The organism is Mycobacterium canetti CIPT 140010059, from assembly GCF_000253375.1.
Classification (GTDB): domain Bacteria; phylum Actinomycetota; class Actinomycetes; order Mycobacteriales; family Mycobacteriaceae; genus Mycobacterium; species Mycobacterium tuberculosis.
Map to the genome: position 1 here is coordinate 346030 of NC_015848.1, position 115343 is coordinate 461372.

Sequence of the window (115343 nt, forward strand, 5' to 3'; positions counted from 1 at the left end):
GGTGCCGCCGGTGCCGCCAGCACCGCCAGTGCCGCCGGCGCCGAACAGCCCGCCGTGCCCCCCGGCGCCGCCGTCGGCGGCGAGCGTGCCCGCCCCGCCGGTGCCGCCGGCGCCGAAGAGCAATCCGTTCCCCCCGGTCCCGCCATCCGCGCCCAACCCGCCGCTCCCGCCGGCCCCGCCGTTGGCGAACAGCCCACCGGTACCACCGGCTCCGGCGGTGCCGCCGCCGCCGATAAGGTTTTGGGAGGGGGCGGCCTGGCCGCCGGTCCCTGCGGCACCGAGGAACAAGCCGGCGTCACCGCCGCGCCCGCCGGCCCCGCCGGTGTCCAGGCCATACCCGCCGCTGCCGCCGGTGCCGCCGGAGCCGATCAGCAAGGCGGCTCCGCCGGCCCCGCCGGTCCCGCCTTGGCTCGTCGTTCCGATGCCGCCGGCCCCGCCGGTGCCGCCAATACCTGACAGGATTCCGCCGGCTCCGCCGTCTCCGCCGTCTCCGCCGTCGGCGCCGGTCGCTCCGTGCCCGCCGTTGCCGCCGTTGCCGAACAACCACCCGCCGGCCCCACCGTCGGCCCCGGTCCCCGGAGTCCCGTTGGCGCCGTTGCCGATCAGCGGTCGCCCGGTGAGGGCTTGGGTAGGCTCGTTGATCGCGTTGAGGATTTGTTGCTGCAGGGTGTGCAGTGGCGTGCTGGCGGGGGCGTTGAATCCGTCTCGACCTAGTAGCTGCCCGCCTAAGCCGCCGGCGCCGGCCGTACCGGCGGGTGCGCCAGTGCCGCCGCTACCACCGTTACCGCCATTGCCGATCAGCACGCCGTTTCCGCCGGGGCCGCCGGCGGCACCGGCGTCGTTCGCGCTGGCGCCGCCGTTGCCGCCGTTGCCGGCGTTGCCGATGAGCCCGGGCGCGCCGCCGGCCCCACCGGTTCCGCCGGCGGCCGCGAAGGACCCGCCGCCGTTGCCGCCGGCGCCGCCCGCCCCGCTGAGCAGACCCGCTTTTCCGCCGGCGCCGCCCGCCCCGCCGGCGGCGTCGAAGCCCAGCCCGCCGGCGCCGCCGGCGCCGCCGGAGCCGAAGAACGTGCCGCCGTCGCCTCCGATCCCACCGGCACCGCCGCCACCGTTCAGGCTGGATCCGCCGCTGCCGCCGGCGCCGCCGGCGGCACCGAGGCTGAGCATGCCGGCGTCGCCGCCGGCCCCACCGTTCCCGCCGACGTTGATTATGCTCGTCCCGCCACTACCGCCGGTGCCGCCGGCGCCGAACAGCCCGCCAGAGCCGCCATCCCCGCCGGCGCCGCCGCCAAAGATGCCGGATCCGCCGGGCGCACCGGTGCCGCCGGCGCCGAACAGCCCGCCGTTTCCGCCGTTTCCGCCGGCCCCGCCGGTGCCGGCGTCGGTTGCCCCGCCGGCGCCACCGACCCCGCCGTCGGCGAACAGCCCGCCGTTTCCGCCGGCCCCCCCGGCGCCGCCGGTGGCGCCGAAGGCGGCTGCGAATCCGCCGGGACCGCCGACCCCGGCGGCCCCGAACAGCATGCCGGCGGCCCCGCCGGCGCCGCCGGCGCCGCCGGTCCCCGTGCTGGCCCTCCCGCCGGCGCCGCCGGCGCCGCCGTTGCCGATGAGCCCGCCGGCGCCGCCGTTGCCGCCGGCCCCGCCGTTGACGCCGGCCGCGCCGGATCCTCCGGCGCCGCCGTTGCCGATTAACCAGCCGCCGTCCCCGCCATTGGCCCCGGTGCCGGGGGCGCCGTTGGCGCCGTTGCCGATCAGCGGGCGCCCGGTATTCGCCAGGAAGAACTCGTTGATCGGGGCGAGCAGCGGCGAGGTGGCGGCGGCCTCGGCGGCGGCGTACGCGCCGCCACCGGAGGTCAACGCCTGCACGAACTGGGCATGAAACGCCTGCGCTTGGGCGCTGAGCGCCTGATAGGCCTGGCCGTGGGCGCCGAACAGCGCGGCGATGGCCGTCGACACCTCATCGGCACCCGCGGCCAGCAGTGCTGTGGTGTTGGCCGCCGCGGCCGCGTTGGCCGCGCTGATGCTCGATCCGAGACTGGCCAAATCCGTTGCCGCTGCCGCGATAACCTCTGGCGCCGCAATCACAAACGACATCTGACACCTCCCAATACGCATGACCGCTCTGTCATGCCGACCCGGGGAACGTCACCAGCAAAAATCGGCGGGCTACAGAATAACTCCGGCCCGGGAAAGGGATTTGGTATTTCCCAAAATATCTGGCTCTTCTGACACTTCCGTGGGTGAGTTTGTGTCCTGAGTAGGCGCACGTCGTTGTGGCTTAAGGTTTCTGGCTTGTCAAGGATCAGAAACACAAGGAGCCGACAACGACGTGCGCAATGTGAGGCTATTTCGTGCGCTGCTGGGTGTCGACAAGCGCACCGTGATTGAGGACATCGAATTCGAGGAGGATGACGCCGGAGACGGTGCGCGGGTGATCGCCCGGGTGCGGCCACGAAGTGCAGTGTTGCGCCGCTGTGGTCGCTGCGGTCGCAAGGCGTCCTGGTATGACCGCGGTGCGGGCCTGCGCCAATGGCGCAGTCTGGATTGGGGCACCGTCGAGGTGTTCTTGGAGGCCGAGGCGCCGCGGGTGAACTGCCCCACCCATGGGCCGACGGTGGTGGCGGTGCCGTGGGCGCGTCATCATGCCGGGCACACGTATGCTTTCGATGACACGGTGGCCTGGCTGGCGGTGGCGTGTTCGAAGACCGCGGTGTGCGAGTTGATGCGGATCGCCTGGCGCACCGTCGGGGCGATCGTGGCCCGGGTCTGGGCCGACACCGAAAAGCGCATTGACCGGTTCGCGAACTTGCGCCGCATCGGTATCGATGAGATCTCCTACAAGCGCCACCACCGGTACCTGACGGTGGTCGTCGATCACGACAGCGGCCGGTTGGTGTGGGCCGCCCCGGGCCACGACAAGGCCACCCTGGGCTTGTTCTTCGATGCCCTGGGCGCTGAGCGGGCCGCCCAGATTACTCACGTTTCGGCCGATGCCGCGGACTGGATCGCTGACGTGGTCACCGAGCGCTGCCCGGATGCGATTCAATGCGCCGATCCGTTTCATGTGGTGGCCTGGGCCACCGAGGCGCTCGACGTCGAGCGGCGCCGAGCCTGGAACGACGCACGGGCGATCGCGCGCACCGAACCCAAGTGGGGCCGGGGCCGGCCCGGTAAGAACGCCGCACCACGTCCGGGCCGCGAGCGGGCACGGCGGCTCAAGGGCGCCCGCTACGCGCTGTGGAAGAACCCCGAGGACCTCACCGAACGCCAAAGCGCCAAACTGGCCTGGATCGCCAAGACCGATCCCCGTCTGTATCGCGCCTACCTGCTCAAAGAGGGCCTGCGGCATGTGTTTTCGGTCAAGGGCGAGGAAGGTAAACAGGCCCTGGACCGGTGGATCTCCTGGGCCCAGCGTTGTCGCATCCCGGTATTCGTCGAGCTTGCCGCCCGCATCAAACGCCACCGGGTGGCCATCGACGCCGCCCTCGACCACGGCCTATCCCAAGGCCTGATCGAATCCACCAACACCAAGATCCGCCTACTGACCCGGATCGCGTTCGGATTCCGCTCACCACAAGCCCTCATCGCCCTAGCCATGCTCGCCCTCGCCGGCCACCGCCCCACCCTGCCAGGCCGACACAACCACCCACAGATCAGTCAGTAGAGCCAAATATCTCCCACATTTATGCGGTCGGCGCGTCGGCCGACGGGAGCTGGCAGCACCCGTGGGCCGGGGCCGTGCCGCGCTGGTGTCCGGCTGGGACTTGCATTGCGGCGCGCCGTGGTGTGGAATCGTGGTAATGAAAATCATGTTCATCAGTCCTCTGTGGTGTTCGCGGCTATGACGCTGTGGATGGCGTCGCCGCCCGAGGTGCATTCGGCGTTGCTCAGCAGCGGGCCGGGGCCGGGCTCGGTGTTGTCGGCGGCCGGGGTGTGGTCGTCGCTGAGCGCCGAATACGCCGCGGTCGCCGACGAGCTCATAGGGCTGCTGGGCGCCGTGCAGACCGGCGCTTGGCAGGGGCCCAGCGCCGCGGCTTATGTGGCCGCCCACGCGCCGTACCTCGCGTGGTTAATGCGGGCCAGCGAAACCAGCGCGGAAGCGGCCGCCCGGCACGAGACCGTGGCCGCGGCCTACACGACCGCGGTGGCGGCCATGCCGACGTTGGTCGAGCTGGCCGCCAACCACACGCTTCACGGGGTCTTGGTGGCGACGAACTTCTTCGGCATCAACACCATCCCGATCGCGCTCAACGAGGCCGACTACGCGCGGATGTGGACGCAGGCCGCCAGCACGATGGCGACCTATCAAGCGGTCGCCGAGGCCGCGGTGGCGTCGGCACCGCAGACCACCCCGGCGCCGCCGATCTTGGCAGCCGAAGCGGCCGACGATGACCACGATCATGACCACGATCACGGGGGCGAACCGACCCCGCTGGACTACCTGGTCGCGGAGATATTGCGCATCATCAGCGGTGGCCGCCTGATCTGGGATCCCGCCGAGGGCACCATGAACGGAATCCCGTTCGAGGATTATACGGACGCAACCCAACCAATCTGGTGGGTTGTTCGTGCCATCGAATTCAGTAAGGACTTTGAAACATTTGTTCAGGAACTGTTTATCAATCCGGTGGAGGCCTTTCAGGCCTACTTTGAGCTGCTGTTGTTCGACTACCCGACCCACATACTGCAGATCGCTCAGGCGTTGAGCCAGTCCCCGCAGTTGCTTGCGGTCGCCCTCGGTTCCGCCATCTCCAATTTGAGCGCGGTGACCGGGTTCGCCGGGCTATCCGGCCTGGCCGGCATGCAGCCGGCGGCTATCCCGGCGCTAGCACCCGTCGCGGCGGCCCCGCCGACATTGCCGGCGGCCGCGATGGCCCCGACCATAGCCGCGCCGGGCGCGGCGGTTGCGTCGGCAGCCGCGCCGGCGCCCGCGCCGGCGGCCAGCACGGTGGCCAGCGCCACGCCGGCGCCGCCGGCACCCGGCGTCGCCGGGTTCGGCTATCCCTACGCCATCGCTCCGCCCGGCATCGGGTTCGGCTCGGGGATGAGCGCCAGCGCCAGCGCCAGCGCTCAACGCAAGGCGCCACAGCCCGATAGTGCGGCGGCGGCGGCCGCGGCGGCCGTACGTGACCAAGCGCGGGCGCGGCGGCGGCGCCGTGTCACGCGGCGCGGATACGGCGACGAGTTTATGGATATGAACATCGACGTCGATCCGGACTGGGGCCCTCCGCCCGGCAAAGACCCAGTCACATCCACGGTGGCCTCGGATCGGGGTGCCGGACATCTGGGCTTTGCCGGGACGGCCCGCAGGGAGGCGGTTGCCGACGCGGCCGGGATGACCACGCTGGCTGGCGATGATTTCGGCGACGGGCCAACGACGCCAATGGTGCCGGGTTCGTGGGATCCGGACCGGGATGCGCCTGGCTCGGCGGAGCCTGGAGATCGGGGCTGAGCTAGCCGCGTAGGGTCGATTGGGTGCGTACCGAAGGTGATAGCTGGGACATCACAACGAGTGTCGGTTCGACCGCGCTGTTTGTCGCGACGGCGCGAGCGCTGGAAGCCCAGAAGTCCGACCCGCTGGTCGTCGACCCATATGCGGAGGCGTTCTGCCGTGCCGTCGGCGGTTCGTGGGCCGATGTGCTCGACGGCAAGCTTCCCGACCACAAGTTGAAGAGCACCGATTTCGGCGAGCACTTCGTCAACTTCCAGGGTGCCCGCACCAAGTATTTCGACGAGTATTTCCGTCGGGCCGCCGCCGCCGGCGCGCGGCAGGTGGTCATCCTGGCGGCGGGGCTGGACTCGCGCGCGTACCGGCTGCCTTGGCCCGACGGGACCACGGTTTTTGAGCTGGACCGCCCGCAGGTCCTTGATTTCAAGCGCGAGGTGCTCGCCAGCCACGGTGCCCAACCGCGCGCCCTGCGCCGCGAGATCGCCGTCGACCTGCGTGACGATTGGCCACAAGCCTTGCGGGACAGTGGTTTCGATGCGGCTGCACCGTCGGCATGGATTGCCGAAGGGCTGCTGATCTATCTCCCGGCCACCGCCCAGGAGCGGCTATTCACCGGCATCGATGCCCTGGCCGGGCGCCGAAGCCACGTCGCCGTCGAGGATGGTGCCCCAATGGGGCCAGACGAATATGCGGCTAAGGTCGAAGAGGAGCGCGCCGCGATCGCCGAGGGAGCCGAGCAGCACCCGTTTTTTCAACTGGTCTACAACGAGCGATGCGCGCCGGCCGCCGAGTGGTTCGGCGAGCGAGGTTGGACCGCGGTCGCTACGCTGTTGAACGACTACCTCGAAGCGGTGGGTCGCCCGGTACCCGGACCGGAATCCGAAGCCGGGCCGATGTTCGCCCGCAACACCCTGGTCAGTGCCGCCCGCGTCTGACGGCGCACCGTTCGCGCTGCCGGCACCCCGGCTCCATAATGAAAATCATGTTCAGTAAGCTACACTCTGCATATCGGGCTACCAACGAAATGGAGTATCGGTCATGATCTTGCCAGCCGTGCCTAAACACTTGGCCGCAGGGCTGAGTCGATTGGTCGCGGTCGCCTCGACAGTTAGCTTATGCAATGCTAACTTCGGGGCAAAGTTCAGGCGGATCGGCCGATGGCGGGCGTAGGTGCAGGAGACAGCGGAGGCGTGGAGCGTGATGACATTGGCATGGTGGCCGCTTCCCCCGTCGCGTCTCGGGTAAATGGCAAGGTAGACGCTGACGTCGTCAGTCGATTTGCCACCTGCTGCCGTGCCCTGGGCATCGCGGTTTACCAGCGTAAACGTCCGCCGGACCTGGCTGCCGCCCGGTCTGGTTTCGCCGCGCTGACCCGCGTCGCCCATGACCAGTGCGACGCCTGGACCGGGCTGGCCGCTGCCGGCGACCAGTCCATCGGGGTGCTGGAAGCCGCCTCGCGCACCGCGGCCACGTCGGGTGTGTTGCAGCGGCAGGTGGAACTGGCCGATAACGCCTTGGGCTTCCTGTACGACACCGGGCTGTACCTGCGTTTTCGTGCCACCGGACCTGACGATTTCCACCTCGCGTATGCCGCTGCATTGGCTTCGACGGGCGGGCCGGAGGAGTTTGCCAAGGCCAATCACGTGGTGTCCGGTATCACCGAGCGCCGTGCCGGCTGGCGTGCCGCCCGTTGGCTCGCCGTGGTCATCAACTACCGCGCCGAGCGTTGGTCCGATGTCGTGAAGCTGCTCACTCCGATGGTTAATGATCCCGACCTCGACGAGGCCTTTTCGCACGCGGCCAAGATCACCCTGGGCACCGCACTGGCCCGACTGGGCATGTTTGCCCCGGCGCTGTCTTATCTGGAGGAACCCGACGGTCCTGTCGCGGTCGCTGCTGTCGACGGTGCACTGGCCAAAGCGCTGGTGCTGCGCGCGCATGTGGATGAGGAGTCGGCCAGCGAAGTGCTGCAGGACTTGTATGCGGCTCACCCCGAAAACGAACAGGTCGAGCAGGCGCTGTCGGATACCAGCTTCGGGATCGTCACCACCACAGCCGGGCGGATCGAGGCCCGCACCGATCCGTGGGATCCGGCGACCGAGCCCGGCGCGGAGGATTTCGTCGATCCCGCGGCCCACGAACGCAAGGCCGCGCTGCTGCACGAGGCCGAACTCCAACTCGCCGAGTTCATCGGCCTCGACGAGGTCAAACGCCAGGTGTCGCGGCTGAAGAGCTCAGTGGCCATGGAACTGGTCCGCAAGCAGCGTGGGCTCACGGTCGCCCAACGCACGCACCACTTGGTGTTTGCCGGACCGCCCGGGACCGGCAAGACCACCATTGCCCGGGTGGTCGCCAAGATCTATTGCGGCCTTGGCTTGTTGAAGCGGGAGAACATCCGCGAGGTCCATCGCGCCGACCTCATCGGCCAACACATCGGCGAGACCGAGGCGAAAACCAACGCGATCATCGACAGCGCGCTGGACGGGGTGCTGTTCCTCGACGAGGCCTACGCCCTGGTGGCCACCGGCGCCAAGAACGACTTCGGGTTGGTGGCCATTGACACCTTGTTGGCCAGGATGGAAAACGACCGCGACCGGCTGGTGGTCATCATCGCCGGCTATCGCGCCGACCTGGACAAATTCCTGGACACCAACGAGGGACTTCGGTCGCGTTTCACCCGCAACATCGACTTTCCCTCCTACACGTCCCATGAGCTGGTGGAGATCGCGCACAAGATGGCCGAACAGCGAGACAGCGTCTTCGAACAGTCCGCGCTGCACGATTTGGAGGCGTTGTTCGCCAAGTTGGCGGCGGAGTCGACACCAGATACCAACGGAATCTCGCGACGTAGCCTCGACATCGCGGGCAATGGTCGGTTTGTGCGCAACATCGTCGAACGCTCCGAAGAAGAGCGTGAATTCCGGCTGGACCATTCCGAACATGCCGGATCCGGTGAGTTCAGCGACGAGGAGCTGATGACCATCACGGCCGACGACGTGGGTAGATCGGTAGAGCCGCTATTGCGTGGCCTCGGGCTCTCGGTGCGGGCATGACGAACCAGCAGCACGACCACGACTTCGACCACGACCGTCGCTCGTTCGCCTCCCGAACCCCGGTCAACAACAACCCCGACAAGGTTGTCTACCGCCGCGGCTTTGTCACCCGCCATCAGGTGACGGGCTGGCGGTTCGTGATGCGCCGAATCGCCGCCGGAATCGCATTGCACGACACCCGCATGCTGGTCGACCCGTTGCGCACTCAGTCACGCGCGGTGCTGATGGGTGTGCTGATTGTGATCACGGGGTTGATCGGCTCCTTCGTATTCTCGTTGATTCGGCCCAATGGGCAGGCGGGCAGCAACGCGGTGCTTGCCGACCGGTCCACCGCGGCGCTGTATGTGCGGGTGGGCGAGCAGCTGCACCCGGTGCTCAACCTGACCTCGGCCCGGCTGATCGTCGGCCGGCCGGTCAGCCCGACGACGGTGAAAAGTACTGAGTTGGACCAGTTTCCGCGCGGAAACCTGATCGGCATCCCGGGTGCGCCGGAGCGGATGGTGCAGAACACCTCCACCGACGCGAACTGGACGGTGTGTGACGGCCTCAACGCACCGTCGCGGGGCGGTGCGGATGGCGTGGGTGTGACGGTGATTGCCGGCCCGCTGGAGGACACCGGCGCACGCGCGGCCGCGCTCGGCCCCGGGCAGGCGGTGCTGGTCGACAGCGGCGCCGGCACCTGGCTGTTGTGGGACGGCAAGCGCAGCCCGATTGATCTGGCCGATCATGCGGTCACCAGCGGCCTCGGTCTGGGCGCCGACGTGCCCGCGCCGCGGGTCATCGCCTCGGGGCTGTTCAACGCGATACCCGAAGCACCGCCACTGACGGCGCCGATCATCCCGGATGCCGGCAACCCGGCGAGCTTCGGTGTGCCGGCGCCGATCGGCGCGGTGGTGAGTTCCTACGCCCTGAAAGACTCGGGCAAGACCATATCGGACACCGTGCAGTACTACGCGGTGCTGCCGGACGGTTTGCAGCAGATTTCGCCGGTATTGGCGGCAATCCTGCGCAACAACAACTCCTATGGTCTGCAGCAGCCGCCTCGGCTGGGGGCCGACGAGGTCGCCAAGCTGCCGGTGTCGCGGGTGTTGGACACCAGGCGCTATCCCAGCGAGCCGGTAAGTCTCGTCGACGTTACCCGTGACCCCGTCACCTGCGCGTACTGGAGCAAGCCGGTGGGTGCGGCCACCAGCTCGTTGACTCTGTTGGCAGGCTCGGCGCTGCCGGTGCCAGATGCGGTGCACACCGTCGAGCTGGTCGGCGCCGGCAACGGTGGTGTGGCAACCCGAGTGGCGTTAGCGGCCGGTACTGGCTACTTCACCCAGACGGTGGGCGGCGGCCCGGATGCGCCGGCCGCCGGGTCGTTGTTCTGGGTGTCGGATACCGGGGTGCGTTACGGTATCGACAATGAGCCTCAGGGAGTGGCTGGAGGCGGCAAAGCGGTTGAGGCCCTTGGCCTGAACCCGCCCCCGGTCCCCATCCCATGGTCGGTGCTGTCGCTGTTTGTGCCCGGCCCGACGCTGTCGCGTGCCGACGCGCTGCTGGCACACGACACCTTGGTGCCCGACAGCAGGCCCGCTCGTCCGGTATCGGCCGAGGGAGGGTACCGGTGAGCAGACTGATCTTTGAGGCTCGTCGCCGACTGGCGCCGCCGAGCAGCCACCAGGGCACCATCATCATCGAGGCGCCTCCCGAGCTGCCCCGGGTGATCCCACCGTCACTGCTGCGACGAGCGCTGCCTTATCTGATCGGGATCCTCATCGTGGGGATGATCGTGGCGCTGGTCGCCACCGGGATGCGGGTGATTTCTCCGCAGACGTTGTTCTTCCCATTTGTGCTGCTGTTGGCGGCCACCGCGCTCTACCGCGGCAACGACAAGAAGATGCGCACCGAGGAGGTCGACGCCGAACGGGCCGACTACCTACGTTACCTATCGGTGGTGCGGGACAACATTCGGGCCCAGGCCGCCGAGCAGCGGGCCAGCGCGTTGTGGTCTCATCCTGACCCGACGGCGTTGGCGTCGGTGCCGGGGTCACGTCGCCAATGGGAGCGTGACCCGCACGACCCCGACTTTTTGGTGTTGCGGGCCGGCCGGCACACGGTACCGCTGGCTACTACGCTGCGAGTCAACGACACCGCCGACGAGATCGACCTGGAACCGGTGTCGCACAGTGCATTACGCAGCCTGCTCGACACCCAGCGCAGCATTGGCGACGTGCCGACCGGGATCGACCTGACCAAGGTTTCGCGGATCACCGTGCTGGGGGAGCGCGCACAGGTGCGCGCGGTGTTACGCGCCTGGATCGCTCAGGCGGTGACCTGGCACGACCCGACGGTGCTCGGGGTGGCGCTGGCCGCGCGTGATCTGGAGGGTCGCGATTGGAACTGGCTGAAGTGGTTACCGCACGTGGACATTCCCGGCCGCCTCGATGCGCTGGGCCCGGCCCGCAATCTGTCGACCGATCCCGACGAGCTCATCGCGCTGCTGGGGCCCGTCCTGGCAGACCGCCCGGCGTTTACCGGGCAGCCAACAGATGCGTTGCGGCACTTGCTGATCGTCGTCGATGACCCGGACTACGACCTGGGCGCATCGCCGCTGGCGGTGGGCCGCGCGGGTGTCACCGTCGTGCACTGCTCGGCCAGTGCGCCGCACCGGGAACAGTATTCGGATCCGGAAAAGCCGATCCTGCGGGTGGCTCACGGCGCTATCGAACGCTGGCAGACAGGCGGCTGGCAGCCCTACATCGACGCCGCCGACCAATTCGGCGCTGATGAGGCCGCCCACCTGGCGCGCCGACTGTCGCGGTGGGACTCCAACCCCACCCATGCCGGGCTGCGCTCGGCGGCCACTCGCGGCGCGAGTTTCACCACACTGCTGGGCATCGAGGACGCATCCCGACTGGATGTGCCCGCGCTGTGGGCGCCGCGACGACGCGACGAGGAGTTACGCGTGCCGATCGGTGTCACTGGCACCGGCGAGCCGCTGATGTTCGACCTCAAAGACGAAGCCGAGGGCGGGATGGGCCCGCACGGGCTGATGATCGGCATGACCGGTTCGGGCAAGTCGCAGACTTTGATGTCGATTCTGTTGTCGCTGTTGACCACACACTCCGCGGAGCGGCTCATCGTCATCTACGCCGACTTCAAGGGTGAGGCCGGCGCCGACAGTTTCCGAGATTTCCCGCAGGTGGTTGCGGTGATCTCGAATATGGCCGAGAAGAAGTCGTTGGCTGATCGGTTCGCCGACACGCTGCGCGGCGAGGTGGCTCGTCGCGAGATGCTGCTGCGTGAGGCCGGCCGCAAGGTCCAGGGCAGCGCGTTCAACTCGGTGCTCGAGTATGAAAACGCCATCGCCGCAGGGCATAGCCTGCCGCCCATCCCGACACTGTTCGTGGTCGCCGACGAGTTCACCTTGATGCTGGCCGATCACCCGGAATACGCGGAGCTGTTCGACTATGTGGCCCGCAAGGGTCGCTCGTTTCGCATCCACATCCTATTCGCGTCCCAGACACTGGACGTGGGCAAGATCAAAGACATCGACAAGAACACCGCCTATCGGATTGGGCTGAAAGTGGCCAGCCCCAGCGTTTCTCGCCAGATCATCGGCGTGGAGGACGCCTACCACATCGAGTCGGGCAAAGAACACAAAGGCGTGGGCTTTTTGGTGCCCGCGCCCGGTGCCACCCCGATAAGGTTCCGCAGCACCTATGTCGACGGGATCTATGAACCGCCGCAGACGGCTAAAGCCGTTGTCGTGCAATCCGTTCCGGAGCCCAAGCTGTTCACCGCCGCCGCGGTGGAACCGGATCCGGGCACGGTGATCGCCGATACTGACGAACAAGAACCCGCCGACCCACCACGCAAACTGATCGCGACCATCGGCGAACAACTGGCCCGCTACGGTCCGCGGGCGCCGCAGTTGTGGCTGCCGCCACTCGACGAAACGATCCCACTGAGCGCGGCGTTGGCCCGCGCCGGGGTGGGCCCCCGGCAGTGGCGCTGGCCGCTGGGGGAGATCGACAGGCCCTTCGAGATGCGGCGCGACCCGTTGGTGTTTGACGCTAGGTCGTCGGCCGGAAATATGGTGATCCACGGCGGCCCCAAGTCCGGCAAATCCACTGCGCTGCAGACATTCATCCTCTCAGCTGCTAGCCTGCACTCGCCGCACGAGGTTAGCTTCTATTGCCTGGACTACGGCGGTGGGCAGCTGCGGGCGCTACAGGATCTAGCGCACGTCGGCAGTGTCGCCTCAGCGCTGGAACCCGAACGCATCCGCCGCACCTTCGGCGAGCTCGAGCAACTGCTGTTGTCCCGGCAGCAGCGGGAAGTATTCCGTGACCGGGGTGCTAATGGCTCGACCCCCGACGACGGGTTCGGTGAGGTGTTCCTGGTCATTGACAATCTCTATGGCTTCGGCCGCGATAACACCGATCAGTTCAACACCCGTAATCCGTTGCTGGCCAGGGTAACCGAACTGGTCAACGTGGGCCTTGCCTACGGGATCCACGTGATCATTACCACGCCGAGCTGGCTGGAAGTGCCGTTGGCGATGCGCGACGGGCTCGGGCTGCGTCTCGAGCTGCGACTGCACGACGCGCGCGACAGCAACGTGCGGGTGGTCGGCGCCCTGCGCCGCCCGGCCGACGCCGTCCCGCATGACCAGCCCGGCCGCGGACTGACCATGGCCGCCGAGCACTTCCTGTTCGCGGCTCCAGAACTGGACGCGCAAACAAACCCGGTGGCCGCGATCAACGCCCGCTACCCCGGCATGGCGGCTCCCCCGGTTCGGTTGCTGCCCACCAACCTTGCGCCGCACGCCGTCGGGGAACTGTATCGGGGTCCCGACCAACTGGTGATTGGCCAGCGCGAAGAAGACCTGGCGCCGGTGATACTCGACTTCGCCGCCAACCCGCTGCTGATGGTGTTCGGCGATGCCAGGTCAGGAAAGACGACGCTGCTGCGCCACATCATCCGCACCGTCCGCGAGCACTCCACCGCCGACCGGGTCGCGTTCACCGTGCTGGACCGCCGGCTACACCTGGTCGACGAACCACTGTTCCCCGACAACGAGTACACCGCCAACATCGATCGGATCATCCCGGCGATGCTCGGGCTGGCCAACCTCATCGAGGCGCGCCGGCCGCCGGCCGGGATGTCTGCGGCCGAGCTGTCCCGCTGGACCTTTGCCGGGCACACCCACTACCTGATCATCGACGACGTCGACCAGGTACCGGATTCGCCGGCGATGACCGGTCCCTACATCGGACAGCGGCCGTGGACCCCGCTGATCGGTCTCCTGGCCCAGGCCGGCGACTTGGGGCTACGGGTGATTGTCACCGGGCGTGCCACTGGATCGGCGCACCTGCTGATGACAAGTCCGTTGCTGCGCCGGTTCAACGACCTGCAGGCGACCACGCTGATGTTGGCAGGCAATCCGGCCGACAGCGGCAAGATTCGCGGTGAGCGGTTTGCCCGATTGCCTGCTGGACGAGCAATTCTGTTGACCGACAGTGATAGTCCAACCTACGTGCAGTTGATCAACCCGCTGGTCGATGCGGCCGCGGTTTCTGGTGAAACCCAACAGAAGGGGAGTCAGTCATGACGTTGCGAGTGGTTCCGGAGGGGCTGGCCGCAGCCAGCGCTGCGGTGGAAGCGCTGACGGCGCGGTTGGCCGCCGCGCATGCGAGCGCAGCGCCGGTGATTACCGCGGTAGTGCCGCCGGCGGCGGATCCGGTGTCGCTGCAGACCGCGGCCGGGTTCAGTGCACAGGGCGTCGAGCACGCGGTCGTCACCGCCGAAGGTGTCGAAGAGCTGGGACGCGCCGGCGTTGGTGTGGGCGAATCCGGCGCCAGCTACCTGGCCGGTGATGCGGCCGCCGCCGCTACGTACGGGGTCGTGGGCGGCTGAGCATGGCCGCGCCCATCTGGATGGCTTCGCCGCCGGAGGTACATTCGGCGTTGCTTAGCAATGGTCCGGGCCCGGGGTCGCTAGTGGCGGCTGCCACGGCCTGGAGCCAGCTGAGTGCCGAGTATGCCTCGACGGCAGCAGAACTCAGTGGGCTACTGGGGGCGGTACCTGGTTGGGCATGGCAGGGGCCCAGCGCGGAGTGGTACGTGGCCGCGCATTTGCCATATGTGGCGTGGCTGACGCAGGCCAGTGCGGATGCGGCAGGAGCAGCGGCCCAGCACGAGGCCGCCGCGGCGGCCTACACCACTGCCTTGGCAGCCATGCCGACATTAGCGGAGTTGGCCGCCAACCACGTGATTCACACCGTGTTGGTGGCGACGAATTTCTTTGGGATCAACACGATTCCCATCACGCTCAATGAGGCCGATTACGTGCGCATGTGGTTGCAGGCGGCCGCCGTCATGGGTCTTTATCAGGCGGCTTCGGGTGCGGCGCTGGCTTCGGCGCCGCGCACCGTCCCGGCGCCGACGGTTATGAATCCAGGTGGCGGTGCGGCCAGCACTGTCGGGGCGGTCAACCCCTGGCAGTGGCTCTTAGCGTTGCTTCAACAGCTCTGGAACGCCTACACGGGTTTCTACGGGTGGATGTTGCAGCTCATCTGGCAGTTCCTGCAGGATCCCATTGGTAACTCGATCAAGATCATCATCGCCTTCCTCACGAATCCCATTCAGGCACTGATCACTTACGGGCCGCTGTTGTTCGCGCTGGGCTACCAGATTTTCTTCAACCTGGTCGGCTGGCCGACCTGGGGCATGATCTTGAGCTCGCCGTTCTTGTTGCCGGCCGGGCTCGGGCTGGGCTTGGCAGCAATAGCCTTTCTACCTATTGTGCTTGCGCCCGCGGTGATTCCGCCGGCGAGTACTCCGCTGGCTGCTGCCGCCGTCGCCGCCGGGTCGGTGTGGCCGGCGGTCAGCATGGCCGTAACGGGGGCGGGCACCGCTGGGTCTGCGGCGCCCGCGGCGGGCGCGGCTCCGTCTGCGGGCGCAGCGCCGGCCCCGGCAGCTCCCGCGACCGCCAGTTTCGCCTATGCGGTGGGTGGCAGCGGTGATTGGGGGCCGAGCTTGGGGCCGACGGTAGGTGGTCGCGGTGGTATCAAGGCGCCGGCCGCTACGGTTCCGGCGGCGGCCGCGGCGGCGGCAACTCGTGCGCAGTCGCGCGCGCGGCGGCGCCGGCGGTCTGAATTGCGGGACTACGGCGACGAGTTCTTGGACATGGATTCCGATAGCGGTTTCGGCCCCTCGACGGGCGACCACGGCGCGCAGGCCTCCGAACGGGGGGCCGGGACGCTGGGATTCGCCGGGACCGCAACCAAAGAACGCCGGGTCCGGGCGGTCGGGCTGACCGCACTGGCCGGTGATGAGTTCGGCAACGGCCCCCGGACGCCGATGGTGCCGGGGACCTGGGAGCAGGGCAGCAACGAGCCCGAGGCGCCCGACGGATCGGGGAGAGGGGGAGGCGACGGCTTACCGCACGACAGCAAGTAACCGAATTCCGAATCACGTGGACCCGTACGGGTCGAAAGGAGAGATGTTATGAGCCTTTTGGATGCTCATATCCCACAGTTGGTGGCCTCCCAGTCGGCGTTTGCCGCCAAGGCGGGGCTGATGCGGCACACGATCGGTCAGGCCGAGCAGGCGGCGATGTCGGCTCAGGCGTTTCACCAGGGGGAGTCGTCGGCGGCGTTTCAGGCCGCCCACGCCCGGTTTGTGGCGGCGGCCGCCAAAGTCAACACCTTGTTGGATGTCGCGCAGGCGAATCTGGGTGAGGCCGCCGGTACCTATGTGGCCGCCGATGCTGCGGCCGCGTCGACCTATACCGGGTTCTGATCGAACCCTGCTGACCGAGAGGACTTGTGATGTCGCAAATCATGTACAACTACCCCGCGATGTTGGGTCACGCCGGGGATATGGCCGGATATGCCGGCACGCTGCAGAGCTTGGGTGCCGAGATCGCCGTGGAGCAGGCCGCGTTGCAGAGTGCGTGGCAGGGCGATACCGGGATCACGTATCAGGCGTGGCAGGCACAGTGGAACCAGGCCATGGAAGATTTGGTGCGGGCCTATCATGCGATGTCCAGCACCCATGAAGCCAACACCATGGCGATGATGGCCCGCGACACGGCCGAAGCCGCCAAATGGGGCGGCTAGCTCGCGCTACATGGATGCAACACCCAACGCCGTCGAGCTGACGGTCGACAACGCTTGGTTCATCGCTGAAACCATTGGGGCGGGGACCTTTCCGTGGGTGCTGGCGATCACGATGCCCTATAGTGATGCCGCCCAGCGGGGTGCGTTCGTCGACCGTCAGCGCGACGAGCTGACCCGGATGGGGCTGTTATCGCCGCAGGGTGTTATCAACCCTGCGGTCGCCGACTGGATCAAAGTGGTGTGCTTCCCGGACCGCTGGCTTGACCTGCGTTATGTGGGGCCGGCCTCGGCCGACGGCGCCTGCGAGCTGCTACGTGGCATCGTCGCGCTGCGCACCGGCACCGGTAAGACCTCCAACAAGACCGGAAACGGTGTTGTTGCGCTGCGTAATGCGCAGCTGGTCACGTTCACCGCGATGGATATCGACGACCCCCGGGCGCTGGTTCCGATTCTTGGTGTCGGTTTGGCGCACCGGCCGCCGGCGCGATTCGACGAGTTCAGCTTGCCGACGCGGGTGGGCGCGCGGGCCGACGAACGGCTGCGGTCCGGCGTGCCACTCGGGGAAGTCGTTGATTATCTGGGTATTCCGGCGTCCGCGCGGCCGGTGGTGGAGTCCGTCTTCTCGGGGCCGCGCAGCTACGTCGAGATCGTCGCCGGGTGCAACCGCGACGGCCGGCACACCACCACCGAGGTCGGCCTAAGCATCGTCGACACCTCGGCGGGCCGGGTGTTGGTGAGTCCGTCGCGGGCATTCGACGGCGAGTGGGTCTCCACCTTCAGCCCTGGGACACCGTTTGCGATCGCCGTCGCGATCCAAACACTGACCGCGTGCTTGCCAGACGGGCAATGGTTCCCGGGGCAGCGGGTGTCGCGGGACTTCTCCACCCAATCCTCGTAATCAGAAACCAGAAAGTGAGCACGATGTCCCAGGAACGGTCCCGCTGATGTCCGGCACCGTCATGCAGATCGTCCGCGTCGCCATTCTTGCGGACAGCAGGTTGACCGAGATGGCCCTGCCCGCGGAGTTGCCACTGCGCGAAATCCTGCCCGCGGTACAACGCTTGGTGGTTCCCTCGGCGCAAAACGGCGATGGTGGCCAAGCCGACTCCGGCGCTGCCGTGCAACTGAGTTTGGCGCCCGTCGGCGGGCAGCCGTTTAGCTTGGATGCCAGCCTGGACACCGTCGGTGTCGTCGACGGTGATCTGTTGGTGTTGCAGCCGGTGCCCGCCGGTCCGGCCGCGCCGGGCATCGTCGAAGACATCGCCGACGCCGCGATGATCTTTTCGACGTCGCGGTTAAAGCCCTGGGGCATAGCGCATATCCAACGAGGAGCGCTGGCCGCGGTGATTGCCGTGGCTCTGCTGGCTACCGGTTTGACGGTGACCTATCGGGTTGCCACCGGTGTGCTGGCCGGGCTGCTGGCGGTGGCCGGGATCGCGGTGGCTAGCGCGCTGGCCGGATTGTTGATCACCATCCGTTCGCCACGTTCGGGTATCGCGCTGTCGATCGCCGCGCTGGTCCCCATCGGCGCGGCCCTGGCGTTGGCGGTGCCAGGAAAGTTCGGGCCGGCGCAGGTATTGCTGGGTGCAGCTGGGGTAGCCGCATGGTCGCTGATCGCGCTGATGATTCCCAGCGCCGAACGGGAACGCGTCGTCGCCTTCTTCACCGCAGCGGCGGTGGTCGGGGCGTCGGTGGCGCTGGCGGCCGGTGCGCAATTGCTGTGGCAGCTGCCGTTGTTGAGCATCGGCTGCGGGCTGATTGTGGCGGCGCTGTTGGTCACCATCCAGGCGGCTCAGCTTTCCGCACTGTGGGCGCGGTTCCCGTTGCCGGTGATCCCGGCGCCGGGGGATCCCACCCCGTCGGCCCCGCCGTTGCGCCTGCTGGAGGATTTGCCTCGGCGGGTGCGGGTCAGTGACGCCCATCAAAGCGGCTTCATCGCCGCGGCCGTGCTGCTCAGCGTGTTGGGGTCGGTGGCCATCGCGGTGCGCCCAGAGGCGCTCAGCGTTGTGGGCTGGTATCTGGTGGCGGCGACTGCGGCCGCGGCCACCCTGCGCGCGCGGGTGTGGGATTCGGCCGCATGCAAGGCGTGGCTGCTTGCTCAGCCCTATCTGGTAGCCGGGGTCCTGTTGGTGTTCTACACCGCGACCGGACGCTATGTCGCCGCGTTCGGCGCGGTGCTGGTGCTAGCCGTGCTCATGCTGGCCTGGGTTGTGGTGGCACTGAACCCGGGCATCGCTTCGCCGGAGAGCTACTCGCTGCCGCTGCGCCGGCTGCTGGGTTTGGTCGCCGCCGGGCTGGATGTTTCGCTGATCCCCGTCATAGCCTACCTGGTCGGATTGTTCGCTTGGGTGCTCAACAGATGATCCGTGCCGCATTTGCGTGTCTGGCGGCGACCGTGGTCGTTGCGGGGTGGTGGACGCCGCCGGCGTGGGCGATCGGGCCGCCGGTGGTGGACGCCGCCGCGCAACCGCCCAGCGGAGACCCGGGACCGGTGGCGCCGATGGAACAACGCGGTGCGTGCAGCGTCTCCGGTGTTATCCCGGGCACCGATCCAGGCGTACCGACGCCCAGCCAAACGATGCTGAATCTGCCTGCGGCTTGGCAGTTTTCCCGGGGTGAGGGCCAGCTGGTGGCGATCATCGACACCGGGGTGCAGCCGGGCCCGCGACTGCCCAACGTCGATGCCGGTGGTGACTTCGTGGAGTCGACCGACGGGCTGACCGATTGTGACGGGCATGGCACCCTGGTCGCCGGAATCGTCGCCGGCCAGCCCGGTAATGACGGCTTCTCTGGTGTGGCGCCGGCGGCGCGGCTGCTGTCCATCAGGGCGATGTCTACGAAGTTCTCACCGCGCACATCGGGGGGCGATCCGCAGCTGGCGCAGGCCACACTTGACGTCGCGGTGCTGGCCGGTGCCATCGTTCATGCGGCCGACCTTGGTGCCAAGGTGATCAACGTCTCCACGATCACCTGCCTACCCGCCGATCGGATGGTCGACCAGGCCGCGCTCGGCGCGGCGATCCGGTATGCGGCGGTGGACAAGGACGCGGTGATCGTGGCGGCCGCGGGAAACACCGGAGCGAGCGGATCGGTCAGCGCGTCGTGTGATTCCAACCCGTTGACCGATCTGAGCCGCCCAGACGATCCGCGGAACTGGGCGGGCGTCACCTCGGTGTCCATCCCGTCGTGGTGGCAGCCCTACGTGTTGTCGGTGGCGTCGCTCACATCCGCCGGGCAGCCATCGAAATTCAGCATGCCCGGGCCGTGGGTGGGCATCGCCGCACCCGGGGAAAACATTGCGTCGGTGAGTAACTCAGGCGACGGCGCCCTGGCTAACGGACTGCCCGACGCCCACCAGAAACTGGTGGCTCTCAGCGGCACCAGCTACGCGGCCGGCTATGTCTCCGGGGTGGCCGCGCTGGTCCGCAGCCGCTATCCCGGGCTGAACGCCACCGAGGTGGTGCGCCGGCTGACCGCCACCGCGCACCGCGGCGCCCGAGAGTCCTCCAACATCGTCGGCGCCGGCAACCTGGACGCGGTGGCGGCCCTGACCTGGCAACTGCCCGCCGAACCCGGGGGCGGTGCCGCACCGGCCAAGCCGGTCGCCGATCCGCCGGTCCCGGCGCCCAAAGACACCACACCGCGCAACGTCGCATTCGCCGGAGCAGCCGCGCTGAGCGTGCTGGTCGGGCTCACAGCCGCGACTGTCGCGATAGCGCGCCGACGAAGGGAGCCCACCGAATGAACCCGATCCCTTCTTGGCCCGGCAGGGGCCGGGTCACGTTGGTGCTGCTGGCGGTGGTGCCTGTAGCGCTGGCCTACCCCTGGCAATCGACACGCGATTACGTGCTGCTGGGCGTGGCCGCCGCCGTCGTGATTGGGCTATTCGGCTTCTGGCGCGGGCTGTATTTCACCACGATCGCGCGCCGCGGGTTGGCAATCCTGCGCCGCCGACGCCGGATTGCCGAGCCCGCAACGTGCACGCGCACAACGGTGCTGGTGTGGGTTGGGCCGCCGGCATCGGATACGAACGTGCTGCCGCTGACGCTGATCGCCCGGTATTTGGACCGATACGGCATCCGCGCCGACACGATTCGCATCACCAGCCGCGTCACCGCATCCGGCGACTGCCGGACCTGGGTCGGGTTGACGGTGGTCGCCGACGATAACCTGGCGGCGCTGCAGGCCCGGTCAGCGCGCATCCCCTTGCAAGAGACCGCGCAGGTCGCGGCGCGCCGGCTCGCTGACCATCTGCGCGAAATCGGTTGGGAGGCTGGTACGGCCGCACCCGACGAGATCCCAGCGTTGGTGGCTGCGGATTCTCGCGAGACGTGGCGCGGAATGCGGCACACCGACTCGGATTACGTTGCGGCATATCGGGTCAGCGCCGATGCCGAGTTGCCCGATACGTTGCCCGCGATCCGGTCGCGTCCGGCGCAGGAGACCTGGATCGCGCTGGAGATCGCATATGCCGCCGGGTCATCAACCCGCTACACGGTGGCCGCTGCCTGCGCATTGCGGACCGATTGGCGGCCTGGCGGCACCGCACCGGTGGCCGGCCTGCTCCCGCAACACGGAAACCACGTGCCAGCCCTGACAGCCTTGGATCCGCGATCCACCCGCCGACTCGACGGGCACACCGATGCGCCTGCCGACCTGCTGACCCGGCTGCACTGGCCTACTCCTACCGCCGGCGCCCACCGGGCACCGCTGACCAACGCCGTCAGTCGAACATGAGGCCCTGCAGGAACACGGTCATCCGCCGCAGATAGTCCAACTGGCTCACATGCAGCAGGTGGCTGCCGGGGAACCAGTGCAGCGCACAGCGATCCCACTGCTTCCACAGCGTTACCGCGTGCTCGGGTGGAGCCATTCGATCGCCAAGGCCGGTGATGATCATCCGCCGGTCCTTAGGTAGCAGCGGCCGATAGTTCAGTGGGCCGTGGTAGGCCAGCCCGGCGATCAGCTCATCACGGCTGATGTTGGTTAGCCGCAGTCCTAGCTTGACGAGCTTATTGGCCGGAAACCATTCGTCGAACAGCTTGGCGGGCATGACGACGGGGCAGTTGGGGATGACAGCCTCAAGCCGACTTTCGACCGAAGCCAGCAGCGCAGACGTGTAGCCCCCCAGGGATATACCCGTCAGGGCGATACGGTCGACGCCGATGTGGCGCAGGTAGTCCACGATGGAACGAAAGTCATACACTGCCTGCGCCATCGCCTCGGCGAAGCCGCTCAATCCGCTAGTGAAATAGCCGAAACCGCTAAACGGCGAGAACTTTTCGGCCCGCTGGCCGTGAAACGGCAACGTGTACAGCAAAACGTCGTAGCCGGACCGGTAATACCAAGGCAGCGAAAAGAACAGCCCGTTGAGCAAGTATGACGATCCCATGAAGCCGTGGATGACGCACAGCGTAGGACGCGGGCCGTCGCGGTGGCGCCAGTGCTGCGCGTGCACAATGTTGTTGGCGGTCAATGCACTCCACCGCTGGCGCATCGTGGGGTTGATCGCCCGGAAGCCGCTGGCAAATGCGATGTTGTCCACGGCGCCGCGCGCAACCCATTCGGTGAGCGGGCTGGCCGGCCGCGAGGTGACCTTGGGCAATTCCGTCGGCGCCGGAAAGGACTTCGCCGGATCATGCGCTGCCGCAAGTTCGGCGTAGAAGTTCAGGTTGCTGCGCTCGCTGCCTTCGTTGACGTGACGTAGTGCGTTGGCGACAACGGCCGGAGTCACCGTCGCGGACAGCACCGACGCGACCGCGGTGCGCAGCGCGACATCGGCGATCGCCGAAGACTCGACGAGTATCCGCTGGCGGGCCGACAGCACCGAGCGCGAGGGCAGGCCCTCGGCGCCGGCATCCGCGCCGGGGACGTCGGGAATGGGGACGGGCGGACCGATCGCGTCGGCAGTGAACGTCCCTGACATCTCGGACATCAATGTCGATGGTAATCGCCAATGTGGCTGACCGCTGAAGGTTTCGACTGTATCGTCAATTTCTCACTCGGTCGAGCGCTTGTCCAGGAGCACGTACATGTGGGATCCCGACGTCTACCTGGCTTTTTCGGGTCATCGCAACCGCCCGTTCTACGAGTTGGTGTCACGGGTGGGTCTCGAGCGGGCGCGCCGCGTGGTCGACCTGGGGTGCGGGCCCGGCCACCTGACACGCTACCTGGCACGACGATGGCCCGGCGCGGTGATCGAGGCTCTGGACAGCTCACCGGAGATGGTCGCTGCCGCGGCCGAACGCGGGATCGACGCCACCACCGGTGACCTGCGGGACTGGAAACCAAAGCCCGACACCGATGTGGTGGTGAGCAACGCTGCGTTGCATTGGGTGCCTGAGCATTCCGACCTGTTGGTCCGGTGGGTCGACGAGCTGGCGCCGGGATCATGGATCGCTGTTCAGATCCCCGGCAACTTCGAGACGCCGTCGCACGCCGCGGTACGGGCGTTGGCCCGCCGCGAGCCGTATGCAAAGCTAATGCGCGACATACCTTTTCGTGTGGGCGCGGTGGTCCAATCTCCGGCGTATTACGCGGAGCTGCTGATGGACACCGGCTGCAAGGTCGACGTGTGGGAGACCACGTACCTACACCAGCTGACCGGCGAGCACCCGGTGTTGGACTGGATCACCGGAAGCGCGCTGGTCCCAGTGCGTGAGCGGCTCAGCGATGAGAGCTGGCAGCAGTTTCGGCAGGAGCTCATTCCGCTGCTGAACGACGCCTACCCGCCACGGGCCGACGGTAGCACCATCTTTCCCTTCCGGCGGCTGTTCATGGTCGCCGAAGTTGGTGGCGCGCGCCGCTCAGGTGGGTAGCCCCAGCCGCGGCGCCTCCGCTCGGTACCGGTCGACCCACTCATCAGAGCGCTGGTTGGCCTGCCGTTCCAGCATCGGTGCGGGCGCCAGTTTGGGATCCTGGCCGATGGCGTCAAGCACACTGGCCACAATCGCGGTCAGGTTGCGCCATAACACCGGGTAGGCGATATCGATCGGATCGATGCCTTCCTCGGCAAACCAAGCGCGCCAGCCGTTTTCCTGATCGCGCAGATTCCTGATGATGTGGGCGATGGCACCGGCGTGGTAGACGGCCTGCGAGTCGCGCTTGGGGTCCGGATGGCCCCGCCAAACCTGGGTTTGCACGGCGCGCCAGAACGACACCGCTTGTGACACCACATCGGGCCGGTGGACGTGCACGAAAACCGGTTCGTTGCCAATGACGTCGCGGATTGCCGCGCGCAAGCCATCCCCGGAGCGATCCGGCAATTGTGCTGCGCGTTGCTGCAGCAGCGCAGTCTGATTCCACATCAACTTGCCGCCCCAGACGCCGTTGGGCGTGCGACCGGAGGTGCGGACGTGCTCACGCCAGGCAACCGGCGTCGCGGTGTCCGGTGTACCGGGGTCCAGCGGATCGAGCAATTGCAGGATCGTGTCATCGTCGACCCCAGCGAACCACTCCCGGGGCTGGGGGGCCATCCCGGTGCTAGGCAGGTATTGGAAGAACTCCTGTGGTTCCCCGGCACAGCCCGTCGCGCGCAGCGATTCCACCAGCAGCGTGCTGCCGCTGCGTTGGGTGGCGAGCACCAGATACGGTCTCACAGCGCGGGACATCCGATGAGCCTAGCTGCAGTGTTCGTCGATGCCGCGGTCGGCGGCGATCGCTGACCGGCCCGTTGGCGTCTTGCGGTGGATCCGCAGATACGTTTCGGTGTAGCGCTCGGCGATGCGGGAACCGGCGAAGTCCGACGGAATGACGTCGGCCGTGCGCTGTCGCCAATCATGCAGTCGCACGGCCAGATCGGCCGCGATCGCGGCCACGCCCTGGGTGCTGTCGTCGCCGGCTAACAGGTTATTGGTCTCGGTGGGATCGGCGCGCAGATCATAGAGTTCCCGCTCCGGGCGGGGCGCCTTGACCAACGGTGCGACGGCCATGCCGGCCGGGCTTTCCTGGATATCCCACGGTAGGTCCAGCAGCGGCCGGGGCGCGTAATTCTCGATGTAGCTGTATTCCTTGGTGCGGATTGCCCGAATCGGATCGAACGAGTCGTGATAGGTCTTGGCGGTGTATACGTGGTCACGCACCGCAGCGTTTTCAGTGTCCGGCGCGAGGAGGGCCGGTGCGTGTGACACACCCTCGACATCGGCGGGTACCTCGAGTCTCAGCAGGTCCAATAGCGTCGGAACCAGATCGACGCCGCTGAAAAGCTCGTCATAGACGCGAGGCGCCATCGCCCGGCGAGTGGGCGGGCGGATGATCAGCGCGATACCGGTTCCGGCGTCATACAGTGTGGACTTCGCCCGCGGAAATGCCGGACCGTGATCGGTGACGAACACCACCCAGGTGCTGGCGTCTAGGCCGGTATCGGCCAGTGTGTCAAGTAGCCGGCCAACCGCCTCGTCGGCTGTGGCGATAGAACCGTAGAACTCGGCGACGTCTTGGCGCACCGCGGGGGTATCGGGCAGATAGTCGGGCAGCTCGACGGCCGCGCTGTCGGCCGGCCGGTAGCGCTCATGCGGATAGGGCCGGTGGGTTTCGAAGAAGCCGGCGGTCAACAGGAACCGTTGTCCGTCTAACGCGGGCACGCGATTATGCAGCCAGTCCTGGGCTTTGGCGACCACGTATTCGCAGTAGGAGTTCGACACGTCGAATTCGTCGAAGCCCAGCCGCTTTGGGTAGGACGTCTCATGCTGCATACCGAAAAGAGCTGAGTACCAACCCGATTCGGATAGCAATTGCGGTAGGGTTTGGACCCCGGTGCGGTATTCCCAGCCGTGATGGGCCAGGCCGACCAACCCGTTGCTTTGCGGGTAGCGGCCGGTGAACAGCGAGCCCCGCGATGGTGTGCACAGCGGCGCGGTGGCATGTGCCCTGGTGAACAGGATGCCCTCGGCGGCAAGCCGGTCCAGCCGCGGGCTGTAGACGTCCGGATGGTGGTAGACGCCGAGATAGCGCCCCAGGTCGTGCCAGTGCACGATCAGCAGGTTCTCGCGCTGCCCTGTGGCACGCTCACTCGTCACCTTTGTCACCTCTCCAGCGAACCGCACCCGGCGCCGAAGCCGGACAATAGAGCCTATACGTCGCGAGGCACTAGATACGCCACCGATGATGGCGGTAGGCTCGCTGATTGAATCGCGGCGACGGCGTAGGCGTGTTGTGTCTTGGCGTCCAGGAGTCACGAGTCGACGGGAGGTTCCCGTGTCCTTTGTGATCGCACAACCGGAGATGATCGCGGCGGCGGCCGGTGAGTTGGCCAGCATCAGATCGGCGATCAACGCGGCCAATGCGGCGGCCGCGGCCCAGACCACCGGAGTCATGTCGGCGGCCGCCGACGAGGTGTCTACGGCGGTTGCCGCGCTGTTTTCCTCGCATGCCCAGGCCTATCAGGCCGCCAGCGCGCAAGCGGCCGCTTTTCACGCCCAGGTGGTGCGGACCCTGACCGTGGACGCGGGAGCGTATGCCAGCGCCGAGGCCGCCAACGCCGGGCCGAACATGCTGGCCGCGGTCAACGCCCCCGCCCAGGCGCTGTTGGGGCGCCCACTGATCGGCAACGGTGCCAACGGGGCGCCGGGCACCGGGCAGGCCGGCGGCGACGGTGGGCTGTTGTTCGGCAACGGCGGCAACGGCGGGTCCGGCGCACCCGGACAGGCCGGCGGGGCCGGCGGGGCGGCCGGGTTCTTCGGCAACGGTGGCAACGGCGGGGACGGCGGGGCCGGAGCGAACGGCGGCGCCGGCGGCACCGCCGGCTGGTTCTTCGGCTTCGGCGGCAACGGCGGGGCCGGCGGGATCGGTGTGGCCGGGATCAACGGCGGTCTCGGCGGCGCCGGCGGCGACGGCGGCAACGCCGGGTTCTTCGGCAACGGCGGCAACGGCGGCATCGGCGGGGCCGGCGCGCCCGGCGCGAACGCCGTCAACCCCGGCCTCGCAGCCCCGGTCACCCCGGCGGCCAATGGCGGCAATGGCGGCACCTCGATCACAAGCGATCCGCCCCCCAACGGTGGCAACGGCTTCGACGGCGTTGCCGTGGGGCAGGCCGGCGGCGCCGGCGGCGATGGCGGCAATCACGCGGCCAACAGCCAATTCACCTCGAACACAGGCGGCAGCGGCGGCGCCGGTGGCGCCGGTGGGGACGGCGCACCCGGCGGCAACGGCGGCTACGGCGGCAACGCCCAGTCGAGCTTATTGAACAACGTTGGCGGCAACGGTGGCGCCGGCGGCGCCGGTGGCGCCGGTGCGCCCGGCGGTGCCGGCGGCAACGGCGGGAGCGGCTTTGGCAGCAGCTCCACCGGCGGCGACGGCGGCAAGGGCGGCGACGGCGGCATCGGTGGTGCCGGCGGCCCGGGCGGTAATGCCGGCGCCACCAGCTCGGCCGTCACCGCCACCGCGCATCCCGGCAACGGCGGCGCCGGCGGCGCCGGCGGCGACGGTGTCAGCGCGGTTGGGACGGCCGGCGCGGGCGGCCGTGGCGGGACCGGTGGTCATGGCGGGCTGTGGATCGGCAACGGCGGCGACGGCGGCGCCGGAGGTGTCGGCGGGGTCGGCGGGTCCGGCGCGGCCGGCGCCGTGGGCGGCCACGGCGGGACCGGCGGCGCCTCCACCGGTACCGCCCCGATCACCGGTGGCCAAGGCGGCAACGGCGGAGACGGCGGGGCCGGCGGGGACGGGGCGCCCGGCGGGGACGGCGGTGCCGGTGGCGACGGCGGCGGACGCGGGCTGATCGGCCAATTCGGGGCCGGCGGCGTCGGAGGGGCCGGCGGTGCCGGCGGGGCCGGCGGGGCCGGCGGGGACGGTGGCGGGGCCGGCGTCGGCGGTGTCGGCGCCGCAGGTGTCGGCGCCAGCGGTCAGGGGGGTGCCGGCGGCGACGGCGGGGACGGCGGTGCCGGCGGGAAAGGCGGGGCCGGCGGTAGCGGCGGCGTCAACGGCGCCACCGGCGCCGACGGCGCCACCGGCGCCCAGGGCAGCAACGGCAACACCGGCTAGAGACAGATTCACCGAGGCTGTAGATACCGTGGTCCGCACTCGCAATGCAGCGCGCCACCCACAGCCTCGATGACACGGCCACCGGGAGCCGGACCCCTGATGTTCTGACGGGCTGCTCCAGGCGTCGGATCTTCCTCATCTGTTCCACGTGTACCGGGCACTGACCGATATACAAAGTGCCCGCTTCCGAGCGACAGCCACGTTTGTCGCGCGGAGGCGGGCACAACGCACATCCCTGCCGCGCCGAGACGGGTGAGGCGGGTGAGACAATAGGGAAACGTGCAGCGTGCGCAGCGGGGCGCCCGGACTATCCCCTGAAGAAGCCCGACAGGCTGGTGCCGAAGTTGGCGATGCCCGAGACAAACGACGCCGTCGCGAGATCCAGCGCGCTGGCGTTCAACCAGCCCGAGATGGTGTTGCCCACGTTGGCGACACCCGATCCCAGCGCGCCGGTATTGAGGTAGCCCGACAGGCCGGCACCGGAGTTCACGAATCCCGATACGCTTCCGGCGCCGCTGTTGAAGAAGCCCGACGACGGGCCGCCAGTGAGGTTGAAGTAGCCGGGGGTCACCGGAATGCCCAACAGCGGCAGGCCGATCAGGCCCTGATAGTCGCCACTCACCAAGAAGCCGTTGCTGTAGCTGCCGGTAATGAACGCACCGGTGTCCACATCGCCCGTGTTCGCCACGCCCGTGCTGTAGTCACCGGTGTTGAGGTAGCCCGTGTTGCCACTGCCCGGGTTGAAGCCGCCGGTGTTGAAGCTGCCCGGGTTGAAGCTGCCGGTGTTGAGGTCCCCGGGGTTGAACACGCCCGTGTTGGTGCTGCCCGCGTTGCCGATGCCGGTGTTGAAGCCGCCCGAGTTCGCGAGACCGAAGTTGCCGGTGCCGGTGTTAAAGATGCCGACGTTGCCGGTGCCCGAGTTGAAGAACCCGATGTTTCCGCTGCCGGAGTTGAACAGCCCGATGTTGTTGCTGCCCGAGTTGAGGCTGCCGATCCCGATCTGGCCGTTGCCGGTGAGCCCGACGCCGATGTTGTTGTTACCGGTATTCGCGAAGCCGATGTTGTAGCTGCCGGTGTTGGCAAAGCCCAGGTTGTCGCTGCCGAAGTTCGCGAAGCCGATGTTGTAGCTGCCGGCGTTGCCAAAGCCCAGGTTGTCGTCGCCCAGATTTGCCAAGCCGATGTTGTAGCTGCCCAGGTTCGCCAAGCCGATATCGAAGATCCCGGTGTTGGCGATGCCGATGTTGTTACCGCCGATGTTGACCCCGCCGAAGTTGAGGTCGCCGAGGTTGCCGATGCCCAGGTTGGAGTCGCCGGTATTAACGAAGCCGATGTTGACGCTGCCCAGGTTCCCGATGCCCGCGTTGAGGCCGCCCTGGTTTGCGACGCCGAAGTTCAGCGTCAGGTTGCCGGTGTTGTCGAGGAACAGGCCGGCCAGGTTGGCGCCGATGTTTGCGATGCCCGAGCCGAAGGCGGGCGTCGCGAGGTCCAGCGTGCTCGTGTTGTAGACGCCCGAGATGGTGTTGCCCAGGTTCGCCAGACCCGACTGCAGCGCGCCGAAATTCAGTAGGCCCGAATTGCCCAAGCCGCCGGCGTTAAAGAAGCCCGAATTGCCAGCGCCGAAGTTCCCGAAGCCCGACATGTTGCCGGCGCCGAAGTTCCCGAAGCCCGATACATGGCCGGCGCCGGTGTGGAAGAAACCCGACGACGGGCCGGTGGTCGAGTTGCCGAAACCCGGGGTACCACCGATGCTGATGCCGATGGGGATCGGGCCGAAGCCGCCGGTGCCAACCATGCTGATGGTTTGCTGAATGGGCGAATCGATGGCGATGACTTGATTGACGTCGATCGTGATGGGGCCGATCATCTCGTTGACAAGCACCGCCGCAGGACCAAGCAAGACTCGTATCTGGAAACCGGGAATGGTGAAACTGTTTGGCGTGGTGGCGACGACGGTGCCGGTGATGGGTATGTCGATTGGAACACTCAAGTCGTAGCGGTAGGGGATTTCGGGAATGGTGATCGTTGTGGAAAGGCCAATCAACCCCTGGTAGTCACCTCGCCAGAAGAACCCGTTGCTGTAATTGCCGGAGATGAACGCGCCGGTGTTGACGTTGCCCGTGTTGGCCACACCCGTGTTGTAGTCACCCGCGTTGAAGTAGCCCGTGTTGTAGTCACCGGAGTTGAAGCTGCCGGTGTTGTGATCGCCGAGGTTGAAGCTGCCGGTATTGGTGCTGCCAGTGTTGAAGCTGCCGGTGTTGATGCTGCCGGTGTTGCCGACGCCGGTGTTGACGTTGCCCGGGTTGAACAGGCCCGTGTTGGTGCTGCCCGTGTTCCCGAGGCCGGTGTTGAAGCTGCCCGAGTTTGCGATGCCGAAGTTTGCGGTGCCGGTGTTTCCGATGCCCACGTTGCCGGTGCCCGAGTTGAAGAATCCTACGTTTCCGTCACCGGAGTTGAACAAGCCGATGTTGTGGCTGCCCGAGTTGAAGCTGCCGAACCCGATCTGACCGGTGCCGGTGAGCCCGATGCCGATATTGCCGCTACCGGTGTTGGCGAAGCCGATATTGGCACTGCCGGTGTTAGCAATGCCGATATGGTAGTTGCCCGAGTTGGCGAAGCCGACGCTGTAGTTGCCCAGGTTTGCCAAGCCAATGTTGTGGTTGCCCACGTTTGCGAAACCGACATTGAAGATTCCGGTGTTCCCGATCCCGAAGTTAGAGCCCCCGAGGTTTGCCAAGCCGACATTGAGGTTGCCGAGGCCGGCCAAGTCGAGGATCGTCGTGCCGGCGCCGCCCTGCAGCAGGCCGGCGATGTTTGCGAGGCCGGAGCCGAAGGCCGGCGTCCCGAGGTCCAGCGGGCTCGTGTTGTAGATACCCGAGATGGTGTTGCCCACATTCGCCACACCCGATCCCAACGCGCCGACGTTGAGCAAGCCCGAGACTCCTGAGGCTGCCGACGCAAGGTTCCACAGGCCCGATGTGTTGCCGCCGACGTTGCCGAACCCGGATGCGGTGCCGGCGCCGGTGTTGAAGAAGCCTGACGACGGGCTGGTGGTCGAGTTTCCGATGCCCGGCGCTGCCGGAATGTCGATGATCGGGATGGTGATGGGGCCGAGGCCGGCGGTGGCGCTGATGTTGATCGCGGTCGTGGGTCCGCCCACGGCGATCGCGAACGTGGGAACGCTGAGCACGAAGCTCGGGACAATGATGGGACCGATGTCCGGCTCGGTATGGATGTGAAAGCTAAACGCGAAGGATTCGAAGCCGATGATGGGGATAGTGAAATTGTCCACCACGAGGTCGGTGAAACTGCCGGTGATCGGTATGTCGATTGGGATATTGACGTCCAAGTGCGCCGGAATCTCCGGAATAGTCAGCGCGTAGGAGTAACCGATCAGGCCCTGGTAGTCGCCCCGCCACAAGATGCCGTTGCTGTAGTTGCCGGAGATGAAAGCGCCGGTGCTGACGTCGCCCGTATTCGCGATGCCGGTGTTGTAGTTCCCGGTGTTGAAGTGGCCGGTGTTGGTGTTACCCGCGTTGAAGCCGCCGGTGTTGAAGCTGCCGGTATTGAAATTGCCGGTGTTGAAGTTACCGGGGTTGAAGCCGCCGGTGTTGCCGTCGCCCGAGTTGAACAAGCCCGTGCTGGTGCTGCCCGAGTTGCCGATGCCGAAGTTTCCGGTGCCGGTGTTGCCGATGCCGAAGTTCCCGGTGCCCGAGTTGAAGAAGCCGATGTTTCCGTCGCCCGAGTTGAACAAGCCGATGTTTCCGCTGCCCGAGTTCAGAGCGCCGATCCCGATTTGGCCGGTGCCGGTGAGCCCGATGCCGATATTGTTGCTGCCGGTGTTGGCAAAGCCGATATTGTTGCTGCCGGTGTTGGCAACGCCGATGTTGTAGCTGCCTAGGTTGGCAAAGCCCAGGTTGTCGTCGCCGAAGTTTCCGAAGCCGATGTTGTAGTTGCCCAGATTCGCCACGCCGACGTCAAAGATCCCGGTGTTGCCGAAGCCGGCGTTATTGCTGCCCAGGTTTGCCAGCCCAAGGTTCAGAGTCATCGTGCCCATACCGTCGCGCATGAGACCGGAGGCAAAGGCCGGCGTCACTAGGTCCAACGCGCTCGCGTTGTAGAAACCCGAGACGGTGTGACCCACGTTAGTCACACCCGACCCCAGCGCACCGACATTGAGATAACCCGAAATCCCTGAGGCGCCGGCGACCACGTTCAAAAAGCCCGACGCGCTGCCCGCTCCGGAGTTGAAGAAGCCCGACGACGGACTAGTGGTCGAGTTGCCGAAGCCCGATGTCGCGGGAATGTCGATGATCGGGATGGTGATGGAGCCGATACCGGCGCTGGCGGTGATACCGATCGAGGTGGTGGGTCCGCCCACGGTGATCGCCGCCGTGGGCAAGGTGATATTGATGGTCGGGATGATGATGGGGGTGAAGTCGATATTATTTTCGGCAGCTACGATGCTGAAGCCCTGGAGGGTGACGACCCCGGCGTCGATGTTGATGGGTATATGTATCGGGATGTCGACGCCAAAGGTTAGGGCGATTTCGGGAATCGCTAGCGCCGCGTGCAAGCCAATGAGGCCCTGATAATTTCCACTCCACAAGAACCCGTTGCTGTAGCTGCCGGAGATGAAGGCGCCGGTGTCAACATCGCCGGTGTTTCCGAGTCCCGTGTTGTAGCTGCCTGGGTTGAAATCCCCGGTGTTGGAATCGCCCGGATTGAAGCTGCCGGTGTTGAAGCTGCCGGTGTTGCCGATACCGGTATTGACGTCGCCGGAGTTGAAGAAGCCGGTGTTGGTGCTGCCGGTGTTTCCAAGCCCGAAGTTTGCGGTGCCGGTGTTGCCGATGCCGACGTTTCCGTTGCCCGAGTTGAAAAAGCCGATGTTTCCGCTGCCCGAGTTGAACAAGCCGATGTTTCCGCTGCCAGAATTCAGGGAGCCGAACCCGATCTGGCCGTCGCCCGTGAGCCCAATGCCGATATTGTTGCTGCCGGTGTTCGCGAACCCGATATTGTTGCTGCCGGTGTTGGCGAAGCCCAGGTTGTCGTTGCCCAAGTTTCCGAAGCCGACGTTGTAGCTGCCGAGGTTTCCGAAGCCCAGGTTGTCATCGCCCGCGTTTCCGAAGCCGATGTTGTAACTGCCCAGATTTGCCAAACCGATGTCGAATATTCCGGTGTTTGCGCCGCCGATGTTGTTGCCACCGATATTGGCGCTGCCGAAGTTGGCGCTGCCGAGGTTTGCAAAGCCGATGTTGTAGTCGCCGAGGTTTGCAATGCCGACGTTGAGGGTGCCGTGGTTTGCCAAGCCCAGGTTGAGGACCATGGTGCCCGTGCTGTCGCGCAGCAGGCCGGCGATACTGGTGCTGATGTTGGCCAGGCCTGAATTGAAGGCCGGCGTCGCGAGGTCCGACGTGCTGGTGTTGTAGAACCCCGAGACGGTGGTGCCCACGTTCGCCAGACCTGATCCCAGGGCGCCGACGTTGAGGAGCCCCGACGCCCCCGAGGTCGCGGAGGCCAGGTTCCAAAAGCCCGAATTGGCGCCGCCGAAGTTGCCGAAGCCCGAGGCGCCGCCGGCGCCGGTATTGAAGAAACCTGACGACGGGTTGGTGGTCGAGTTTCCGAAACCTGGCGCCGCCGGGATACTGATGAGCGGGATCCTAATGGCGCCACCGCCAGTTATGGTGATCGCGGTATTCGGCCCTCCTATGGCGACTGTCGTCGTGGGGCCGACAACCGTGATGTTCGGAATGGTAATGGGGCCAAAGTGGGCTCGCTGGCCCGCTATTGACGAAAGGACGATATCGCCGGTGGGCGGAATCGTGACGCCCATAAGGGTGATGTTGCCGGCCGAGGCGGTGATCGGGATATCGATGGGAATATTCACGCCGAGGCTTATGGGGAGAGGCATATCGATCACCAGGTTGAGGCCGACCAGGCCCTGGTAATCGCCGCTTAAGAACAACCCGTTGCTGTAGTTTCCGGTGATGAAAGCCCCGGTGTCAACGTCGCCGGTGTTGGCGATGCCGGTGTTGTAGTTGCCAATGTTGAGGTAGCCGGTGTTGGTATTGCCCGGATTGAAGCCACCGGTGTTGAAGCTGCCGGTGTTGAAGCTACCGGTGTTGAAGCTGCCCGGGTTGAAGGCGCCCGTGTTGACGTCGCCGGAGTTGAATAGGCCGGTATTGGTGTTGCCGGTGTTTCCGATGCCAGTGTTGAAGCTGCCCGAGTTTGCGATGCCGAAGTTGCCGCTGCCGGAATTGAAGAATCCGATGTTGTTGCTGCCCGAGTTGAACAAGCCGATGTTTCCGCTGCCCGAGTTGAAGCTGCCGAACCCGATCTGTCCGTTGCCCGTGAGCCCGATGCCGACATTGTTGCTGCCCGTGTTCCCAAAGCCGACATTGTTGCTGCCGGTGTTCGCAAAGCCGATGTTGCCGCCGCCCGCGTTAGCGAAACCCAGATTGTCGTTGCCGACGTTGCCGAAGCCGATGTTGTAGCTGCCGAAGTTGCCGAAGCCCAGGTTGTCGTCGCCAAGGTTTCCGAAGCCGATGTTGTAGCTGCCCAGGTTCGCCAGGCCGACATCGAAGATTCCGGTGTTCCCGATGCCGACGTTGTTGTGGCCGATGGTGGCGCCGCCGAAGTTAAAGCCGCCGAGACTTGCGAAGCCCACGTTGAGGTTGCCGTGGTTGGCCAAGCCCAAGTTAATAGCCGCAGTACCCGCGCCGTCGCGCAGCAGGCCGGCAATATTGGTTCCGATATTTGCCAACCCGGAGTTAACGGCGGGCGTCGAGAGGTCCGACGTGCCCACGTTGTAGATACCCGAGATGGTGTTGCCCACATTCGCCACACCCGATCCCAGCGCGCCGACGTTGAGGAAGCCCGACATTCCCGACGTTGTGGAGACCAGGTTCATAAAGCCCGACGTGGCGCCCCCGAAGTTGCCGAAGCCCGAGGCGCTGCCAGCGCCGCTATTGAAGAAGCCCGACGACAGTCCGCCGGTCGAGTTGCCGAAGCCTGGAGTCGCTGGAATATGGATAATCGGGATGTTGATGGCGTCGACGCCCACAGTGGCGCCGATATTGATCGCGGTAGTGGGTCCACCCACCATGACCACAGGTGTGGGACCGGTTATCCGTATCACTGGGACGGTGAAGGGGTCGATATCGACGGGTCCGAAAAAAATAACAGTGACGGCTGTGTTCGGTGGAAGATCGAGCCCGCTGTATACGATGTCCGTGAAGCTGGCGGTGATCGGTATGTGAATCGGGATATTCACGTCGACGCTCACAATCGGGATTTCGGGAATGTCGACGCCGATGGCGAGGTCGATCAGACCCTGGTTGTCGCCCCGCCACAGAAGGCCGTTGCTGTGGTTGCCGGAGATGAAAGCGCCGGTGTTGATATTGCCGGTGTTCGCCATGCCGGTGTTGTAGTCGCCGGTGTTGAAGTAGCCGGTGTTGTAGTTACCTGCATTGAAGCCACCGGTGTTGACGCTGCCGGTGTTGACGCTGCCGGTGTTATAGCTGCCCGGGTTCAAGCTACCCGTGTTGAGGTCTCCGGAGTTGAACAAGCCCGTGTTGGTGCTGCCCGCGTTCCCGATGCCGAAGTTTCCGGCGCCCGAGTTTCCGATGCCCCAGTTTCCGGTGCCCGCGTTTCCTATCCCGAAGTTTCCGCTGCCCGAGTTGAACAATCCGATGTTTCCGTCACCCGAGTTGAACAAGCCGATATTGTGGCTGCCCGAGTTCAGGCTGCCGAACCCGATCTGGCCGCTGCCGGTGAGCCCGATCCCGATATTGTTGCTGCCGATATTCGCAAAACCGATATTGTTGTCACCCGTGTTCGCGAAGCCAAGATTATTGCTGCCGGTGTTCGCAAAGCCGATGTTGTAGCTGCCCGCGTGGGCGAAGCCCAGGTTGTCGCCGCCTAGATTGCCGAAGCCAATATTGTAGTCGCCCAGGTTTGCCAAGCCCACATTGAAGATTCCGGCGTTTGCACCGCCGACATTGTTGCCGCCGACGTTTGCCAACCCGAAGTTAAGGGTCATGGTGCCCACGCTGTGGTGCAGCAGGCCGGAGTTAAAGGCTGGCGTCGCCAGATTCGACGTGCTCGTGTTGTAGAGACCCGAGATGGTGTTGCCAACGTTAGCTACACCCGATCCCAGAGCGCCGACGTTCCCGAAGCCCGAAAGTCCCGAGGTTGCCGAGGCCAGGTTCCAAAAGCCCGAAGCGCCGCCGCCGAAGTTGCCGAAGCCCGAGGCGGTGCCGGCGCCAGCGTTGAAGAAGCCCGACGACGGGCTGGTGGTCGAGTTCCCGAAGCCCGGGGCCGCCGGAATCTTGATGAGCGGGATGCTGACGCCCCCCACCATGCCGGTGAGGTTGCCGTCGATCGTGGTGGTTGGTCCGCCCACGGTGATCGTCACCGTGGGAAGGGTGAGCGTGGATTGCGGGAGCTCGACCGGGCCGTAGTAAACAACGAAGGGAACAATGGATGTGAAGGGCAAACGCATGCCCGGAATCGTCATCACGCTTCCGGGCATGACCATCACCTGATGTATCGGCATGCTGAATAGCTGCGCGTTTATCGGAATGGCGGGAATCTCGAGGGCGATATCGGCACCGATCAGGCCTTGGTAGTCGCCCCGCCACAAGACGCCGTTGCTGTAGTTGCCGGCGATGAAGGCGCCGGTGTTGACGTTGCCGGTGTTGGCCACTCCAGTGTTGTAGTCGCCGGTGTTGAAGTAGCCGGTGTTGTAGTTACCTGCGTTGAAGCTGCCGGTGTTGTAGTTGCCGGTGTTGAAGTTACCGGTGTTGTAGCTGCCCGGGTTGAAGCCGCCGGTGTTGACGTCGCCGGTGTTGAACCAGCCGGTGTTGGTGCTGCCCGTGTTGCCGAGGCCGAAGTTTCCGGTGCCGCTGTTTCCGATGCCGAAATTGCCGGTGCCCGAGTTGAACAACCCGACGTTTCCGCTGCCGGAGTTGAACAGGCCGATGTTGTGGCTGCCCGAGTTGAAGCTGCCGAACCCGATCTGTCCGTTGCCGGTGAGCCCGATGCCGACATTGTTGCTGCCCGTATTCCCAAAGCCGACATTGTTGCTGCCGGTGTTCGCAAAGCCGATGTTGTGGCCGCCCAGGTTGGCCAAACCCAGGTTGTCGCTGCCCAGGTTTGCAAAGCCGAGGTTGTAGCTGCCCAAATTGCCGAAGCCGACGTTGAACACGCCGACGTTTCCGTTGCCCACGTTGTTGGCGCCGACGTTTGCCAAGCCGAGATTGAAGCCCGCCGCGCTCGGGGGGCCGGCAGCGGCTGCCGCGGCGCTGGTCAGCCGCTCCGATAGGCCCGCCAGCTTCTTCAGCTGCTGGGTGAACGGCATCAACGCGGAGACGGCCGCCGACGCTCCAGCGTGATAGCCAACCATCGCGGCCACATCCTGGGCCCACATCCGCTCATAGGCGGCCTCGGTGGCCGCGATCGCCGGAGCGTTGAATCCCAGCAGATTCGAGCTCACCAGCGACACCAGCACGGCGCGGTTGGCCGCGACGATCGCCGGATGCACCGTCGCTGCCCGCGCCGCCTCGAACGTGGCCACGGCTACCCGTGCCTGAGCGGCGGCCTGCTCAGCCTGGGCCGTTGCCGAAATCAACCAGCCCAGGTAGGGGGCTACCGCGCGCGCCATCGCAACCGCCGCGGGGCCGCGCCACGCCGCATCCGCCAGGCCCGAGGTCACCGACCCAAACCACGACGCCGCCACCGCCAGTTCGTCGGCTAGTCCGTCCCAGGCCGCCGCGGCCGCCAACATCGGCCCCGATCCGGCCCCGAGATACATCCGTAACGAATTGACCTCGGGCGCCGACACCACGAAATCCATCCGTCATACCCGTTCGTCAGCTGGCCGTCGGAGGTACGTTCAGGCTAATCAATCGTCTACTACTCGACTAGCCCGTGAACGGGTGAAAAATGCTAGGACATTCACGTATTGGCCCGAGTGGGGCTGGTCGAGTATCAGGGGAAGCTTTATGGGGCAAAGTCAAGTTTGTGGTTCGTCGTATCGGGGCGATCCAACCGAGCACATGTTTAGTGCACCAGAACGACGGGCCGTGTATCGGGTGATCGCCGAACGCCGAGACATGCGCCGGTTCGTGCCCGGCGGTGTGGTGTCCGAGGATGTGCTGGCGCGGCTGTTGCACGCCGCACACGCCGCGCCCAGCGTCGGTCTGATGCAGCCATGGCGCTTTATGCGCATCACCGACGAGACACTCAAGCGACGCATCCACGCGCTCGTCGACGACGAACGCCTACTCACCGCCGAAGCCCTGGGAGCACGGGAAGAAGAATTCCTGGCGCTGAAGGTCGAGGGCATTCTCGACTGCGCCGAGCTGCTGGTGGTGGCGCTGTGCGACCGCAGAGGGTCCTACATCTTCGGCCGGCGCACCCTGCCCCAGATGGATCTGGCGTCGGTGTCGTGCGCCATCCAAAACCTGTGGCTGGCAGCGCGGTCCGAAGGCCTGGGCATGGGATGGGTGTCGCTGTTCGACCCACAACGTTTAGCGGCCCTGCTGGCGATGCCCGCCGACGCCGAACCGGTGGCCATCTTGTGCCTGGGGCCGGTGCCCGAGTTTCCGGACCGGCCCGCGCTGGAACTGGATGGCTGGGCCTACGCGCGGCCACTCGCGGAATTCGTCTCCGAAAACCGATGGAGTTATCCGTCGGCGCTGGCCACAGATCACCATCACGGCGAATAGGTCACGCCGACCGCGAGGTTGACGTATTCGGCCGGCACGTCAAAGGCCAGCGATCGCCGCGGCAAGCGGCTCAACACATCTTCACCGATAGTGGCCTTGAAGTGCAGCGCGAGCTGGCCGCTGAACTTCGGGTCGACATCGGCGACATCGAGATCGAGTTGCAGACCCGTCGGCGAGATTTCGGCGGTCGCGGCACCGGCCTGCGGCCCGTCCCAGCGCGCGTCGACGACCCGGCCGGCTAGCTTCGGCACCATCGACAGGGTTCCCAGCACCCGCTGTTCGGTGAACGCCAGCGCACCCACGTAGCTGGCGATGCTGTGCGATGCCCGCAGCCCCGGGATAACGCCGGTGAACCGCCTGGTGACGGCCACGTATTCGGCAAGGTAGATGAGTCCCTCAGCCTCAACCTGACAGCGTAGGTCAGCAGGCAGCCTGCCGAGACCAAACCACTTGCGAACAATGACAGCCATGAGGCCAGTATGGAGTCGTTTTGTCGGTGCCGCACCGATGCTGGTAGGAGTTAGAGCATGACTCGCCCGCAAGCGCTTCTCGCTGTTTCGCTCGCTTTTGTCGCAACCGCGGTGTATGCCGTCATGTGGGTGGGGCACTCCCAGGATTGGGGTTGGCTGCATAGTTTCGATTGGTCGTTGTTGAACGCAGCGCACGACATCGGGATAAAGAACCCTGCGTGGGTGCGCTTCTGGGATGGTGTATCCCTGATCTTGGGCCCAGTCGTGCTGCGGCCGCTGGGTTTGCTGGCCGCGATGGTCGCACTGGCGAAGCGCAAGATACGGATAGCGTTGTTGCTGTTGGCCTGTTTACCGCTCAACGCGATCATGACGATCGCGGCCAAATCCGTGGCCCACCGCCCGCGACCGGCGACTGCGCTGGTATCTGCCCATTCGACTTCGTTTCCGTCAGGGCATGCGTTGGAGGCGACCGCAAGCGTACTCGCGCTGCTAACCGTCCTGTTGCCCATGCTGCACAGCAGGTTTACTCGGCACATCGCCATCACGGTGGGCGCGCTGTGCGTGTTGACGGTCGGTGTTGCCAGGGTGGCGTTGAACGTGCATCATCCGACCGACGTTGTTGCCGGCTGGGCGCTGGGGTACCTGTATTTCCTCGTGTGCCTGTGCGTATTTCGACCGCCGTCGATATTCGGTGCCCAACGCGCGTCTCATGCTTTGTCGCCGCCAGTGGAGGTGTCGAGACAACCCGAACCGGAAGTCGACACGGCCCGCTAAAGCCATGGTGCGCTGTGCATTGCGCTTTGTCACCGCACAGTGACCCAGCCGGATTCTAACCTTGACTTGACCACACGAGGTGATTGTCTGACGATTGAGCGATGAGCCGACTCCTAGCTTTGCTGTGCGCTGCGGTATGCACGGGCTGCGTTGCTGTGGTTCTCGCGCCAGTGAGCCTGGCCGTCGTCAACCCGTGGTTCGCGAACTCGGTCGGCAATGCCACTCAGGTGGTTTCGGTGGTGGGAACCGGCGGTTCGACGGCCAAGATGGATGTCTACCAACGCACCGCCGCCGGCTGGCAGCCGCTCAAGACCGGTATCACCACCCATATCGGTTCGGCGGGCATGGCGCCGGAAGCCAAGAGCGGATATCCGGCCACTCCGATGGGGGTTTACAGCCTGGACTCCGCTTTTGGCACCGCGCCGAATCCCGGTGGCGGGTTGCCGTATACCCAAGTCGGACCCAATCACTGGTGGAGTGGCGACGACAATAGCCCCACCTTTAACTCCATGCAGGTCTGTCAGAAGTCCCAGTGCCCGTTCAGCACGGCCGACAGCGAGAACCTGCAAATCCCGCAGTACAAGCATTCGGTCGTGATGGGCGTCAACAAGGCCAAGGTCCCAGGCAAAGGCTCCGCGTTCTTCTTTCACACCACCGACGGCGGGCCCACCGCGGGTTGTGTGGCGATCGACGATGCCACGCTGGTGCAGATCATCCGTTGGCTGCGGCCTGGTGCGGTGATCGCGATCGCCAAGTAACCCCGGACCTCGATTGTGAACTGTGCGACGGGTTTTCGGCGTGTTGCGTCGTGAGATTCACGTTCGGCGTCAATCGGCCAGCGCGCGGCCCGGCCTGATGTTGAAGTTAAGGCCCGCCAACGACATGGTCGCCTCGTAGGTTCGGTCGTAGCCGGTGGCGCTGATCCGCCAGCCGTCGGTGGTTCGTCGGTACTGGTCGTGGTAGAACGCGGCGCCGATGAGCATGAAATTGAACTCGGCGACGATGACCCGGTCTTGCAGGTACCAGATGCCGGTTGCGGTATCGCCGGTCACGGTGATTTCCGGATGGGTGACCCGGTGTTCGGTGATGACACCCGGGCCGAGTGCCTGGCGCAGGTAGTCGACCAGGTCGGCGCGGTTGGTGAAGTGCAGCTCCGTACCGACCGATGACCCGTAATCGCCGGTGACATCCTCGGCCAGGGTGTCGGTGAAGTCGTCCCAATGCTTGGTGTCCAATGCCCGCAGATACCGGTATTTGAGCTGTTTGATCGCTGCAATGTCGGCTGGATCACCCGGAGTCACCACGCCATTGCAGCACACCGGCTCACGGGTAGCTTTGGGGTATGAGCCAATCCCGGTACGCGGGGTTGTCCCGCAGCGAGCTGGCAGTTCTGTTACCCGAGCTGTTGTTGATCGGCCAGCTGATCGACCGATCGGGCATGGCCTGGTGTATACAGGCATTCGGCCGCCAGGAGATGCTGCAGATCGCCATCGAGGAGTGGGCGGGCGCCAGCCCGATCTACACCAAGCGCATGCAAAAGGCGCTGAACTTCGAGGGCGACGACGTGCCCACCATCTTCAAGGGGCTACAGCTCGACATCGGCGCGCCGCCGCAATTCATGGACTTCCGTTTCACCCTGCACGACCGCTGGCACGGCGAGTTTCACCTCGACCACTGCGGTGCGCTGCTCGACGTGGAGCCGATGGGCGACGACTACGTCGTCGGCATGTGCCACACCATCGAAGATCCGACGTTCGACGCCACCGCGATCGCGACCAACCCGCGCGCGCAGGTGCGCCCCATCCACCGGCCGCCCCGCAAGCCGGCCGACCGGCATCCGCACTGTGCGTGGACCGTCATCATCGACGAGTCCTATCCCGAGGCTGAGGGTATTCCGGCGCTGGACGCGGTCCGTGAAACCAAAGCTGCCACCTGGGAATTAGACAACGTCGATGCGTCTGACGACGGGCTGGTGGACTATTCGGGTCCGCTGGTGTCCGACCTGGACTTAGGGGCGTTCTCGCATTCCGCACTGGTGCGGATGGCCGATGAGGTCTGCCTGCAAATGCACCTGCTGAATCTGTCGTTCGCCTTTGCCGTGCGGAAACGGGCCAAAGCCGATGCTCAACTGGCCATTTCGGTGAACACCCGCCAGTTGATCGGAGTGGCCGGGCTGGGCGCAGAACGCATTCACCGTGCGATGGCTTTACCCGGAGGAATCGAAGGCGCGCTAGGTGTGCTGGAGCTACACCCGCTGCTCAACCCGGCCGGTTACGTGCTGGCCGAAACGTCGCCGGACCGTCTGGTGGTGCACAACTCGCCAGCCCACGCCGACGGCGCCTGGATTTCGTTGTGCACACCGGCATCCGTGCAGCCGTTGCAGGCCATCGCCACCGCTGTAGACCCGCATCTGAAGGTTCGGATCAGCGGGACGGACACCGACTGGACCGCGGAACTCATCGAGGCCGATGCCCCAGCGAGCGAACTGCCGGAGGTGTTGGTAGCCAAGGTCAGTCGCGGATCGGTCTTCCAGTTCGAGCCGAGGCGCTCACTGCCGTTGACCGTGAAATGAGCTCGATGCGATCTGTCAAGTCGGTGGCGGTACCGCTTCGGTGACACCACCGCATCGACCGCATACCAATGAGGTTGTCACCGAACCGTATACAGCCCACCCGCCGCTATGGTTAACGCTGGCCACCGACCCCTATTGACGAAAGCCTTCCGCTATGTACGACCCGCTGGGGTTGTCGATCGGGACCACAAACCTGGTCGCGGCGGGTAACGGAGGTCCGCCGGTTACTCGTCGCGCCGTGCTGACCCTGTACCCGCATTGCGCACCGAAAATCGGTGTGCCTAGCCAGAACCCGAACTTGATCGAGCCGGGCGCCCTAATGAGCGGCTTTGTTGAGCGCATCGGAGATGCGGTGGCGCTGGTGTCTCCCGACGGATCCGTGCACGATCCAGACCTCTTGCTGGTCGAGGCGCTGGATGCGATGGTGCTGGCCGCCGGTGCGGACGCGAGTTCCTCGGAGATCGCCATTGCCGTTCCCGCGCATTGGAAGCCCGGAGCTGTACACGCCCTGCGTAACGGTTTGCGGACGCACGTCGGCTTCGTCCGCAGCGGCATGGCGCCGCGCCTGGTTTCCGATGCGATCGCGGCGTTGACCGCGGTGAACTCGGAATTGGGCCTGCCCCACGGCGGTGTGGTGGGGTTGCTCGATTTCGGTGGCTCCGCGACTTACGTCACCTTGGTGGAGACCAAGTCGGATTCCAGGACGTCGGATTTCCAGCCCGTTAGTGCCACGGCACGGTACCAGGACTTTTCCGGTAGTCAGATCGACCAGGCTTTGCTGCTTCGGGTCATCGACCAATTCGGGTACGGCGATGACGTCGATCCGGCCAGTACCGCCGCGGTCGGGCAACTCGGCCAACTCAGGGAGCAGTGCCGTGCGGCAAAGGAACGACTGTCCACCGACGTTGCCACGGAATTGTTCGCTGAGCTTGCCGGGTGCAGCTCGAGCATCGAGATGACTCGGGAACAGCTCGAAGACCTGATCCAGGATCCATTGACCGGCTTCATCTACGCGTTCGACGACATGCTGGCGCGCCACAACGCGAGCTGGGCGGATCTCGCGGCGGTGGTCACCGTCGGCGGTGGTGCCAATATTCCCCTTGTGACTCAACGTCTTTCGTTCCACACTCGTCGACCTGTGCTGACCGCGTCGCAACCCGGGTGCGCGGCGGCGATGGGTGCGTTGCTGCTCGCCAACCGTGGGGGAGAGCGCGATTCGCGAACGCGGACGTCCATCGGCCTCGCCACGGCCGCAGCCGCCGGCACCAGTGTCATCGGGCTGCCGGCCGGCGACGTCATGGTCATCGACCATGAGGCCTTGACCGATCGCGAGTTGGCCTGGTCGCAGACCGACTTCCCAAGCGAAGCTCCGGCGCGTTTCGAGGGCGACTCGTATAACGAAGGCGGCCCCTGCTGGTCGATGCGTCTGAACGCGGTCGAGCCCCCCAAAGGACCAGCGTGGCGGCGAATCCGGGTGTCGCAGTTGCTCATCGGGGTGTCGGCGGTAGTGGCCATGACCGCGATCGGGGGCGTGGCATTGACGTTGACAGCCATCGAGAGACGCCCAAGCCCGCTACCAACCCCAATTGTGCCCGGCCTGGCCCCGATGCCGCCCGGATCCGTCGTGCCTAGCTCGCGCGCACCGACCCCGCCGCCACCGCCGTCGACCGTTGCGCCGCTTCCCAGTGCGGCACCGGCCCCGACGACGGTCGCGCCGGCACCGCCGCCGCCCACACAGGTGGTGACGACCACGACAGCGCCACCCGTCACCACGACGCCGAGGCCGTCGCCGACCACCACAACGACCACCGCGCCACCGTCGACAACGACGACAACCGAGCCGCCGGTGACGACCACTTCGACGATTCCAACGATTCCGACGACTACGACGACGGTGAAGATGACCACGGAGTGGTTGCACGTCCCGTTTTTGCCCGTTCCGATCCCGGTCCCGATTCCGCAAAATCCGGGTGCCGGCGAACCGCAGAACCCGTTCGGAAGCCTTGGCTCTGGGTGAGCCGCGTTCCCCGGAGCTGGCCCCGTCGGTGTCAGGTCCGTAGTATCGGTATGGGTTGCTGAGGAGGTCGCGTGGGCGACTATGGTCCGTTTGGATTCGATCCCGACGAATTCGATCGGGTGATCCGGGAGGGGAGCGAGGGACTGCGCGACGCGTGCGAGCGGATCGGCAGGTTCCTCAGCTCATCCGGCGCGGGAACGGGCTGGTCGGCAATCTTCGAGGACTTGTCCCGGCGCTCGCGTCCGGCGCCGGAGACCGCCGGCGAGGCCGGTGACGGCGTGTGGGCCATCTATACGGTGGACGCCGACGGTGGTGCCCGCGTTGAACAGGTGTATGCGACCGAGCTTGACGCCCTGCGCGCGAACAAGGACAACACCGACCCGAAACGCAAAGTCCGCTTCCTGCCATACGGCATCGCGGTCAGCGTCCTCGACGATCCGGTGGACGAGGCCCAGTAACGTCAGCCCTGCTGGACGCTGTTGGAACCGCCGGCATTGCTGATCTTCGGCGAGCCCGAGTGATACGTGACCTCGTTGTTGAAGCCGGCGGCTTCGATGGTGTCGACGGAGTCGACGGTGACCGAGTTCCTCATGCCGGACACGGTGAGGCTGGTGCAGTGGCCGGTGATCACCACCGTGTTGGACATGCCGCTGACGCTGACAATGCTGTCGTTGCAGGCGATTGTCCGGTTCACGTTGACGCCGGAGACGCTCAGGCTGGCGCCGGCCGGCGGAAGAGTGGTGGCCGGTTGCGCAGTCGGGGTTGGAATAGCCCGGGAGACAGACGGGGTGGGCGAGAGAACGACGAAGTTGCCTTGGGAAAGCCGCTGTGCGCTGAATGCGGCGATGCCACCCACCAGAACCAGCACACCGACAACGACGACCGCGGCCAGGATCCACCACGCCCTGTTGCCGGAGGACGATCGCGGCGATGGGCCGCCGAACGGGCCGCCATAGCTATACGGCGGCGGTGGCGGGCCGGGTGGATAGGTGTAGCCGCCCGACTGCGAGCCGCCGAGTTCGGAGGCGCGTGCCACGTCGGCCAGCGGACGCTCCAGTTCCCGGATTCGCGCCTCCGGGTCATCCTCTGGGTTCATGCACAGATGCTCCCACACGACGATCATGCCGCATAGGTAGTTGCGCCCGGCGGCACCACACGATTCGGCTTGGCCTGCTATCGTCCCATGCTTATGCCTGAGATGGATCGTCGCCGAATGATGATGATGGCGGGGTTCGGCGCCCTGGCTGCCGCGCTTCCCGCCTCGACAGCCTGGGCCGACCCGTCCCGGCCGGCCGCGCCGGCTGGTCCGACACCGGCGCCCGCCGCGCCGGCTGCGGCAACCGGTGGGCTTTTGTTCCACGACGAGTTCGACGGGCCGGCCGGTTCGGTCCCGGACCCGTCGAAGTGGCAGGTGTCGAACCACCGGACGCCCATCAAGAACCCGGTGGGCTTTGACCGGCCCCAGTTTTTTGGGCAGTACCGCGACAGTCGACAGAACGTGTTCCTCGACGGCAACTCCAATCTCGTGCTGCGCGCTACCCGAGAGGGCAACAGGTATTTCGGTGGCCTGGTCCACGGCCTGTGGCGGGGTGGCATCGGGACCACCTGGGAGGCCCGGATCAAGTTCAACTGCCTGGCTCCGGGCATGTGGCCCGCCTGGTGGTTGTCCAATGACGATCCTGGTCGCAGCGGCGAAATCGACCTGATCGAGTGGTATGGCAACGGGACTTGGCCGTCGGGAACCACCGTGCACGCCAACCCGGACGGCACCGCATTCGAGACCTGCCCGATCGGTGTGGACGGTGGTTGGCACAACTGGCGCGTCACGTGGAATCCGAGCGGCATGTACTTCTGGCTGGATTACGCCGACGGCATTGAGCCCTACTTCTCGGTTCCGGCGACCGGCATCGAAGACCTCAACGAGCCCATCCGCGAGTGGCCGTTCAACGACCCCGGCTACACGGTGTTTCCGGTGTTGAACCTTGCGGTTGGCGGTTCTGGTGGCGGCGATCCCGCGACGGGTTCCTATCCACAGGAGATGCTCGTCGACTGGGTGCGCGTCTTTTAACGCCTCGCGCTCTTGCCCGGGGTGCTACCCGGCTTGCTCGGAGAAAGCATGGAGTTTTTGGTCACCATGACCACCCGCGTTCCCGATAGCATGCCCGCGGACGCAGTCGAGCGGGTCCGTGCCCGCGAGGCTGCCCGCTCGCGCGAGCTCGCGGCACAGGGAAAGCTACTGCGCCTGTGGCGCCCGCCGCTGCGGCCGGGCGAATGGCGCACCCTGGGGCTGTTCGCCGCCGACGACAACGGCGAACTGGAGCAGCTGCTGGCCTCGATGCCGCCGCGGTCGTGGCGCACCGACGACGTCACGCCGCTGGGTGCTCACCCGAACGACCCGGTTGGCCAGGGGATAACCATCGCGCCGGGTAAGGGTCCGGAGTTTCTGATCGCGACGACCATTATGGTGCCACTGGGTACCCCGGCTCAGGTGGTCGACGACACCGTGGCGCGCGAGGCTCGCCGCGCGCCCGAGCTGGCCGGGCGGGGACACCTGGTGCGGTTGTGGGCACTACCCGACGGACCGGACGGCCAGCGCACCCTGGGGCTGTGGCGGGCTCGCGACCCTGGCGAGCTGATGGCCATCCTGGAATCGCTACCGCTTGCTGGCTGGATGACCATCGAGACCACGCCGCTGAGTCCGCATCCCGATGATCCGATCCGCATGCCCTGACCGTTTCCGGTGTCGCCGGGCTCTTAGGCGCCGTCCCACTCGCCGCGGGCGATGAGAACATCACGAAGTAGGTCCGCGCGATCGGTGATGATGCCGTCCACGTCCATGTCGAGAAGGGTGTGCATCACATCGGGTTCGTCGACGGTCCAGGCATGCACTTGGCGTCCCGCAGCATGAAAGCCGCGGACCCGTGCCGGCGTAATGACCGGTACACCGCCAAGCCGTGACGGTAGTTGCACGCAGTCGATGTCGCGCATCATCCGCCAGGCATATGCCCGGCTGCCCAGCGGACGCGCGGTCAGCCACGCCAGCAGCGCGCCCGTTCCTGCCGAACTAGCGACCCGCTTGGTCAGCAGGCGCAATGCGCGCCGGCGACGGCGCTCGGAAAACGAACCGATCAGCACCCGGTTGTGCGCGTTGCACCGCTCGATGACGTTGACGGTCGGCTCGATCGCCGATGCGGCTTTAATGTCGATGTTGACCCGCATGTCTGGCAGCGCGGTAAGCAGGTCTTCCAGGGTTGGGATCGACTGCCCCGCACCCAGCTGCGCCTTGCGGACATCACGCCAATCCAACCGGTCGACCGCGCCGGATAACCCCACCCCGGGCGCCAGCCTACGGTCATGCAGGATCACGGCTACGCCGTCCCGGGTGGCGCGAACGTCGGTCTCGATGTAGCGGAATCCGAGCTTGGCCGCCTCCTGGAACGCCCCCATGCTGTTCATGGGCAATCTGAACGACGTAAATCCTCTGTGCGCCATGGCAATCCGCCCCCCATGGCGAAGAAATTCCACGGTAGGTGCGCCACCGTCGCTCATCAGGTCAGTATCACATAGCCTCGGCCGCCGGGGGCGTCCACGCCGGGGGCAGCACCGCTCTGTCGGCGACGGTTCCTGTGCACCAGCCGCTTTCGCATCGCAGTGGTAATGGGCGCTCCCATACGGCGCGGTCGGCGACGACGGTGCATGGGCCGGCCATCGTTTTGGGCCTTCCCCGCCTTGCCGCCGGGCCACCGACGTTCAGCATCACCATCAGCGTCGACGTGTCACATCGGAGCCGATGACGGGAATCGAACCCGCGTATTCAGCTTGGGAAGCTGATGTTCTGCCATTGAACTACATCGGCACGGTTGCCTCGAAAGGCTAGCATCCAGAATCATTCCATCACCCCCAGGCCGTACAAGATCAGAAATCCGGCAAAGAACATCACGGCCATCCATGGCCGCTCCGGCGTTTCGTGCGCCTCGACAAGCAGTTCCTCCACGACCAGCCAGAGCAGCGCCGCCGCCGCGAACGCCAACACGAGGGTCAGGACGGTATTTCCCGCCCGGCCCAGCGCCACGGCACCTGACACACCGCCCACCGCGATCACTAGGCTCAGGGCGCTTGTGGTCGCCGCGGCCCGGATCCTAGGCATTCCGGAGCCGGCCAGGCGCAGGGCCACCGCCAGACCCAGGAACAGCACCTCGACCGTCAGGGCGATGGTGATGATGATCGCGGTGCGACTGGACACCGTCGCGCCCGTTGCGACCAGCAACCCGTCGATGAAGAAGTCAACCGCGACTACGGTGAGGAACCCGACGGGCAGTTCGCCCACGTCGTCGCCGTCTTGATGTTCCCCGTGGCCGTCAAATCGGCGCAGTGCAACGAGTACCGCAACGCCTGCACTGAAGCCCACAACGATCAGCCAGAGCGGACCTCTGCTGCGCAGGTCTGGTAGCACTTCCCCGGCCACGGCGGCCATGACAATTCCCGCGGCGAAATGTTGGACGCCGCTGACCATCGCCGCCGACGGCGTGCGCACCGACGGGACCACGCCGCCGAGAATCCCGGCGAGAACCGGGAAGGTGACCAACGAGGCGGCCGTTGTGACGTTGCTGATGCCAACCTCCCGGTTTCGGTCGAAGATCTCGGCTCGGGCACGCTTGAACATTGTGACGGCTAGTGACAAATGCAGCGACTTTCGGGGAAACGGACATTGAAATAAGGAAGGAACAGCATGTCGAAGGTGCTGGTCACCGGATTCGGACCCTACGGCGTGACGCCGGTAAATCCGGCACAGCTCACCGCCGAAGAGCTGGATGGTCGCACCATCGCCGGTGCAACGGTCATCTCGCGGATCGTGCCCAACACGTTCTTCGAGTCGATCGCGGCAGCTCAGCAGGCCATCGCAGAGATCGAGCCAGCATTGGTGATCATGCTGGGCGAATACCCGGGACGCAGCATGATCACCGTCGAGCGACTCGCGCAAAACGTCAACGACTGCGGGCGGTACGGCCTCGCCGACTGCGCCGGCAGGGTTTTGGTCGGTGAGCCAACCGACCCCGCCGGCCCGGTCGCCTACCACGCGACCGTACCGGTTCGCGCGATGGTGCTGGCCATGCGAAAGGCCGGCGTGCCAGCTGACGTCTCGGACGCGGCGGGCACGTTCGTGTGCAATCACCTCATGTACGGCGTGCTGCACCACCTCGCCCAGAAGGGTCTGCCCGTCCGCGCCGGTTGGATTCATCTGCCGTGCCTGCCCAGCGTCGCCGCACTGGATCACAACCTCGGTGTTCCGAGCATGTCGGTCCAGACGGCGGTCGCCGGGGTCACGGCTGGCATCGAGGCAGCCATTCGGCAGTCCGCAGATATCCGCGAACCGATCCCGTCGCGATTGCAGATCTAGGGCGCAGCTGACGGCGGGTCTTCTAGAGATTAGATATTTATTCTTCCGTTATCTTGTCGTAATCTGCTCAGCGTGGGCCGACATGAATTAGCTAGGGACCGGCGAAAGTCGTCAGCGGTCCTGGCTGCGGTCCTCGCCCCGGCCGCCGTGTTCTTCGCCACGGGCGGAGATGTCAGTACGCTTGCCGCCCGCGCCGATGCCAACCCGGTTCTCGGCGACGACGCGCCCTGTTGTGTGCAGATCGTGCCGGTAGCACCGCTGGCTTTCTCCTCACAGATATCCGGCGGTGAAATCGGGACGGGCCTTGCTGCCAGCCAGTTCGCTTCGGCATCGAGATGGCGCATCGTATCTCGGTATTTGCCGGTAGGGGTGGCACCCGAGCAGGGTCTACAGGTCAAGACCGTCTTGACAGCCCGCAGTATCAGTGCGGCTTTCCCCGAAATTCGCGAAATCGGCGGCGTTCGGCCGGATGCGCTGAGATGGCATCCCAATGGTTTGGCGCTCGACGTGATGGTTCCCAACCCCGGCACCGCCGAGGGCATAGCGCTGGGCAACGAGATCGTCGCTTTCATACTGAAGAACGCGACCCGATTTGGGATGCAAGACGTGATTTGGCGTGGCGCCTACTACACGCCCAACGGCGCGCGGACAACCGGGGCCGGCCACTACGACCACATCCACATCACGACCGTGGGCGGCGGGTATCCCACCGGCGAGGAACTCTACATCCGCTGAGCCAGCGTGCGGCGACAGATACGCTCGTCGGGTGCTGCTCTCCGATCGTGATCTTCGGGCCGAGATCTCCTCCGGGCGGTTGGGGATCGACCCGTTCGACGACACCCTGGTCCAGCCGTCCAGCATCGACGTCCGGCTCGATTGCTTGTTTCGGGTGTTCAACAACACTCGCTACACCCATATCGACCCGGCCAAGCAGCAGGACGAGCTGACCAGCCTGGTGCAACCGGTCGACGGGGAACCCTTCGTGTTGCACCCGGGCGAATTCGTGCTCGGCTCGACGCTGGAGCTTTTCACTCTGCCCGACAACCTCGCCGGACGGCTGGAAGGCAAGTCTTCGTTGGGCCGGCTGGGCCTGCTGACGCATTCCACCGCGGGCTTCATCGATCCTGGCTTCAGCGGTCACATCACCCTGGAGCTATCCAACGTCGCCAACCTGCCGATCACTTTGTGGCCCGGCATGAAAATCGGTCAGCTGTGCATGTTGCGCCTGACCAGCCCGTCCGAGCATCCCTACGGCAGTTCCCGGGCGGGGTCGAAATACCAGGGTCAGCGCGGGCCCACGCCGTCGCGCTCCTACCAGAACTTCATCAGGTCTACTTAGCATCCGGCGCGGCTAGGCCTGTCGCGGGTAGCTGTCACCTGCCGTTTGCCTGGTGCTCAGCGCCGCGATGCGGTTCGCTCATCGCAGCCACCTACACACAGTGGTGTGCGATGCAGCGTCTTCGGCACTGGGTATCTGGGTGCCACCCACGCCGTCGGTATGGCGCAACTGGGACACGAGGTCGTCGGGGTCGATATCGATCCCGGTAAGGTCGCCAAGCTCGCCGGGGGTGACATTCCGTTCTACGAACCCGGCCTGCGAAAGCTGTTGACTGATAACCTGGCTGCCGGCCGCTTGCGGTTCACCACCGACTACGACATGGCGGCCGATTTCGCCGACGTGCATTTCCTGGGGGTCGGCACGCCGCAAAAGATAGGCGAATATGGCGCCGACCTGCGGCATGTCCACGCCGTCATCGATGCGCTGGTGCCGCGTCTGGTCAGGGCGTCGATTCTGGTCGGCAAGTCGACAGTCCCAGTGGGCACCGCAGCCGAACTGGGACATCGGGCCGGTGCACTGGCACCCCGGGGAGTCGACGTGGAAATTGCCTGGAATCCGGAATTCCTGCGCGAGGGCTTCGCGGTGCACGACACCCTCAACCCCGACCGTATCGTCCTTGGGGTACAAGATGATTCGACGCGCGCCGAGGTAGCCGTCCGCGAGCTGTACGCGCCGCTGCTGGCAGCGGGCGTGCCGTTTCTGGTGACCGATCTGCAGACCGCGGAGTTGGTCAAGGTATCCGCCAATGCCTTTCTGGCGACCAAGATTTCGTTTATCAATGCGATCTCCGAAGTGTGCGAGGCGGCGGGTGCCGACGTTAGCCAGCTGGCCGATGCGCTCGGATACGACCCGCGGATCGGACGCCAATGCCTCAACGCGGGCTTGGGTTTCGGCGGCGGCTGCTTGCCCAAGGACATCCGCGCTTTCATGGCCCGCGCCGGCGAACTGGGAGCCGACCAGGCGTTGACGTTCCTGCGTGAAGTGGACAGCATCAACATGCGCCGGCGCACCAAGATGGTGGAACTGGCCACCACCGCATGCGGTGGCTCGTTGCTGGGCGCCAATATTGCGGTGCTCGGCGCGGCGTTCAAACCCGAATCCGATGACGTGCGCGATTCGCCCGCCCTCAATGTGGCGGGCCAGCTGCAGCTCAACGGCGCCACGGTCCACGTGTACGATCCAAAGGCCTTGGACAACGCCCACCGACTGTTCCCTACCTTGAACTATGCGGTTTCGGTTGCGGAGGCCTGCGAGCGCGCGGACGCCGTGTTGGTGCTTACCGAATGGCGGGAGTTCATCGATCTCGAACCCGCTGATCTAGCCAACCGGGTGCGGGCCCGGGTGATCGTGGACGGCCGCAACTGCCTCGACGTGACCCGCTGGCGGCGGGCAGGCTGGCGGGTGTTCCGGCTGGGAGCGCCGCGATTAGGGCACTGACCGGCGCAGCCAGCGCAAGTACTCTCGGTCACCGAGCAGTTCCAGACGACGCCACAGCACGGGGTTGTCGGCGGACTGGGTGAAATGGCAGCCGATAGCGGCTAGCTGTCGGCTGCGCTCAACCTCGATCATGATGTCGAGGTGACCGTGACCGCGCCCCCCGAAGGAGGCGCTGAACTCGGCGTTGAGCCGATCGGCGATCGGTTGGGGCAGTGCCCAGGCCAATACGGGGATACCGGGTGTCGAAGCCGCCGCGAGCGCAGCTTCGGTTGCGCGACGGTGGTCGGGGTGGCCTGTTACGCCGTTGTCGTCGAACACGAGTAGCAGGTCTGCTCCGGCGAGGGCATCCACCACGCGTTGCGTCAGCTCGTTGAGCGGGATCTGCGCTAGACCGTTATCCGGGTATGCGAGTAGTTGCACATGATCGACACCCAGGACCTGTGCCGCAGCGGCGAGTTCCTCCCGGCGCACCTCACCGAGGTTTCGGTCGGTCCGGCCGAGTGTGGAGGCCTCGCCGTGGGTGAAGCACAATCCTCGCAGCCGCGTTCCCTGCGCCGTGAAATCACCCAATACCGCCCCGAGCCCGAAGGACTCGTCGTCCGGATGGGCGAACACAGCAAGCACTTCGTGTGCGCAGGGGAGACGGTTGCAGCTGTTCATCGATTCACCGTCCGGAGGATCCGTGCGCGCGGGTGGACAGCGGCCGCATATTATGTAGTTCCAATGAGCAATGGAATTATATTCCCAAGGATGACTGGAAATGGCTGGACAGTCCGATCGTAAGGCGGCGTTGTTGGACCAGGTAGCGCGCGTGGGCAAGGCGCTGGCCAATGGGCGGCGATTGCAAATCCTGGACTTGCTCGCCCAAGGTGAGCGCGCGGTAGAAGCGATCGCGACGGCGACCGGGATGAACCTGACCACGGCATCGGCGAATCTGCAGGCGCTGAAGAGCGGCGGGCTGGTCGAGGCTCGCCGCGAGGGGACCCGGCAGTACTACCGGCTTGCTGGGGAAGACGTGGCAAGGCTGTTCGCGCTGGTGCAAGTGGTTGCCGACGAGCATCTGGCCGACGTGGCGGTCGCGGCCGCAGACGTGCTCGGTTCGCCGGAGGATGCGATCACCCGTGCGGAGCTGCTGCGGCGGCGCGAAGCCGGCGAGGTCACCCTGGTCGACGTGCGACCGCACGAGGAATACCAGGCCGGCCATATCCCGGGCGCCATCAATATCCCGATAGCCGAACTGGCCGACCGGCTCGCCGAACTAGCTGGCGACCGCGACATTGTCGCCTACTGTCGTGGTGCCTACTGCGTCATGGCCCCCGATGCCGTCCGCATCGCGCGCGACGCGGGGCGGGAGGTGAAACGCCTCGACGACGGAATGCTCGAATGGCGATTGGCCGGACTGCCGGTCGACGAGGGTGCACCGGTCGGGCATGGGGATTGATCGCCCGTGGGGCCGAAGGGAAGTCTACGTTTGGTGAAGCGGCAGCCAGAACTGCTCGTTGCCCAGCATGAACACTGGCAGGACACCTACCGAGCGCATCCGGTGCTGTACGGAACCCGCCCGTCAGAGCCGGGGGTATATGCCGCCGAGGTGTTCAATGCCGACGGCGTGCAGCGGGTGCTGGAGTTGGCGGCCGGTCATGGGCGTGACACCCTGTATTTCGCTGGCCAGGGCTTCACGGTGGTGGCCACCGATTTCAGCGACGTTGCCGTCGCGCAACTTCGCCGAAGTGCCCAAGCGCGCGGGGTCTCCGCGCGGGTGCAACCGATTGTGCACGATCTGCGCCAGCCTCTGCCCGTCAAAACCGGTTCCATTGACGGCGCCTTTGCACACATGGCGTTGTGTATGGCGTTGTCCACCAGCGAAATTCATGCAGTCGTTGCCGAGGTCGGCCGGGTGTTGAGGCCGGGTGGAAAGTTCATCTACACCGTTCGGCATACCGGCGATGCGCACTACGGCGCCGGGCAGGCCCACGGTGACGACATCTTCGAGTGCGCAGGGTTCGCAGTGCACTTCTTCCGCCGTGAGCTGGTAGCGCGCCTGGCTACCGGTTGGGTACTCGAGGAGGTACACGATTTCGAGGAAGGTGAGCTGCCCCGGCGGCTATGGCGGGTCACTGTCACCAAGCCCGCCTAGCCGGCGCTGTGGGATCAGCCGCAGGTGTGCACCGTGTTTGGGGACGGTGGTGATGTTGCGCACCAACGGAGTCTCGCCTTTGGACGGGCCGGCGGCGGTGATGGTGAAGCGGCGGAAAATCTCTTGCAGGATGACCGCTCCCTCGGTGAGGGCGAACCCGAAGCCGAGGCATCGGCGCACACCGCCGCCGAATGGCAGCCAGGTGTTGGGTGCCACGCTGCCGTCAAGGAACCGGCTAGGACGAAACTCTGTGGGTTTGGGGTGCGATACCTCGCTGGCGTGGGCCAACAGGATCGACGTGTTGACCACCGTCCCCGCTGGCAGTCGCCAACCACCGATCTCTGCCGGCGCGGTGACCTTGCGAGCGGTAGAAGCGATGACGGTGTGTCGGCGCATTCCTTCCTTGAGGACGGCCTCCAAGAATCCGTCGTCACCGCCGACGGCAGCCCAGACTACTTGGCTTTGGATTTCCGGAGCATGGGCAAGTTCCCACAACGTCCAGGACAGGGCGGCGGCGGTTGTCTCATGACCGGCCAGCAGCAACGTGATGAGCTGGTCGCGAAGCTCGGCATCGGTCAGCGGCTTAGTAGGCGTGTCCTTGGTTTGCAAAAGTCTGGATAGCACGTCGGTTCGGGCGGTGAGATCGGAATCGATACGGCGGGAGGCGATCTCGCGGTAGAGGATCTCGTCTATCTTGGTTTGGTTATGGAAGAAGCGCTTCCAGGGATTCATCCGCTTGAGCGACGGGTACGGAACGCCCGCGAGAATCGCGGGATGGATGTTTATGATCTGTTGCAGCCGACTAGTCAACTCGGCCTTGACTTTTGGGTCAGTGACCCCGAAAACGACCCGCAGGATGATGTCGAGGGTGAGCGCATTCATGTGGTCAAGACTGTTGATCGTTGCGTGGGGCCGCCAGCGCGTGATGTGTTCACGCGCAACGGAGGCGATCATGTCGCGGTATCCGCGCAGCGCGGCGCGGGTGAACGCGGGCATGAGCAGCGATCGCATCCGCGCGTGTTCGGCTTCGTCGGTCATCAATACCGAGTGCTCGCCCATGACAAAACCAAGGATGTGGTTGCCTTCGCCCGCGTGCAGCGACCTCGGGTCGGCCGCGAAGATCTCTTTGATGTGTTCGGGGCGGGTATAGACCACGAGGTTGTCGGCATATGGGGGCACCCGCAAGGAGAACACGTCGCCGTACTTGCGATGCATCGCTGGCAGGAACCATTCCCGAAACCTCAGGTACAGCACGCTCTGCAGGTAGCGGGGTAGCCGTGGCCCGGGTGGCAGGCCCGTCGTCAACGTGCTTGCCATGGCCGCTCCCTTCTGATAATCAAATGTTTGATGTAAACGAATGCTTATCACGATAGGATGCAGCTGTGCAACAGCAACGCACAAACCGCGACAAACTGCTCGACGGCGCTCTGGCTTGTTTACGAGAACGCGGCTACGGCAACACCAGCTCGCGCGACATCGCTCGTGCGGCAGGGGTGAACATCGCGTCGATCAACTACCACTTCGGTAGCAAGGACGCGCTGCTCGACGATGCGCTCGGCCGGTGCTTTTCGACGTGGAACCAGCGTGTCCAGGAGGCATTCGATCACTCCCGCGCCGCCGGTCCGGCCGGGCAGATCCTGGCGGTACTCGAAGCCACCGTCGATTCGTTCGAGCAGATCCGCCCCGCCGTGTATGCGTGTGTGGAGTCATACGCTCCGGCGTTGCGCTCAGAGGCCTTGCGGGAGCGCCTGGCCGCCGGATATGCCGACGTTCGGCAGCATTCGGTCGATCTGGCTGGCGCTGCGCTTGCCGGTACCGACGTAGCACCGCCGGAGAACCTGTCGACCATCGTCTCGGTGTTGATGGCGGTCATCGATGGCCTCATGATCCAGTGGATCGCCGATCCGTCCGCCACCCCGCGATCGACCGAGGTAATCCGAGCGCTTGCCAGCATCGGCGCGGTCGTCACGTCGCAGTTGCGGTGAACCACACGGTCGCCGGATGGTCTGCACTGCGCTTGATGCCGACGTCGATGAAGCCGGCAGCGCCAAGCCACGCGGCGGTGTCGAGGGTGGGGGGCACGCGATAGATCGCGGGATCGAAACGGGCCGCCAGTGGTTGGTCATCGGATATCGATGTAAGGACGAGTCGACCCCCGGGCCGCAGGGCTCGAGCGATGTCGCAAAGGCTGGCGCGGGGATCGGGCCAGAAGTAAAAGTTGTGCACGCCGAGCACCTTGTCAAGGCTGTGGTCGGCAACCGGCAGGGTTACTCCATCGCCGTGATAAAGCGAGATCAGGCCGGCTGCAATGGCTTTCGCGTTGTGACGGGCCGCGATTGCGATCATGGTCGTCGACACCTCGACGCCGCTCACTTGCGCGCCGGCGGCGGCGAGCAGCCCAAGGGTTCGGCCGGGGCCAAAGCCGATCTCGCAAACCCGCTCGCCCGGGCCGGGCGCGAGCAGCTCGACGGCGATGCGATTGACGTCGGCGGTCTCGGCTCGCCAGATCCGTCCCAGTAGGCGGCCGAACGCGCCTGTTGGCCGGGCAGCCTGACTGGATAGGTACCGTCGGGCCGGATGTGTGAGGCGCATGGGGACGACCTTTCGGTTGCAAGCGGTTAGTCCGAAGAAGCTGTGGTGGCCCGAACGACAAACTCGGCGAGGGTCGCAGCGATCGCATCGTCATCGATCACGCCAGGTTGCACGATCGACCAAGGCTCCGGTGACGGGTCGAAGTGAAGATGCACCGCCCACAACGCGCACAACTCGACGATGGTCCGGGCCACCATCGGTGCCGGCCCGGGCAGGATCAGAAGGCCGGCGCGCTCGCGGTGCACTAGGTATGCCTGGACCGCATCGACTTGGGCGTTCCGGCCGGTGCCGAACCAAACCTCGGCGAGGTCGGGTAGCTCGGGGGCACAGCGGTCGACCAGTTTGAGCGCGATCCGGTGCCGGGCCAGGCGGCTGTAGAGGTCGGTGACGATACCGGCGAGTTCTGCTCGCGCGTCTCCAGTCGTCGCACCCGGCGGCAAAGTTGCTCGCAACGCGTGCGTGAGCCGCATGTCGGTGACCTCGCCAGCTAGTCGGGCCGACACCACAGCTGCGATCTCGCCCGCAACGGGAGCGGCCACCGGCAGTTCGGATGCCAGCGGAAGGGCTTCCTGAGCGTCGCCGTAGCGCACCGCCGCCGCGAACAGCGCAGCCTTGCCCTGGGCGTAGCCATACAGCGTGCCTTTGGCCAGGGCGAGTGCGTCGGCCACGTCCTGCACCTGGGTGCGCTGGTAACCGTGGGCGATGAACACCCGCGCCGACGCGGCGACAATCGCGGAAAACCGGTCCGCGGGAATGCTGCGGGCCATGGGCCGATAATAGTTTGACTGACTCGGTCAGTCACCACAAGACCTTGCGCAAGACTGCGGCGGAATCTAATATTCCAAAGATATATGGAACTCGATGCGAAGGAATCAGGCTCATGAGCAAGACGGTTCTCATCCTTGGCGCGGGTGTCGGCGGCCTGACCACCGCCGACACCCTCCGTCAACTGCTACCACCTGAGGATCGAATCATATTGGTGGACAGGAGCTTTGACGGGACGCTGGGCTTGTCGTTGCTATGGGTGTTGCGGGGCTGGCGGCGGCCTGACGACGTCCGCGTCCGCCCCACCGCGGCGTCGCTGCCCGGTGTGGAAATGGTTACTGCAACCGTCGCCCACATTGACATCGCGGCCCAGGTAGTGCACACCGACAACAGCGTCATCGGCTATGACGCGTTGGTGATCGCATTAGGTGCGGCGCTGAACACCGACGCCGTTCCCGGACTGTCGGACGCGCTCGACGCCGACGTCGCGGGCCAGTTCTACACCCTGGACGGCGCGGCTGAGCTGCGTGCGAAGGTCGAGGCGCTCGAGCATGGCCGGATCGCTGTGGCTATCGCCGGGGTGCCGTTCAAATGCCCAGCCGCACCGTTCGAAGCGGCGTTTCTGATCGCCGCCCAACTCGGCGACCGCTACGCCACCGGAACCGTACAGATCGACACGTTCACGCCTGACCCGCTGCCGATGCCCGTTGCAGGTCCCGAGGTCGGCGAGGCTTTGGTCTCGATGCTCAAGGATCACGGTGTCGGCTTCCATCCTCGCAAGGCCCTAGCTCGCGTCGATGAGGCCGCAAGGACGATGCACTTCGGTGACGGCACGTCCGAACCGTTCGATCTGCTTGCCGTGGTCCCCCCGCACGTGCCCTCCGCCGCGGCGCGGTCAGCGGGTCTCAGCGAATCCGGGTGGATACCCGTGGACCCGCGCACCCTGTCCACTAGCGCCGACAACGTGTGGGCCATCGGCGATGCGACCGTGCTGACGCTGCCGAATGGCAAACCGCTGCCCAAGGCTGCCGTGTTCGCCGAAGCCCAGGCCGCAGTTGTCGCCCACGGCGTCGCCCGCCATCTCGGTTACGACGTAGCTGAGCGCCACTTCACCGGCACGGGCGCCTGCTACGTCGAGACCGGTGATCACCAGGCAGCCAAGGGCGACGGCGATTTCTTCGCTCCGTCGGCGCCCTCGGTGACGCTGTACCCGCCGTCGCGGGAGTTTCACGAGGAGAAGGTCGCACAAGAACTGGCCTGGCTGACCCGCTGGAAGACGTGACACGCCGGTGGGCGCGGCCCCCTACCACGGCTCCTACCGGCGCCGCTGAAACACCAGACTGTGGATAACCGTTGTTGCGCAAGCCTGCTAGTAGCCTCGCCAAGGTGGACTACTCGTCGGCATACCTGGAGCAGACCCACGCCTTCGGCGAACTGATCCGCAACGTCGATCAATCCACCCCGGTGCCGACCTGCCCGGGCTGGAGCCTGGGTCAACTATTCCGCCACGTCGGGCGCGGGGACCGCTGGGCGGCGCAGATTGTCCGCGATCGACTCGACCATTTCCTCGATCCACGCAGCGTCGAGGGCGGTAAGCCACCGCCGGACCCCGACGACGCGATCTCCTGGCTGTACGGCGGGGCGCGGCTGCTGGTCGACGCTGTAGAACAGACGGGTGTGGAAACGCCGGTGTGGACCTTCCTCGGACCGCGCCCGGCGGGCTGGTGGGTTCGGCGGCGGCTACACGAGGTCGCAGTGCACCGCGCCGACGTGGCGATCACCGTCGGGGGCGAATTCACACTGGAACCGAACGTGGCAGCCGACGGGATCAGCGAATTCCTGGAGCGCATAGCGGTCCAGGCCGGCAGCGGCGGCGCGCCATTACCGCTCGAAGACGACGACACCTTACATCTGCACGCCACCGATCCGGGGCTTCTTGAAGCCGGCGAATGGACGGTTCGTCGCGACGAGCGCGGCGTCACCTGGTCGCATCGGCACGGAAAGGGTGCCGTGGCACTGCGTGGCGGCGCCACCGAGCTGCTGCTGGCGATGGTGCGCCGACTCTCGGTTGCCGACACCGGCATCGAGCTGTTGGGGGATGCCGGGGTATGGCAAAAATGGCTGGATCGCACGCCGCTGTAGCCGCCGCACACGGTAACTTTCAGACCATGACCACATCGGAGATCGCTACCGTGCTGGCCTGGCACGACGCCCTCAATGCCGCCGACATTGAGACCCTCGTGGCGTTGTCTACTGACGACATTGACATCGGTGACGCGCACGGGGCTGTACAGGGCCACGATGCGCTGCGCGGGTGGGCCAGCTCGCTCACCACAACCGCAGAACTTGGCCGCATGTACGTGCACCACGGAGTCGTGGTCGTCGAACAAAAGATCACCAGCGGCGAAGATCCGGGCATCGCCAGGACCGGCGCCGCGGCGTTCCGTGTGGTCCAAGACCACGTCGCATCGGTTTTCCGGCACGAAGACTTGGCGTCGGCGCTGGCGGCCACCGAACTCACCGAGGACGATTTGGTCGATTGAGGTCGGCGAACGGCAGTTAGGAGCCAGTTATGCGCGGGATCATCTTGGCCGGCGGTTCGGGCACCCGGCTGTACCCGATCACCATGGGGATCAGCAAGCAGCTGCTGCCGGTCTACGACAAACCGATGATCTACTACCCGCTCACCACGCTGATGATGGCTGGGATCCGAGACATTCAGTTGATCACCACCCCGCATGACGCGCCCGGCTTTCATCGACTCCTGGGCGACGGCGCGCACTTGGGAGTGAACATCAGCTACGCCACCCAGGATCAGCCTGACGGTCTGGCGCAGGCGTTCGTCATTGGCGCCAACCACATCGGCGCCGATTCGGTGGCATTGGTGTTGGGGGACAACATCTTCTACGGCCCAGGTCTGGGGACCAGCCTGAAGCGCTTCCAATCCATCAGTGGTGGAGCAATTTTCGCCTATTGGGTAGCCAACCCGTCGGCCTATGGTGTCGTTGAGTTCGGCGCCGAGGGCATGGCGCTGTCTCTGGAGGAGAAGCCGGTGACCCCGAAGTCGAATTACGCGGTGCCGGGCCTGTATTTCTATGACAACGATGTGATCGAAATCGCCAGGGGTTTAAAGAAATCAGCGCGCGGGGAGTACGAGATCACCGAGGTCAACCAGGTCTACCTCAATCAGGGCAGGTTGGCGGTCGAGGTGCTGGCCCGCGGGACAGCGTGGCTGGACACCGGGACATTCGACTCGCTGCTGGACGCCGCCGATTTCGTCCGGACCCTGGAGCGTCGGCAGGGCCTGAAGGTCAGCATCCCCGAAGAAGTGGCGTGGCGCATGGGCTGGATCGACGACGAGCAGCTGGTGCAGCGAGCCCGTGCTCTGGTCAAGTCCGGATATGGTAACTACCTGCTGGAGTTGTTGGAGCGCAACTGATTTCGGCGGGTTATTGTCGGTGGTTACGGAACCCCTGGTAGCCCGTCCTGGATGAGCAGCCCACCGGACCAGCCGTTGCCGAACAGCCCGCCGTTGGCGCCGTTGGCGATCAGCGGGCCCCAACAGCGCCTGGGTCGGCGCATCGGCGGTGGTCTCGGCGCTGGCACACGAGCCCGCACCCACGTTCAGGTTCTGTGCAAACTGGCCATGGAACGCCGCCGCCTGATTGTTGAGGGAGTGATGCCGCCGACCGTGTGCGGAAATCAGTGCCGCGACGGCCGCCGACACCTCGTCTTCGGCCGCCGCCAGCACGCGGGTCTTGTGGCGCTTCGGCGGGAAGTTGCTGATCCGAGATGCTGGCGGCTGGTTTCCTTGTGGTGGCCTGGGCCGGGCGGTGGCGCACAGTGGGCCCGGTGGGGTCGCGGCCGGCCGGGCAAGAACGCTGCGCCCTGGCCGGGCCATGAGCGGAGCCGGCAAGCTCGACGGCGCCCGGCATGCGCGGTGCAAGAACCCCATGGACCGCACCGAGTGCCGTGCTCGCCCTCGGCAGGCTACCGAGCCGGTGTCTCCCTAGTCATCCACGTTATCCACAGCGCCTTGGGTTACCGGGCGCCGGTCGGGCAGCGGCTGGTAGTATCGAAAGTATGTTCGATCAGGTGCGGGGGCGCATGCCTTCACCGGAGGCGATCGCTCATTTTGATGAGCTGTTTGAATGCCATGCTCCGCGGACCACGAGGGTGTCGGCTGCGTTCATCGATCGGATCTGCTCGGCGACTCGGGCCGAAAACCGGGCCGCTGCGGCGCAGTTGGTGGCTTTGGGGGAGTTGTTCGCCTATCGGTGGTCGCGTTGCGGGGGCCGCGAGGAGTGGGTGATGGACACCATGGCGGCGGTGGCCGCCGAGGTGGCGGCGGCGTTGCGGATCAGTCAGGGTCTGGCGGCCAGCCGGTTGCGGTATGCGCGGGCGATGCGTGAGCGGCTGCCTAAGACGGCTGAGGTGTTTAGCGCCGGCGACATCGGCTATCTGATGTTTGCCACGATTGTGTATCGCACCGACTTGATCGTTGACCCTGATGTTTTGGCGGCGGTGGATGCGCAGTTGGCCGCCAATGTGGCGCGTTGGCCCTCGATGACCAAGGCCCGCCTGGCTGGGCAGGTCGATAAGATCGTGGCGCGTGCCGATGCCGATGCGGTGCGGCGGCGCAAGGAGTATCAGGCCCAGCGCCAGTTCTGGGTCGGGGAAAGCCAAGACGGTGTGTGCCAGATCGGTGGCAGCCTGTTGGCCGTCGACGCACACGCCCTCGATGCGCGGTTGAGCGCGTTGGCGGGCACCGTGTGTGAGCACGATCCGCGCAGCCGTGAGCAGCGCCGCGCGGACGCGTTGGGGGCGTTGGCGGGCGGGGCCGATCGGCTGGGCTGTGGCTGTGGGCGCGCTGATTGTGCGGCCGGGAAGCGGCCTGCGGCCCCGCCGGTGGTGATTCACCTGATCGCCGAGGCGGCCACGATCAATGGCACGGGCTCGGCGCCGGCATCGCAGATGAACGCCGACGGGCTGATCACCGCCGAACTGGTGGCCGAGCTGGCCAAGACGGCCACGCTGGTGCCGCTGGTTCATCCCGGCGATGCGCCGCCCGAGCCGGGGTATGCGCCGTCGAAAGCGCTCGCCGATTTCGTTCGCTGCCGGGATCTGACGTGTCGCTGGCCCGGCTGTGATGAGCCCGCCACCAATTGCGACCTGGATCATACGATCCCGTATGCCGCCGGTGGGCCCACCCATGCGTCGAACCTGAAATGTTACTGCCGTACCCATCACCTGGTGAAAACGTTTTGGGGATGGCGTGATCAACAGCTACCCGACGGCACCCTGATTTTGACCTCCCCGTCCGGGCATACCTATGTCAGCACCCCGGGCAGTGCGCTGCTGTTCCCCAGCCTGTGCCACTTCAGCGGCGGCATCCCGGCACCGGAAGCCGACCCACCCTACGACCATTGCGACCAGCGCACAGCGATGATGCCCAAACGCCGGCGCACCCGCGCCCAAGACCGGGCCTATCGCATCGCCACCGAACGTCGACAAAACCACGCCGCCCGCCAGCGCGCCCAGGTGCTCACCCAGACCGCCGCGGCCACCGACACCCACGGCCCACCACCGGATCCCAACGACGACCCACCGCCGTTTTGATGTGGAACGGCCTGTCAAGTGGCCGATTAGTGCTTGTTGCCTCGGGGTTGTTTGGGGTTTCTGGCTTTGATCCGATGACGGGACCCTGCGGCGCTCCCTCGACGCCGCCGCGCCGGCTTAAGGGCGCCCGGCCGCGCTGCCACCCCCAGGGCATCACGTGCGTCGGCTGCTATTGCCGGTAACTGACCAGGAAGTTACCCAGCCGCTCGATGGCGGCCGCCAGATCGCGGGACCATGGCAGCGTCACCAGGCGCAGATGATCCGGTGCGGGCCAGTTGAACCCGGTGCCCTGGGTGACCAGGATCTTCTCCGACAGCAGCAGATCGAGCACGAGTTGCTCGTCGTCGTCGATGTCGTAGACCTCGGGGTCTAGCCGGGGAAACGCATACAGCGCGCCCGCCGGTTTGACGCACGACACCCCCGGGATCTCGTTGAGCTTGGTCCAGGCGATGTCGCGCTGCTCGAGCAGCCGGCCGCCGGGCAGCACCAGGTCCTCGATGCTCTGATGGCCGCCCAGTGCAACCTGAATGGCATGCTGGGCCGGGACATTTGGGCACAACCGCATATTGGCCAGCAGGCCGATGCCCTCGATGAAGCTGCTGGCGTGCTCCTTGGGTCCGGTGATCGCCAGCCAGCCGGCCCGGTATCCGGCGACGCGGTAGGCCTTCGACAGCCCATTGAAGGTCAGGCACAACATATCCGGGGCGATCGATGCCAGGCTGATGTGCTTGGCGTCGTCGTAGAGGATTTTGTCGTAGATTTCGTCCGCCAACAGCAGCAGTTGATGCTTGCGGGCCAGATCGACCATCTGGGTGAGGATTTCGCAGCTGTACACCGCGCCGGTTGGGTTGTTGGGGTTGATCACGACCAGCGCCTTGGTGCGCTCGGTGATCTTGGATTCCAGGTCGGCGATATCGGGCTGCCAGCCTTGGGTCTCATCGCACAGGTAGTGGACCGGAGTGCCGCCAGCCAGCGAGGTCGACGCCGTCCACAGCGGGTAGTCCGGTGATGGAATCAGCACCTGATCGCCGTTGTCCAGCAGGGCTTGCAGCGTCATCGTGATCAGCTCGGAGACCCCGTTACCCAGGTAGACGTCGTCCACGTCGAATCGGGGAAATCCGGGCACCAGCTCGTAGCGCGTGACCACCGCACGCCGGGCCGACAGGATGCCCTGCGAGTCGGAGTACCCCTGCGCGTAGGGCAGCGCCTGGATGATATCGCGCATGATCACGTCGGGTGCTTCGAAGCCGAACGGCGCCGGGTTGCCGATGTTGAGTTTGAGGATGCGGTGACCTTCGGCTTCGAGCCGCGCGGCGTGCTGGTGCACCGGGCCGCGGATCTCGTACAGGACGTCCTGCAGCTTGGCCGACTGAGCGAAGGCGCGCTGCCGCTGATGGCTGGCGGTGTGCCAGGGCAGCTGGTGGGTTGTCACGTCCACAATGGTGCCATCGTTGTCCACTGGAATTTGCTGTCAGGTGCCAAATCGTGATCAGCGTTTGCCCGGTGGACGGGCCCCGCGCGCAATGCCCAGCCCTTTCACCGGCGCGGCCGGTGCAGCCGGATCACCGTCGGTTTGCGGCTTTGGCGGTGCGGCGGGCTCCGGTTGCGGCTTTGCTTCGGGTTGCGGCTGGGCTGCTGGCTCGGCGAGCCCAGGAGCCGGGGGAGGTGTCTTTTTCGCCCCGGGCCGCTTGGCGCCGGCGGCAATACCCAGCCCTTTAACGGGCGCGGCGGGCGTCGCGGGCGCGGCGGGCGCAGCCGGGGCCGCGGGCGTTGGGGCCGCTTTCTTGGCGCCAGGCCGCTTGGCGCCGGCGGCCATGCCGAGGCCTTTCACGGGTGCTGCGGGAGCGGCCGGCGCTGGCGCCTGTGGTGCCTCGGCGGGTGCCTCCACGGGCGTCACCGGTGCGGCAGCCTTAGGAGCGGCTTTCGGGGCGCGCTCCTGAGCCTGTTTGGCGGCCGTACCCTTGGCCGGCAGCTGCGCCTTGTCGTGGTCTAGTGATCCGAGTAGCACCTGGGCCACGTCGAGCACCTCGACGCCGCTCCGGCCTGCTTCCTCCTGCCGGTCGTTGACACCGTCGGTGACCATCACCCGGCAGAACGGGCATGCGGTGGCGATGGCGGCGGCGTTGGTGGCCAGCGCCTCGTCGACACGTTCGTGGTTGATCCGCTTGCCGATGTGCTCTTCCATCCACATACGTGCGCCGCCGGCGCCACAGCAGAAGCTGCGCTCGGCATGGCGCGGCATCTCGGTGAGGTTGGCCCCCGCCGCACCGATCAGCTCCCGCGGCGCCTCGTACACCTTGTTGTGCCGGCCCAGATAGCACGGGTCGTGATACGTGATGTCCTGAGAAACCGGAGTGACAGGGACCAGCCTCTTGTCGCGCACCAACCGATTGAGCAGCTGGGTGTGGTGCAGCACGGTGTAGTTGGCGCCCAGCTGCCGATATTCCTTGCCGATGGTGTTGAAGCAGTGCGGGCAGGTGACAACGATCTTGCGGTCGACGGTCTCCACACCCTCGAACAAACCGTCCAGGGTCTCGACGGCCTGTTGTGCCAGCTGCTGGAAGAGGAACTCGTTGCCGGAGCGGCGCGCCGAGTCGCCGTTGCAGGTTTCCCCAGCGCCCAGCACCAAGTATTTCACCCCGGCGACGGCGAGCAGCTCGGCGACGGCCTTGGTGGTCTTCTTGGCCTTGTCGTCGTAGGCGCCCGCACAACCCACCCAGAACAGGTACTCGTAGCCGTCGAAGCTGTCGACGTCCTGGCCGTACACGGGGACGTCGAAGTCAACCTCGTCGATCCAGTTGGTGCGATCTGAGGCGTTCTGACCCCACGGGTTGCCCTTGGTCTCCAGGTTCTTGAACAGCACCGACAGCTCGGAGGGGAACTCCGACTCCATCATCACCTGGTAGCGGCGCATATCGACGATGTGATCGACATGTTCGATATCCACCGGGCACTGCTCGACGCAGGCACCACAGGTCACACATGACCACAAGACGTCGGGATCGATAACGCCACCCTGTTCCTCGGTGCCGACCAGCGGGCGAGTCGCCTGCTCCGGTCCATGCCCGGGCACTCGACCGAACCCCGATTCCGGCACGTGATGATGCTCTTGGTGACCGGCCTCGCCGCCCGCGCTGGCATCCTTTTGGCCCAGGATGTAGGGCGCCTTGGCCATCCAATGGTCGCGCAGGTCCATGATGACCAGCTTGGGCGACAACGGTTTGCCGGTGTTCCAGGCCGGGCATTGCGACTGACAGCGTCCGCACTCGGTGCAGGTAGCGAAGTCGAGCATCCCCTTCCAGGTGAAGTCTTCGATCTTGCCGCGGCCGAATACGGCATCCTCGCTGGGATTCTCGAAGTCGATTGGTTTGCCATCGGCTTCGAGCGGCAACAGTGGGCCCAGCCCATCCGGCAGCCGTTTGAACGTGACGTTAATGGGCGCCAGGAAGATGTGCAGGTGCTTGGAATGCAAAACGAGGATCAGGAACGCAAGCATGACCCCGATGTGCAGCAACAGCGCTGTGGTTTCGATGATTTCGTTGGCGGGCTGCCCGAGGGGGCGAAGAATCGCGCCGAATAGCTGCGATAGGAAGGCCCCGTTGCCGTAGGGCAGGGTGCCGTTGTTGACCGCTGAGCCGCGGACCAACACGTAGGTCCAGATGACGTTGAAGATCATCAACAGGACGAGCCACGCGCCGCCGTTGTGCGATCCGTAGAACCGGGAGCTCCGACCGATCTCGCGGGGGTTGCGCAGGATACGGATGATGGCGAAGGTCGTGATACCGAGAAAGACGGCGGTGGCAAAGAAGTCCTGCAGGAAGCCCAACGCGTCCCACCGGCCGATGACCGGGATGTGGAATCTCTCCTCGAACAGCAGGCCGTAAGCCTCGATATAGACGGTGAGCAGGATGAAGAAGCCCCACATGGTGAAAAAGTGCGCCAGGCCCGGGATCGACCATTTCAACAGTCGGCGCTGCCCTAGAACCTCGGAGATCTGGGTCCAGATGCGGGTGCCGAGGTTGTCGGTTCGCCCGCTGGCCGGCTGCCCGGACATGACCAGCTTGTAAAGCCACCAGACTCGCCGCAGAGCGAACACCCCCACCACCGCGGTCATGCTCATGCCCAGTATCAGCCTGATGAGCGTTTGCGTGGTCACGGAAGGTCACCCCAATTCGTAGCACTCAATGGAACCCCTGCATAACCTGCTCATCCTGACATCTGTGCGACTTTCGCCGCGAGAAAGGCTGTCCTAACCTACCGGTCGTCAACGCCTCTCATCTGCGGTTAAGCTCTCCGGGGCCAGCATGGCCCGCAGCATCGACAACATCTCCGACCGGGAGCCAGCGCCCAGCCGCTGGCGTATCCGGGCGACGTGGTGCTCGACCGTCTTCGCTGAGATGAACAGCCGGGCGCCAATGTCGCGATAGGGCATGCCCAGTAGCAGTAGCTCGGCGACTTCGCGTTCGCGATCGGATAGCGGCGAGCCCGCCGGTGGCTGGCGCGGTGCCGGCGGGGTACCGGAAGCTGGTTCCGTGTCGCCGGCCCCGCTGGGGGGCTCGCCGAAATCGTTGCCCAGCTTAAGATCCCGTGCCAACTGCAGCATGGCACCGGACACCCGTGCGTCGGATGTTTGCAATGCGGCCTGACCTGCCAGTCGGGTCGCATCCGACGTCAGGCCGACGTGTGACAGGGACCGCGCCGCCGCGGTGACTTCGTCGACGTCGACGTTTTCGGCCAGGACCCGCAGCCAGGTGCGACCGGCATCCGACAGGGCCTGCGCGAGCGTGCTGTGGGCGACCATTGCACCGAGGGCCTGTCCGTGCGGTGCCACCGATTCCGGCGAATTGGCGAGGATTCCAGCGTGCACTCCAGCCCAATGCAGTGAGTTCGACCACAGGGCGGGGTTGCCCAGCGAATCCAGCAGCGTGAGCGCCTGATCCAGGGTGTGTTGTAGCTGGTCAACCTGGCGCATTCGGGCGGCCGCGACCCACAGTTCACCAAGTGGCAGCAGGGCGAACAGATCGAGCGAATACTCGGCCAGCGCTTCCATCGCCGCATACCAATGCTGTTGCAGCGCACCGATATCGCCGGTGCGACGCGAGATCGCGGTTTGCAGTGCCGCGGCCCACAACGCGTCGCGCCGGTGCAGGTGCGTGCCGGCGCCGGCCGCCGCGACGTCCGCGCTTGCCGACGGCAATTGCCCCTCTTGCATTTTGATCCAGCCGGAAAGCAGCAGGTGCCGACGCTGGAACAGCGGGTCGGCGCCGGCTCGCACGGCACGCCCGATCACACTGCGGGCGCGGACCGGATCGCCGGCGTGTATCGCGGCCAAGGTAACCAGCGCTGCCGGGCTGTCCGGAATGACTTGGCTGAGCGATTGTTCGGTGGCAATGGCTTGGCCCAGTTTTGCCATCGCGACCGGATACGGCTGATCCATGGTCAGCAGCAGCCCCTCGGCGAGGTTGCGCGCGCAACGCGCTGCCATCGTCGGTGGACCGGCATCCTTGAGCCGCAGGGTGGCACGCGCCGTCGCCAGGTCGCCGTTCGCGGCGAACACGATCGTGGCGGCCGAGCTCACCATCGTGTCCGGGTGTGGGCCCAGCCAGCCGAACAACTCGGCTGCGTGTCCCGTGTTGCCGTCGTGGGCCGCGACGCTGGCCGCAACCCGCACCGCGGCAGCGCGTTCGGTGGCATCCGGGGAGCTGAGCAGATCGTCGGCTAGTGTTGCCGCGGCCGTACAGTCGCCGGTGCGGGCCAGTGCGTCGGCCAGGCGGACCGTCAATCCTTTGGCGCCGGCATGGACCGCGGCGCGGTACAGCCGTGCGCAACGGACCGAAGCGTCGCGGGTGTCCGCGGCGTACCGCGTGAGGATGTCCGCCAGCCGCTCGTCGCGCAGCCCGTGTTCGGCCAGTCGCAGCGCTAGCTCCGCCGACACCGGCGAGATATCGAGTTGTGAGCGTAACAGCGAGGTTTCGACCTCGTGGTGGTGTGCATTGCCGACGATCTGAGCGATCGCATCATGGACTGACTGCAGAAACGCCGCGGTGTGTGACGACTCGATCAGTCCGCTGGCGTGCGCACGATCGACCAATCCGCGGGCATCCGTTACCGAAATCCCAAGTGCAGCAGCTACATCGCTGACCCCTAGCTCGTGGGTCAGCGACATCATGAGCAGGGTGTCCAGAGTGGGTTCGTCGAGGCGGCGCAGCCGCTCGATGAGGGCCACCTTGGCTGCTTGCGCGGGAGCCTGTGCCCTGGCGGAAACCGCATGAATGAGGAACGGCAGTCCCGCGGTGCAATCTCGCAGGTGCTCGGCAACCGGAAGTGGACCGAGCGAGATTCGTGGCCGGTCCCGTTCGAGCGCCATCGTCAGGGCTCGTAGTGACCGGTGGTGCTCGCGGGCTTCCGCGGCCGCCACCACCGTCAGCCGTGAATCGGCCACGCGCTCGGTGAGCCGGAGCAATTCGGTATCGGTGAGCAACTGGGCGTCGTCGATGACGAGCGCGGTCTCCGGCGGTTCGCCGTCTGGCGGCGGGCATGCCAGCACGGTGAGTCCCGAGCGGCGCAGTGTGTCGCGGGCGGCAGCCAGAACGGTGGTCTTGCCCGTTCCGATGCCCCCGGTGATCAGGACCTTGACCGGTACCGTCGGGGCATTCGCGAGGTCCAGGAGGGCACGGCGTGCTGCCGGCGGGACCTCGGTGAGGGAATCGGTCACCGATGCGTCGTATGCTTGGCCACGGTTCTTGCACCCCCTGTGCTGCACTGCTGGTCGGCGGCGGCTCCCTCACCATAGCCCCAGCCCGTCCCGCAGCACCGCATTTCCCCTAATGCGGCCATCCCCTAACGGCGCCCCGGGGCCGGCGGGTTCCGCACCGAACACGGACGCGGCCTCAACCGATAGCATCGTGCTAACACGGGACTAATGGGGGTGGGGCAAGGAGGCGGGTAGTGGCAAACTCGTTGCTCGACTTTGTCATCTCGCTTGTGCGCGACCCGGAAGCGGCCGCACGTTACGCCGCGAACCCCGAGCGGTCGATCGCCGAAGCTCACCTTACCGACGTGACCAGAGCGGATGTGAACAGCCTGATCCCGGTGGTGTCGGATTCGTTGTCGATGTCCGAACTCATCGGAGCCGCTGGCGGGGCACACGCTGGCGATCGTGGCAACGTTTGGGCGAGCGGCGCGGCCACGGCTGCGCTTGATGCGTTCGCCCCACACGCCGATGCGGGTGTTGTCCAACAGCACGGTGCGGTCGGCAGCGTTCTCAACCAGCCGACCCCACCCGGACCGGGCGTGACACCCACCGATCCGCGCCCCTTCCGAGCCGGTCCACATGAGACGTCGGCGCTGCTCACGAGCGCTGAGATACCCGACACGACCAGCGAGGACGGGGGATTGCCGACAGACCATCCGGCTGTCTGGAACCACCCGGTCGTTGAGCCACATACCGTCGAGCCCGATCATCACGGCTACGACATCCACGGATAAGTTCCGGACCGGCGTAGGGGTGCCCCATTTCCCCTAATCCCCTAACGCGGCGGCCAGGCCGATCCCGATAGGTGTTTGGCCGGCTTGCGGATCAGACCCCGATTTCGGGGTGAGGCGGAATCCATAGCGTCGATGGCACAGCGCCGGTCACGCCGGCGAACAGCTTCTTCGATTGAAGGGAAATGAAGATGACCTCGCTTATCGATTACATCCTGAGCCTGTTCCGCAGCGAAGACGCCGCCCGGTCGTTCGTTGCCGCTCCGGGACGGGCCATGACCAGTGCCGGGCTGATCGATATCGCGCCGCACCAAATCTCATCGGTGGCGGCCAATGTGGTGCCGGGTCTGAATCTGGGTGCCGGCGACCCCATGAGCGGATTGCGGCAGGCCGTCGCCGCTCGGCATGGCTTTGCGCAGGACGTCGCCAATGTCGGCTTCGCCGGTGACGCGGGCGCGGGGGTGGCAAGCGTCATCACGACCGATGTCGGTGCGGGCCTGGCTAGCGGACTGGGTGCTGGGTTCCTGGGTCAGGGTGGCCTGGCTCTCGCCGCGTCAAGCGGTGGTTTCGGCGGTCAGGTCGGCTTGGCTGCCCAGGTCGGTCTGGGTTTTACTGCCGTGATTGAGGCCGAGGTCGGCGCTCAGGTTGGTGCTGGGTTAGGTATTGGGACGGGTCTGGGTGCTCAGGCCGGTATGGGCTTTGGCGGCGGGGTTGGCCTGGGTCTGGGTGGTCAGGCCGGCGGTGTGATCGGTGGGAGCGCGGCCGGGGCTATCGGTGCCGGCGTCGGCGGTCGCCTAGGCGGCAATGGCCAGATCGGAGTTGCCGGCCAGGGTGCCGTTGGCGCTGGCGTCGGCGCTGGTGTCGGCGGCCAGGCGGGCATCGCTAGCCAGATCGGTGTCTCAGCCGGTGGTGGGCTCGGCGGCGTCGGCAATGTCAGCGGCCTGACCGGGGTCAGCAGCAACGCAGTGTTGGCTTCCAACGCAAGCGGCCAGGCGGGGTTGATCGCCAGTGAAGGCGCTGCCTTGAACGGCGCTGCTATGCCTCATCTGTCGGGCCCGTTAGCCGGTGTCGGTGTGGGTGGTCAGGCCGGCGCCGCTGGCGGCGCCGGGTTGGGCTTCGGAGCGGTCGGGCACCCGACTCCTCAGCCGGCGGCCCTGGGCGCGGCTGGCGTGGTGGCCAAGACCGAGGCGGCTGCTGGAGTGGTTGGCGGGGTCGGCGGGGCAACCGCGGCCGGGGTCGGCGGGGCACACGGCGACATCCTGGGCCACGAGGGAGCCGCACTGGGCAGTGTCGACACGGTCAACGCCGGTGTCACGCCCGTCGAGCATGGCTTGGTCCTGCCCAGTGGCCCCCTGATCCACGGCGGTACCGGCGGCTATGGCGGCATGAACCCGCCAGTGACCGATGCGCCGGCACCGCAAGTTCCGGCGCGGGCCCAGCCGATGACCACGGCGGCCGAGCACACGCCGGCGGTTACCCAACCGCAGCACACGCCGGTCGAGCCGCCGGTCCACGATAAGCCGCCGAGCCATTCGGTGTTTGACGTCGGTCACGAGCCGCCGGTGACGCACACGCCGCCGGCGCCCATCGAACTGCCGTCGTACGGCCTTTTCGGACTACCCGGGTTCTGATTCGCGAGCCGATTTCACGAACCGGTGGGGACGTTCATGGTCCCCGCCGGTTTGTGCGCATACCGTGATCTGAGGCGTAAACGAGCGAGAAAGTGGGGCGACACGGTGACCCAGCCCGATGACCCACGTCGGGTCGGTGTGATCGTCGAACTGATCGATCACACTATCGCCATCGCCAAACTGAACGAGCGTGGTGATCTAGTACAGCGGTTGACGCGGGCTCGCCAGCGGATCACCGACCCGCAGGTCCGTGTGGTGATCGCCGGGCAGCTCAAACAGGGCAAGAGTCAATTGCTCAATTCGTTGCTCAACCTGCCCGCGGCGCGAGTAGGCGATGACGAGGCCACCGTGGTGATCACCGTCGTAAGCTACAGCGCCCAACCGTCGGCCCGGCTTGTGCTGGCCGCCGGGCCCGACGGGACAACCGCAGCGGTTGACATTCCCGTCGATGACATCAGCACCGATGTGCGTCGGGCTCCGCACGCCGGTGGCCGCGAGGTGTTGCGGGTCGAGGTCGGCGCGCCCAGCCCGCTGCTGCGGGGCGGGCTGGCGTTTATCGATACTCCGGGTGTGGGCGGCCTCGGACAGCCCCACCTGTCGGCGACGCTGGGGCTGCTACCCGAGGCCGATGCCGTCTTGGTGGTCAGCGACACCAGCCAGGAATTCACCGAACCCGAGATGTGGTTCGTGCGGCAGGCCCACCAGATCTGTCCGGTCGGGGCGGTCGTGGCCACCAAGACCGACCTGTATCCGCGCTGGCGGGAGATCGTCAATGCCAATGCAGCACATCTGCAGCGGGCCCGGGTTCCGATGCCGATCATCGCAGTCTCATCACTGTTGCGCAGCCACGCGGTCACGCTTAACGACAAAGAGCTCAACGAAGAGTCCAACTTTCCGGCGATCGTCAAGTTTCTCAGCGAGCAGGTGCTTTCCCGCGCGACGGAGCGAGTGCGTGCTGGGGTACTCGGCGAAATACGTTCGGCAACAGAGCAATTGGCGGTGTCTCTAGGTTCCGAACTATCGGTGGTCAACGACCCGAACCTCCGTGACCGACTTGCTTCGGATTTGGAGCGGCGCAAACGGGAAGCCCAGCAGGCGGTGCAACAGACAGCGCTGTGGCAGCAGGTGCTGGGCGACGGGTTCAACGACCTGACTGCTGACGTGGACCACGACCTACGAACCCGCTTCCGCACCGTCACCGAAGACGCCGAGCGCCAGATCGACTCCTGTGACCCGACTGCGCATTGGGCCGAGATTGGCAACGACGTCGAGAATGCGATCGCCACAGCGGTCGGCGACAACTTCGTGTGGGCATACCAGCGTTCCGAAGCGTTGGCCGACGACGTCGCTCGCTCCTTTGCCGACGCGGGGTTGGACTCGGTCCTGTCAGCAGAGCTGAGCCCCCACGTCATGGGCACCGACTTCGGCCGGCTCAAAGCGCTGGGCCGGATGGAATCGAAACCGCTGCGCCGGGGCCAGAAAATGATTATCGGCATGCGGGGTTCCTATGGCGGCGTGGTCATGATTGGCATGCTGTCGTCGGTGGTCGGACTTGGGTTGTTCAACCCGCTATCGGTGGGGGCCGGGTTGATCCTCGGCCGGATGGCATATAAAGAGGACAAACAAAACCGGTTGCTGCGGGTGCGCAGCGAGGCCAAGGCCAATGTGCGGCGCTTCGTCGACGACATTTCGTTCGTCGTCAGCAAACAATCACGGGATCGGCTCAAGATGATCCAGCGTCTGCTGCGCGACCACTACCGCGAGATCGCCGAAGAGATCACCCGGTCGCTCACCGAGTCCCTGCAGGCGACCATCGCGGCGGCGCAGGTGGCGGAAACCGAGCGGGACAATCGAATTCGGGAACTTCAGCGGCAATTGGGTATCCTGAGCCAGGTCAACGACAACCTTGCCGGCTTGGAGCCAACCTTGACGCCCCGGGCGAGCTTGGGACGAGCGTGAGCACCAGCGACCGGGTCCGCGCGATTCTGCACGCAACCATCCAGGCCTACCGGGGTGCGCCGGCCTATCGTCAGCGTGGCGACGTTTTTTGCCAGCTGGACCGCATCGGTGCGCGCCTAGCCGAACCGCTGCGCATCGCGTTGGCTGGCACACTCAAGGCCGGAAAATCCACTCTCGTCAACGCCCTTGTCGGCGACGACATCGCTCCGACCGATGCCACCGAGGCCACCCGGATTGTGACCTGGTTCCGGCACGGTCCGACACCGCGGGTCACCGCCAACCATCGCGGCGGTCGACGCGCCAACGTGCCGATCACCCGTCGGGGCGGGCTGAGTTTCGACCTGCGCAGGATCAACCCGGCCGAGCTGATCGACCTGGAAGTCGAGTGGCCAGCCGAGGAACTCATCGACGCCACCATTGTTGACACCCCGGGAACGTCGTCGTTGGCATGCGATGCCTCCGAGCGCACGTTGCGGCTGCTGGTCCCCGCCGACGGGGTGCCTCGGGTGGATGCGGTGGTGTTCCTGTTGCGCACTCTGAACGCCGCTGACGTCGCGCTGCTCAAACAGATCGGTGGGCTGGTCGGCGGGTCGGTGGGAGCCCTGGGCATCATCGGGGTGGCGTCTCGCGCGGATGAGATCGGCGCGGGCCGCATCGACGCGATGCTCTCGGCCAACGACGTGGCCAAGCGGTTCACCCGCGAACTGAACCAGATGGGCATTTGCCAGGCGGTGGTGCCGGTATCCGGACTTCTTGCGCTGACCGCGCGCACACTGCGCCAGACCGAGTTCATCGCGCTGCGCAAGCTGGCCGGTGCCGAGCGCACCGAGCTCAATAGGGCCCTGCTGAGCGTGGACCGTTTTGTGCGCCGGGACAGTCCGCTACCGGTGGACGCGGGCATCCGTGCGCAATTGCTCGAGCGGTTCGGCATGTTCGGCATCCGGATGTCGATTGCCGTGCTGGCGGCCGGCGTGACCGATTCGACCGGGCTGGCCGCCGAACTGCTGGAGCGCAGCGGGCTGGTGGCGCTGCGCAATGTGATAGACCAGCAGTTCGCGCAGCGCTCCGACATGCTTAAGGCGCATACCGCCTTGGTCTCCTTGCGCCGATTCGTGCAGACGCATCCGGTGCCGGCGACCCCGTACGTCATTGCCGACATCGACCCGTTGCTAGCCGACACCCACGCCTTCGAAGAACTCCGAATGCTAAGCCTTTTGCCTTCGCGGGCAACGACATTGAACGACGACGAAATCGCGTCGCTGCGCCGCATCATCGGCGGGTCGGGCACCAGTGCCGCCGCTCGGCTGGGCCTGGATCCCGCGAATTCTCGCGAGGCCCCGCGCGCCGCGCTGGCCGCAGCGCAACACTGGCGTCGCCGTGCGGCGCATCCACTCAACGATCCGTTCACTACCAGGGCCTGTCGCGCGGCGGTGCGCAGCGCCGAGGCGATGGTGGCGGAGTTCTCTGCTCGCCGCTGACGCGTCAGGCCCTCGGGTGTCACGGTGGTGGGCGTGACTGGTGGCGCCAACGCAACGGTGATCAGCCACCGGGTGGAACATGTTTTCGAGCCCAAGGGGCAGCGACGGCAGCTCGGGGCACAAGGGTCATAAGGGCATGCGCTCAGAATGTGTCGACCTTCTCGATGCTGACGAACATGCCATGGCCCGTGCGGTTGTTCGTGAAGCGGGTGCCATCGGTGGTGGCGTCGATGGTCCAGCCCTGCGCTTCATAGGTTCGGTAGTCAATGCTGACGGTGGGGATGGCGCCCAGATTGCCCAACACCCACTGGACGGAGCCGCCGGCGGTGATGTGGATGCCGTTGGCGTGCTCACCATCTCGCAAGGGGGAGTTGGTGAACGGTGCCTCGCAGCCAACGCTGTCCCTATTGATCTGGCAACGCGTCATTCCGGACTTGGTTTCGATGAAGACGTAACCGTTGGAGTCAGGCGGGAGCGGAATGGCGCCGGCCGGCGCGGTCGGGCTGACCGGTGTCGTCGGTAGCGTCGGGGCGGTGGTCCCCGGCGGCGCGGTAGTTGGCCTAGGCGTCGGAAAAGTCGGCTCGGTAGGTCCCGACCCTGGCGAAGCGACCGGCCTGCCGTCGATGGTGGTGCTGCAGCCGGCAACTACCGCGGTAGCCGCCAGCAGGGCCGCCATACCCCGTGCAATGAGCGATAGCCGCACGCGCTACTCCCCGGAAATCTGAGATATCGGGAGTAGGTTACGCGCGAGGTCCCGCAATTTACTGCAGTGACGCGCTTCTGCAACGGCCCGCATAATCGGAGAATGGCGTTGTTGCCGTCGACGGTCGTGGGAGTCTTGCTGGCCGCGGGTGCGGGCCGGTGGTATGGCAAGCCGAAAGTGCTGGTTGACGGGTGGCTGGACACCGCGGTCGGGGCGTTGCGCGACGGTGGTTGTAACGACGTTATTTTGGTGCTGGGTGCTGTCGAGGTGTCGGCACCGGCCGGTGTCACCGCGATTACCGCGCCGGACTGGCAGCAGGGGCTGAGCGCGTCAGTGCGTGCGGGTCTGGCCCAGGCCGACCGCGAGCACGCCGACTACGCCGTCCTGCATGTGATCGACACGCCCGATGTCAATGCCAAGGTGGTGGCTCGAGTCCTTGGCCGTGCCTTGGTATCCCGCAGCGGTCTGGCAGGGCGCGGCCGCATACCTGCGCACAGTGCCCGACGTCGAGGCTGTTGAGTGCGGCGACTTGGCTAGTGGTCGCGATGTCGACGTGGACCTCAGATTGGATCCGCCGAATGGACGACCGCGACACTCTTGGCGTGGTCGATGGCGTGGTGCGCGACGGCCGTCACACGATTGCGGACCAAATACCAGCCACCGATGAGGGCTGGTACACCGATCACCGTTGCGGCGATCATCCAGGGACCGTGTTGTTCGTCGAAGTACATCAGGATCAGCACGCCGGCCAGGAAAGCCAGCGTCAGATAGCCGCTGAACGGTGAAAGCGGCATCCGGAATTTCGGCCGCTGCAGCTGCCCGGCGTTCGCCATCCGGTGGAGCCGCAGCTGGCAAGCCACGATCGTCGCCCAGGCCGCGATGACTCCCGTCGCGGCGATGTGGAGCACGATCTCGAAGGCTTGGCTCGGTTTGATGGCGTTGAGAATGATGCCCAACAGGCCGATACCGGCGGTGAGCAGGATCCCGCCGTACGGCACGCCGGTCTTCGACATTGGTGCGGTGAACCTCGGGCCGCTGCCGTTGATCGCCATTGATCGCAGGATCCGTCCGGTGGAATACAGTCCGGCGTTGAGGCTCGACAGCGCGGCGGTGAGCACGACGAGGTTCATCACGCTGCCCGCCGCGTCGATACCGATCTTGGAAAAGAAGGTCACGAACGGGCTGACATGTTCTTTGTAGGCGGTATAGGGCAGCAGCAGGGCCAGCAGGACAGTCGACCCGACGTAGAAGCACGCGATGCGCAACACCACAGAGTTGATCGCGCGCGGCATGATCTTTGCCGGTTCGGCTGTTTCCCCGGCCGCGATGCCCACCAGTTCGATTGCGGCGTAGGCGAATACCACCCCCGAGGTGACCAGCACTATGGGCAGCAGACCGGTTGGCACGATGCCTCCATGGCTGCTCCACAGGGAGACCCCGGTCTCCTGGCCGTCGATCTTGTAGCGCCCAGCGAGAAAGACCGTACCGACGATCAGAAACGTAACCAGCGCGATCACCTTGATCAATGAGGCCCAGAACTCCAGCTCGCCGAAGAGCCTGACCGAGATCAGGTTCATCGACAACACGACCAGCAGCGCGATCAACGCCAGCGTCCACTGGGGGATGGGTTGAAACGCCCGCCAGTAATGGCAATAGTGCGCGATCGCGGTGGTATCGACGATCCCCGTCATCGCCCAGTTCAGGAAGTACATCCACCCGGCGACGAAGGCCACCTTTTCCCCGTAGAACTCGCGGGCGTAGGACACGAATGACCCCGAGGACGGACGGTGCAGCACCAGTTCGCCGAGCGCGCGCAGGATCAGGAACACGAAGATGCCGCAGATCCCATAGACCAGGAACAAACCGGGCCCCGCCGATGCAAGGCGGCCGCCGGCGCCGAGAAAAAGGCCGGTACCGATGGCACCACCGAGAGCGATCATTTGCAGTTGCCGGCTATGGAGGCCTTTGTGATAGCCCGTGTCTTCGCGCGTGAGCCGCTCGTCGGTGATGTCTAGCGGTGGCATTGAGCTCCCTGGGATGGTGGCTTCTTGGGACGCGCGTGAGATGGGGCACACCCAACGGACTGGCTGTCAGGCTATCCCACGCGGCTGCGAGGTGCCGCTTGGCAACCAATCGGAAACAATCGATCGGTCAACGGTGCTTTGTTGTCGTGCCGACCGTCGCGGGTGGCCGCGTTGACAGTCGATATTGCGGTCACAGGCTGACGCGCCTGGCCAGCCAGACGCTCGCGAAGTGCGGGTCCGTCCTGGCCGCGAGGGTGTCGTAGCCGCGGTCGTAGTGTGAGACTCCGACACCTGATCCGCCAGCGCAGAGATGTGAGATCAACGGACGGAAGGCGACGGTGCCCGGCGCGCGCGAGTTGACGCTGCGCGTCGAGCGCGGGGCTCTATTTCGGCGTCGATGGGCAGCATCGGCAGCGTCATCAGCTCGCGCAGCAATTCGTCGTGATCCGCGGCGCTGCGCGCTGGGTACCCGGCCTCGATGGGTATCATTTTTGGTTATCGTTCTGGTTATCATGAATGTTGTGACGGCCCATCCCAAGTACCCGAATGACCCTCTTGCGCTGGTATTGATTGAACTGCGCCATCCGCGGACCGAGCCGCCGGTGCCATCTGCTATCTCCATCCTGAAGGAGGAGCTGGCGCGATGGACTCCCATACTCGAACAGGAGGAGGTGCGGCAGGTCAACCTAGAAACGGGCGAACATACCGCACACTCACAGAAGAAGCTCGTTGCCCGTGATCGCCGCACCGCGATCACGTTTCGACCCGACGCCATGACCCTCGAAGTCACCGACTACCCGGGCTGGGAGGAGTTTCGGTCCATCGTTCACGCGATGGTCACAGCCCGCCAGGACGTGGCCCCAGTCGATGGCTGCATCCGGATCGGTCTGCGCTACATCAACGAGATTCGGGCATCGCTGGCGGAGCCATCCGGCTGGGCGTACTGGGTGGCGGAAAGTCTCCTCGGGCCTGGGACACAGCTTGCCGATCTCAAACTCACCACCACCGCGCAACGGCACGTCATTCAGTGCGAAGGCCCGGAGCCAGGCGACTCCTTGACACTGAGGTACGCCGGTGCGCGCGGCGCGGTCATCCAGTCAACCCCGTTTCTCCAGCGGTTGAAAGAACCTCCGGCAGAAGGAGATTTCTTCCTCATCGATATCGACAGCGCGTGGAGCGACCCCTGCAAGGGCATCCCAGCGCTCGACGCCCACCTGGTGGACGAGGTCGCCGAAAGGCTCCACACACCCATCGGCCCACTGTTCGAATCGCTGATAACTTCCGAACTCCGTACAAAGGTGCTGCAACAACCTGGGCAGGAGTGACCATGACCATTTCGTTCTCTAGCTCGAATCTCCGAGACGACGCCACCTCTGGCAACGGCGATTACCGCCTCGACAAGCTGCCCGAAACCACCCCATCGACCTCGGTGTTCGACCGCGCCGATGTCACCTACCGCCAATTCACGGAACTCCACGGGCAAGCCCGCGACACACGGCGGGAGGCGCACGTGGTTGAGCTGGAGTCCAAGACCGGCGAGCGGGCTCGGTGCGCACCCATGCATGCGCTTGAGCAGCTCGCGGACTACGGCTTTGCCTGGCGGGACATCGCACGCGTTGTCGGAGTGAGCGTGCCCGCAATCACCAAATGGCGCAAGGGCGCTGGAGTTACCGGCGAGAACCGGCTAAAAATCGCCCGTCTACTCGCCCTCATCGACATGCTCTCGGACCGATTCATCGGCGAGCCCGCCTCCTGGCTGGAAATGCCGATCCAAGCCGGAGTGGGAATCACCCGAATGGACCTCCTGGAGCGAGGTCGATATGACCTCGTATTGGCGCTGGCTAGTACCCACACTGGGGACGGTACGGTCGAATACGTACTGAACGAGACTGATAAGGACTGGCGAGAGACCGTTGTAGACAACGCTTTCGAATCCTACACAGCCGAGGACGGCGTGATCTCGATAAGACCCAAGCGGTAACCGTGCCAGAGTTGGAGACGCCCGACGACCCAGAGTCGATATACCTTGCCCGCCTCGAGGATGTCGGAGAACACAGACCGACGTTCACGGGCGACATCTACCGACTCGGCGATGGTCGCATGGTGATGATCCTCCAGCACCCATGCGCGCTGCGGCACGGCGTTGACCTCCATCCGCGACTGCTGGTCGCTCCCGTAAGACCCGACTCGCTTCGTTCCAACTGGGCTAGAGCCCCGTTCGGCACGATGCCGCTTCCGAAGCTCATCGACGGTCAGGATCACTCGGCGGACTTCATCAATCTTGAACTCATCGATTCACCAACGCTTCCGACCTGTGAGCGGATCGCGGTGCTCAGCCAGTCAGGCGTCAACTTGGTCATGCAACGGTGGGTGTACCACAGCACCCGGCTCGCCGTGCCCACGCACACCTACTCCGACAGCACCGTTGGCCCGTTCGATGAGGCAGACCTGATCGAGGAGTGGGTGACGGATCGCGTCGACGATGGGGCCGACCCGCAGGCGGCCGAACACGAATGCGCCTCCTGGCTCGATGAAAGAATCAGCGGCCGCACTCGGCGAGCGCTGCTCAGCGACCGTCAGCACGCCAGTTCAATACGGCGAGAAGCGCGTTCTCATCGAAAGTCGGTCAAGCTGGCGGACTGAGCACTGCTCTCCGGGCTTGACCGGGGCCTCTCCCAGCTACGCCCCGAGCGTGTGCCCTGCCGACGCGCGGGAACAAGACCCGCACGACCAGCGTTAGCATGCTCAGTAAGTTGAGTGCATCAGGCTCAGCTCTGAATTGACAGCACACCGCCGTCGAGGCAAGCTTGAGCGGGGTGCACTCATCATAGTGCAGGAAAGAAGCTCTACATATTCAGGAGGATTCACCATGGCTCGTGCGGTCGGGATCGACCTCGGGACCACCAACTCCGTCGTCTCGGTTCTGGAAGGTGGCGACCCGGTCGTCGTCGCCAACTCCGAGGGCTCCAGGACCACCCCGTCAATTGTCGCGTTCGCCCGCAACGGTGAGGTGCTGGTCGGCCAGCCCGCCAAGAACCAGGCGGTGACCAACGTCGATCGCACCGTGCGCTCGGTCAAGCGACACATGGGCAGCGACTGGTCCATAGAGATTGACGGCAAGAAATACACCGCGCCGGAGATCAGCGCCCGCATTCTGATGAAGCTGAAGCGCGACGCCGAGGCCTACCTCGGTGAGGACATTACCGACGCGGTTATCACGACGCCCGCCTACTTCAATGACGCCCAGCGTCAGGCCACCAAGGACGCCGGCCAGATCGCCGGCCTCAACGTGCTGCGGATCGTCAACGAGCCGACCGCGGCCGCGCTGGCCTACGGCCTCGACAAGGGCGAGAAGGAGCAGCGAATCCTGGTCTTCGACTTGGGTGGTGGCACTTTCGACGTTTCCCTGCTGGAGATCGGCGAGGGTGTGGTTGAGGTCCGTGCCACTTCGGGTGACAACCACCTCGGCGGCGACGACTGGGACCAGCGGGTCGTCGATTGGCTGGTGGACAAGTTCAAGGGCACCAGCGGCATCGATCTGACCAAGGACAAGATGGCGATGCAGCGGCTGCGGGAAGCCGCCGAGAAGGCAAAGATCGAGCTGAGTTCGAGTCAGTCCACCTCGATCAACCTGCCCTACATCACCGTCGACGCCGACAAGAACCCGTTGTTCTTAGACGAGCAGCTGACCCGCGCGGAGTTCCAACGGATCACTCAGGACCTGCTGGACCGCACTCGCAAGCCGTTCCAGTCGGTGATCGCTGACACCGGCATTTCGGTGTCGGAGATCGATCACGTTGTGCTCGTGGGTGGTTCGACCCGGATGCCCGCGGTGACCGATCTGGTCAAGGAACTCACCGGCGGCAAGGAACCCAACAAGGGCGTCAACCCCGATGAGGTTGTCGCGGTGGGAGCCGCTCTGCAGGCCGGCGTCCTCAAGGGCGAGGTGAAAGACGTTCTGCTGCTTGATGTTACCCCGCTGAGCCTGGGTATCGAGACCAAGGGCGGGGTGATGACCAGGCTCATCGAGCGCAACACCACGATCCCCACCAAGCGGTCGGAGACTTTCACCACCGCCGACGACAACCAACCGTCGGTGCAGATCCAGGTCTATCAGGGGGAGCGTGAGATCGCCGCGCACAACAAGTTGCTCGGGTCCTTCGAGCTGACCGGCATCCCGCCGGCGCCGCGGGGGATTCCGCAGATCGAGGTCACTTTCGACATCGACGCCAACGGCATTGTGCACGTCACCGCCAAGGACAAGGGCACCGGCAAGGAGAACACGATCCGAATCCAGGAAGGCTCGGGCCTGTCCAAGGAAGACATTGACCGCATGATCAAGGACGCCGAAGCGCACGCCGAGGAGGATCGCAAGCGTCGCGAGGAGGCCGATGTTCGTAATCAAGCCGAGACATTGGTCTACCAGACGGAGAAGTTCGTCAAAGAACAGCGTGAGGCCGAGGGTGGTTCGAAGGTACCTGAAGACACGCTGAACAAGGTTGATGCCGCGGTGGCGGAAGCGAAGGCGGCACTTGGCGGATCGGATATTTCGGCCATCAAGTCGGCGATGGAGAAGCTGGGCCAGGAGTCGCAGGCTCTGGGGCAAGCGATCTACGAAGCAGCTCAGGCTGCGTCACAGGCCACTGGCGCTGCCCACCCCGGCGGCGAGCCGGGCGGTGCCCACCCCGGCTCGGCTGATGACGTTGTGGACGCGGAGGTGGTCGACGACGGCCGGGAGGCCAAGTGACGGACGGAAATCAAAAGCCGGATGGCAATTCGGGCGAACAGGTAACCGTCACTGACAAGCGGCGGATCGATCCCGAGACGGGTGAAGTGCGGCACGTCCCTCCCGGCGACATGCCGGGAGGGACGGCTGCGGCCGATGCGGCGCACACCGAAGACAAGGTCGCCGAGCTGACCGCCGATCTGCAACGCGTGCAGGCCGACTTCGCCAACTACCGTAAGCGGGCGTTGCGCGATCAGCAGGCGGCCGCTGACCGAGCCAAGGCCAGCGTTGTCAGCCAATTGCTGGGTGTACTGGACGATCTCGAGCGGGCGCGCAAGCACGGCGATTTGGAGTCGGGTCCACTGAAGTCGGTCGCCGACAAGCTAGACAGCGCGTTGACCGGGCTGGGTCTGGTGGCGTTCGGTGCCGAGGGCGAGGATTTCGACCCCGTGCTGCACGAAGCGGTGCAACACGAGGGCGACGGCGGGCAGGGGTCCAAGCCGGTAATCGGCACCGTCATGCGGCAGGGCTACCAACTGGGTGAGCAGGTGCTGCGGCACGCCTTGGTCGGCGTCGTCGACACGGTGGTCGTCGACGCGGCCGAACTGGAGTCAGTCGACGACGGCACTGCGGTCGCAGATACCGCCGAAAACGATCAAGCTGACCAGGGCAATAGCGCCGACACCTCGGGCGAACAGGCAGAATCAGAACCGTCGGGCAGTTAACAACAAAAGAGGAAGGCGAGAGGGGGTGACGCGACATGGCCCAAAGGGAATGGGTCGAAAAAGACTTCTACCAGGAGCTGGGCGTCTCCTCTGATGCCAGTCCCGAAGAGATCAAACGTGCCTATCGGAAGTTGGCGCGCGACCTGCATCCGGACGCGAACCCGGGCAACCCGGCCGCCGGCGAACGGTTCAAGGCGGTTTCGGAGGCGCATAACGTGCTGTCGGATCCGGCCAAGCGCAAGGAGTACGACGAAACCCGCCGCCTGTTCGCCGGCGGCGGGTTCGGCGGCCGTCGGTTCGACAGCGGCTTTGGGGGCGGGTTCGGCGGCTTCGGGGTCGGTGGAGACGGCGCCGAGTTCAACCTCAACGACTTGTTCGACGCCGCCAGCCGAACCGGCGGTACCACCATCGGTGACTTGTTCGGTGGCTTGTTCGGACGCGGTGGCAGCGCCCGTCCCAGCCGCCCGCGACGCGGCAACGACCTGGAGACCGAGACCGAGTTGGATTTCGTGGAGGCCGCCAAGGGCGTGGCGATGCCGCTGCGATTAACCAGCCCGGCGCCGTGCACCAACTGCCATGGCAGCGGGGCCCGGCCAGGCACCAGCCCAAAGGTGTGTCCCACTTGCAACGGGTCGGGCGTGATCAACCGCAATCAGGGCGCGTTCGGCTTCTCCGAGCCGTGCACCGACTGCCGAGGTAGCGGCTCGATCATCGAGCACCCCTGCGAGGAGTGCAAAGGCACCGGCGTGACCACCCGCACCCGAACCATCAACGTGCGGATCCCGCCCGGTGTCGAGGACGGGCAGCGCATCCGGCTAGCCGGTCAGGGCGAGGCCGGGTTGCGCGGCGCTCCCTCGGGGGATCTCTACGTGACGGTGCATGTGCGGCCCGACAAGATCTTCGGCCGCGACGGCGACGACCTCACCGTCACCGTTCCGGTCAGCTTCACCGAATTGGCTTTGGGCTCGACGCTGTCGGTGCCTACCCTGGACGGCACGGTCGGGGTCCGGGTGCCCAAAGGCACCGCTGACGGCCGCATTCTGCGTGTGCGCGGACGCGGTGTGCCCAAGCGCAGTGGGGGTAGCGGCGACCTACTTGTCACCGTGAAGGTGGCCGTGCCGCCCAATTTGGCAGGCGCCGCTCAGGAAGCTCTGGAAGCCTATGCGGCGGCGGAGCGGTCCAGTGGTTTCAACCCGCGGGCCGGATGGGCAGGTAATCGCTGATGGCGAAGAACCCAAAGGACGGGGAATCCCGGACGTTTTTGATCTCGGTAGCCGCCGAGCTAGCCGGCATGCATGCACAGACCCTGCGTACCTACGATCGTCTTGGGTTGGTCAGCCCGCGGCGCACCTCCGGTGGCGGGCGCCGCTATTCCCTGCATGACGTCGAGTTGCTGCGCCAGGTGCAGCACCTCTCGCAGGACGAGGGGGTCAACTTGGCCGGCATCAAGCGCATTATTGAACTGACCAGTCAGGTCGAGGCGCTGCAGTCCAGGTTGCAAGAGATGGCTGAGGAGTTGGCGGTGTTGCGTGCCAACCAGCGCCGCGAGGTCGCGGTGGTGCCGAAGAGCACCGCCCTGGTCGTCTGGAAACCGCGCCGGTGAGCGAGCGCGCGTAGCGGGGGAGCGAACGGCGCAGTTGGCACCAGCCGGTGAGCGAGCGCGCGTAGCGGGGGAGCGAACGGCGCCGTCGGCACCAGCCGGTGAGCGAGCGCGCGTAGCGGGGGAGCGAACGGCGCCGTCGGTACAAGCCGGTGAGCGAGCGCGCGTAGCGGGGGAGTTAGGGTCCGCTACCGTTGTTGAGGATGCCGGAGAGTCGGGCTCCGTGGTTGCCGAAGCCGGAGATAAGGGCTTGGGTCGCGAGGTCCAGCATGCTCGTGTTGTAGAGGCCTGAGACGGTATTGCCTAGGTTCGCCCAGCCCGACAGCAGGTTGCCGAAGTTTTGGAAGCCCGAATTCCCAACGCCGCCAGCATTGAAGAAGCCCGAAGTCTCGGTGAAGACGTTTCCCAGGCCCGAGACGGCGGCTGCGGCGTCGTTGAGGAAGCCCGATGCGCCACCGGCGCCGGAGTTGAAGAAGCCCGACGACGGGATTGTGGTCGAGTTGAAGAATCCCGGGCTCTGCTGCCAGCCGAAGCCGAAGGGGAACGCGCCCACGGTGCCGCTGCCGGCGAAATCGAGGGTTTGGGTGAAAGCCGTGTCGATGGGCTGGTCGGGGTTGATCGTGCTGGCATCGATTTCGTAGGGGCCGAGATGTTCGGTGGTGATGGGTATGGTGACCGAGACATGCTTTACGCACCCCTTGAAGGGGATGTAGATCACGCAGACCGAGACCCGCAACTTGATGGGTATTTCGAATTCGTCAATAGTGAACGCGTCCTGGGTGATGGCGTTGATGTCGCCCTCGATGGGTATTTCAATGTGGGAACCTATGTCGTAGCTCCACGGAATTTCGGAAACGGCGCTCTGGTAGGCGAAACCGCCAAGGCCCTGATAGTCGCCCCGCCAGAAGAAGCCGTTGCTGTAGTTGCCCGAATTGAAGGCGCCGGTGTTGACATCGCCGGAGTTGGCGAAGCCGGTGTTGGAGTTGCCCGGGTTGAAGTAGCCGGTGTTGTAGTTACCGGGGTTGAAGCCGCCGGTGTTGTAGTCGCCGGGGTTGAAGCTGCCGGTGTTGGTGCTCCCGGAGTTGAATAGGCCGGTGTTGTAGTCACCGGAGTTGCCAATGCCGGTGTTGACCAGGCCGGTGTTGAAGAAGCCGGAGTTGGTGCTGCCGGTGTTGCCGATGCCGGTGTTGTAGTCACCGGAGTTTCCGATGCCCCAGTTGCCGGTTCCGGAGTTGCCGAAGCCGATGTTGCCGGTGCCGGAGTTGAATAGCCCGATGTTGCCGGTGCCCGAGTTCCAGCCGCCGAACCCGGTCATGGTGTCGCCGGTCAGCCCGATGCCGATGTTTCCGTTTCCGGTGTTGCCGAAGCCGATGTTGCCGGTGCCGGTGTTGCCGAAGCCGATGTTTCCGTTTCCGGTGTTGCCGAAGCCGATGTTGCCGATGGCCGCCGTCAGCCCCGGACCGACGTTGCCGAACCCGATGTTGGAGCTGCCGATGTTGGCGCTGCCCAGGTTGAAGTCGCCGATGTTGGCACTGCCCAGGTTGAAGTCTCCGATGTTGGCGCTGCCCAGGTTGTAGACGCCGATGTTGGCGCTGCCCAGGTTGTAGTTGCCGATGTTTGCGCTACCCAGATTCCAGAACCCGAGGTTGGCTAAGCCCACGCTGAAGGTCGTCTCGGTCGGGCCGTTCTGCAACCACCCAGCCAGGTTGGCGCCGATGTTGAGCAAGCCCGAGACATTTGCCGGTGCTCCCAAGCCGGTGTTGTAGATGCCCGAGATGCTGTTGCCCAAATTCGCCCAGCCCGACTGCAGCGACCCATAGTTTTGGAAGCCCGAGTTTCCCATGCTGGTAGTGGCGAAGTTGACCAGGCCCGAGTTGTTGCCGAAGTTCAGCAAGCCCGATGCGCTGCCAGCACCCCAGTTGAGGAAGCCCGACGACGGGCCGGTGGTGGCGTTGAAGAAGCCGGGCGCTGGCCGCAAGTCGATGATCGGAATGCTGATCGGGCCGGCGCCGGCGCCGCCCACGATGTTGATCACGGTGGAGCCGTCGGGCTTGCCGATGTTGAGGTTGATCGCCGGTGAGGGGCCGAAGTCAATTTCGATGGGTGTGTCCAGCGGGGCCGACGCGTCCCCGCCATGCAGGGTGATCGGACCGACCGGGGCCAAGACGGTGCCACTGAGGATGCCTATGTCGACGCTTCCGCTGGCGTCGATTCTGGGGAACGTAATGGCGGGGATGGAGACATTGGTGATGTCGCCGGTGATGGGGATGTTGACCGGGATGTCGACATTGAGGAACGCGGCAGGTCGCTCGATGGTGATGGTGTAGTTGGCCGCCAGCAGGCCCTGCCGGTCGGCGCGCCAGAGCAAGCCGTTGTTCATGCTGCCGGTGATGAACGCGCCGGTGCCGTAGTCTCCGGCGTTTGCCATGCCGGTGTTGTAGCTACCGGTGTTGTAGGAGCCGGTGTTGTAGTGGCCTGGGTTGGCGATGCCGGTGTTGAAGGCGCCGATGTTGAACAGGCCGGTGTTGTGGTTGCCCGGGTTGGCGATGCCGGTGTTGAAAAGGCCCGAGTTGAGCCAGCCGGTGTTGTAGTTGCCGCTGTTTCCGATGCCGGTGTTGCCGGTGCCGGTGTTGCCGATGCCGACGTTGCCGGTGCCCGAGTTGCCGATGCCGACATTGCCGGTGCCCGAGTTAAACAAGCCGATGTTGAAACTGCCCGAGTTGGTGCCGCCGATGCCCACCTGGTTGTCGCCGGATAGGCCGACGCCGAAGCCGCCGGTGCCCATGTTGCCGATGCCGACGTTGCCGGTGCCCGAGTTGAACAAGCCGGTGTTGCCGGTGCCGGAGTTGAACAAGCCGGTGTTGGCGGTGCCGGAGTTGAAGAAACCGGTGTTGCCGGCGCCCGAGTTCAGGGAGCTGAAGCCGGATAGGCCGTCGCCGGTCAGGCCGATGCCGACGTTGTTGTTGCCGGTGTTGAACAAGCCGATGTTGTTATTGCCGGTGTTGGCGATGCCCTGGTTGAAGTTGCCCGCGTTGGCCAGGCCAAAGTTGTTGTCGCCCAGGTTGAACAAGCCCATGTTGGCGATGCCGGCGTTCAACGGGCCGAACCCGATCTGGTTGTCGCCGGTCAGGCCGATGCCGATGTTGTTGTTGCCGGTGTTGCCGAAGCCGATGTTGTAGTCGCCGGTGTTGCCCATGCCGATGTTGTAGTTGCCGGTGTTGCCGATACCGATGTTGTTGACGGCCGTCGTTAGCCCCGGACCGGCGTTTGCGATCCCGACGTTAAAGTCGCCGATGTTTGCGCCGCCGATGTTCGCGTGGCCAATGTTTCCGAAGCCGACGTTTGAATTGCCGAGGTTTGCACTGCCGAGGTTTGCACTGCCGAGGTTTGCACTGCCCACGTTGAATTGGCCGAGGTTCGCCAGTCCCGCGTTGAAGATCGACCCGCTCGGGCCGCGGAGCACGCCGGTTAGGTCGGCGCCGATGTTGGAGAGGCCCGAGACGTTGGCCGGCGTCGCGAGGTCCGCCGTGCTGGTGTTGTAGAAGCCCGAGACGGTGTTGCCCAAGTTCGCCCAGCCGGATTGCAGCGAGCCGAAGTTCTGCAAGCCAGAGTTTCCTATGCCGGCGAAAGCGGTGTTCCAGAAGCCCGAATTGTTGGCGCCGAGGTTTCCGAATCCAGACGAGCTGCCGGTGCCGGAGTTGAAGAAGCCCGATGAGGGGCCGGTGGTCGAGTTTCCGAAACCGGGGGCCGGCGGAATGTCCAGCAGGGGGATGACGACCGGGCCGGCGCCGCTGGTGATCGTGATGGGTATCGAGGTTGAACCGCCGGGGTCGCCGATGTTGATATCGATCACCGGTAAGGTGCCGGCGATCCTCGGAACGATGATGGGTCCGACGCTGAAGTGGGTGACCCCGAGGGCGCGGAGGGTGATAGCCGGAATCTGGAAGCCGTTGACGGCAAGGGTACCGAGGTCGAGATGGATGGGGATGTTGACCGGAATGTTGAGGCTAAAGTTCAGTAGCGGGATCTGGGGAACGGTGATTGCGTAGTATGCGCCCCACTGCCCTTGGTGATCGCTTTGCCAGAAGGCGCCGTTGCTGAAGTTGCCCCCGATGAAGGCGCCGGTGTTGACGTCGCCGGTGTTGTAGAAGCCGGTGTTGTAGTCGCCGGTGTTGTAGAAGCCGGTATTGAAGTCGCCGTCGTTGAAGCTGCCGGTGTTGGTGCTGCCTGTGTTGTAGCTGCCCGTGTTGGCGATGCCCACGTTGGCGATGCCGGTGTTGGTGCTGCCCACGTTGTAGCCACCGGTGTTGTAGGTGCCCACGTTGGCGACGCCCATATTGCCGGTGCCTGGGTTCCACAGGCCCCAGTTGCCGGTGCCCGAGTTCCCCAGGCCGGTGTTGCCGAAACCCGGGTTACCGATGCCGGTGTTTCCGGTGCCCGAGTTGCCGATGCCGATGTTTCCGGTGCCCGAGTTGAACAAACCGATGTTGTTGGTTCCCGAGTTGAACAGGCCGGTGTTGGCGGTGCCGGAGTTCCAGGAGCCGAACCCCTGCTGATTGTCGCCGGACAGCCCGATACCGATGTTGTTGTTGCCGGTGTTGGCAAACCCGATGTTGTTGCTGCCGCTGTTGGCGAAGCCCAGGTTGAAATCGCCGGCGTTGCCGAATCCGAAGTTGTAGCTGCCCAGGTTGCCCAGGCCGATGTTGTAGTTACCCAGGTTTGCCGGGCCGATATTGTATGAGCCCCGGTTTCCGGAGAAGACGTTGAAGCTGCCGATGTTGCCGTGGCCGACGTTCGAGTTGCCGAGGTTTCCGAGGCCGACGTTGGAGTCGCCGATATTGCCGTGGCCGACGTTCCCGCTGCCGACGTTGCCAAACCCGAGGTTGAGGATCTGGGTGTTGTTGACGAAGCCGGCGACCATGGCACCGACGTTGCCACCGCCGGAGAGATTGGCCGGCATCGAAAGCCCAAGCGTGCTCGCATTGACAAGGCCGGAGACGGTGTTGCCGAAGTTGAACCCACCGGAGACCAGCTCGCCGAAGTTCTGGACGCCCGAGATTCCCGAGCTTCCTGAGGTGAGGTTGAAGAAGCCGGAACTATTGCTGCCCACGTTGCCAAAGCCCGACACGGTACCGGTACCGGAGTTGAAGAATCCCGACGACGGGGTGGTCGTCGAGTTCCCGAATCCCGGGGCCGCCGGTATATCGATGAGCGGAATCTTGATCGGCAAGAGACCGCCGGTGCCGGCGATATCGATCAGCGGGTCCGGGCCGGTACCCAGGTTGATGCCGATATTGGGAAGGACAATCGAGATGTTCGGGAAACTGAATGCATCGAGTGTGGCGGCATTGAACGGTATGCCGATTAAGAAGATATCGCCGGTGATCTCCGGGAATCTGAAGCCATGAACGGTGAACGTGCCAAGTGTGCCGGTGACCGGGATATCGAGGAAGATCGGCACGCGCAGGTTCACCGGGATGGCGGTGTCGGGGACGGTAATCGTCTGGCCGATGCCCACCAGGCCTTGGTAATCGCCCCGCCACAAGAACCCGTTGCTGTAGTTGCCGGCGATCAATGCGCCGGTGTTGACATCGCCCGAGTTCGCCAGTCCGGTGTTGTAGCTACCGGTGTTCAAATAGCCCGTGTTGTAGTTACCCGGGTTGAGGCCGGCCGTGTTGAAGCTGCCGGCGTTGAAGCTGCCGGTGTTGTAGTGGCCGGTGTTGCCGACGCCGGTGTTGACGTTGCCGGCGTTGAGCAAGCCGGTGTTGATGTCGCCGGAGTTGAACAGGCCCGTGTTATCGATACCCGGGTTGCCGATACCCCAGTTGCCGGTGCCCGAGTTGCCGATGCCGATGTTGCCGGTGCCCGAGTTGAACAAACCGATGTTGTTGGTGCCAGAGTTGAACAGGCCGCTGTTGCCGCTGCCGGAGTTCCAGCCACCGGCAAAATTGAAGCCCTGCTGGTTGTTGCCGGACAGGCCGATACCGATGTTGTTGTTGCCGGTGTTGGCAAACCCGATGTTGTTGCTGCCGGTGTTGGCGAAGCCCAGGTTGAAATCGCCGGCGTTGCTGAAGCCGAAGTTGTAGCTGCCCAGGTTACTCAGGCCGATGTTGTAGTTACCCAGGTTCGCCGGGCCGACGTTGTATGAGCCCTGGTTTCCGCCGAAGACGTTGAAGCTGCCGAGGTTGCCGCTGCCGAGGTTGAAGCCGCCGATGTTCGCCAAGCCGGCGTTGCTGTCGCCCACGTTTGAGAAGCCGACGTTGAATTGGCCGATGTTTCCCAGGCCGAGGTTGAACATCGACATCCCGGTCACCTGGTCGTGGAAAAACCCCGCGAGGTTGCTACCGACGTTGAACATGCCCGAGACATTGGCCGGTGCCCCGATGGCGGTGTTGAATACGCCCGAGACGGTATCGCCCAGGTTCGCCAGTCCCGATTGCAGCGAGCCGTAGTTGTTGAAGCCCGAGGTCGCGGAGTTCGCGACGTTCTGGAAGCCGGAAATGTTGGCGCCGATATTGGCGATGCCCGATACGGTTCCGGGGCCGCCGTTGAAGAAGCCCGAGGACGGATCGGTGGTGGCGTTGAAGAAGCCCGTGGTGGCAGGAATGTTGACGAACGTGACATCGAAGGGACCGACGCTGGCGGTGGCGGGGATCCTGATCGCGGTCGAACCGCCAGGGTCGCCGATGTTGACCGTGATCTGGGGACCGGTCCCGGTGATGGGCGGGAGGACGGCCTTGCTGATTGCACCGGCCAGCAGGGGGATCCCCGCGATGTCGATGGTGAAACCGAAGTTGATTTGCTCAAGCGTTATGCCGCTGTAGACGGTGTTGGTGAAGCTGGCGGTGATGGGGATGTTGATGGGAACTTCCACGGTGACGTGTGCGGGTATTTCCGGAACATGGACCCGATAGCCCGCGCTGAATAGACCCTGCTGGTCGCCGCGCCAGAAGGCGCCGTTGCCCATGTCGCCGGTGATGAAAGCCCCGGTGGCGATATCACCCTGGTTGGCAAAGCCCGTACTGAAATTGCCCGTGTTGTAGAAGCCCGTGTTGAAGTCGCCCAGGTTGGCGATGCCGGTGTTGGTGTCACCGGTGTTGTACCAGCCGGTGTTGTAGTTGCCCGCGTTGGCGACACCGGTGTTGACGATGCCGGTGTTGAAGAAGCCCGTGTTAGTGCTGCCGGTGTTGCCGATGCCGGTGTTGCCGCTGCCGGAGTTGCCGATACCCCAGTTGCCGGTGCCCGAGTTGCCGATGCCGACGTTGTTGGTGCCGGAGTTGAACAAGCCGATGTTGTTGGTGCCAGAGTTCCAGCCGCCAGCAAAATTGAAGCCCTGCTGGTTGTCGCCGGACAGCCCGATACCGATGTTGTTGTTGCCGGTGTTGGCAAATCCGATGTTGTTGTTGCCGGTGTTGGCAAAGCCTTGGTTGAAATCGCCGGCGTTGCCGAAGCCGATGTTGTAGTTACCCAGGTTCGCGAAACCGATGTTGTAGTTGCCCAGGTTCGCCGGACCGACATTGTATGAGCCCTGGTTTCCGGAGAAGACGTTGAAGCTGCCGACGTTTCCGCTGCCCAGGTTGAAGTCGCCGAGATTTGCGCTGCCGATGTTCAACTGGCCCAGGTTGGCAATGCCCGCGTTGAAGATCGTCCCGGTCGGACCGCGGAACACGCCGGACAGGTTGGTGCCGATGTTGTTCAGACCCGAGACATTGGCCGGCGTGGAGAGGTTCACCGTACTGGTGTTGAAAAAGCCCGAGACAGAGTTGCCCAGGTTCGCCCAGCCTGACTGCAGCGAGCCGAGGTTCTGGAAACCCGAATTCCCTATCGCGCTGCTCAAACCACTGTTCCAGACGCCTGAACTGCCGCCGCCGACGTTTTGGAAGCCAGATGTGCCACCGGTGCCCGAGTTGAAGAAGCCGGACGAGGGGTTGGTGGTCGAATTTCCGATGCCCGGCGCCGGATCGATCTTGAGGAAGGTAATCGTGCGGCTCTCCAGAGCACCGACAATGCTGATGGGGACGGTGACCGTCGGTCCGCCGATGGTGAGGGTGATCGTCGGAACGGTCAGCGTGGATGCGCTGAGATTGACCGGGCCGAAGAAGAACAAACCGCTCAGATAGAAGGTTCGGGGGAAAACGGTCGAGTCCTCGGTGACCGTGATCATGTTGCCGCCGAAGGTCATTACGTTGTGTACGTCAATGACCATCTGCTCGTTTATGGGGATGAATGGAGTGGTGACCGAGAGATCGATGGCAATCTGGCCGTGGTTATCGCCCGCCACCAAGAAGCCATTGTTGAAGTCGCCCGTGTCGAAAGCGCCGGTGTTGACGTTGCCGGGATTGAAGAAGCCGGTGTTGGTGTCACCCGGGTTATAGCTGCCGGTATTGGTGTCACCCACGTTGAAGTTGCCGGTGTTGGTGTTACCGACGTTGTAGCTGCCGGTGTTGTAGCTGCCCGTGTTGTAGAAGCCCGTGTTGAAGTCGCCGGCGTTGAGGAAACCAGTGTTGTAGCTGCCAGCATTGAGGATGCCGGTATTTTCGGTACCCGGGTTCCCGATACCCCAGTTCCCGGTGCCCGAGTTTGCGATGCCGACGTTTCCGGTGCCCGCGTTGAAGATGCCAACGTTATTGGTGCCCGAATTGAACAGGCCGCTGTTGCCGGTGCCCGAGTTCCAGCCGCTAGCAATATTGAAGCCCTGCTGGTTGTCACCGGACAGTCCGATGCCGATGTTGTTGTTGCCGGTGTTGGCGAACCCGATGTTGTTGTTGCCGGTGTTGGCAAAGCCTTGGTTGAAGTCGCCCGCGTTCCCGAAGCCGACGTTGTAGTCGCCGACGTTTCCAAAACCGATGTTGTAGATCCCGAGGTTTCCGGATCCGATGTTGTAGTTTCCCAGGCTTCCGGAACCGACATTGAATACTCCGATGTTTCCACTGCCGATATTGAAGCTGCCGACGTTGCCGCTGCCCAAGATGTTTTGGCTGCCGAGGTTGCCGCTGCCGAGGATGTTGAAGTCACCGACGTTTCCGCTGCCGAGAATGTTGTAATTGCCGATGTTGGCGTTGCCGAGAATGTTCACGACGCCCCGGTTTGCCAGGCCGAGATTGAAGACCGGTGGGCCACCGAAAAATCCCGACATGTTGCTTCCGGTGTTGAAGAAGCCCGAGATCAAGGCCGGCGTTGTGATGGCCACCAGGCTCATGTTGAACAAACCCGATACGGTATTGCCCGAGTTGATCACGCCCGATACCAGCACGCCCGCGTTTGCCAGGCCGGAGTTACCGATGGCCCCCGACGAAGAGTTGAAGAAGCCAGAATTGTTGGCACCGGAGTTCAGGAAGCCGGACGCGCTACCGGCACCGCTGTTGAAGAATCCCGACGACGGCGCACTGGTCGAGTTGAAGAAGCCGGGGCTCCCGAAAATCAGGCCTTGGTGGTCGCCGCGCCACAAGAAGCCGTTGTTGAAGTTGCCAGTAATGAAGGCGCCGGTGTTGACATTGCCGGAGTTTGCCAAGCCGGTGTTGTAGTTGCCGCTGTTCAGGTAGCCCGTGTTGTACTGGCCCATGTTGAAGCCGCCGGTATTGCTGTTGCCCGGGTTGTAGCTACCGGTGTTGTAGTCGCCGGCGTTGCCGACGCCGGTGTTGGCTATTCCGGAGTTGAAGAAGCCCGTGTTGGCGTCGCCGGAGTTGCCAAAACCGGTGTTGTAGCTGTTGCCCGAGTTGCCAATGCCCCAGTTGCCGGTACCCGAGTTGCCGATGCCGACGTTTCCGGTGCCCGAGTTGAACAGACCGATGTTGCCGGTGCCCGAGTTCAGGCCGCCGAACCCCAACAAACCGCTACCCGTGAGCCCGATACCTCGGTTGCCGTCGCCGGTATTGCCGAAGCCGATGTTGTTGCTGCCGGTGTTGCCAAACCCGATGTTGTTGCTGCCGGTGTTGCCGAAACCGATGTTGTTCAGCGCTGCGGTCAACCCAGGACCCACGTTGCCAAACCCGATGTTGGAGCTGCCGATGTTGCCGCTGCCGATGTTGCCGTTGCCGATGTTGGCCGAGCCGAGATTGAAGTTCCCGACGTTACCGTTGCCGACGTTGCCCTCGCCGACGTTCGCCAAGCCCAGGTTGCGGAAGACCCGCGTGGTCACCTGAGCTGCGGCCGCGCTGACCAGCGCACCGCCGCCCGCCACGGTCGGCAGCGCCTGGCTGAACGGCGTCAACGCCGAGACGGCCGCCGACGCCCCGGCATGGTAGCCAAACATCGCCGCCACGTCCTGGGCCCACATCTGCTCGTAGGCGGCCTCGGTGGCTGCGATCGCCGGGGCGTTTTGGCCCAGCAGGTTCGAGACCACCAGCGACACGAACAGTGCCCGGTTGGCCGAGATGATCGCCGGATGTACCGTCGCCGCCAGGGCTGCCTCGAAGGCGGCCGCCGCCAGCCGGGTTTGGGTGGCCGCCTGCTGGGCCTGCGCCGCCGCCGCTCTCAACCAGCCCAGATAGGGGGCGGTCGCTCCCGTCATCGCCGTCGACGCCGCGCCCAGCCACGAGGAACCTGCCAGCCCCGCCGTCACCGCCGAAAACGAGGCCGCGGCCGAACCCAATTCGTCGGCCAGTCCATCCCAAGCGGCCGCCGCGTCCAGCATCGGTGCCAAACCGGCACCCACGTACAGGCGCGCCGAATTGATCTCCGGGGGCAGCACCGCGAAGCTCATCTAGCGTCCCTCACCGGAACCGCTGACCGCCACCGCGTGGCGGGTGGAGCCAAACGTCCCGTTCCGTGCTTGGGTGTCTTGACAGTGACGATTATTCAACAGACGCCTGACGCAGGTTTGGCTTTGGAGTGTCGAGACGGAAAATCTCAGCTAGGGCTGGCCGGGCAGTAGCCGCACCATCAGGCCGTTGCCTTCGGCCAACACCGTCTCGTCGCTGTCAAACAGTTCCGCGCACACAAACGCCTTTCGGCCCTCGGTATTGGTGACTCGTCCGCGTACGATCAACGGCACATCAATCGGGGTGATTCGGCGGTAATCAACGTGCAGAAAGGCGGTTCGGCTGATCGGCCGTCCCGCCGCATGCGAGATCATGCCGAACATGTGATCAAACAGCAGCGGCAACACGCCGCCGTGCACCGCGGAGTTGCCCCCGACGTGGAACCGGCTGAAAGATCCCTGCATTTCGACACCGTCGGTGCCGTACCGGGTCACCGTCCATGGCGGTAGCAGCAGGCTGCCCATGCCGGGCAGGCCGGGGGTCCGCCCGGCTGGCGCCTTACCTTCGTCGGCCTCAAATGGGCTCAGCAAGTCGACCAGTGCGGCGGCCTGCTTGGCCGCCTGGTCCCACACCGCCTCGCCGGGGTCCGCCGCGACCGCCAGGTCCTGCAACCGGCGCATGGTCGCCACGAACTGGCCGAACCCCGCACCGGGACTGGCCGGGCCGTACTCCGGAAATCCACCGTGGTGGTGATACTCGGGATCGAGTTCCTCGGGGTGCACTGACGCATCCGTCACGGGCGGTCCTGCAGGACGTCCCGGCGCACAATGGTCTGCTCCCGCCCCGGACCGACTCCGATGCACGAAACCGGTGCTCCGGCAAGCTGTTCCAGTCGCAGCACATAGTCACGCGCTTTGGCGGGCAGGTCGTCGAACTCGCGCGCCCCGGAGATGTCTTCCCACCAGCCCGGCAGCTCCTCGTAAACCGGCTTGGCACGGCAAAGATCCCGCTGGGTCATCGGCATATCGCGGGTGCGCCGGCCGTCGATCTCATATCCGACGCAGACCGGCACCGATTCCAGGCTGGACAGCACGTCGAGCTTGGTCAGGAAGTAGTCGGTGATGCCGTTGACCCGGGCGGCGTAGCGGGCAATGACGGCGTCGAACCAGCCGCAGCGCCGGCGCCGGCCGGTCGTCACACCGAACTCGTGGCCAGTCTTGGACAGGTATTCGCCGTGTTCGTCGAACAGCTCGGTGGGGAACGGGCCGGAGCCCACCCGAGTGGTGTAGGCCTTGAGAATCCCCAGCACGGTGCCGATGCGGGTCGGGCCGATACCAGAGCCCACGGCCGCGCCACCCGCCGTCGGATTCGACGATGTCACATACGGGTAGGTGCCGTGGTCGACATCGAGCAGGGTGCCTTGAGAGCCTTCCAGCAGCACCGTTTCGCCGGCCTCCAGGGCAGCATTGAGTAGCAGCCGGGTGTCGGCGATGCGATGCTTGAAACCCTCGGCCTGCTCCAGCAGCGCGTCGACCACCTGCGCGGGGTCCAGGGCCTTGCGGTTGTAGATCTTGACCAGCACTTGGTTCTTGAACTCGCACGCGGCCTCGACCTTGTGGGTCAATTGTTCCGGGTCCAGCACATCGGCGACCCGGATCCCAATACGGGCGATCTTGTCCTGGTAGCACGGCCCGATACCGCGGCCGGTGGTGCCGATCTTCTTGCTGCCCATATAGCGCTCGGTGACCTTGTCGATAGCAATGTGGTAAGGCATCAGCAGATGGGCGTCGGCGGAGATCAACAGCTTGGCGGTGTCCACGCCGCGGTCTTGCAGTCCCCGCAGCTCATTGAGCAGGACACCGGGATCGATCACCACGCCGTTGCCGATAACGTTGGTGACCCCGGGCGTCAGCACACCCGACGGGATGAGATGCAATGCGAAATTCTCGCCGGTAGGCAAGACGACGGTGTGCCCGGCGTTGTTGCCCCCCTGATAGCGCACCACCCACTGCACGCGGCCACCCAACAGGTCGGTGGCCTTACCCTTGCCCTCGTCGCCCCATTGGGCGCCGATGAGGACGATCGCCGGCATGAGTTGCTCCCACCTGGTCTCGCAGGCTATGCCCGCTTATTGTGGTCCAGCCGGTGACCTACCCTACCCAGCAGGTTGCGAGGAGCTGTCATGTATACGGCCGAGAACGCACCCGGCGTCGCGGTGTTGCTCTCCGGTGATGCCGACGTGCCCGGCCCGTTGACCGGCTTGCCTACCCATCAAGACAACCTGGACACCGTCATCGGACGGTATTCGCGGCTCATCGTCGTCGGCGCCGACGCGGACCTGGGGGCGGTACTGACTCGGCTGTTGCGCACCGACCGGCTCGACGTCGAGGTGGGTTATGTGCCGCGCCGGCGCAGCCCCGCGACCCGGGCCTACCGCTTGCCGGCCGGGCGCCGGGCGGCGCGGCGCGCCCGGTGTGGCGTCGCTCGGCGGGTGCCGCTAATCCGTGACGAGACCGGGTCGGTAATCGTCGGCCGAGCACAGTGGCTGCCGGCCGAAGAGCAGGCCCTGATCCACGGCGAGGCGGTCGTTGACGACACCGTGCTGTTCGATGGCGATGTGGCCGGGGTGTGCATCGAGCCGACGCTGACCCTGCCAGGCCTGCGAGCTGCGGTAGACGGCGCCGGAAAGTGGCGGCGGTGGATCGGCGGGCGCGCCGCGCAGCTAGGCACCACCGGTGCTGCGGTACTTCGGGACGGTGTCGCGGCGCCCCGCCCGGTGCGCCGATCGACGTTTTACCGCAACGTCGAGGGTTGGCTGCTGGTCCGGTAGTTTTCGACCGGTGAGCGAGACGGGCCAGCGCGAGTCGGTGCGACCCAGCCCGATCTTTCTGGGCCTGCTCGGATTGACGGCCGTCGGGGGCGCGCTGGCCTGGCTGGCCGGGGAGACGGTGCAGCCGCTGGCCTACGCCGGGGTGTTCGTCATGGTGATCGCCGGCTGGCTGGTGTCGCTGTGCCTGCACGAGTTCGGTCACGCGTTCACCGCTTGGCGTTTCGGTGACCACGACGTCGCAGTGCGCGGCTACCTGACGCTGGATCCCCGCCGCTACAGCCATCCCATGCTCTCGCTCGGTCTGCCGATGCTGTTCATCGCCCTGGGCGGGATCGGTCTGCCGGGTGCCGCGGTGTATGTGCACACCTGGTTCATGACGACGGCGCGCCGCACCCTGGTCAGTTTGGCGGGGCCGACGGTCAACCTGGCGCTGGCCATGTTGCTGCTGACGGCGACCCGGTTGTTGTTCGACCCGATCCACGCGGTGTTATGGGCCGGGGTGGCGTTCCTAGCATTCCTTCAGCTCACCGCGCTGGTGTTAAACCTGCTACCCATCCCGGGTCTGGACGGCTATGCGGCCCTGGAGCCGCACCTGAGACCCGAGACGCAGCGCGCCCTGGCGCCGGCCAAGCAGTTCGCTTTGGTGTTTCTGCTGGTCCTGTTCCTGGCGCCGACGCTGAACGGGTGGTTCTTCGGGGTGGTGTACTGGCTCTTCGACCTGTCTGGCGTGTCGCACCGGCTGGCCGCCGCGGGCAGCGTGCTGACCCGTTTCTGGAGTATCTGGTTCTGACCGTTCAGAGCCCAAGCGCCGGACGGGCCGCGGGGTCACAGTCGTCAAGCAGATCCAGGCAGCGTCCATACTCGTCGGTCTCGCCGATAGCGGCTGCGGCGCGCGCCAGCGCCGCCACACACCGTAGGAAACCCCGGTTGGGCTGGTGGGAATACGGCACCGGGCCGAAGCCCTTCCAGCCATGGCGGCGCAGCTGGTCCAGGCCGCGGTGGTACCCGGTACGCGCGTATGCGTAGGCCGTGACGGTCTTGTCGTCGGCCAGCGCCCCTTCGGCGAGCACCGCCCAGGCGACCGACGCCGACGGATGTGCGGCCGCGACGATGCTCGGACTTTCGTTGGCAAGCAGCTCCGCTTCGGCGTCGCTGTCGCCAGGCAACAGGATTGGCTCAGGTCCCAAGAGATCACCCATCGACGTCATGGGAGTTATTGTGCGCTTGGTCACGTCACCTCGACGATGGGGCCAACCGAAGGCTGGGTCGCTAAGCTCCAAAGAGCCACTCGATACCGGGAGGACAGCAGCACCCATGTCCAACGCACCCGAGCCAGACCGCTCAGCCGGTGAATCCGGGAGCGAACCGGCCGGCGAGCGGTCCGCCGATCCTGGCGAGGAACGCACCGAAAGCTACCCCCTGGTGCCTCACGACGCCGAAACCGAGACCGTGGTGATCACCACCTCCGACAACGATGCCGCGGTTACGCAACCGGAAGCGCAGCGCGAACGCCGTTTCACCGCGCCCGGCTTCGACGCCAAGGAGACCCAGGTGATCGTCACGGCCCACGAGGCAGCCACCGAGGTTTTCCAAACCAACCAGGCGCCGACCACCCCGCCGCGGATGCCAACCGGAATGCCCCCGAAAACTGCTGTGCCACAATCAATCCCGCCACGGACGGAGGCGACGTCAGTCCGGCAACGCACCTGGGGCTGGGCGCTGGCGGTGGTAGTGATCGTGCTGGCGTTGGCGGCAATCGCGATCCTGGGCACCGTGCTGCTGACCCGCGGCAAACATTCGAAGATGTCGCAGGAAGATCAGGTGCGGCAAGCCATCCAGAGCTTGGACATCGCCATCCAGACCGGCGACCTGACCGCGCTGCGTTCCCTGACTTGTGGCTCCACCCGCGATGGCTACGTGGATTATGACGAGCGTGATTGGGCCGAAACCTATCGCCGGGTTTCGGCGGCCAAACAATATCCGGTCATCGCCAGCATCGACCAGGTCGTCGTCAACGGCGCGCACGCCGAGGCCAATGTCACCACTTTCATGGCGTTCGATCCCCAGGTCCGCTCGACCCGCAGCCTCGACCTACAGTTTCGCGACGATCAGTGGAAGATCTGCCAGTCCTCCAGCAACTGAAGCCAGGATTGGCTGGTTTGCCCGCATTTTGGCCATTGGTCAGTGCTAGGACCGGTCCGCATCACCGGCACGTCACCAGGACCGACTAGTCCGAACACCGAAACGAGCAACCGTAGCCGAAATGCGGCTGGATCCCGTCTGTGGCAATGTACTGGCGGCCTGTTCCCGCAGAGACGGCGGCATAGCGTCTCGATCGTCAACGAGAGGCAGGTGATCGCCAGGTGAGCATCCGCCCCGCCGAGAACTCAACACTCGACATCCGCCACGTCATCGGTATCGGCACCCCGAAAGCCGTCGATTTGTGGCTCGACGTCGTCACCGAGCTGCCGGATCGCGCCCGCGAACTCGGGTCGTTATCCAAAGCCGAACTCGGAAAGCTTGGCCCACTGCTCGACGGCACCAACGCCGTCGAGCTATTCGAGTCGATCGACGACAAGCTGGCCGCAGAGGCACTGCACGCGATGGATCCGTCGCTGGCCGCCACCTTCCTCGAGGCCCTCGACTCCGACCACGCCGCCAACATCCTGCGCGAATTCAAGGAGCCCAAGCGGGAGGCGCTGCTGACGTTGCTACCGCTGGAGCGGGCGATGGTGCTGCGTGGCTTGTTGAGCTGGCCGGAGGACTGCGCCGCGGCCCACATGGTGCCCGAAACGCTGACCGTACGCCCGAACATGACGGTGTCGCAGGCCGTCGCCAGCGTGCGGGAACGCGCCTCGGGCCTGCGCAGCGATGCACGAACCACCGCCTACGTCTATGTGACAGACGCCGACTCCCACCTGCTGGGTGTGATCGCCTTTCGCGCCCTGGTGCTGGCCAATCCCGAACAGCGAGTCCGTGAGCTGATGGGTGACGACCTCATCGTCGTGTCGCCGTTGACTGACAAGGAGCTCGCGGCGCAGACAATCATGGGCCACAACCTGATGGCGGTTCCCGTCGTCGATGCCGACAACCGGCTACTGGGCATCATCGCCGAAGACGAAGCCATCGACATTGCCGAGGAGGAAGCAACCGAAGACGCCGAGCGCCAGGGTGGGTCGGCCCCGCTCGAGGTGCCCTACCTGCGGGCGTCGCCGTGGCTGCTATGGCGCAAGCGGGTCGTCTGGCTCCTGGTACTTTTTGCTGCCGAGGCCTACACCGGCAGCGTCCTGCGGGCGTTCTCCGACGAAATGGAGGCGGTGATAGCGCTCGCGTTCTTCATCCCACTGCTGATCGGCACCGGCGGCAACACCGGCACCCAGATCGCCACCACTCTGGTCCGCGCGATGGCCACCGGTCAGGTCCGGTTTCGCGATGTGCCTGCGGTGTTAGCCAAGGAGCTGTCAACCGGTGTGCTGGTCGGCCTCACTATGGCCGCCGCCGCGGTGGTGCGCGCCTGGACATTGGGCGTGGGCCCGCAGGTGACCCTGACGGTCGCGCTGACGGTGGCCGCCATCGTGGTGTGGTCGTCGCTGGTGGCTGCCGTCCTTCCGCCGCTGCTGAAGAAGTTGCGCATCGACCCGGCCATCGTTTCGGGGCCGATGATCGCCACCATCGTTGACGGCACGGGTCTGCTCATCTACTTCCTGGTCGCGCACCTGACGCTGACCGAGCTGCACGGCTTGTGAGCGGCCCCGGTTTAGTGGGTTAGGGACTTTCCGGCGCAGTGCAGGTCATTGCACGCCTGAACGACCCGCTGGCTCATCGAAGCTTCGGCCTTCTTGAGGTAGCTGCGCGGGTCGTAGACCTTCTTGACACCCACCTCGCCATCGACCTTGAGCACTCCGTCGTAGTTGGTGAACATGTGACCGGCGATCGGGCGGGTGAACGCGTACTGGGTGTCGGTGTCGACGTTCATCTTCACCACGCCGTAGCGCAGCGCCTCCTCGATCTCCGACTTAAGCGAACCCGAGCCGCCGTGGAACACGAAGTCGAACGGCTTGGCGTCGGCCGGCAGTCCGAGCTTGGCCGCCGCCACCTGTTGCCCTTGCGCAAGGATGTCGGGGCGAAGCTTGACGTTGCCGGGCTTGTAGACGCCATGCACGTTGCCGAACGTCGCGGCCAGCAGGTATTTGCCGTGCTCACCGGCGCCCAGCGCCTCGATGGTTTTCTCGAAGTCCTCCGGGCTGGTGTACAGCTTCTCGTTGATCTCGTTCGCCACGCCGTCCTCTTCGCCGCCGACGACGCCGATCTCGATCTCCAGAATGATCTTGGCGGCCGCCGCCGCCTTGAGCAGCTCCTGGGCGATGGCCAGGTTCTCATCGATTGGCACTGCCGAGCCGTCCCACATGTGCGACTGGAACAAAGGATTGCCACCTTTGCTCACGCGTTGCGCCGAGATCGCCAGCAAGGGCCGGACATAGCTGTCCAACTTGTCCTTGGGGCAGTGGTCGGTGTGCAGCGCCACGTTGACCGGGTACTTGGCCGCGATAACGTGGGTGAACTCCGCCAAGGCGACCGCACCGGTCACCATGTCTTTGACCCCGAGGCCGGAGCCGAATTCTGCGCCACCGGTCGAGAACTGGATGATTCCGTCACTGCCGGCGTCGGCGAAACCTTTGATCGCGGCGTTGACGGTTTCCGAGGAGGTGCAGTTGATAGCCGGGAAAGCGTACGAGTTTTGTTTGGCCTGACCGAGCATCTCCGCGTAGACCTCGGGCGTTGCGATAGGCATGAAACGTTCCTCCTGACGACTCCGATCCACCCAGTATCGCAACACCGCAACCGAGCTTGTCGGCCTGTGCGTGATGGCCGGTATGTTGGGACGTCATGAGCACCGCCGTGACGGCCATGCCGGACATCCTCGACCCGATGTACTGGTTGGGCGCCAACGGCGTATTCGGTTCCGCGGTGCTGCCCGGGATTTTGATCATCGTCTTCATCGAGACCGGTCTGCTGTTTCCGCTGCTGCCGGGCGAGTCGCTGTTGTTCACCGGCGGGCTGTTGTCCGCCAGCCCGGCACCACCGGTCACCATCGGGGTGCTCGCCCCGTGCGTTGCGCTGGTCGCGGTGCTCGGCGATCAGACCGCATATTTCATCGGGCGACGGATCGGGCCGGCGCTGTTCAAGAAGGAAGACTCCCGGTTCTTCAAGAAACACTATGTGACCGAGTCCCACGCGTTTTTTGAGAAGTACGGGAAATGGACGATAATTCTGGCTCGATTCGTGCCGATCGCGCGGACTTTTGTGCCAGTCATTGCCGGGGTGTCCTACATGCGGTATCCGGTGTTCCTCGGGTTCGACATCGTCGGCGGAGTCGCCTGGGGTGCGGGTGTGACGTTGGCGGGCTACTTTTTGGGCAGTGTCCCGTTCGTGCACATGAACTTTCAGCTCATCATCCTGGCCATCGTGTTCGTCTCACTGTTGCCCGCACTGGTCTCGGCGGCGCGGGTCTACCGGGCGCGGCGTAACGCACCCCAGAGCGACCCCGACCCGTTGGTGTTACCCGAGTGAGCTGACCGCTGCGGCGCTGTGGGCGGCTTCCATCAGCATCCAACCCGATAGCTGCACCGACAGATCTCGCTCGGCAATCGCCGAGCTATGCACCGCTCCTCGGACGGACCGCGCCTGCTCACCGCCGGCGGTGGGCAACTCGGCTTCGCGATCCCAGAACGCCCCGAACACCGGCAACCCGTCCACGGTTTGCCGGTAATCCCACGCCGATTGCGCGCTAGCCAGCACTATCGCGCGGGCGGTGTCGCGGGCGGCGGCGTCGTCGGCCGAGTCGCCCGGCAACGTGGTGGCGACCAAGGCGAGGTATCGGGCGGTGATCCCCGCGAACAGGCCACCGTCCCCGCCGCCGGCGCCCCGTAACACACCCAATGGAGCCATGTGCTCGTTGACGGCCGCGACCAAGCGATGAACGCGAGCGCAGTGCCGCGCTCTGGCTGCCGGACCGGTGCGCACCGCCAGCTCGGTTTCCAGCCCGAGCACCACCCCTTGGCAGTAGGTGTACTGCGCGCGGACCAACGACCCGGCCTTGATGCCGTCGAATACCAGGTGTGTCTCCGGATCGATCAGCGTGCGATCGATCCAGTCGGCCATCTGTTCTGCGCGCTTGAGCCTTTTCCCGTACTGGTCTGGGTAGCGGGCCAGGAATAGCCCGGCCGGGCCGTTGGCTGGGGCGTTGAAGAACTGGTCCTGCTTGCGCCACGGGATGCCGCCGCCGTCCTCGGGCACCCAGGCTTCGACGAACTGGTTGGTGAGCTTGGGCAGTGCGCGCCGGCGTCGTACCCCGGCGACCCGGTCGGCACGTTCCAGCGCTAACGCTAGCCACGCCATGTCGTCGTAATAGCTGTTGAGCCACGAGAAATTGTTGCGGACCCGGTGCGAGCGGACCTGGCGGTTGATCCGGGCGCGCCGCTGCGGCTGCGGGTCGCGCAGCTGCGCGTCGACCAGGCAATCCAGCAGGTGTGCCTGCCACCAGTAGTGCCAGCTGCCGAACAACCGGTCGCGCCGGGTTGACGGCCAAGCCACCACCGCCAACTGGGTGCCCGGCAACGCCCAAAGCCGTCTCAGATGCCGTTGCGTGACGGCGGTTTCGGCGCTGGCTGCCCGGTTTGCCAGATTCATAATGCGATCCTGCCCTAGCCTGTCTTACGCCGTCTCAGGCCTGTTACTCCAGCGTGACATCAAGGGTGGCGGCGTCCACGAAGGCCAGCATGCGCGCCCGATGATGCCACCCCCGCTGAACTGAGCGACGTTCCGCGGGCCCGCGAGCCGGCTGTTGTCATAGACGGTGGCGCCGTCGGCCAGCGTGATGGCCTGGGCGACAAGCTCGGCCAGCCGGCGGTGACGCTCGCGGATCTTGGTCTCCGGCACATCGTGGCCGCCCGCGGCGACGCGATGCCTGACGCGCTCGACCGCCAGGTCTTCGGGGATAACCAACACGTGCAGTACGACGGTGTAGCCGGCCGTGCGCGCGGTGCGGATGAGCTCGAGCTTCGATGGGTGCGAGAACACCGTCTCGGCAATGAACGGCCGGCCCAAGTCGATGAGCCTCGCGCGGGTGTCGGCGGCGACCTGCGCCGCCTGGTAGGCGTGCGATGTTGGGTCGTCGGGCCAGCGTTGTTTGGCGATTTCGTCGGCGTTGACGAAGACGATGCCGGGCAGCAAGGGCGCCAGCGTGAGGGCGACGAACGTCGACTTGCCGGCGCCGTTGGGCCCGGCGACCAGATCGAGCCGCTTCACGCGTGGCGCGTTGTCTTCGAGCTGGCGATCACGGCGTGGCCGCCAGCACGACCGAGGTGCCGTCTGGCCGGTGCTCGACGATGTCGCCCGCGTCGTTCAGGGCGACCGTGGTGATGCCCTGCGCGGCGAGCACGTCGCCGTAGTTGGTTCGCGACAGGCGCTCCTCGATAGCTGCGGAGATCTCGGCGTTGAACACCACGCCCTCCTCCAGCGTCAGGTCCCTCATCGGCAGATGCCCCGCGAGCGCAGCTTCCACGCGGCGCCGCGACGCCGTGTGCTGGTTCGACACCGCCCGACCGACGCGGGCCCAGTGGTCGAGCTGCTGCTTGGCCGAACGGCTCTGACGAGCACCCTCGGCCGCCGCGCTGTCCACCAGATCCGCGGCGACGCGCGTGACGCGGTCGACGGCTTTGGGCATGACATCTCTCCTCGGGTGTAGCGATCTGTTACAGCTTATAGCAAAGTGCTACACCGAGCTGTGGTGAGGGGCGCATGCGGCTAGCGGGCACCGGCCAGCGCCAGCAGCAACTGGTGCAGGCCGGCCAGCGAGTGCGCCGGCAGGAACAGGTCGCAATAGGGCAGCGCCGCCGCCATCGAACCGGCACGCGGCTGGAACTCCGGATGTGCCGCGCGAGGGTTCAGCCAGACCAGCAACTCGGCGCGGCGACGCACCCTGGTCAGTGCGTGCACCAACACGTCGGGCGGATCGCTGTCCCAGCCGTCGGAGGCGATGATCACCACCGCGCCGCGTAACGCGTTGCCATGCGGCGGGGCCAGCAGGGCGGCGACACTACGGCCGATGAACGTACCGCCGTAGCGGTCGGTCACCCTAGCGTTGGCCCGATGTAGCGCCATCTCGGCCGAGCGATGAGACAGCACCGAGGTAAGCCGAGTCAGCGACGTCGAAAACGCGAAAACCTCCGGGTGGCCCCCTGCCCGGCGCAGCACCGCCGCCCGCATCAGATGCAGATAGATGGCGGCGTAGGGCTGCATCGAGCGGCTCACATCGCAGAGCAGGAGCACCCGGCGGGGGCGTCGGCGGGGCCGGATCCGTGCCAACAGCACCGACTCCCAGCCGGTCGACCGCGACGCGTTCATCGTCGCCCGCAGGTCGATGCGCTTGCCGTGCGGGCTGGACTCGAATCGCAGGCTGCGCCGCCGCGGCCAGCGCGCCATCGTGGCCTCCAGCCAGGCGCCGAGCAGACGCAGATCGTCGGGATCGAACTGGTCGAATGGCTCGTCGGCCCGGGCGACAATGCGGCTGGGCAGGACATCGGGCAGTGTGCGGCTGGGTCCGCCCTGACCGGCGCTGGCCATCGTCAGCGAGCGAGTATCCCAGGGCAGATTCTGGGCTTGGGCGGCACAAGATCGCCGCTTGGCGCGGTGCCCGACGCCGGCCACCGGTGTGCGCGGGCCTGCAATGGGCGGTGGTGGGCGGTTGGCACCGTCGGGTTCGGCGCTGCCAAATACCCCGAACAGCGAAGCGAATACCGCATCGAACGTGGCCAGTTCGTCTACACGGCTGACCAGGGTCAACCGCGCGCCCCAATACAGCGCCGCCGGCGTACGCGGCACCAACTGCTGCAACGCCTGCACCAAACTCGCTTGACCGCTGGCGGACACCGGTATCCCGGCGTCGCGAAGGCGCGCTGCCAGCGCTGCCGCGAATGCCGCGAGGTCGACGCCCGGCAACAGTGCAGGGGTGGCCATCCCATTCATCGTCGCCGGCGCAGCACCCAGATCAGCAGCAGCACGGTCAGCGCCGCCAGCAGCGCCGAACCGTACTTTTTGAGCTGGCCGCCGTCGGCCAGCTGCAGCAAGTCGATGGGCGCCGCTTCGGTAGCAGGGGGTGTGCCTTGCGGGCTTTCTGAACTCTGGGCCGCGAGCTCGGCTTCTAGCGAATCCACGAACTGGCCCAGCAGCTTCTCCGACACCTGCTGCAGCATGCCACTGCCGAATTGCGCCAGTTTGCCGACAATCTTCAGATCGGTGTCGACGGTGACGCGGGTACGCTCTCCGACCTCGTGCAGCTGGGCAGCGACCGTGGCGGCCGCGTTGCCGGTACCGCGCGCCTCCTTGCCTTTGGCGTCGAAAACGGCGCGGTGCTGGTTGCGGTCCTGCTCGACAAAGTGCACCTTGCCGCTGAACTCGCTGGTGACCGGCCCAACCTTGACCTTGACCTTACCGAGGTACTCGTCGCCCTCATGGCCGATCAACTGGGCCCCAGGCATCAGCGGAATCATCTGCTCCAGGTCGCATAGCATGCTCCAGGCCTGCTCGATCGGAGCGCTGACGGTGAACTCGTTGGCGATCTTCATCCTGTGCGTCCTCTCATGCGTGGCTGCACTCAGTAAAAGCTTGGTACGCATCGCGAATCTGCGTACGGTCGTCGGGCGTTTTGGCCAGGGCCCCAAGGCTGGCCAGAGCGGGACTCGAATCCGCTGCGGTGAGGTCTGCGACCCCGAGTGCCACCAAAGCCGCCACCCAGTCGATAGTCTCGGCCACACCGGGTGGCTTGTCCAGATCGAGATCCCGTGCAGTGCAAACGAATTGAGTGGCGTTCTCGATCAACGGCGCGGTAGCCCCGGGCACCGTGCGGCGCACGATCGCGGCCGCCCGGTCCGGCTCCGGGTAGTCGATCCAGTGGTAGAGGCAGCGCCGCCGCAGTGCGTCGTGCAGGTCACGGCTGCGGTTGGACGTGAGCACCGCGATCGGCGGGCACTCCGCGAGGAAAGTGCCCAGCTCGGGAACGGTCACCGCGGACTCACCAAGGAACTCCAGCAGTAACGCCTCGAATTCGTCGTCGGCCCGGTCGATTTCATCGATGAGCAGCACTGGAGGGGTCGGTCCGCGGTGCCGCACGCACCGCAGGATGGGCCGGTCCACCAGATACGCCTCGGTGTACAGATCCGCTTCCGATATGTCTGAGATACCCTTGCCGCGCGCCTCGGCCAGCCTGATGGACAATAGCTGGCGTTGGTAGTTCCAGTCGTAGAGCGCCTCGTTGGCCGTCAGCCCTTCATAGCATTGCAGCCGGATCAGCGTGGTATCCAACACGGCTGCAAGGGTTTTCGCGGCTGTTGTCTTGCCAACACCGGGCTCACCCTCCAACAACAGCGGCCTGCCCAGCGTAACCGCCAGATAGATTGCCGACGCCGTGCCGGTATCCAGCAGGTAGTTCTGTTCGTCGAACCGGCGGATCACGTCGTCGGGACTTGCGAAGGTCACGAGGGCACCGATTCCAGCAGCCGTCGGTAGTCGTCCCAGGTGTCCACGTCAAGCGGCACGCAGCCGTCCACGGCGAGTTCGCGCACTGGGTGGCGGCCGGAGTGCACCAGCTTCCAGACACCCTTGTCGCCGTGCAGTCGCGCGAGTTCGCCGAACACGGTGCGGCTAAACCAGAATGGATGCCCGACGCCGTCGGCGTAGCGGCACACCATGATCTCGGTGGCCGGCCCGACGTCGATGATCCGCCGCAGTGTCGCCGGCGCCACCTGAGGCTGGTCGCCCAGCATCAGCACGATCCCGGTGGCCCGCGGATGCACCCGTGCCAACGCGACGCGCAGCGATGCCGCACACCCGCGCTCGACATCCTCGACGACCACCACGTCGGTCCCGTGCAGCGCCATCGCGGCACGCACCGCCGACGCCGCACCGCCCAGGGTGAGGATCAGCTGGTCGAATCCGGCTTGCCGGGCAACGTCGAGGGTGGCCCCAAGCACCGTGGTATCCCGATATGGCAGTAGCTGTTTGGGCGTGCCCAACCGGTTGGAGCGCCCGGCGGCGAGCACCACACCGGTGATCTGGGTCGCGGTCATGCGCCGCCGTTCTCGTCCGCCAACGCCTTCCGGCCTCTGGGGCCGCCGCCGCGCAGCGTGGCGATCAGTTCCGCCGCAATCGACACCGCGATCTCCGCCGGAGTTTTGGCGCCGATGGCCAATCCGACCGGGGTATGCACCCGGGCCCGCTCGGCATCGGACAGGTCCAGCGAATCCAGGATGGACGCGCCGCGCACCGTGCTGGCCACCAGCCCGACATACCCAACGCCGTTATCCAGCGCCGTGCGGATGATTTCGGCTTCGGGCCCGCCGTGGCTGGCGATCACAATCGCAGTTGGCAAGGCGTCGGTGTCGGCCGGATCGGTGTCGCGGCGCGCGTCGTAGCCCAACAGGCCGCACAGTTCGATCAACGCGTCGGCGATCGGGGTTTCGCCGTAAATCTGGATCAGCGGGGCCGGCAGCTGCGGGGTCAGGAAGATCTCCAGGGATCCGCCGGCCAGGCACGGGTTGACCACCACACACGCCCCGGGAGCTTCCGGGAAGTGCACGTCACCGTCGGGCAGCACGCGCAGCAGCACGCTCTCGCCGGCCTGCAACACGCCCATCGCCGCCTTGCGGACCGAGTTCTGCGCGCAGTGGCCGCCGACAAAGCCCTCGATGGTGCCGTCCGCCAACAGGATTGCCTCATCGCCCGGGCGGGCCGACGTGGGCTGCTGGGCCCGCACCACGGTCGCGCGCACGAACGGTGTCCGCGCGGCCACCAGCTGTGCGGCCCGGTCACTGATGGACATCGACGCCCTCGAGCTCCCCTAGATCGGTGGTGTGGCCCGGCCCTGCATGGCCTCCCAGACCCGCGACGGCGTCAACGGCATGTCGGCGTGCCGAACCCCGAACGGCGCCAACGCATCCACCACCGCGTTCACCACCGCCGGCGGGGAACCCACCGTGGCCGACTCACCGATGCCCTTGGCGCCGATCGGGTGATGCGGCGACGGGGTCACGGTGTGCCCGGTCTCTAGGTGTGGCACCTCGAGCGCGGTCGGGATCAGGTAGTCCATCAACGATCCGCCCAGACAGTTGCCGTCCTCGTCGAAGGCAATCATCTCCATCAGCGCCATGCCGATGCCGTCGACGATGCCGCCGTGTACCTGACCCTCGATGATCATCGGGTTGATCCGGGTTCCGCAATCATCGACGGCCAAAAAGCGCCGCACCTTCACCACCGCGGTGCCCGGGTCGATGTCGACCACACAGAAGTAGGCGCCGTACGGGTAGGTCAGATTCGACGGGTTGTAGCAGACCTCGGCATCCAGCCCGCCCTCGATGCCCTCGGGCAGATCGCCGGCGCCGTGCGCGCGCATCGCGATGTCGGCGATGGTCACCGCGGCCGACGGGTCACCCTTGACGTGGAACTTCCCTTTCTCCCACTGTAAGTCGGCGACCGAAACCTCGAGCATGCCCGAGGCGATGATCTTGGCCTTGTCGCGCACCTTGCGGGCGACCAGCGCCGCGGCACCACCCGAGACGGGTGTGGACCGGCTGCCGTAGGTGCCCAACCCGAACGGTGTCTGGTCGGTGTCGCCGTGCACCACCTCGATGTCGTCGGGCGCAATCCCCAGCTCCTCGGCGACGATCTGCGCGAACGTCGTCTCGTGGCCCTGGCCCTGGGTCTGAACCGAAAGCCGCAGCACGGCTTTGCCCGTCGGGTGCACGCGCAGCTCGCAGCCGTCGGCCATGCCCAGGCCGAGGATGTCCATGTCCTTGCGCGGCCCGGCGCCCACGGCCTCGGTGAAAAATGACATCCCGATGCCCATCAGCTCGCCGCGCGCTCGCCGCTGCTTTTGTTCGGCGCGTAACGCCTCGTAGCCGATCATGTTCATCGCCTTACGCATTGTGGTCTCGTAGTCGCCCGAGTCGTACACCCAACCAGTCTTGCTCTGATACGGAAACTGGTTGGGCCGCAATAGATTCCGCAAGCGCAGCTCGGCTGGATCCATCTTCAGCTCGAAGGCCAGGCAGTCCACCAGCCGCTCGACGAAGTAGACCGCTTCGGTGATGCGGAACGAACACGCGTAGGCGACCCCGCCGGGCGCCTTGTTGGTATACACCGCGGTCATGTGACAGTAGGCGGCCTCGATGTCGTAGCTGCCGGTGAACACCCCGAAGAACCCGGCTGGGTACTTCGCCGGCGCGGCCTGGGCGTTAAACGCACCATGGTCGGCCAGCACATTGGACCGGATCGCCAGGATCTTGCCGTCACGGTTGGCGGCAATCTCGCCGACCATGATGTAGTCGCGGGCGAATCCGGTGGACGTCAGGTTCTCGCTGCGGTCCTCCATCCATTTGACCGGCTTGCCCAGCAGCAGCGACGCGACAATGGCACAGACATAACCGGGATAGATCGGCACCTTGTTGCCGAAGCCGCCGCCGATGTCGGGCGAGATCACCCGAATCTTGTGTTCGGGCAACCCGGCCACCAGCGCGTATAGCGTGCGATGCGCGTGCGGCGCCTGGCTGGTGGTCCACAGCGTCAGCTTTCCGGTGACCGGATCTAGATCGGCCACCGCGCCACAGGTTTCCATCGGCGCCGGGTGCACCCGCGGGTAGACGATCTCCTGCTGGACAACGACGTCGGCCTTGGCGAACACCGCCTCGGTCGCCGCCGCGTCGCCGGTCTCCCAGTCGAAGATGTGATTGTCGCTCTTTCCCTCCAGATCGGTGCGGATGACCGGCGCCGACGGGTCCAGCGCCGTGCGGGCATCCACGACGGGATCCAGCGGTTCGTAGTCGACGTCGACCAACTCGCATGCATCGCGGGCCGAATACCGGTCCTCGGCAACCACGAACGCCACCTCTTGGCCCTGGAAGCGCGTCTTGTCGGTGGCCAGCACGGCTTGTACGTCGTTGGCTAGTGTCGGCATCCAAGCCAGGCCCTTGGCGGCCAGATCGGCGCCGGTCACCACGGCCTTGACTTTCGGATGTGCCTGCGCGGCAGTCACATCGATGCGCACGATGCGGGCATGCGCATACGGCGAACGCAGGATGGCCAGATGCAACATGCCCGGCAGCGCGACGTCGTCGACGTAGGTTCCGCGCCCGCGGATGAATCGCGGGTCCTCTTTGCGCATCATCCGGCCGTGCCCGCACGGCTGCTGAGCGTTGTCGGCTAGGTCTTCCGGCGACGGAGGGCGTGACTCGATCGTTGTCATGACTGCGCCTTTACGGTCTGGTGCGCTGCCGCCCACTGAATGGAGCGCACGATCGTGGTGTATCCGGTGCACCGGCAGATCTGCCCCGAGATCGCTTCCCGGATGGTCTGCTCGTCGGGATCCGGGTTGCGGTCCAGCAGGGCGCGCGCGGTAATCAGCATTCCGGGTGTGCAGAAGCCGCATTGCAGCCCGTGGCAGCGCATGAACCCTTCCTGCACCGGGTCGAGCTGGCCGTCGGGCCCAGCCAAGCCCTCTACCGTGCGGATGCTGTGGCCGGAGGCCATCACGGCGAGCATCGTGCAGGATTTCACCGGCACGCCGTCGACCTCGACCACGCATGTCCCGCAGTTGCTGGTGTCACAGCCCCAGTGAGTTCCGGTGAGCCGCAGCTGATCACGGAGAAAATGGACCAGCAGCATCCGGGGTTCGACGTCGGCGGTGACGGGCTCGCCGTTTACCGTCATGTTCACCTGCATGGTTGGTTCCCCTCTCAGGCCTCGGGGGCCGCCGGCGCGCGGAGCACGCGCCCGGCGGCGGTGCGCAGCGTGCGAACGGTCAGTTCACAGGCTAGGTGCCGCTTGTACTCGGCTGTGCCGCGGACGTCGGTCACCGGCGTGCAAGCTTGCGCGGCGCGCCGGCCCGCCTCAGCGAACACCTCTTCGGTAGCGGGCTGGCCGACCAGCGACGCGGACAGCTCCGCCAGCGCGACCGGGTCGGGATTCACCGCGGTCAAACCCACCCGAGCGGCGAGGATCGTCTGGCCGTCGAGCGTGACCGCGGCACCGGCCGCGGTGATCGCCCAGTCGCCGACCCGCCGTTCCACCTTGGCGTACGCGCTGGAGGTGTTGTGCCGCAGCGGAATCCGCACCTCAATTAGGACCTCGTTGTGGGCGAGCGCGGTTTCGTACGGCCCGACCAGGAAGTCGTCGATCGCTATCTCACGTTCACCCGAGGGCCCTTTCGCCAGGCACACCGCATCCAGAACGGTGCACACGGTCGACAGGTCCTCGGCCGGATCCGCCTGGCAAAGCGAACCGCCCAGGGTGCCGCGGTTGCGGACCACCGGGTCGGCGATCACCCGCTCGGCATCGCGGAAGATCGGGCACACCGCCGCCAGCGCATCGGAGTCCAGAATCTCGCGATGGCGGGTCATCGCACCCAGCCGAACCAGGTTGGGATTGTTGATTCCGCCGACCACGACGTAGCCGAGTTCGGGGGCCAGGTCGTTGATGTCCACGAGGTACTCGGGGTTGGCGATGCGCAGCTTCATCATCGGCAGCAGGCTGTGCCCGCCGGCGACCACCCGCGCTCCCTCCCCCAACCGATCCAACAATCCGATGGCGTGGTCCACGCTGGTGGCACGTTCGTATTCGAAAGGCCCAGGTACTTGCATGCGCCCCAGTGTCGGCCGCCCGCGAAAAGGGCGTCAATGTCGAGTTAAGTAATCCTTGAACTCGCCCGCTACCTGCGCATCATGGTGGATCCGTCCGGCAATATCGGCCAGCGGGCGTCCCCCGCCGCCCCAACGTCGGGCGATGATGTCGGCCGCGATCGAGACCGCGGTCTCCTCGGGGGTTCGGGCACCGAGATCCAGCCCGATCGGGCTGGACAACCGGCTCAGCTCGGCGTCGGTCAGGCCCGCCGCGCGTAGCCGATCCATCCGGTCGTCGTGCGTCTTACGTGATCCCATCGCCCCCACGTATCCGACACCCAGGCGCAGCGCCACCTCGAGCACCGGGACGTCGAACTTCGG

At 65.5% G+C, this 115343-nt stretch carries 88 protein-coding genes, 1 tRNA gene and 3 pseudogenes (2 of these 92 only partly in view); 54 read left to right on the forward strand and 38 right to left on the reverse strand.

Features of this window, described 5'->3' with window-relative positions; genetic code table 11:
* A protein-coding gene (locus MCAN_RS01515) for a PE family protein (protein ID WP_014000150.1) crosses the window boundary here: on the reverse strand, positions 1-2088 show its 5' portion. It extends 423 nt beyond the left edge of the window; 2088 of the gene's 2511 nt are visible here — the first part of the coding sequence; the start codon lies at positions 2086-2088; its stop codon lies beyond the left edge, outside the window.
* Between the two features lie 235 nt (positions 2089-2323).
* Between MCAN_RS01515 and MCAN_RS01520 the strand changes: the two genes are divergently transcribed.
* The 14 genes from MCAN_RS01520 to eccE3 all read left to right on the forward strand — a co-directional run bounded on the left by MCAN_RS01520 (position 2324) and on the right by eccE3 (position 21346).
* Positions 2324-3658 carry an ISL3-like element IS1557 family transposase gene (locus MCAN_RS01520; RefSeq protein ID WP_014000151.1) on the forward strand — a complete coding sequence of 445 codons (1335 nt, stop codon included), beginning with the start codon at positions 2324-2326 and terminating at the stop codon, positions 3656-3658.
* Between the two features lie 177 nt (positions 3659-3835).
* On the forward strand, positions 3836-5446 hold the full coding sequence (locus MCAN_RS01525) for a PPE family protein (protein ID WP_014000152.1): 1611 nt from the start codon (positions 3836-3838) through the stop codon (positions 5444-5446).
* A 23-nt stretch (positions 5447-5469) separates the two neighbouring features.
* On the forward strand, positions 5470-6378 hold the full coding sequence (locus MCAN_RS01530; RefSeq protein ID WP_014000153.1) for a class I SAM-dependent methyltransferase: 909 nt from the start codon (positions 5470-5472) through the stop codon (positions 6376-6378).
* A gap of 255 nt (positions 6379-6633) precedes the next feature.
* Positions 6634-8496 carry a type VII secretion system ESX-3 AAA family ATPase EccA3 gene (gene eccA3, locus MCAN_RS01535; protein ID WP_041180001.1) on the forward strand — a complete coding sequence of 621 codons (1863 nt, stop codon included), beginning with the start codon at positions 6634-6636 and terminating at the stop codon, positions 8494-8496.
* Positions 8493-10109: a type VII secretion system ESX-3 subunit EccB3 gene (gene eccB3, locus MCAN_RS01540; protein WP_014000155.1), complete on the forward strand. Its 1617-nt coding sequence runs from the start codon at positions 8493-8495 to the stop codon at positions 10107-10109. The genes eccA3 and eccB3 overlap by 4 nt, the downstream gene beginning before the upstream one ends.
* Entirely contained in the window at positions 10106-14098 is a 3993-nt protein-coding gene (gene eccC3 / locus MCAN_RS01545) for a type VII secretion system ESX-3 FtsK/SpoIIIE family ATPase EccC3 (protein WP_014000156.1), read from the forward strand. Before eccB3 ends, eccC3 begins: the two co-directional genes overlap by 4 nt.
* On the forward strand, positions 14095-14403 hold the full coding sequence (locus MCAN_RS01550) for a type VII secretion system ESX-3 target PE5 (protein ID WP_003401485.1): 309 nt from the start codon (positions 14095-14097) through the stop codon (positions 14401-14403). Before eccC3 ends, MCAN_RS01550 begins: the two co-directional genes overlap by 4 nt.
* A 2-nt stretch (positions 14404-14405) precedes the next feature.
* Positions 14406-15947, forward strand: coding sequence for a type VII secretion system ESX-3 target PPE4 (locus tag MCAN_RS01555; RefSeq protein ID WP_014000157.1), 1542 nt, complete (start codon positions 14406-14408; stop codon positions 15945-15947).
* A 48-nt stretch (positions 15948-15995) separates the two neighbouring features.
* Positions 15996-16289, forward strand: coding sequence for a type VII secretion system protein EsxG (gene esxG, locus MCAN_RS01560; RefSeq protein ID WP_003401503.1), 294 nt, complete (start codon positions 15996-15998; stop codon positions 16287-16289).
* Positions 16290-16318: 29 nt separating this feature from the next.
* The gene (gene esxH, locus MCAN_RS01565; protein ID WP_003401514.1) at positions 16319-16609 is read left to right on the forward strand and encodes a type VII secretion system effector EsxH; all 291 of its coding nucleotides are present in this window, start codon (positions 16319-16321) and stop codon (positions 16607-16609) included.
* 10 nt (positions 16610-16619) lie between these two features.
* The gene (gene espG3 / locus MCAN_RS01570) at positions 16620-17507 is read left to right on the forward strand and encodes a type VII secretion system ESX-3 associated protein EspG3 (protein ID WP_003401521.1); all 888 of its coding nucleotides are present in this window, start codon (positions 16620-16622) and stop codon (positions 17505-17507) included.
* 46 nt (positions 17508-17553) lie between these two features.
* Positions 17554-18972, forward strand: a complete 1419-nt coding sequence (eccD3, locus tag MCAN_RS01575) for a type VII secretion system ESX-3 subunit EccD3 (protein WP_014000158.1) — start codon at positions 17554-17556, stop codon at positions 18970-18972.
* Positions 18969-20354, forward strand: coding sequence for a type VII secretion system ESX-3 serine protease mycosin MycP3 (gene mycP3, locus MCAN_RS01580; protein ID WP_003401528.1), 1386 nt, complete (start codon positions 18969-18971; stop codon positions 20352-20354). Before eccD3 ends, mycP3 begins: the two co-directional genes overlap by 4 nt.
* On the forward strand, positions 20351-21346 hold the full coding sequence (gene eccE3 / locus MCAN_RS01585) for a type VII secretion system ESX-3 subunit EccE3 (protein WP_003401533.1): 996 nt from the start codon (positions 20351-20353) through the stop codon (positions 21344-21346). Before mycP3 ends, eccE3 begins: the two co-directional genes overlap by 4 nt.
* Here the strand turns inward: eccE3 and MCAN_RS01590 are convergent.
* The gene (locus MCAN_RS01590; RefSeq protein WP_014000159.1) at positions 21333-22535 is read right to left on the reverse strand and encodes an alpha/beta fold hydrolase; all 1203 of its coding nucleotides are present in this window, start codon (positions 22533-22535) and stop codon (positions 21333-21335) included. The two genes, eccE3 and MCAN_RS01590, sit on opposite strands and share 14 nt — an antisense overlap.
* Positions 22536-22641: 106 nt before the next feature.
* Between MCAN_RS01590 and MCAN_RS01595 the strand changes: the two genes are divergently transcribed.
* Positions 22642-23427 (forward strand): trans-aconitate 2-methyltransferase, encoded by a 786-nt coding sequence (locus MCAN_RS01595; protein WP_003401538.1) that lies wholly within the window; start codon positions 22642-22644, stop codon positions 23425-23427.
* Here the strand turns inward: MCAN_RS01595 and stf0 are convergent.
* Together stf0 and MCAN_RS01605 are read right to left on the reverse strand one after the other, a co-directional pair.
* Positions 23416-24219, reverse strand: a complete 804-nt coding sequence (stf0, locus tag MCAN_RS01600) for a trehalose 2-sulfotransferase (protein ID WP_003401540.1) — start codon at positions 24217-24219, stop codon at positions 23416-23418. The genes MCAN_RS01595 and stf0 overlap by 12 nt on opposite strands.
* 9 nt (positions 24220-24228) lie before the next feature.
* Positions 24229-25626, reverse strand: coding sequence for a sulfatase family protein (locus MCAN_RS01605; protein ID WP_014000160.1), 1398 nt, complete (start codon positions 25624-25626; stop codon positions 24229-24231).
* Between the two features lie 178 nt (positions 25627-25804).
* Here MCAN_RS01605 and MCAN_RS01610 point away from each other — a divergent pair, with 178 nt between their 5' ends.
* A complete protein-coding gene (locus MCAN_RS01610; protein ID WP_014000161.1) occupies positions 25805-27586 on the forward strand; it encodes a PE family protein in 1782 nt (593 codons plus the stop codon).
* Between the two features lie 307 nt (positions 27587-27893).
* Here MCAN_RS01610 and MCAN_RS01615 read toward each other — a convergent pair whose 3' ends face one another.
* A complete protein-coding gene (locus tag MCAN_RS01615) occupies positions 27894-37439 on the reverse strand; it encodes a PPE domain-containing protein (RefSeq protein WP_014000162.1) in 9546 nt (3181 codons plus the stop codon).
* 202 nt (positions 37440-37641) lie between these two features.
* On the opposite strand from MCAN_RS01615, the gene bluB reads away from it, so the two are divergent.
* Complete coding sequence (gene bluB, locus MCAN_RS01620) at positions 37642-38313, forward strand: 5,6-dimethylbenzimidazole synthase (protein WP_014000163.1); 672 nt, start codon at positions 37642-37644, stop codon at positions 38311-38313.
* On the opposite strand, the gene MCAN_RS01625 is transcribed toward bluB, so the two are convergent.
* Complete coding sequence (locus MCAN_RS01625; protein ID WP_003401589.1) at positions 38301-38783, reverse strand: hypothetical protein; 483 nt, start codon at positions 38781-38783, stop codon at positions 38301-38303. The two genes, bluB and MCAN_RS01625, sit on opposite strands and share 13 nt — an antisense overlap.
* Positions 38784-38840: 57 nt before the next feature.
* Between MCAN_RS01625 and MCAN_RS01630 the strand changes: the two genes are divergently transcribed.
* Positions 38841-39557: a phosphatase PAP2 family protein gene (locus tag MCAN_RS01630; protein ID WP_003401594.1), complete on the forward strand. Its 717-nt coding sequence runs from the start codon at positions 38841-38843 to the stop codon at positions 39555-39557.
* 101 nt (positions 39558-39658) lie between these two features.
* On the forward strand, positions 39659-40315 hold the full coding sequence (locus tag MCAN_RS01635) for a L,D-transpeptidase family protein (RefSeq protein WP_003401597.1): 657 nt from the start codon (positions 39659-39661) through the stop codon (positions 40313-40315).
* 69 nt (positions 40316-40384) lie between these two features.
* Here the strand turns inward: MCAN_RS01635 and MCAN_RS01640 are convergent, their stop codons facing one another.
* Positions 40385-40876 carry a nuclear transport factor 2 family protein gene (locus tag MCAN_RS01640; RefSeq protein WP_003401601.1) on the reverse strand — a complete coding sequence of 164 codons (492 nt, stop codon included), beginning with the start codon at positions 40874-40876 and terminating at the stop codon, positions 40385-40387.
* A 23-nt stretch (positions 40877-40899) separates the two neighbouring features.
* Between MCAN_RS01640 and MCAN_RS01645 the strand changes: the two genes are divergently transcribed.
* From MCAN_RS01645 to MCAN_RS01655, 3 genes are all read left to right on the forward strand, one after another.
* Complete coding sequence (locus MCAN_RS01645) at positions 40900-42129, forward strand: hypothetical protein (protein ID WP_014000164.1); 1230 nt, start codon at positions 40900-40902, stop codon at positions 42127-42129.
* A 154-nt stretch (positions 42130-42283) separates the two neighbouring features.
* Positions 42284-44146: an Hsp70 family protein gene (locus MCAN_RS01650; RefSeq protein WP_014000165.1), complete on the forward strand. Its 1863-nt coding sequence runs from the start codon at positions 42284-42286 to the stop codon at positions 44144-44146.
* A gap of 71 nt (positions 44147-44217) precedes the next feature.
* Positions 44218-44604 carry a hypothetical protein gene (locus MCAN_RS01655; RefSeq protein WP_014000166.1) on the forward strand — a complete coding sequence of 129 codons (387 nt, stop codon included), beginning with the start codon at positions 44218-44220 and terminating at the stop codon, positions 44602-44604.
* Between the two features lie 2 nt (positions 44605-44606).
* On the opposite strand, the gene MCAN_RS01660 is transcribed toward MCAN_RS01655, so the two are convergent.
* On the reverse strand, positions 44607-45242 hold the full coding sequence (locus MCAN_RS01660; protein ID WP_015287791.1) for a DUF3060 domain-containing protein: 636 nt from the start codon (positions 45240-45242) through the stop codon (positions 44607-44609).
* 87 nt (positions 45243-45329) lie between these two features.
* Between MCAN_RS01660 and MCAN_RS01665 the strand changes: the two genes are divergently transcribed.
* Both MCAN_RS01665 and MCAN_RS01670 read left to right on the forward strand, forming a co-directional pair.
* The gene (locus MCAN_RS01665; protein ID WP_014000168.1) at positions 45330-46214 is read left to right on the forward strand and encodes a glycoside hydrolase family 16 protein; all 885 of its coding nucleotides are present in this window, start codon (positions 45330-45332) and stop codon (positions 46212-46214) included.
* A 48-nt stretch (positions 46215-46262) separates the two neighbouring features.
* Positions 46263-46877 carry a muconolactone Delta-isomerase family protein gene (locus tag MCAN_RS01670; protein WP_014000169.1) on the forward strand — a complete coding sequence of 205 codons (615 nt, stop codon included), beginning with the start codon at positions 46263-46265 and terminating at the stop codon, positions 46875-46877.
* A 23-nt stretch (positions 46878-46900) separates the two neighbouring features.
* Here MCAN_RS01670 and MCAN_RS01675 read toward each other — a convergent pair whose 3' ends face one another.
* The 3 genes from MCAN_RS01675 to MCAN_RS01685 form a co-directional block, all read right to left on the reverse strand.
* Positions 46901-47671, reverse strand: coding sequence for a glycerophosphodiester phosphodiesterase (locus MCAN_RS01675; RefSeq protein WP_003401625.1), 771 nt, complete (start codon positions 47669-47671; stop codon positions 46901-46903).
* 260 nt (positions 47672-47931) lie between these two features.
* Positions 47932-48002: transfer RNA gene (locus MCAN_RS01680), tRNA-Gly, on the reverse strand.
* A gap of 30 nt (positions 48003-48032) precedes the next feature.
* Complete coding sequence (locus MCAN_RS01685; protein ID WP_014000170.1) at positions 48033-48827, reverse strand: ZIP family metal transporter; 795 nt, start codon at positions 48825-48827, stop codon at positions 48033-48035.
* A gap of 48 nt (positions 48828-48875) precedes the next feature.
* On the opposite strand from MCAN_RS01685, the gene pcp reads away from it, so the two are divergent.
* The 4 genes from pcp to MCAN_RS01705 all read left to right on the forward strand — a co-directional run bounded on the left by pcp (position 48876) and on the right by MCAN_RS01705 (position 52320).
* A complete protein-coding gene (gene pcp, locus MCAN_RS01690) occupies positions 48876-49544 on the forward strand; it encodes a pyroglutamyl-peptidase I (protein WP_003401632.1) in 669 nt (222 codons plus the stop codon).
* A gap of 72 nt (positions 49545-49616) precedes the next feature.
* Positions 49617-50279, forward strand: coding sequence for a hypothetical protein (locus tag MCAN_RS01695; RefSeq protein ID WP_014000171.1), 663 nt, complete (start codon positions 49617-49619; stop codon positions 50277-50279).
* A 31-nt stretch (positions 50280-50310) separates the two neighbouring features.
* A complete protein-coding gene (gene dcd / locus MCAN_RS01700; protein ID WP_003898399.1) occupies positions 50311-50883 on the forward strand; it encodes a dCTP deaminase in 573 nt (190 codons plus the stop codon).
* 105 nt (positions 50884-50988) lie between these two features.
* Entirely contained in the window at positions 50989-52320 is a 1332-nt protein-coding gene (locus tag MCAN_RS01705) for a UDP-glucose dehydrogenase family protein (protein ID WP_014000172.1), read from the forward strand.
* On the opposite strand, the gene MCAN_RS01710 is transcribed toward MCAN_RS01705, so the two are convergent.
* Positions 52309-52980, reverse strand: coding sequence for a PIG-L family deacetylase (locus tag MCAN_RS01710; RefSeq protein WP_014000173.1), 672 nt, complete (start codon positions 52978-52980; stop codon positions 52309-52311). The genes MCAN_RS01705 and MCAN_RS01710 overlap by 12 nt on opposite strands.
* 100 nt (positions 52981-53080) lie before the next feature.
* Between MCAN_RS01710 and MCAN_RS01715 the strand changes: the two genes are divergently transcribed.
* The gene (locus tag MCAN_RS01715; RefSeq protein ID WP_014000174.1) at positions 53081-53761 is read left to right on the forward strand and encodes an Rv0324 family HTH-type transcriptional regulator; all 681 of its coding nucleotides are present in this window, start codon (positions 53081-53083) and stop codon (positions 53759-53761) included.
* A gap of 33 nt (positions 53762-53794) precedes the next feature.
* Entirely contained in the window at positions 53795-54457 is a 663-nt protein-coding gene (locus MCAN_RS01720) for a class I SAM-dependent methyltransferase (protein WP_003900903.1), read from the forward strand.
* Here the strand turns inward: MCAN_RS01720 and MCAN_RS01725 are convergent.
* Positions 54425-55774, reverse strand: a complete 1350-nt coding sequence (locus MCAN_RS01725; protein WP_003401650.1) for a cytochrome P450 — start codon at positions 55772-55774, stop codon at positions 54425-54427. The two genes, MCAN_RS01720 and MCAN_RS01725, sit on opposite strands and share 33 nt — an antisense overlap.
* 65 nt (positions 55775-55839) lie before the next feature.
* On the opposite strand from MCAN_RS01725, the gene MCAN_RS01730 reads away from it, so the two are divergent.
* Complete coding sequence (locus tag MCAN_RS01730) at positions 55840-56442, forward strand: TetR/AcrR family transcriptional regulator (RefSeq protein WP_014000175.1); 603 nt, start codon at positions 55840-55842, stop codon at positions 56440-56442.
* Here the strand turns inward: MCAN_RS01730 and MCAN_RS01735 are convergent.
* Both MCAN_RS01735 and MCAN_RS01740 read right to left on the reverse strand, forming a co-directional pair.
* A complete protein-coding gene (locus MCAN_RS01735; RefSeq protein ID WP_014000176.1) occupies positions 56423-57049 on the reverse strand; it encodes a class I SAM-dependent methyltransferase in 627 nt (208 codons plus the stop codon). The genes MCAN_RS01730 and MCAN_RS01735 overlap by 20 nt on opposite strands.
* A gap of 26 nt (positions 57050-57075) precedes the next feature.
* Positions 57076-57816: a TetR/AcrR family transcriptional regulator gene (locus tag MCAN_RS01740; protein WP_003401656.1), complete on the reverse strand. Its 741-nt coding sequence runs from the start codon at positions 57814-57816 to the stop codon at positions 57076-57078.
* Between the two features lie 113 nt (positions 57817-57929).
* Here MCAN_RS01740 and MCAN_RS01745 point away from each other — a divergent pair, with 113 nt between their 5' ends.
* The 4 genes from MCAN_RS01745 to rfbA all read left to right on the forward strand — a co-directional run bounded on the left by MCAN_RS01745 (position 57930) and on the right by rfbA (position 61253).
* Positions 57930-59096: an NAD(P)/FAD-dependent oxidoreductase gene (locus MCAN_RS01745; protein ID WP_003900904.1), complete on the forward strand. Its 1167-nt coding sequence runs from the start codon at positions 57930-57932 to the stop codon at positions 59094-59096.
* A 104-nt stretch (positions 59097-59200) separates the two neighbouring features.
* Complete coding sequence (locus tag MCAN_RS01750; protein WP_015287794.1) at positions 59201-59956, forward strand: maleylpyruvate isomerase family mycothiol-dependent enzyme; 756 nt, start codon at positions 59201-59203, stop codon at positions 59954-59956.
* A 26-nt stretch (positions 59957-59982) separates the two neighbouring features.
* Positions 59983-60357, forward strand: coding sequence for a nuclear transport factor 2 family protein (locus MCAN_RS01755; RefSeq protein WP_003401666.1), 375 nt, complete (start codon positions 59983-59985; stop codon positions 60355-60357).
* A gap of 29 nt (positions 60358-60386) precedes the next feature.
* A complete protein-coding gene (rfbA, locus tag MCAN_RS01760; protein ID WP_003401670.1) occupies positions 60387-61253 on the forward strand; it encodes a glucose-1-phosphate thymidylyltransferase RfbA in 867 nt (288 codons plus the stop codon).
* A gap of 207 nt (positions 61254-61460) precedes the next feature.
* On the opposite strand, the pseudogene MCAN_RS23890 reads toward rfbA, so the two are convergent.
* A pseudogene (locus MCAN_RS23890) lies at positions 61461-61715 on the reverse strand (PE family protein); the annotation flags it as partial.
* Between MCAN_RS23890 and MCAN_RS24020 the strand changes: the two are divergent.
* Positions 61665-61782: pseudogene (locus MCAN_RS24020) on the forward strand (hypothetical protein); the annotation flags it as partial. The pseudogenes MCAN_RS23890 and MCAN_RS24020 sit on opposite strands and share 51 nt — an antisense overlap.
* A gap of 115 nt (positions 61783-61897) precedes the next feature.
* Complete coding sequence (locus MCAN_RS01770; RefSeq protein WP_015287795.1) at positions 61898-63433, forward strand: HNH endonuclease signature motif containing protein; 1536 nt, start codon at positions 61898-61900, stop codon at positions 63431-63433.
* A gap of 169 nt (positions 63434-63602) precedes the next feature.
* Here MCAN_RS01770 and MCAN_RS01775 read toward each other — a convergent pair whose 3' ends face one another.
* The 3 genes from MCAN_RS01775 to iniR form a co-directional block, all read right to left on the reverse strand.
* Positions 63603-64892 (reverse strand): pyridoxal phosphate-dependent aminotransferase, encoded by a 1290-nt coding sequence (locus tag MCAN_RS01775; RefSeq protein WP_003401733.1) that lies wholly within the window; start codon positions 64890-64892, stop codon positions 63603-63605.
* Positions 64893-64922: 30 nt separating this feature from the next.
* A complete protein-coding gene (locus MCAN_RS01780) occupies positions 64923-67589 on the reverse strand; it encodes a (Fe-S)-binding protein (protein ID WP_014000180.1) in 2667 nt (888 codons plus the stop codon).
* 108 nt (positions 67590-67697) lie between these two features.
* A complete protein-coding gene (gene iniR, locus MCAN_RS01785) occupies positions 67698-70196 on the reverse strand; it encodes an isoniazid response ATPase/transcriptional regulator IniR (protein WP_014000181.1) in 2499 nt (832 codons plus the stop codon).
* Positions 70197-70381: 185 nt separating this feature from the next.
* On the opposite strand from iniR, the gene MCAN_RS01790 reads away from it, so the two are divergent.
* The 4 genes from MCAN_RS01790 to iniC all read left to right on the forward strand — a co-directional run bounded on the left by MCAN_RS01790 (position 70382) and on the right by iniC (position 75986).
* Positions 70382-70921: an Rv0340 family IniB-related protein gene (locus MCAN_RS01790; protein ID WP_014000182.1), complete on the forward strand. Its 540-nt coding sequence runs from the start codon at positions 70382-70384 to the stop codon at positions 70919-70921.
* Positions 70922-71109: 188 nt separating this feature from the next.
* A complete protein-coding gene (gene iniB, locus MCAN_RS01795) occupies positions 71110-72549 on the forward strand; it encodes an isoniazid-induced protein IniB (RefSeq protein WP_003901837.1) in 1440 nt (479 codons plus the stop codon).
* A 105-nt stretch (positions 72550-72654) separates the two neighbouring features.
* Complete coding sequence (gene iniA, locus MCAN_RS01800) at positions 72655-74508, forward strand: isoniazid-induced dynamin-like GTPase IniA (protein ID WP_015287796.1); 1854 nt, start codon at positions 72655-72657, stop codon at positions 74506-74508.
* Entirely contained in the window at positions 74505-75986 is a 1482-nt protein-coding gene (gene iniC, locus MCAN_RS01805) for an isoniazid-induced dynamin-like GTPase IniC (protein WP_003401747.1), read from the forward strand. The genes iniA and iniC overlap by 4 nt, the downstream gene beginning before the upstream one ends.
* 142 nt (positions 75987-76128) lie before the next feature.
* On the opposite strand, the gene MCAN_RS01810 is transcribed toward iniC, so the two are convergent.
* Positions 76129-76689 carry a hypothetical protein gene (locus MCAN_RS01810; RefSeq protein WP_014000184.1) on the reverse strand — a complete coding sequence of 187 codons (561 nt, stop codon included), beginning with the start codon at positions 76687-76689 and terminating at the stop codon, positions 76129-76131.
* A 102-nt stretch (positions 76690-76791) separates the two neighbouring features.
* On the opposite strand from MCAN_RS01810, the pseudogene MCAN_RS01815 reads away from it, so the two are divergent.
* Positions 76792-77356, forward strand: a pseudogene (locus tag MCAN_RS01815) (nucleotidyltransferase family protein).
* Here the strand turns inward: MCAN_RS01815 and MCAN_RS01820 are convergent.
* The gene (locus MCAN_RS01820) at positions 77250-78713 is read right to left on the reverse strand and encodes an amino acid permease (RefSeq protein WP_014000185.1); all 1464 of its coding nucleotides are present in this window, start codon (positions 78711-78713) and stop codon (positions 77250-77252) included. The pseudogene MCAN_RS01815 and the gene MCAN_RS01820 sit on opposite strands and share 107 nt — an antisense overlap.
* 512 nt (positions 78714-79225) lie before the next feature.
* On the opposite strand from MCAN_RS01820, the gene MCAN_RS01825 reads away from it, so the two are divergent.
* The 7 genes from MCAN_RS01825 to MCAN_RS01855 all read left to right on the forward strand — a co-directional run bounded on the left by MCAN_RS01825 (position 79226) and on the right by MCAN_RS01855 (position 85767).
* A complete protein-coding gene (locus MCAN_RS01825) occupies positions 79226-80038 on the forward strand; it encodes a TIGR04255 family protein (protein ID WP_003911187.1) in 813 nt (270 codons plus the stop codon).
* A 2-nt stretch (positions 80039-80040) separates the two neighbouring features.
* On the forward strand, positions 80041-80694 hold the full coding sequence (gene mosR, locus MCAN_RS01830) for a hypoxia/intracellular survival transcriptional regulator MosR (RefSeq protein ID WP_003401756.1): 654 nt from the start codon (positions 80041-80043) through the stop codon (positions 80692-80694).
* A gap of 2 nt (positions 80695-80696) precedes the next feature.
* Positions 80697-81356, forward strand: coding sequence for a hypothetical protein (locus MCAN_RS01835; RefSeq protein WP_003900125.1), 660 nt, complete (start codon positions 80697-80699; stop codon positions 81354-81356).
* Between the two features lie 226 nt (positions 81357-81582).
* Positions 81583-83460 carry a molecular chaperone DnaK gene (gene dnaK / locus MCAN_RS01840; RefSeq protein ID WP_003401814.1) on the forward strand — a complete coding sequence of 626 codons (1878 nt, stop codon included), beginning with the start codon at positions 81583-81585 and terminating at the stop codon, positions 83458-83460.
* The gene (gene grpE / locus MCAN_RS01845) at positions 83457-84164 is read left to right on the forward strand and encodes a nucleotide exchange factor GrpE (RefSeq protein WP_003401817.1); all 708 of its coding nucleotides are present in this window, start codon (positions 83457-83459) and stop codon (positions 84162-84164) included. Before dnaK ends, grpE begins: the two co-directional genes overlap by 4 nt.
* Positions 84165-84199: 35 nt before the next feature.
* The gene (dnaJ, locus tag MCAN_RS01850; protein WP_003401821.1) at positions 84200-85387 is read left to right on the forward strand and encodes a molecular chaperone DnaJ; all 1188 of its coding nucleotides are present in this window, start codon (positions 84200-84202) and stop codon (positions 85385-85387) included.
* Complete coding sequence (locus MCAN_RS01855; RefSeq protein WP_003401823.1) at positions 85387-85767, forward strand: heat shock protein transcriptional repressor HspR; 381 nt, start codon at positions 85387-85389, stop codon at positions 85765-85767. The genes dnaJ and MCAN_RS01855 overlap by 1 nt, the downstream gene beginning before the upstream one ends.
* Before the next feature lie 175 nt (positions 85768-85942).
* Here the strand turns inward: MCAN_RS01855 and MCAN_RS01860 are convergent, their stop codons facing one another.
* From MCAN_RS01860 to MCAN_RS01870, 3 genes are all read right to left on the reverse strand, one after another.
* Positions 85943-96466, reverse strand: a complete 10524-nt coding sequence (locus MCAN_RS01860) for a PPE family protein (protein WP_014000186.1) — start codon at positions 96464-96466, stop codon at positions 85943-85945.
* Positions 96467-96616: 150 nt separating this feature from the next.
* Positions 96617-97261, reverse strand: coding sequence for a PaaI family thioesterase (locus MCAN_RS01865; RefSeq protein WP_014000187.1), 645 nt, complete (start codon positions 97259-97261; stop codon positions 96617-96619).
* Positions 97258-98556: an adenylosuccinate synthase gene (locus MCAN_RS01870; RefSeq protein ID WP_014000188.1), complete on the reverse strand. Its 1299-nt coding sequence runs from the start codon at positions 98554-98556 to the stop codon at positions 97258-97260. Before MCAN_RS01870 ends, MCAN_RS01865 begins: the two co-directional genes overlap by 4 nt.
* Before the next feature lie 90 nt (positions 98557-98646).
* On the opposite strand from MCAN_RS01870, the gene MCAN_RS01875 reads away from it, so the two are divergent.
* Together MCAN_RS01875 and MCAN_RS01880 are read left to right on the forward strand one after the other, a co-directional pair.
* A complete protein-coding gene (locus MCAN_RS01875; protein WP_003401831.1) occupies positions 98647-99294 on the forward strand; it encodes a hypothetical protein in 648 nt (215 codons plus the stop codon).
* A gap of 10 nt (positions 99295-99304) precedes the next feature.
* Positions 99305-100084: a site-2 protease family protein gene (locus MCAN_RS01880; protein WP_014000189.1), complete on the forward strand. Its 780-nt coding sequence runs from the start codon at positions 99305-99307 to the stop codon at positions 100082-100084.
* 4 nt (positions 100085-100088) lie between these two features.
* On the opposite strand, the gene MCAN_RS01885 is transcribed toward MCAN_RS01880, so the two are convergent.
* Positions 100089-100502: a DUF3151 domain-containing protein gene (locus MCAN_RS01885; protein ID WP_003401852.1), complete on the reverse strand. Its 414-nt coding sequence runs from the start codon at positions 100500-100502 to the stop codon at positions 100089-100091.
* 106 nt (positions 100503-100608) lie between these two features.
* Between MCAN_RS01885 and MCAN_RS01890 the strand changes: the two genes are divergently transcribed.
* Entirely contained in the window at positions 100609-101436 is an 828-nt protein-coding gene (locus tag MCAN_RS01890; RefSeq protein WP_003401853.1) for an Rv0361 family membrane protein, read from the forward strand.
* 221 nt (positions 101437-101657) lie between these two features.
* The gene (gene mgtE / locus MCAN_RS01895; protein ID WP_003898415.1) at positions 101658-103040 is read left to right on the forward strand and encodes a magnesium transporter; all 1383 of its coding nucleotides are present in this window, start codon (positions 101658-101660) and stop codon (positions 103038-103040) included.
* 11 nt (positions 103041-103051) lie between these two features.
* Here the strand turns inward: mgtE and fbaA are convergent, their stop codons facing one another.
* Positions 103052-104086, reverse strand: coding sequence for a class II fructose-bisphosphate aldolase (gene fbaA / locus MCAN_RS01900; protein WP_003401856.1), 1035 nt, complete (start codon positions 104084-104086; stop codon positions 103052-103054).
* Positions 104087-104181: 95 nt separating this feature from the next.
* On the opposite strand from fbaA, the gene MCAN_RS01905 reads away from it, so the two are divergent.
* Positions 104182-104865, forward strand: a complete 684-nt coding sequence (locus tag MCAN_RS01905) for a VTT domain-containing protein (RefSeq protein WP_003401857.1) — start codon at positions 104182-104184, stop codon at positions 104863-104865.
* Here MCAN_RS01905 and MCAN_RS01910 read toward each other — a convergent pair.
* From MCAN_RS01910 to MCAN_RS01965, 12 genes are all read right to left on the reverse strand, one after another.
* Complete coding sequence (locus MCAN_RS01910) at positions 104854-105984, reverse strand: glycoside hydrolase family 76 protein (protein WP_003401858.1); 1131 nt, start codon at positions 105982-105984, stop codon at positions 104854-104856. The two genes, MCAN_RS01905 and MCAN_RS01910, sit on opposite strands and share 12 nt — an antisense overlap.
* 24 nt (positions 105985-106008) lie before the next feature.
* Positions 106009-106602, reverse strand: coding sequence for a zeta toxin family protein (locus MCAN_RS01915; RefSeq protein WP_014000190.1), 594 nt, complete (start codon positions 106600-106602; stop codon positions 106009-106011).
* Between the two features lie 28 nt (positions 106603-106630).
* Positions 106631-107020, reverse strand: a complete 390-nt coding sequence (locus MCAN_RS01920; RefSeq protein ID WP_014000191.1) for a TA system antitoxin ParD family protein — start codon at positions 107018-107020, stop codon at positions 106631-106633.
* Between the two features lie 80 nt (positions 107021-107100).
* Positions 107101-108312: a vWA domain-containing protein gene (locus tag MCAN_RS01925; RefSeq protein WP_014000192.1), complete on the reverse strand. Its 1212-nt coding sequence runs from the start codon at positions 108310-108312 to the stop codon at positions 107101-107103.
* A 5-nt stretch (positions 108313-108317) separates the two neighbouring features.
* The gene (locus MCAN_RS01930) at positions 108318-108920 is read right to left on the reverse strand and encodes an SRPBCC family protein (RefSeq protein ID WP_041179818.1); all 603 of its coding nucleotides are present in this window, start codon (positions 108918-108920) and stop codon (positions 108318-108320) included.
* Between the two features lie 13 nt (positions 108921-108933).
* Entirely contained in the window at positions 108934-109830 is an 897-nt protein-coding gene (locus MCAN_RS01935) for an AAA family ATPase (protein ID WP_014000193.1), read from the reverse strand.
* Positions 109827-110420 carry a nucleotidyltransferase family protein gene (locus tag MCAN_RS01940; protein ID WP_014000194.1) on the reverse strand — a complete coding sequence of 198 codons (594 nt, stop codon included), beginning with the start codon at positions 110418-110420 and terminating at the stop codon, positions 109827-109829. The genes MCAN_RS01935 and MCAN_RS01940 overlap by 4 nt, the downstream gene beginning before the upstream one ends.
* A complete protein-coding gene (locus MCAN_RS01945) occupies positions 110417-111172 on the reverse strand; it encodes an XdhC family protein (RefSeq protein WP_003401865.1) in 756 nt (251 codons plus the stop codon). The genes MCAN_RS01940 and MCAN_RS01945 overlap by 4 nt, the downstream gene beginning before the upstream one ends.
* A gap of 18 nt (positions 111173-111190) precedes the next feature.
* Positions 111191-113590, reverse strand: coding sequence for an aerobic carbon-monoxide dehydrogenase large subunit (locus MCAN_RS01950; RefSeq protein ID WP_014000195.1), 2400 nt, complete (start codon positions 113588-113590; stop codon positions 111191-111193).
* Positions 113587-114066, reverse strand: coding sequence for a (2Fe-2S)-binding protein (locus tag MCAN_RS01955; protein WP_014000196.1), 480 nt, complete (start codon positions 114064-114066; stop codon positions 113587-113589). The genes MCAN_RS01950 and MCAN_RS01955 overlap by 4 nt, the downstream gene beginning before the upstream one ends.
* Positions 114067-114080: 14 nt before the next feature.
* Positions 114081-114983 (reverse strand): FAD binding domain-containing protein, encoded by a 903-nt coding sequence (locus MCAN_RS01960; protein WP_041180003.1) that lies wholly within the window; start codon positions 114981-114983, stop codon positions 114081-114083.
* Positions 114984-115016: 33 nt separating this feature from the next.
* Positions 115017-115343: the 3' end of an XdhC family protein gene (locus MCAN_RS01965; RefSeq protein WP_173391185.1), read on the reverse strand. The gene runs 840 nt beyond the window's last position; 327 of the gene's 1167 nt are visible here — the last part of the coding sequence; the start codon falls outside the window, past its right edge; the stop codon is at positions 115017-115019.

Excerpts from the sequence above, each read along its gene's own strand:
- MCAN_RS01525 (WP_014000152.1), top strand. The coding sequence starts at position 3,836 with ATGACGCTGTGGATGGCGTCGCCGCCCGAGGTGCATTCGGCGTTGCTC.
- eccB3 (WP_014000155.1), top strand. The coding sequence starts at position 8,493 with ATGACGAACCAGCAGCACGACCACGACTTCGACCACGACCGTCGCTCG.
- MCAN_RS01550 (WP_003401485.1), top strand. The coding sequence starts at position 14,095 with ATGACGTTGCGAGTGGTTCCGGAGGGGCTGGCCGCAGCCAGCGCTGCG.
- MCAN_RS01555 (WP_014000157.1), top strand. The coding sequence starts at position 14,406 with ATGGCCGCGCCCATCTGGATGGCTTCGCCGCCGGAGGTACATTCGGCG.
- esxG (WP_003401503.1), top strand. The coding sequence starts at position 15,996 with ATGAGCCTTTTGGATGCTCATATCCCACAGTTGGTGGCCTCCCAGTCG.
- esxH (WP_003401514.1), top strand. The coding sequence starts at position 16,319 with ATGTCGCAAATCATGTACAACTACCCCGCGATGTTGGGTCACGCCGGG.
- espG3 (WP_003401521.1), top strand. The coding sequence starts at position 16,620 with ATGGATGCAACACCCAACGCCGTCGAGCTGACGGTCGACAACGCTTGG.
- eccD3 (WP_014000158.1), top strand. The coding sequence starts at position 17,554 with ATGTCCGGCACCGTCATGCAGATCGTCCGCGTCGCCATTCTTGCGGAC.
- mycP3 (WP_003401528.1), top strand. The coding sequence starts at position 18,969 with ATGATCCGTGCCGCATTTGCGTGTCTGGCGGCGACCGTGGTCGTTGCG.
- eccE3 (WP_003401533.1), top strand. The coding sequence starts at position 20,351 with ATGAACCCGATCCCTTCTTGGCCCGGCAGGGGCCGGGTCACGTTGGTG.
- MCAN_RS01590 (WP_014000159.1), bottom strand. The coding sequence starts at position 22,535 with ATGTCAGGGACGTTCACTGCCGACGCGATCGGTCCGCCCGTCCCCATT.
- MCAN_RS01595 (WP_003401538.1), top strand. The coding sequence starts at position 22,642 with ATGTGGGATCCCGACGTCTACCTGGCTTTTTCGGGTCATCGCAACCGC.
- stf0 (WP_003401540.1), bottom strand. The coding sequence starts at position 24,219 with ATGTCCCGCGCTGTGAGACCGTATCTGGTGCTCGCCACCCAACGCAGC.
- MCAN_RS01615 (WP_014000162.1), bottom strand. The coding sequence starts at position 37,439 with ATGGATTTCGTGGTGTCGGCGCCCGAGGTCAATTCGTTACGGATGTAT.
- bluB (WP_014000163.1), top strand. The coding sequence starts at position 37,642 with ATGTTTAGTGCACCAGAACGACGGGCCGTGTATCGGGTGATCGCCGAA.
- MCAN_RS01625 (WP_003401589.1), bottom strand. The coding sequence starts at position 38,783 with ATGGCTGTCATTGTTCGCAAGTGGTTTGGTCTCGGCAGGCTGCCTGCT.
- MCAN_RS01630 (WP_003401594.1), top strand. The coding sequence starts at position 38,841 with ATGACTCGCCCGCAAGCGCTTCTCGCTGTTTCGCTCGCTTTTGTCGCA.
- MCAN_RS01635 (WP_003401597.1), top strand. The coding sequence starts at position 39,659 with ATGAGCCGACTCCTAGCTTTGCTGTGCGCTGCGGTATGCACGGGCTGC.
- MCAN_RS01645 (WP_014000164.1), top strand. The coding sequence starts at position 40,900 with ATGAGCCAATCCCGGTACGCGGGGTTGTCCCGCAGCGAGCTGGCAGTT.
- MCAN_RS01650 (WP_014000165.1), top strand. The coding sequence starts at position 42,284 with ATGTACGACCCGCTGGGGTTGTCGATCGGGACCACAAACCTGGTCGCG.
- MCAN_RS01660 (WP_015287791.1), bottom strand. The coding sequence starts at position 45,242 with ATGAACCCAGAGGATGACCCGGAGGCGCGAATCCGGGAACTGGAGCGT.
- MCAN_RS01665 (WP_014000168.1), top strand. The coding sequence starts at position 45,330 with ATGCTTATGCCTGAGATGGATCGTCGCCGAATGATGATGATGGCGGGG.
- MCAN_RS01670 (WP_014000169.1), top strand. The coding sequence starts at position 46,263 with ATGGAGTTTTTGGTCACCATGACCACCCGCGTTCCCGATAGCATGCCC.
- pcp (WP_003401632.1), top strand. The coding sequence starts at position 48,876 with ATGTCGAAGGTGCTGGTCACCGGATTCGGACCCTACGGCGTGACGCCG.
- MCAN_RS01710 (WP_014000173.1), bottom strand. The coding sequence starts at position 52,980 with ATGAACAGCTGCAACCGTCTCCCCTGCGCACACGAAGTGCTTGCTGTG.
- MCAN_RS01715 (WP_014000174.1), top strand. The coding sequence starts at position 53,081 with ATGGCTGGACAGTCCGATCGTAAGGCGGCGTTGTTGGACCAGGTAGCG.
- MCAN_RS01725 (WP_003401650.1), bottom strand. The coding sequence starts at position 55,774 with ATGGCAAGCACGTTGACGACGGGCCTGCCACCCGGGCCACGGCTACCC.
- MCAN_RS01735 (WP_014000176.1), bottom strand. The coding sequence starts at position 57,049 with ATGCGCCTCACACATCCGGCCCGACGGTACCTATCCAGTCAGGCTGCC.
- MCAN_RS01740 (WP_003401656.1), bottom strand. The coding sequence starts at position 57,816 with ATGGCCCGCAGCATTCCCGCGGACCGGTTTTCCGCGATTGTCGCCGCG.
- MCAN_RS01745 (WP_003900904.1), top strand. The coding sequence starts at position 57,930 with ATGAGCAAGACGGTTCTCATCCTTGGCGCGGGTGTCGGCGGCCTGACC.
- MCAN_RS01755 (WP_003401666.1), top strand. The coding sequence starts at position 59,983 with ATGACCACATCGGAGATCGCTACCGTGCTGGCCTGGCACGACGCCCTC.
- rfbA (WP_003401670.1), top strand. The coding sequence starts at position 60,387 with ATGCGCGGGATCATCTTGGCCGGCGGTTCGGGCACCCGGCTGTACCCG.
- MCAN_RS01770 (WP_015287795.1), top strand. The coding sequence starts at position 61,898 with ATGTTCGATCAGGTGCGGGGGCGCATGCCTTCACCGGAGGCGATCGCT.
- iniB (WP_003901837.1), top strand. The coding sequence starts at position 71,110 with ATGACCTCGCTTATCGATTACATCCTGAGCCTGTTCCGCAGCGAAGAC.
- MCAN_RS01820 (WP_014000185.1), bottom strand. The coding sequence starts at position 78,713 with ATGCCACCGCTAGACATCACCGACGAGCGGCTCACGCGCGAAGACACG.
- MCAN_RS01825 (WP_003911187.1), top strand. The coding sequence starts at position 79,226 with ATGAATGTTGTGACGGCCCATCCCAAGTACCCGAATGACCCTCTTGCG.
- mosR (WP_003401756.1), top strand. The coding sequence starts at position 80,041 with ATGACCATTTCGTTCTCTAGCTCGAATCTCCGAGACGACGCCACCTCT.
- dnaK (WP_003401814.1), top strand. The coding sequence starts at position 81,583 with ATGGCTCGTGCGGTCGGGATCGACCTCGGGACCACCAACTCCGTCGTC.
- dnaJ (WP_003401821.1), top strand. The coding sequence starts at position 84,200 with ATGGCCCAAAGGGAATGGGTCGAAAAAGACTTCTACCAGGAGCTGGGC.
- MCAN_RS01855 (WP_003401823.1), top strand. The coding sequence starts at position 85,387 with ATGGCGAAGAACCCAAAGGACGGGGAATCCCGGACGTTTTTGATCTCG.
- MCAN_RS01860 (WP_014000186.1), bottom strand. The coding sequence starts at position 96,466 with ATGAGCTTCGCGGTGCTGCCCCCGGAGATCAATTCGGCGCGCCTGTAC.
- MCAN_RS01870 (WP_014000188.1), bottom strand. The coding sequence starts at position 98,556 with ATGCCGGCGATCGTCCTCATCGGCGCCCAATGGGGCGACGAGGGCAAG.
- MCAN_RS01875 (WP_003401831.1), top strand. The coding sequence starts at position 98,647 with ATGTATACGGCCGAGAACGCACCCGGCGTCGCGGTGTTGCTCTCCGGT.
- MCAN_RS01885 (WP_003401852.1), bottom strand. The coding sequence starts at position 100,502 with ATGACGTCGATGGGTGATCTCTTGGGACCTGAGCCAATCCTGTTGCCT.
- MCAN_RS01890 (WP_003401853.1), top strand. The coding sequence starts at position 100,609 with ATGTCCAACGCACCCGAGCCAGACCGCTCAGCCGGTGAATCCGGGAGC.
- fbaA (WP_003401856.1), bottom strand. The coding sequence starts at position 104,086 with ATGCCTATCGCAACGCCCGAGGTCTACGCGGAGATGCTCGGTCAGGCC.
- MCAN_RS01905 (WP_003401857.1), top strand. The coding sequence starts at position 104,182 with ATGAGCACCGCCGTGACGGCCATGCCGGACATCCTCGACCCGATGTAC.
- MCAN_RS01910 (WP_003401858.1), bottom strand. The coding sequence starts at position 105,984 with ATGAATCTGGCAAACCGGGCAGCCAGCGCCGAAACCGCCGTCACGCAA.
- MCAN_RS01920 (WP_014000191.1), bottom strand. The coding sequence starts at position 107,020 with ATGCCCAAAGCCGTCGACCGCGTCACGCGCGTCGCCGCGGATCTGGTG.
- MCAN_RS01925 (WP_014000192.1), bottom strand. The coding sequence starts at position 108,312 with ATGGCCACCCCTGCACTGTTGCCGGGCGTCGACCTCGCGGCATTCGCG.
- MCAN_RS01930 (WP_041179818.1), bottom strand. The coding sequence starts at position 108,920 with ATGAAGATCGCCAACGAGTTCACCGTCAGCGCTCCGATCGAGCAGGCC.
- MCAN_RS01940 (WP_014000194.1), bottom strand. The coding sequence starts at position 110,420 with ATGACCGCGACCCAGATCACCGGTGTGGTGCTCGCCGCCGGGCGCTCC.
- MCAN_RS01945 (WP_003401865.1), bottom strand. The coding sequence starts at position 111,172 with ATGTCCATCAGTGACCGGGCCGCACAGCTGGTGGCCGCGCGGACACCG.
- MCAN_RS01950 (WP_014000195.1), bottom strand. The coding sequence starts at position 113,590 with ATGACAACGATCGAGTCACGCCCTCCGTCGCCGGAAGACCTAGCCGAC.
- MCAN_RS01955 (WP_014000196.1), bottom strand. The coding sequence starts at position 114,066 with ATGCAGGTGAACATGACGGTAAACGGCGAGCCCGTCACCGCCGACGTC.
- MCAN_RS01960 (WP_041180003.1), bottom strand. The coding sequence starts at position 114,983 with ATGCAAGTACCTGGGCCTTTCGAATACGAACGTGCCACCAGCGTGGAC.